Annotated in this window: 105 protein-coding genes, 7 tRNA genes, 1 other RNA gene and 1 pseudogene (2 of these 114 running past the window's edge); 43 read left to right on the top strand and 71 right to left on the bottom strand. The window is 57.9% G+C overall.

Annotation, left to right across the window (positions count from 1 at the left end):
* The 8 genes from ACMXX3_RS01845 to ACMXX3_RS01810 form a co-directional block, all read left to right on the top strand.
* Window positions 1–1,525, top strand: partial view of a hypothetical protein gene (locus ACMXX3_RS01845; RefSeq protein WP_421083100.1) — the 3' end only. 1,724 nt of this gene lie to the left of the window's left edge; only the last 1,525 of its 3,249 coding nucleotides appear in the window; its start codon lies beyond the left edge, outside the window; its stop codon occupies window positions 1,523–1,525.
* A gap of 3 nt (window positions 1,526–1,528) precedes the next feature.
* Window positions 1,529–2,086, top strand: coding sequence for a hypothetical protein (locus ACMXX3_RS01840; protein ID WP_421083099.1), 558 nt, complete (start codon window positions 1,529–1,531; stop codon window positions 2,084–2,086).
* Between the two features lie 4 nt (window positions 2,087–2,090).
* Window positions 2,091–2,870 carry a hypothetical protein gene (locus ACMXX3_RS01835; protein WP_421083098.1) on the top strand — a complete coding sequence of 260 codons (780 nt, stop codon included), beginning with the start codon at window positions 2,091–2,093 and terminating at the stop codon, window positions 2,868–2,870.
* On the top strand, window positions 2,863–5,079 hold the full coding sequence (locus tag ACMXX3_RS01830; protein WP_421083097.1) for a hypothetical protein: 2,217 nt from the start codon (window positions 2,863–2,865) through the stop codon (window positions 5,077–5,079). Before ACMXX3_RS01835 ends, ACMXX3_RS01830 begins: the two co-directional genes overlap by 8 nt.
* 3 nt (window positions 5,080–5,082) lie before the next feature.
* Window positions 5,083–6,810 carry a polysaccharide deacetylase family protein gene (locus ACMXX3_RS01825; protein ID WP_421083096.1) on the top strand — a complete coding sequence of 576 codons (1,728 nt, stop codon included), beginning with the start codon at window positions 5,083–5,085 and terminating at the stop codon, window positions 6,808–6,810.
* Window positions 6,811–6,813: 3 nt separating this feature from the next.
* Window positions 6,814–7,176 (top strand): hypothetical protein, encoded by a 363-nt coding sequence (locus ACMXX3_RS01820; RefSeq protein WP_421083095.1) that lies wholly within the window; start codon window positions 6,814–6,816, stop codon window positions 7,174–7,176.
* 86 nt (window positions 7,177–7,262) lie between these two features.
* Window positions 7,263–8,165, top strand: coding sequence for an N-acetylmuramoyl-L-alanine amidase (locus ACMXX3_RS01815; RefSeq protein ID WP_421083094.1), 903 nt, complete (start codon window positions 7,263–7,265; stop codon window positions 8,163–8,165).
* 14 nt (window positions 8,166–8,179) lie between these two features.
* Window positions 8,180–8,629, top strand: a complete 450-nt coding sequence (locus tag ACMXX3_RS01810) for a hypothetical protein (RefSeq protein WP_421083093.1) — start codon at window positions 8,180–8,182, stop codon at window positions 8,627–8,629.
* A gap of 223 nt (window positions 8,630–8,852) precedes the next feature.
* Here ACMXX3_RS01810 and nrdF read toward each other — a convergent pair whose 3' ends face one another.
* The 17 genes from nrdF to ACMXX3_RS01725 all read right to left on the bottom strand — a co-directional run bounded on the left by nrdF (window position 8,853) and on the right by ACMXX3_RS01725 (window position 24,100).
* Window positions 8,853–9,827 carry a class 1b ribonucleoside-diphosphate reductase subunit beta gene (gene nrdF, locus ACMXX3_RS01805; protein WP_237189610.1) on the bottom strand — a complete coding sequence of 325 codons (975 nt, stop codon included), beginning with the start codon at window positions 9,825–9,827 and terminating at the stop codon, window positions 8,853–8,855.
* A 109-nt stretch (window positions 9,828–9,936) separates the two neighbouring features.
* The gene (locus tag ACMXX3_RS01800; protein ID WP_421083092.1) at window positions 9,937–10,311 is read right to left on the bottom strand and encodes a MarR family winged helix-turn-helix transcriptional regulator; all 375 of its coding nucleotides are present in this window, start codon (window positions 10,309–10,311) and stop codon (window positions 9,937–9,939) included.
* A 272-nt stretch (window positions 10,312–10,583) separates the two neighbouring features.
* The gene (gene nrdE, locus ACMXX3_RS01795; RefSeq protein ID WP_421083091.1) at window positions 10,584–12,764 is read right to left on the bottom strand and encodes a class 1b ribonucleoside-diphosphate reductase subunit alpha; all 2,181 of its coding nucleotides are present in this window, start codon (window positions 12,762–12,764) and stop codon (window positions 10,584–10,586) included.
* A complete protein-coding gene (gene nrdI / locus ACMXX3_RS01790; RefSeq protein ID WP_421083090.1) occupies window positions 12,728–13,177 on the bottom strand; it encodes a class Ib ribonucleoside-diphosphate reductase assembly flavoprotein NrdI in 450 nt (149 codons plus the stop codon). The genes nrdE and nrdI overlap by 37 nt, the downstream gene beginning before the upstream one ends.
* Window positions 13,178–13,273: 96 nt before the next feature.
* On the bottom strand, window positions 13,274–13,507 hold the full coding sequence (nrdH, locus tag ACMXX3_RS01785; protein WP_421083089.1) for a glutaredoxin-like protein NrdH: 234 nt from the start codon (window positions 13,505–13,507) through the stop codon (window positions 13,274–13,276).
* A gap of 565 nt (window positions 13,508–14,072) precedes the next feature.
* Window positions 14,073–15,158: an App1 family protein gene (locus ACMXX3_RS01780; RefSeq protein WP_421083088.1), complete on the bottom strand. Its 1,086-nt coding sequence runs from the start codon at window positions 15,156–15,158 to the stop codon at window positions 14,073–14,075.
* Between the two features lie 142 nt (window positions 15,159–15,300).
* On the bottom strand, window positions 15,301–15,741 hold the full coding sequence (locus ACMXX3_RS01775; protein ID WP_421083087.1) for a hypothetical protein: 441 nt from the start codon (window positions 15,739–15,741) through the stop codon (window positions 15,301–15,303).
* Window positions 15,742–15,815: 74 nt separating this feature from the next.
* Complete coding sequence (locus ACMXX3_RS01770) at window positions 15,816–16,817, bottom strand: winged helix DNA-binding domain-containing protein (protein WP_421083086.1); 1,002 nt, start codon at window positions 16,815–16,817, stop codon at window positions 15,816–15,818.
* A gap of 24 nt (window positions 16,818–16,841) precedes the next feature.
* Entirely contained in the window at window positions 16,842–17,063 is a 222-nt protein-coding gene (locus ACMXX3_RS01765) for a ferredoxin (protein WP_421083085.1), read from the bottom strand.
* A gap of 22 nt (window positions 17,064–17,085) precedes the next feature.
* Window positions 17,086–18,342, bottom strand: coding sequence for an NADH-ubiquinone oxidoreductase-F iron-sulfur binding region domain-containing protein (locus ACMXX3_RS01760; protein WP_421083084.1), 1,257 nt, complete (start codon window positions 18,340–18,342; stop codon window positions 17,086–17,088).
* An 8-nt stretch (window positions 18,343–18,350) separates the two neighbouring features.
* Window positions 18,351–18,920 (bottom strand): ferric reductase-like transmembrane domain-containing protein, encoded by a 570-nt coding sequence (locus tag ACMXX3_RS01755; protein WP_421083083.1) that lies wholly within the window; start codon window positions 18,918–18,920, stop codon window positions 18,351–18,353.
* Window positions 18,917–19,831: an FAD:protein FMN transferase gene (locus tag ACMXX3_RS01750; protein ID WP_421083082.1), complete on the bottom strand. Its 915-nt coding sequence runs from the start codon at window positions 19,829–19,831 to the stop codon at window positions 18,917–18,919. Before ACMXX3_RS01750 ends, ACMXX3_RS01755 begins: the two co-directional genes overlap by 4 nt.
* 2 nt (window positions 19,832–19,833) lie before the next feature.
* Window positions 19,834–20,142 (bottom strand): hypothetical protein, encoded by a 309-nt coding sequence (locus ACMXX3_RS01745; protein ID WP_421083081.1) that lies wholly within the window; start codon window positions 20,140–20,142, stop codon window positions 19,834–19,836.
* 144 nt (window positions 20,143–20,286) lie between these two features.
* On the bottom strand, window positions 20,287–21,696 hold the full coding sequence (locus ACMXX3_RS01740; RefSeq protein WP_421083080.1) for a glycoside hydrolase family 1 protein: 1,410 nt from the start codon (window positions 21,694–21,696) through the stop codon (window positions 20,287–20,289).
* Between the two features lie 39 nt (window positions 21,697–21,735).
* Window positions 21,736–22,191 carry a 23S rRNA (pseudouridine(1915)-N(3))-methyltransferase RlmH gene (locus tag ACMXX3_RS01735; protein WP_421083079.1) on the bottom strand — a complete coding sequence of 152 codons (456 nt, stop codon included), beginning with the start codon at window positions 22,189–22,191 and terminating at the stop codon, window positions 21,736–21,738.
* Window positions 22,192–22,210: 19 nt separating this feature from the next.
* Complete coding sequence (locus tag ACMXX3_RS01730; RefSeq protein ID WP_421083078.1) at window positions 22,211–23,389, bottom strand: class I SAM-dependent methyltransferase; 1,179 nt, start codon at window positions 23,387–23,389, stop codon at window positions 22,211–22,213.
* A gap of 33 nt (window positions 23,390–23,422) precedes the next feature.
* On the bottom strand, window positions 23,423–24,100 hold the full coding sequence (locus tag ACMXX3_RS01725; protein WP_421083077.1) for a DUF1801 domain-containing protein: 678 nt from the start codon (window positions 24,098–24,100) through the stop codon (window positions 23,423–23,425).
* Window positions 24,101–24,220: 120 nt separating this feature from the next.
* On the opposite strand from ACMXX3_RS01725, the gene ACMXX3_RS01720 reads away from it, so the two are divergent.
* Window positions 24,221–25,585, top strand: coding sequence for an amidase family protein (locus tag ACMXX3_RS01720; RefSeq protein WP_421083076.1), 1,365 nt, complete (start codon window positions 24,221–24,223; stop codon window positions 25,583–25,585).
* 70 nt (window positions 25,586–25,655) lie between these two features.
* Here the strand turns inward: ACMXX3_RS01720 and ACMXX3_RS01715 are convergent, their stop codons facing one another.
* A complete protein-coding gene (locus ACMXX3_RS01715; RefSeq protein WP_421083075.1) occupies window positions 25,656–26,651 on the bottom strand; it encodes an acyl-CoA thioesterase in 996 nt (331 codons plus the stop codon).
* Window positions 26,652–26,841: 190 nt separating this feature from the next.
* On the opposite strand from ACMXX3_RS01715, the gene ACMXX3_RS01710 reads away from it, so the two are divergent.
* The 4 genes from ACMXX3_RS01710 (at window position 26,842) to ACMXX3_RS01695 (ending at window position 30,830) form a co-directional block, all read left to right on the top strand.
* Window positions 26,842–28,278 carry a hypothetical protein gene (locus ACMXX3_RS01710; RefSeq protein WP_421083074.1) on the top strand — a complete coding sequence of 479 codons (1,437 nt, stop codon included), beginning with the start codon at window positions 26,842–26,844 and terminating at the stop codon, window positions 28,276–28,278.
* Entirely contained in the window at window positions 28,278–28,799 is a 522-nt protein-coding gene (locus ACMXX3_RS01705) for an NUDIX hydrolase (protein WP_421083073.1), read from the top strand. The genes ACMXX3_RS01710 and ACMXX3_RS01705 overlap by 1 nt, the downstream gene beginning before the upstream one ends.
* A gap of 110 nt (window positions 28,800–28,909) precedes the next feature.
* The gene (locus tag ACMXX3_RS01700; RefSeq protein ID WP_421083072.1) at window positions 28,910–29,647 is read left to right on the top strand and encodes a hypothetical protein; all 738 of its coding nucleotides are present in this window, start codon (window positions 28,910–28,912) and stop codon (window positions 29,645–29,647) included.
* Window positions 29,648–29,741: 94 nt separating this feature from the next.
* Complete coding sequence (locus ACMXX3_RS01695; protein ID WP_421083071.1) at window positions 29,742–30,830, top strand: NAD(P)-binding domain-containing protein; 1,089 nt, start codon at window positions 29,742–29,744, stop codon at window positions 30,828–30,830.
* Here the strand turns inward: ACMXX3_RS01695 and ACMXX3_RS01690 are convergent.
* Window positions 30,827–32,077, bottom strand: a complete 1,251-nt coding sequence (locus ACMXX3_RS01690) for an MFS transporter (protein ID WP_421083070.1) — start codon at window positions 32,075–32,077, stop codon at window positions 30,827–30,829. The two genes, ACMXX3_RS01695 and ACMXX3_RS01690, sit on opposite strands and share 4 nt — an antisense overlap.
* A gap of 42 nt (window positions 32,078–32,119) precedes the next feature.
* Between ACMXX3_RS01690 and ACMXX3_RS01685 the strand changes: the two genes are divergently transcribed.
* The 4 genes and pseudogenes from ACMXX3_RS01685 to ACMXX3_RS01670 all read left to right on the top strand — a co-directional run.
* Window positions 32,120–32,872 carry a hypothetical protein gene (locus tag ACMXX3_RS01685; RefSeq protein WP_421083069.1) on the top strand — a complete coding sequence of 251 codons (753 nt, stop codon included), beginning with the start codon at window positions 32,120–32,122 and terminating at the stop codon, window positions 32,870–32,872.
* Window positions 32,873–32,977: 105 nt separating this feature from the next.
* Window positions 32,978–33,670 (top strand): LysE family transporter, encoded by a 693-nt coding sequence (locus tag ACMXX3_RS01680; protein ID WP_421083068.1) that lies wholly within the window; start codon window positions 32,978–32,980, stop codon window positions 33,668–33,670.
* A 58-nt stretch (window positions 33,671–33,728) separates the two neighbouring features.
* Window positions 33,729–33,998, top strand: a complete 270-nt coding sequence (locus ACMXX3_RS01675; protein WP_237186177.1) for a type II toxin-antitoxin system RelB/DinJ family antitoxin — start codon at window positions 33,729–33,731, stop codon at window positions 33,996–33,998.
* A 43-nt stretch (window positions 33,999–34,041) separates the two neighbouring features.
* Window positions 34,042–34,152 (top strand): annotated as a pseudogene (locus ACMXX3_RS01670) (type II toxin-antitoxin system YafQ family toxin); the annotation flags it as partial.
* A gap of 77 nt (window positions 34,153–34,229) precedes the next feature.
* On the opposite strand, the gene ACMXX3_RS01665 reads toward ACMXX3_RS01670, so the two are convergent.
* Window positions 34,230–34,880, bottom strand: coding sequence for a dienelactone hydrolase family protein (locus ACMXX3_RS01665; protein WP_421083067.1), 651 nt, complete (start codon window positions 34,878–34,880; stop codon window positions 34,230–34,232).
* A 120-nt stretch (window positions 34,881–35,000) separates the two neighbouring features.
* Between ACMXX3_RS01665 and ACMXX3_RS01660 the strand changes: the two genes are divergently transcribed.
* On the top strand, window positions 35,001–35,555 hold the full coding sequence (locus ACMXX3_RS01660; protein ID WP_421083066.1) for an NADPH-dependent FMN reductase: 555 nt from the start codon (window positions 35,001–35,003) through the stop codon (window positions 35,553–35,555).
* A gap of 14 nt (window positions 35,556–35,569) precedes the next feature.
* Here ACMXX3_RS01660 and ACMXX3_RS01655 read toward each other — a convergent pair whose 3' ends face one another.
* Window positions 35,570–35,914 (bottom strand): DUF2200 domain-containing protein, encoded by a 345-nt coding sequence (locus ACMXX3_RS01655; RefSeq protein WP_421083065.1) that lies wholly within the window; start codon window positions 35,912–35,914, stop codon window positions 35,570–35,572.
* Window positions 35,915–36,038: 124 nt separating this feature from the next.
* Here ACMXX3_RS01655 and ACMXX3_RS01650 point away from each other — a divergent pair, with 124 nt between their 5' ends.
* The 5 genes from ACMXX3_RS01650 to ACMXX3_RS01630 all read left to right on the top strand — a co-directional run bounded on the left by ACMXX3_RS01650 (window position 36,039) and on the right by ACMXX3_RS01630 (window position 39,515).
* Window positions 36,039–36,755: a hypothetical protein gene (locus ACMXX3_RS01650; RefSeq protein WP_421083064.1), complete on the top strand. Its 717-nt coding sequence runs from the start codon at window positions 36,039–36,041 to the stop codon at window positions 36,753–36,755.
* A 1-nt stretch (window position 36,756) separates the two neighbouring features.
* The gene (locus ACMXX3_RS01645) at window positions 36,757–36,975 is read left to right on the top strand and encodes a helix-turn-helix domain-containing protein (protein ID WP_421083063.1); all 219 of its coding nucleotides are present in this window, start codon (window positions 36,757–36,759) and stop codon (window positions 36,973–36,975) included.
* Window positions 36,976–37,227: 252 nt separating this feature from the next.
* Window positions 37,228–37,698, top strand: coding sequence for a DUF3817 domain-containing protein (locus ACMXX3_RS01640; protein WP_421083062.1), 471 nt, complete (start codon window positions 37,228–37,230; stop codon window positions 37,696–37,698).
* A gap of 225 nt (window positions 37,699–37,923) precedes the next feature.
* Complete coding sequence (locus ACMXX3_RS01635) at window positions 37,924–38,718, top strand: tRNA threonylcarbamoyladenosine dehydratase (protein WP_421083061.1); 795 nt, start codon at window positions 37,924–37,926, stop codon at window positions 38,716–38,718.
* A gap of 8 nt (window positions 38,719–38,726) precedes the next feature.
* Window positions 38,727–39,515 (top strand): TatD family hydrolase, encoded by a 789-nt coding sequence (locus tag ACMXX3_RS01630; protein ID WP_421083060.1) that lies wholly within the window; start codon window positions 38,727–38,729, stop codon window positions 39,513–39,515.
* Between the two features lie 228 nt (window positions 39,516–39,743).
* Here ACMXX3_RS01630 and ACMXX3_RS01625 read toward each other — a convergent pair whose 3' ends face one another.
* The 14 genes from ACMXX3_RS01625 to ACMXX3_RS01560 all read right to left on the bottom strand — a co-directional run bounded on the left by ACMXX3_RS01625 (window position 39,744) and on the right by ACMXX3_RS01560 (window position 55,989).
* Window positions 39,744–43,118, bottom strand: a complete 3,375-nt coding sequence (locus ACMXX3_RS01625) for a tetratricopeptide repeat protein (RefSeq protein WP_421083059.1) — start codon at window positions 43,116–43,118, stop codon at window positions 39,744–39,746.
* A gap of 231 nt (window positions 43,119–43,349) precedes the next feature.
* Window positions 43,350–43,583: a hypothetical protein gene (locus ACMXX3_RS01620; protein ID WP_421083058.1), complete on the bottom strand. Its 234-nt coding sequence runs from the start codon at window positions 43,581–43,583 to the stop codon at window positions 43,350–43,352.
* Between the two features lie 477 nt (window positions 43,584–44,060).
* Window positions 44,061–44,136 (bottom strand) — tRNA-Ala (locus ACMXX3_RS01615).
* 1 nt (window position 44,137) lies between these two features.
* Window positions 44,138–44,210 (bottom strand) — tRNA-Ala (locus ACMXX3_RS01610).
* Window positions 44,211–44,511: 301 nt separating this feature from the next.
* Window positions 44,512–44,964 carry a ribosome silencing factor gene (gene rsfS / locus ACMXX3_RS01605; RefSeq protein ID WP_237199378.1) on the bottom strand — a complete coding sequence of 151 codons (453 nt, stop codon included), beginning with the start codon at window positions 44,962–44,964 and terminating at the stop codon, window positions 44,512–44,514.
* Between the two features lie 59 nt (window positions 44,965–45,023).
* A complete protein-coding gene (locus tag ACMXX3_RS01600; RefSeq protein WP_421083057.1) occupies window positions 45,024–46,151 on the bottom strand; it encodes a hypothetical protein in 1,128 nt (375 codons plus the stop codon).
* Between the two features lie 90 nt (window positions 46,152–46,241).
* A complete protein-coding gene (gene nadD, locus ACMXX3_RS01595) occupies window positions 46,242–46,928 on the bottom strand; it encodes a nicotinate-nucleotide adenylyltransferase (protein ID WP_421083139.1) in 687 nt (228 codons plus the stop codon).
* A gap of 98 nt (window positions 46,929–47,026) precedes the next feature.
* Window positions 47,027–47,278 (bottom strand): hypothetical protein, encoded by a 252-nt coding sequence (locus tag ACMXX3_RS01590; protein ID WP_421083056.1) that lies wholly within the window; start codon window positions 47,276–47,278, stop codon window positions 47,027–47,029.
* A 141-nt stretch (window positions 47,279–47,419) separates the two neighbouring features.
* Window positions 47,420–48,691 carry a glutamate-5-semialdehyde dehydrogenase gene (locus ACMXX3_RS01585; RefSeq protein WP_421083055.1) on the bottom strand — a complete coding sequence of 424 codons (1,272 nt, stop codon included), beginning with the start codon at window positions 48,689–48,691 and terminating at the stop codon, window positions 47,420–47,422.
* A gap of 93 nt (window positions 48,692–48,784) precedes the next feature.
* Entirely contained in the window at window positions 48,785–49,888 is a 1,104-nt protein-coding gene (gene proB, locus ACMXX3_RS01580) for a glutamate 5-kinase (protein WP_421083138.1), read from the bottom strand.
* Window positions 49,889–50,067: 179 nt separating this feature from the next.
* On the bottom strand, window positions 50,068–51,672 hold the full coding sequence (obgE, locus tag ACMXX3_RS01575) for a GTPase ObgE (RefSeq protein ID WP_421083054.1): 1,605 nt from the start codon (window positions 51,670–51,672) through the stop codon (window positions 50,068–50,070).
* A 211-nt stretch (window positions 51,673–51,883) separates the two neighbouring features.
* Window positions 51,884–52,141, bottom strand: coding sequence for a 50S ribosomal protein L27 (gene rpmA, locus ACMXX3_RS01570; RefSeq protein WP_135013898.1), 258 nt, complete (start codon window positions 52,139–52,141; stop codon window positions 51,884–51,886).
* A 53-nt stretch (window positions 52,142–52,194) separates the two neighbouring features.
* Window positions 52,195–52,506, bottom strand: a complete 312-nt coding sequence (gene rplU / locus ACMXX3_RS01565) for a 50S ribosomal protein L21 (RefSeq protein WP_135013897.1) — start codon at window positions 52,504–52,506, stop codon at window positions 52,195–52,197.
* Between the two features lie 360 nt (window positions 52,507–52,866).
* Entirely contained in the window at window positions 52,867–55,989 is a 3,123-nt protein-coding gene (locus ACMXX3_RS01560) for an Rne/Rng family ribonuclease (RefSeq protein ID WP_421083053.1), read from the bottom strand.
* A gap of 566 nt (window positions 55,990–56,555) precedes the next feature.
* On the opposite strand from ACMXX3_RS01560, the gene ACMXX3_RS01555 reads away from it, so the two are divergent.
* Window positions 56,556–57,182, top strand: coding sequence for a vitamin K epoxide reductase family protein (locus ACMXX3_RS01555; protein ID WP_421083052.1), 627 nt, complete (start codon window positions 56,556–56,558; stop codon window positions 57,180–57,182).
* Window positions 57,183–57,257: 75 nt separating this feature from the next.
* Here the strand turns inward: ACMXX3_RS01555 and ndk are convergent, their stop codons facing one another.
* The 5 genes from ndk to ACMXX3_RS01530 all read right to left on the bottom strand — a co-directional run bounded on the left by ndk (window position 57,258) and on the right by ACMXX3_RS01530 (window position 64,774).
* On the bottom strand, window positions 57,258–57,680 hold the full coding sequence (ndk, locus tag ACMXX3_RS01550) for a nucleoside-diphosphate kinase (protein WP_421083051.1): 423 nt from the start codon (window positions 57,678–57,680) through the stop codon (window positions 57,258–57,260).
* 144 nt (window positions 57,681–57,824) lie between these two features.
* Window positions 57,825–58,262, bottom strand: a complete 438-nt coding sequence (locus tag ACMXX3_RS01545) for a DUF4233 domain-containing protein (protein ID WP_237220855.1) — start codon at window positions 58,260–58,262, stop codon at window positions 57,825–57,827.
* Between the two features lie 10 nt (window positions 58,263–58,272).
* On the bottom strand, window positions 58,273–59,697 hold the full coding sequence (locus ACMXX3_RS01540) for a bifunctional folylpolyglutamate synthase/dihydrofolate synthase (protein ID WP_421083050.1): 1,425 nt from the start codon (window positions 59,695–59,697) through the stop codon (window positions 58,273–58,275).
* On the bottom strand, window positions 59,698–63,000 hold the full coding sequence (ileS, locus tag ACMXX3_RS01535) for an isoleucine--tRNA ligase (protein WP_421083049.1): 3,303 nt from the start codon (window positions 62,998–63,000) through the stop codon (window positions 59,698–59,700).
* A gap of 874 nt (window positions 63,001–63,874) precedes the next feature.
* Window positions 63,875–64,774, bottom strand: coding sequence for a hypothetical protein (locus ACMXX3_RS01530; protein WP_421083048.1), 900 nt, complete (start codon window positions 64,772–64,774; stop codon window positions 63,875–63,877).
* Between the two features lie 260 nt (window positions 64,775–65,034).
* On the opposite strand from ACMXX3_RS01530, the gene ACMXX3_RS01525 reads away from it, so the two are divergent.
* On the top strand, window positions 65,035–65,247 hold the full coding sequence (locus ACMXX3_RS01525; RefSeq protein WP_421083047.1) for a tautomerase family protein: 213 nt from the start codon (window positions 65,035–65,037) through the stop codon (window positions 65,245–65,247).
* Between the two features lie 119 nt (window positions 65,248–65,366).
* On the top strand, window positions 65,367–66,272 hold the full coding sequence (locus ACMXX3_RS01520; protein ID WP_421083046.1) for a restriction endonuclease: 906 nt from the start codon (window positions 65,367–65,369) through the stop codon (window positions 66,270–66,272).
* A gap of 95 nt (window positions 66,273–66,367) precedes the next feature.
* Here ACMXX3_RS01520 and ACMXX3_RS01515 read toward each other — a convergent pair whose 3' ends face one another.
* Window positions 66,368–67,807, bottom strand: coding sequence for an APC family permease (locus ACMXX3_RS01515; protein ID WP_421083045.1), 1,440 nt, complete (start codon window positions 67,805–67,807; stop codon window positions 66,368–66,370).
* A gap of 269 nt (window positions 67,808–68,076) precedes the next feature.
* Between ACMXX3_RS01515 and pdxY the strand changes: the two genes are divergently transcribed.
* Window positions 68,077–68,931 carry a pyridoxal kinase PdxY gene (gene pdxY / locus ACMXX3_RS01510; protein WP_421083137.1) on the top strand — a complete coding sequence of 285 codons (855 nt, stop codon included), beginning with the start codon at window positions 68,077–68,079 and terminating at the stop codon, window positions 68,929–68,931.
* On the opposite strand, the gene ACMXX3_RS01505 is transcribed toward pdxY, so the two are convergent.
* The 4 genes from ACMXX3_RS01505 to ACMXX3_RS01490 form a co-directional block, all read right to left on the bottom strand.
* A complete protein-coding gene (locus tag ACMXX3_RS01505) occupies window positions 68,921–69,328 on the bottom strand; it encodes a hypothetical protein (protein ID WP_421083044.1) in 408 nt (135 codons plus the stop codon). The genes pdxY and ACMXX3_RS01505 overlap by 11 nt on opposite strands.
* A gap of 55 nt (window positions 69,329–69,383) precedes the next feature.
* Window positions 69,384–70,046, bottom strand: coding sequence for an NADPH-dependent F420 reductase (locus ACMXX3_RS01500; protein WP_421083043.1), 663 nt, complete (start codon window positions 70,044–70,046; stop codon window positions 69,384–69,386).
* A gap of 158 nt (window positions 70,047–70,204) precedes the next feature.
* On the bottom strand, window positions 70,205–71,020 hold the full coding sequence (locus ACMXX3_RS01495) for a hypothetical protein (protein WP_421083042.1): 816 nt from the start codon (window positions 71,018–71,020) through the stop codon (window positions 70,205–70,207).
* Window positions 71,021–71,133: 113 nt separating this feature from the next.
* Window positions 71,134–71,940 carry an SDR family oxidoreductase gene (locus ACMXX3_RS01490; protein ID WP_421083041.1) on the bottom strand — a complete coding sequence of 269 codons (807 nt, stop codon included), beginning with the start codon at window positions 71,938–71,940 and terminating at the stop codon, window positions 71,134–71,136.
* Between the two features lie 123 nt (window positions 71,941–72,063).
* On the opposite strand from ACMXX3_RS01490, the gene valS reads away from it, so the two are divergent.
* Together valS and ACMXX3_RS01480 are read left to right on the top strand one after the other, a co-directional pair.
* Window positions 72,064–74,703, top strand: coding sequence for a valine--tRNA ligase (valS, locus tag ACMXX3_RS01485; RefSeq protein ID WP_421083040.1), 2,640 nt, complete (start codon window positions 72,064–72,066; stop codon window positions 74,701–74,703).
* Between the two features lie 148 nt (window positions 74,704–74,851).
* On the top strand, window positions 74,852–75,418 hold the full coding sequence (locus ACMXX3_RS01480) for a hypothetical protein (protein ID WP_421083039.1): 567 nt from the start codon (window positions 74,852–74,854) through the stop codon (window positions 75,416–75,418).
* 72 nt (window positions 75,419–75,490) lie between these two features.
* Here ACMXX3_RS01480 and ACMXX3_RS01475 read toward each other — a convergent pair whose 3' ends face one another.
* The 10 genes from ACMXX3_RS01475 to ACMXX3_RS01430 all read right to left on the bottom strand — a co-directional run bounded on the left by ACMXX3_RS01475 (window position 75,491) and on the right by ACMXX3_RS01430 (window position 85,020).
* A complete protein-coding gene (locus ACMXX3_RS01475) occupies window positions 75,491–76,120 on the bottom strand; it encodes a DsbA family protein (protein WP_421083038.1) in 630 nt (209 codons plus the stop codon).
* A gap of 66 nt (window positions 76,121–76,186) precedes the next feature.
* A complete protein-coding gene (gene clpX / locus ACMXX3_RS01470) occupies window positions 76,187–77,470 on the bottom strand; it encodes an ATP-dependent Clp protease ATP-binding subunit ClpX (RefSeq protein ID WP_421083037.1) in 1,284 nt (427 codons plus the stop codon).
* Between the two features lie 169 nt (window positions 77,471–77,639).
* Window positions 77,640–78,317, bottom strand: a complete 678-nt coding sequence (locus ACMXX3_RS01465; RefSeq protein WP_421083036.1) for an ATP-dependent Clp protease proteolytic subunit — start codon at window positions 78,315–78,317, stop codon at window positions 77,640–77,642.
* 30 nt (window positions 78,318–78,347) lie between these two features.
* Window positions 78,348–78,968 carry an ATP-dependent Clp protease proteolytic subunit gene (locus tag ACMXX3_RS01460; RefSeq protein ID WP_421083035.1) on the bottom strand — a complete coding sequence of 207 codons (621 nt, stop codon included), beginning with the start codon at window positions 78,966–78,968 and terminating at the stop codon, window positions 78,348–78,350.
* Window positions 78,969–79,220: 252 nt separating this feature from the next.
* Window positions 79,221–79,976, bottom strand: a complete 756-nt coding sequence (locus tag ACMXX3_RS01455) for an ABC transporter ATP-binding protein (RefSeq protein ID WP_421083034.1) — start codon at window positions 79,974–79,976, stop codon at window positions 79,221–79,223.
* Window positions 79,973–81,052 (bottom strand): iron chelate uptake ABC transporter family permease subunit, encoded by a 1,080-nt coding sequence (locus ACMXX3_RS01450; protein WP_421083033.1) that lies wholly within the window; start codon window positions 81,050–81,052, stop codon window positions 79,973–79,975. Before ACMXX3_RS01450 ends, ACMXX3_RS01455 begins: the two co-directional genes overlap by 4 nt.
* A complete protein-coding gene (locus ACMXX3_RS01445) occupies window positions 81,045–82,091 on the bottom strand; it encodes an ABC transporter permease (RefSeq protein ID WP_421083032.1) in 1,047 nt (348 codons plus the stop codon). Before ACMXX3_RS01445 ends, ACMXX3_RS01450 begins: the two co-directional genes overlap by 8 nt.
* Before the next feature lie 69 nt (window positions 82,092–82,160).
* The gene (locus ACMXX3_RS01440; protein ID WP_421083031.1) at window positions 82,161–83,195 is read right to left on the bottom strand and encodes a siderophore ABC transporter substrate-binding protein; all 1,035 of its coding nucleotides are present in this window, start codon (window positions 83,193–83,195) and stop codon (window positions 82,161–82,163) included.
* Window positions 83,196–83,534: 339 nt separating this feature from the next.
* Window positions 83,535–84,833, bottom strand: coding sequence for a trigger factor (tig, locus tag ACMXX3_RS01435; RefSeq protein WP_421083030.1), 1,299 nt, complete (start codon window positions 84,831–84,833; stop codon window positions 83,535–83,537).
* 112 nt (window positions 84,834–84,945) lie between these two features.
* Window positions 84,946–85,020 (bottom strand) — tRNA-Pro (locus tag ACMXX3_RS01430).
* A gap of 158 nt (window positions 85,021–85,178) precedes the next feature.
* Between ACMXX3_RS01430 and ACMXX3_RS01425 the strand changes: the two genes are divergently transcribed.
* Window positions 85,179–85,249: transfer RNA gene (locus tag ACMXX3_RS01425), tRNA-Gly, on the top strand.
* A gap of 6 nt (window positions 85,250–85,255) precedes the next feature.
* Window positions 85,256–85,329 (top strand) — tRNA-Gly (locus ACMXX3_RS01420).
* A gap of 133 nt (window positions 85,330–85,462) precedes the next feature.
* Here the strand turns inward: ACMXX3_RS01420 and ACMXX3_RS01415 are convergent.
* The 5 genes from ACMXX3_RS01415 to ACMXX3_RS01395 are packed head-to-tail and all read right to left on the bottom strand — an operon-like array spanning window position 85,463 to window position 91,654.
* Window positions 85,463–86,704 (bottom strand): alkylhydroperoxidase domain protein, encoded by a 1,242-nt coding sequence (locus tag ACMXX3_RS01415; RefSeq protein WP_421083029.1) that lies wholly within the window; start codon window positions 86,702–86,704, stop codon window positions 85,463–85,465.
* A gap of 25 nt (window positions 86,705–86,729) precedes the next feature.
* A complete protein-coding gene (locus ACMXX3_RS01410) occupies window positions 86,730–88,310 on the bottom strand; it encodes a dipeptide ABC transporter ATP-binding protein (protein ID WP_421083028.1) in 1,581 nt (526 codons plus the stop codon).
* On the bottom strand, window positions 88,307–89,110 hold the full coding sequence (locus ACMXX3_RS01405; protein ID WP_421083027.1) for an ABC transporter permease: 804 nt from the start codon (window positions 89,108–89,110) through the stop codon (window positions 88,307–88,309). The genes ACMXX3_RS01410 and ACMXX3_RS01405 overlap by 4 nt, the downstream gene beginning before the upstream one ends.
* A 3-nt stretch (window positions 89,111–89,113) precedes the next feature.
* A complete protein-coding gene (locus ACMXX3_RS01400; RefSeq protein ID WP_421083026.1) occupies window positions 89,114–90,049 on the bottom strand; it encodes an ABC transporter permease in 936 nt (311 codons plus the stop codon).
* Between the two features lie 9 nt (window positions 90,050–90,058).
* Window positions 90,059–91,654, bottom strand: coding sequence for a TIGR04028 family ABC transporter substrate-binding protein (locus tag ACMXX3_RS01395; protein WP_421083025.1), 1,596 nt, complete (start codon window positions 91,652–91,654; stop codon window positions 90,059–90,061).
* 180 nt (window positions 91,655–91,834) lie between these two features.
* Here ACMXX3_RS01395 and ACMXX3_RS01390 point away from each other — a divergent pair, with 180 nt between their 5' ends.
* Window positions 91,835–93,610, top strand: a complete 1,776-nt coding sequence (locus ACMXX3_RS01390; protein WP_421083024.1) for an FAD/NAD(P)-binding protein — start codon at window positions 91,835–91,837, stop codon at window positions 93,608–93,610.
* Here ACMXX3_RS01390 and ACMXX3_RS01385 read toward each other — a convergent pair.
* Complete coding sequence (locus ACMXX3_RS01385) at window positions 93,607–94,359, bottom strand: HAD family hydrolase (protein ID WP_421083023.1); 753 nt, start codon at window positions 94,357–94,359, stop codon at window positions 93,607–93,609. The two genes, ACMXX3_RS01390 and ACMXX3_RS01385, sit on opposite strands and share 4 nt — an antisense overlap.
* Window positions 94,360–94,585: 226 nt before the next feature.
* Between ACMXX3_RS01385 and ACMXX3_RS01380 the strand changes: the two genes are divergently transcribed.
* On the top strand, window positions 94,586–95,281 hold the full coding sequence (locus ACMXX3_RS01380; RefSeq protein ID WP_421083022.1) for a hypothetical protein: 696 nt from the start codon (window positions 94,586–94,588) through the stop codon (window positions 95,279–95,281).
* Window positions 95,282–95,346: 65 nt separating this feature from the next.
* Here ACMXX3_RS01380 and ACMXX3_RS01375 read toward each other — a convergent pair whose 3' ends face one another.
* Together ACMXX3_RS01375 and ACMXX3_RS01370 are read right to left on the bottom strand one after the other, a co-directional pair.
* Entirely contained in the window at window positions 95,347–96,225 is an 879-nt protein-coding gene (locus tag ACMXX3_RS01375) for an Fpg/Nei family DNA glycosylase (RefSeq protein ID WP_421083021.1), read from the bottom strand.
* Entirely contained in the window at window positions 96,225–96,722 is a 498-nt protein-coding gene (locus ACMXX3_RS01370; protein WP_421083020.1) for a ribose-5-phosphate isomerase, read from the bottom strand. The genes ACMXX3_RS01375 and ACMXX3_RS01370 overlap by 1 nt, the downstream gene beginning before the upstream one ends.
* A gap of 202 nt (window positions 96,723–96,924) precedes the next feature.
* Between ACMXX3_RS01370 and pepN the strand changes: the two genes are divergently transcribed.
* Window positions 96,925–99,462, top strand: coding sequence for an aminopeptidase N (gene pepN, locus ACMXX3_RS01365; protein ID WP_421083019.1), 2,538 nt, complete (start codon window positions 96,925–96,927; stop codon window positions 99,460–99,462).
* Between the two features lie 48 nt (window positions 99,463–99,510).
* Window positions 99,511–99,972: a globin gene (locus ACMXX3_RS01360; RefSeq protein WP_421083018.1), complete on the top strand. Its 462-nt coding sequence runs from the start codon at window positions 99,511–99,513 to the stop codon at window positions 99,970–99,972.
* Window positions 99,973–100,051: 79 nt separating this feature from the next.
* Here ACMXX3_RS01360 and ACMXX3_RS01355 read toward each other — a convergent pair whose 3' ends face one another.
* A complete protein-coding gene (locus ACMXX3_RS01355) occupies window positions 100,052–100,741 on the bottom strand; it encodes a hypothetical protein (RefSeq protein ID WP_421083017.1) in 690 nt (229 codons plus the stop codon).
* Window positions 100,742–100,816: 75 nt separating this feature from the next.
* On the opposite strand from ACMXX3_RS01355, the gene ACMXX3_RS01350 reads away from it, so the two are divergent.
* The gene (locus tag ACMXX3_RS01350; RefSeq protein ID WP_421083016.1) at window positions 100,817–101,713 is read left to right on the top strand and encodes an acyl-CoA thioesterase; all 897 of its coding nucleotides are present in this window, start codon (window positions 100,817–100,819) and stop codon (window positions 101,711–101,713) included.
* A gap of 293 nt (window positions 101,714–102,006) precedes the next feature.
* Here the strand turns inward: ACMXX3_RS01350 and ettA are convergent, their stop codons facing one another.
* Both ettA and ACMXX3_RS01340 read right to left on the bottom strand, forming a co-directional pair.
* Entirely contained in the window at window positions 102,007–103,686 is a 1,680-nt protein-coding gene (gene ettA, locus ACMXX3_RS01345) for an energy-dependent translational throttle protein EttA (protein ID WP_421083015.1), read from the bottom strand.
* 139 nt (window positions 103,687–103,825) lie between these two features.
* Window positions 103,826–104,389: a single-stranded DNA-binding protein gene (locus tag ACMXX3_RS01340; RefSeq protein ID WP_421083014.1), complete on the bottom strand. Its 564-nt coding sequence runs from the start codon at window positions 104,387–104,389 to the stop codon at window positions 103,826–103,828.
* A 330-nt stretch (window positions 104,390–104,719) separates the two neighbouring features.
* On the opposite strand from ACMXX3_RS01340, the gene ACMXX3_RS01335 reads away from it, so the two are divergent.
* Complete coding sequence (locus ACMXX3_RS01335; protein WP_421083013.1) at window positions 104,720–105,262, top strand: DNA-3-methyladenine glycosylase I; 543 nt, start codon at window positions 104,720–104,722, stop codon at window positions 105,260–105,262.
* Here ACMXX3_RS01335 and ACMXX3_RS01330 read toward each other — a convergent pair.
* Complete coding sequence (locus ACMXX3_RS01330; RefSeq protein WP_421083012.1) at window positions 105,259–106,191, bottom strand: hypothetical protein; 933 nt, start codon at window positions 106,189–106,191, stop codon at window positions 105,259–105,261. The two genes, ACMXX3_RS01335 and ACMXX3_RS01330, sit on opposite strands and share 4 nt — an antisense overlap.
* Window positions 106,192–106,708: 517 nt before the next feature.
* Between ACMXX3_RS01330 and ACMXX3_RS01325 the strand changes: the two genes are divergently transcribed.
* On the top strand, window positions 106,709–107,110 hold the full coding sequence (locus ACMXX3_RS01325; protein WP_421083011.1) for a type II toxin-antitoxin system death-on-curing family toxin: 402 nt from the start codon (window positions 106,709–106,711) through the stop codon (window positions 107,108–107,110).
* Between the two features lie 286 nt (window positions 107,111–107,396).
* Here the strand turns inward: ACMXX3_RS01325 and ACMXX3_RS01320 are convergent.
* Both ACMXX3_RS01320 and mptB read right to left on the bottom strand, forming a co-directional pair.
* Window positions 107,397–107,469, bottom strand: a tRNA-Arg gene (locus ACMXX3_RS01320).
* Between the two features lie 77 nt (window positions 107,470–107,546).
* Window positions 107,547–109,121, bottom strand: a complete 1,575-nt coding sequence (mptB, locus tag ACMXX3_RS01315; RefSeq protein ID WP_421083010.1) for a polyprenol phosphomannose-dependent alpha 1,6 mannosyltransferase MptB — start codon at window positions 109,119–109,121, stop codon at window positions 107,547–107,549.
* 133 nt (window positions 109,122–109,254) lie between these two features.
* Here mptB and orn point away from each other — a divergent pair, with 133 nt between their 5' ends.
* The 3 genes from orn to def all read left to right on the top strand — a co-directional run bounded on the left by orn (window position 109,255) and on the right by def (window position 110,827).
* On the top strand, window positions 109,255–109,881 hold the full coding sequence (orn, locus tag ACMXX3_RS01310; RefSeq protein ID WP_421083009.1) for an oligoribonuclease: 627 nt from the start codon (window positions 109,255–109,257) through the stop codon (window positions 109,879–109,881).
* A gap of 215 nt (window positions 109,882–110,096) precedes the next feature.
* Window positions 110,097–110,169: transfer RNA gene (locus ACMXX3_RS01305), tRNA-His, on the top strand.
* Window positions 110,170–110,254: 85 nt separating this feature from the next.
* Complete coding sequence (gene def, locus ACMXX3_RS01300; protein WP_421083008.1) at window positions 110,255–110,827, top strand: peptide deformylase; 573 nt, start codon at window positions 110,255–110,257, stop codon at window positions 110,825–110,827.
* Window positions 110,828–111,121: 294 nt separating this feature from the next.
* Here the strand turns inward: def and rnpB are convergent.
* An RNA gene (rnpB, locus tag ACMXX3_RS01295) (RNase P RNA component class A) lies at window positions 111,122–111,478 on the bottom strand.
* 32 nt (window positions 111,479–111,510) lie between these two features.
* Between rnpB and ACMXX3_RS01290 the strand changes: the two genes are divergently transcribed.
* Window positions 111,511–112,287, top strand: coding sequence for a YaaA family protein (locus ACMXX3_RS01290; RefSeq protein ID WP_421083007.1), 777 nt, complete (start codon window positions 111,511–111,513; stop codon window positions 112,285–112,287).
* Here the strand turns inward: ACMXX3_RS01290 and ACMXX3_RS01285 are convergent.
* On the bottom strand, window positions 112,284–113,189 hold the full coding sequence (locus ACMXX3_RS01285) for a Nif3-like dinuclear metal center hexameric protein (RefSeq protein WP_421083006.1): 906 nt from the start codon (window positions 113,187–113,189) through the stop codon (window positions 112,284–112,286). The genes ACMXX3_RS01290 and ACMXX3_RS01285 overlap by 4 nt on opposite strands.
* Before the next feature lie 71 nt (window positions 113,190–113,260).
* Here ACMXX3_RS01285 and msrA point away from each other — a divergent pair, with 71 nt between their 5' ends.
* Window positions 113,261–113,311, top strand: partial view of a peptide-methionine (S)-S-oxide reductase MsrA gene (gene msrA / locus ACMXX3_RS01280; RefSeq protein ID WP_421083005.1) — the 5' portion only. 474 nt of this gene lie beyond the right edge of the window; 51 of the gene's 525 nt are visible here — the first part of the coding sequence; its start codon is at window positions 113,261–113,263; its stop codon lies off the right edge, out of view.

The following is a 113,311-nucleotide window of genomic DNA, read 5'->3' as shown; positions in this document are numbered from 1 at the left end:
TATCGGAAGCCTCGTGGGAGCACTCCTGCCAGTCGTGGGATTTTTCACCCAGCTATCAGCAGTGCTAGCCCCGCTGGGAATCTCTCTCACCTCCCTGCTAGCCCCCATCCTCGCGGCCGTAGCCGGCTTCTTGGCCCTTGCCGGAATCCTCATCTACGCCCTGACCACCAGCCAGCAATTTCGCGACGCCATCGCCTCACTCTTTGAAGCCTTCATCGGCTTCATCGAGCCCATCATCTCTGCAGTCTTACCCGTGCTACAGCAAATCGGGCAAGCCTTCATGGACCTAGTGACCACCGTCGTCAACGCCCTGGTACCTGTCATGGCAACCGTCGTAGAGGTAGCAGCCGCAATCCTTGCAGCACTGACCCCGCTCATGGAATGGCTGATGAGCACCCTCGCCCCGGTTTTCACCTTCCTAGGCGACACCATCTCAAACGCCTTCGCTTACATCGGCGAAGTCATCTCAGCCGCCGCAACCTTCATCCAAGGAATCCTCCAGGTCTTCCTGGCTGTACTCCAAGGTGACTGGTCAGGAGCCTGGGAGGCCGTGAAATCGACCCTCTCCGCTGCCTGGGATCTGATAAAAACCACCATCGGCGGAGCCTTGGACTTCATCGGAAGCACCATCAGCGGAGCCCTTAGCTCTATCGCCTCGGTCTTCACCTCCGTCTGGGAGGGAATCAAATCCATGGTCTCCACGGCCATGAGTCTCATCGGCACCGCTATCTCAAACGGTCTGGCGCTCGCCCAAAACATCGTCAACTCAGTTCTGTCTGCTATCGGTAGCTTCTTCTCGACCACCTGGGAAAACATCAAGGCCTGGGTCTCTGGTGCAATCTCAAACATCGTATCCAGTGTCTCCAGCGGCCTTGAATCCGTGAAGAGCTTCATCAGCAACGCCATGAGCAACGCCGTGAGCCTCATGCAATCTGCCTGGGAATCCATGAAAAATGCGGTATCAACCGGCGTCTCCGCTGTGATCTCGTTTGTCCGAGATCTCCCCAGCCGAATCATGAGCGTCTTCTCTAATTTCGGCTCGCTTTTGGTGAACTCAGGCCGCTCCCTCATGGACGGCCTGACCAAAGGCATCCGCGAAGGCATCGGCCGAGCCGTAGAAGCAGCCAAGGGCGCCGTCCAAAAGATTCGTGACTTCTTCCCCTTCTCACCTGCTAAGAAGGGCCCCTTCTCCGGTCGAGGGTATGTCACCTACTCAGGCCAGGCGATCGTCAAGGATTTCTCCGCGTCGATTGCCGCTGGACGTGAGCAAATGGCCCGTGCTGCTGACACCGCTCTCGGAGGAATGGATTTCAATATCAATCCTCCCGCGATGCAATCACTCACGACACCTGAGCCAACCGCCACCGCCTCTGAACCCGCCCCCACAGAAAACGCCTTCCCCTACGACCTGCTCGTCCAGGCCGTGGGCCAGGCATTCGCCCAGGCCAAGATCATCACCAATATCAACGGCCGCGAATTCTATGGGGCAGTACAGGACGCCAACCGCCAATTCGGAAGGAGCTAGCCCATGTGGGACAGCTTTGAGCTACCAGACCGCGGATTCATCTTCATCTCAGAGGACGAAACCGCACCACCTCTTCCCCCAGCTAGCTTCAACCTCGAAGACCCAGCCACTACTTCCAGTGGCTGGGTCTGGCTAGGCTCAACCTCAGCCCAGCAGCGCTTCACCATCGAAACCCTAGAAAACCCCGAACCCGACCTTTTCGAAGGTGAAAGTAAAACGCTTTGTCACAAGCCTGTTTTCCTCAAAACTACTTTCACAGGATTGTGGGGTTCAGCCCAGACCGTCAAGAGCGTCCTGCAAGCCAACCGCGATGAAAGTCTGGGAGCTTGGGCGCTGCCTGAGACAGTGGCCCCGGCAGTGAGATCGGTAATGGTGGTGATGGTGGACGAAGATGGTGGCGTCTTCGGTTGGTATTTCAATCGGCTGAAGATGGTTGCTGATGTGGCTTCTGAAGCTAGCGGGGATTACTTTCTGGGCTTTTCGGTTGCTGGGTATCCACTGAAGCCAAAGGCCTCTGGGCCTGCCCGCGTACTCAAATTCGATAAGGCCGCGAAGGAATAAGAGGATGTTTTTCGTATCTCAGGGGCAGGTCATCGAGGTGGCTTGCCCCGCGTCGCATAGCTGGGATAAGACCAGCAACCTTTCAACTTCTACTAGCGCCGCTGGGTACACCCGGGCGTCCTACTTCGGTGGCCCTCGGGTGCTACGCACTATGAAGCTGAGCGTGGGGGTTATGACGCCGGAGGAGCAGGCAAAGATTGACGCGCTGACCCACCTTGGTTTTGGGTCTCAGCTTGGCTTCATTCCGTGTGGGGCTGAGCGGTCTAATCTTATGCCCCCGGGCGCTTCCTTGTTGGCGACGGTGGCCGGGGTTGTGCCCCGTGCCACTACGGTCGCTAGTGATGGGACTGTGTATCCGGGTGGGGTGAATACTCCCACCACCGCTCTGGTGGCGTCAGCTGTGCCTTTCGCTTACCCCGGGCAGGTCGTCTCCCTCTCCATCGTAGGCCGGGCAGGAGCCGCCATGAGTATTCAGTGGCTCGACGCGACCGGGGCTTCCCTTGGCTTCGTGGGTGCGGTGGCTGATTCTGCCGGGTACACCCGGGTACGCCGGGGCACCACCGCCCCCGCTACTGCCGTAGCTTTCAATGTCCATGTGAAGGGGGATTTGGCGGCCCCCGCCCTGACCCTAGGCTCTACCCTGTACCCCTGGCAGGTTGGCCAGGTCGCCAAATCAGTCGTAATCGAATCAGCCGGGGTCGAGGTCATCGCCGCCTGGGACACCTCCCGCGCCCCGCTCCAAACCCACACCTACACAATCAAGGAGGTCGGCGACTATGTCTGACGTGGTCTATCCCTGGGCTGAGGTCTTCATCAACGGCGTGAGCGTCGGAATCCACGACGTCGAGGTGACCTCAGCTATCAGCGGGGATCTGCCGGGCCGTCTTGATTTTGGCTCAGGTATCACCCAGCGAACCGGCGTTATCCGCTGGGATAAGGTCGTGGGCAAGGGCGGGCTCCTACTCTCGCCCTATTTTCCGCTTGCCGATAGTGGATTCAAGATACCGGCTCCTGGCGACCGAATCGCTATCAACATGGGGGTGAGCGACGCCCAGGACGGCTTTGATACCAAGGCCGGGGCCGTCACCGTCTTCACGGGCAAGGTCGATTCCACCGAAGTCAGCCACGGCGGATACCCGGTGACCCGAATTGTCGATGATATTGACCAGCTGAACCGGGTGGTGAGACTCCCGCCGTACAAGCACCACATGCCCCCAGCACCTAATACCCAAGAGGGCTGGTATATGCACAATCACTTGACGCCTGACTCGGTGCTGGGGTTCCTAGCTGCAAGGTGCGGGTATCATGTCACTCCGCCACCCTCCGGCACGGTGTATCTATCTGCCCCTTTGCAGGGAACCACTCTCGAAGCAGGCGAAGGTACCGGGCGCATGATCCGCTCACAGCTTTCTGAGGAGGACACCGTCAGCCTGCCTGTATTTACTCGGACGGAGCGGGGGCTGGCGCTGGCTAAGGGGCTAGTTTCCTATGACCCAGGCTTCACCACACCTCCACAGCGCCTGGTCTTTTCCCTCTTGGTGGGCGCTAACCATGCTGGCCGGGCCGTCATCCGCGCCCGGCTCAAGGGCTTTGACACGCAGCTACACGTCATTATCGAATCTGACCGGGGCGTATCCGTGCAGGTAGGCGAGAGTGCTGCCGGTGCCATTGCCCCCGGCCCTGACGAGTATGTGAGCGTGGCCTTTCTGCCTAATGGTCAGACCGAGATTGCTACCGCTTCGACTAAGGTGACCTACCAGCTTCCTTCATGGGAAAACGGGGTCGTGGAAAACCTGACCGTGACGGCCTACGGCGATTGCGCCGTAGCTGGGATCAATGTCTCTGGGTACACCGCTGATAGCGTCGGCCACCCCGCGCTAGCCTTCAAGCAAACAGCCTTTATTGATTGCGGCTACCCCTACCCTCTGCATCTTTCCCGCTCTATCCGCGATGAAAAAGCAATCGACGTCATCGAGGAAATTTGTCAGGCTACCTGCTGCTACTGCTACCTAGACGGCGCGGGCTTCTTGCGAATCAAATACTCACGCTCAGCCTATCAAGCGCCTATCCAAGGTACTTTGACGGCGGCGCGGGATATCACAACCTATCAGGTGAAAGATGATTCCTTGCTTGCAGCTCACCAAGCGGTCATCAAGTACAAGACCCCGGCAGGCCAGTACACCTCTAAGGCTGGCGGCTCTTACGTGACCCTGTGGGAGGCCCCGAATACCCAGCTGAATGCGGGGGAATCGATGGTGCATGTCATTGGCCCCCAGGCTGGCAAGGAAGAATGGTTTGAGGTCGATGAGACCGTGGTCTACCCGCCGAATTTCCTTGATGATTTCAACCGGAAAACCGGGTCATTTCACGGTTTTTGCGTCACTTCGGGCACCCCTGGGACCTCCACCGAACGGTGGGGCGGAGGGCGCTCTACCTTCCGCCGTATCACCCCCTGGGTCTGGGAGCTGACCACCACCCCCACTTATGCGGCAAATTCTAGGGTGCCTGAAGTAGAGGGTATTCACCCCTCTATGTGGGGAACCGGCCTGCCTATCATCAGGGGCGGGGCCAAGGTTGAGATTGTAGATACGGAGCCTGTTACCGCTGGTGGTGGCCCGGATACCGCAGCTGATTTGATTCATGAGGCAGGCACCTGGGTGACCGACACCCGCGCTGCCGATATCGCTCAGCATGTGATGAATTATGCGAAAGACCCCCTGCCGGTTCTCACCGGTGTGGAGGTCTTTTTCAATCCCGCCATTGAGGTGGGCCAGCGGTGGGATCTGGATTTACTGGCCACGGCAGGGGTCAAGCTCCAAGTTTTTGTTCTGGAGGTCAAGCGGCACCCTGCTAGCGATACTGCTTCTATCTCCTGCCGAGTGCTGTTGAATCTGACCGGTCGCACCTGGGGCACGATTGCCGCTGAGCACGACACTTGGGAAGAGGTCAAGGCCGTCTATCCCACCTTTAATGCTTTGAAAGAAGGAGCCTAAAACATGCCAAAAAATTCGCCAGTCTATGGGCTGCCTATACCAGTGCTTGCTGACGGTAGGCCTGATGCCGAGGAAGCTTTCACCAAGTACACGACTCGGCTCGAAGCGGTGCTGACGGGAATTGCTGAGGCTGATATGAATAAGCTCAGCGTCCCGCTTGCTGATTCTGCGCCGGTGGATACGCTGGCCCCCGGCTTCTACCAGGTGCCAAACACGATCGTGGCCGGGGCCTTGGGCTTACCTGACCGGTACCCGGGTATTTTGGCTTCCTACGCCATGAACACTGGGGCGGGCACCCAGAGCTTTTTCAGCCTGCGCGGTGGGTCTTGGACCCGCCAGAAGGTTGGTGGCACCTGGAAGCCCTGGGTGAAAGACGGTCAGCCTACTACTGAGGCTCTGACTAGCACCAGCAACCTGGATGCTCTTGCCACGGGCTTTTTCTCGGCTAGTAATCGCATTGTGGCGAACGATGTGAAAGCCCCGGATAATTACCCGGGTATCGTCGTCAGCTACTCTATGGACGCCGGGGCGGGCGTCCAGCAGTTTTTCAGCCTGCGCGGGGGTGTATGGGCCCGCACCCAGCTGGGAGGCAAATGGGGCCTATGGGAGAAGGCCGGTGGCGCGTCTACTGGTGGCACTGGCCAGGTAGCCCAGCGCCTACATCTTCAGCAGCGGCTCCTTGCCCGAAAAGGCGGGGTCATCGGCACCAATAACCTGGGGGCCGTGGCCCTCAGATTTGACGACGCGCCTACGGAATTTCGCACCCGCGTACTTCCACTACTGGAAGAGCTGGGCTTGCCTTTCTCCCGGGTGACCACCTCCAAGAGTATTGGGGATACGGTCATTGACCCGGCGGAATTTACGGCTATGCAAGATTACTGTCTGCGTGCTGGGGGTGAGGTCTGGAATCATGGTGCGGATCACTTGGACGCGTCCGGGGCTGAGGGTATCAAGGCGAATCTGATTGGGTCGCTAGCTGACCTCCGCACAGCTATGCCCCGTATCCCGATTGATTGCTTCTCGCCTCCGGGAGGTTCTTCCATCGCGTATGAGGGCCACATGCCCAGCAATACTCCTGAAAATTGGGATACCTACGCCGGTGAGCTACTGACCGCCCATCATGCCATTGTCACAGGCTATTATGGCGATTCACTCTACCGCCCCCTTGATGGAGTGCTACGCGACGGGCAGAGAGCTTTCTCATGTGACGGGCAGACATATTCCCAGGTCAAGACCATCGTGGATAACTGCAAGGGCTGGAAAATGGGCGCGGTGCTCATGTGGCACGGAAATAACGCCGGGGCCGGGGGTAGCTGGGCGACCTGGGAGGACTTTGAGGCTACCCTGCGCTATATCGCCTCCGAGCGTGACGCCGGGCGGATCCTGGTGCTGACCGTGACCGGCCTAGCGGCGGCTAACCGTACCTCCACCTACCGCGATAACTTGATAACCATCAGCCCGAACGCTTCAAGTGAATTTTTGCAGTATGTGAATTCACCGGGCACCCGGCAGGGAATCGCAGGCTCAACCCGGGAGCTGACCGCAACCGTCACCGGCACCCCTGGGGCGCAGGTTATTACCCGAATTGGGGCAGCCGTCAAGACCCACACTATACCCTCGTCTGGGTCGATGGTGGTCAGGCACCTAGCCACCATCCCACTAGACCAAACGGCAAACTTCGCCATCAGGGTTGAATCGCCATGCACCGGCGTGAAGTGTCTGGCGGTGTGATCCATGAATCTTGCACCTGAAGCCTGGACTCTTCTAGGCATTGTGATAACTGCAATCGGTGGCCTTATCGGTGTGGTCATGACTGCCTGGACCCAGCGAGGCCAAACCCGCCTGGCCGAGGTCAAAGAGCTACGCTCTGAAGTCAGACAGCTGAGAGAGGATCTGGGTAAGGCACATAAGGAAATGATAGAGGCTAGGACTGAAGCATATTCGATCCGTGATGCAGCCAGGCTTCATCTTTCGATGAGTGCCGCCTACATCTACCAGTTGCAGGCCCATATTAATACGGAGCAGCCGCCACCGGCCCCAGAGCCGCCTGCTGAGCTGACTCACTTGCTGTCTGATTCGTCGAAGCCACCTCAGTAGGTGGCTTTTTCTTTACCCCAAAGACCCCGCGCCCCTGGCCATACACGACTGAGGGGCGCACCCCATTCCAAGAGAAAGGAGGCACTTTGTCCACTACCTTCAAGCCAGATAGCTCGCTGGTCACTTCGACCGCGCTATCACCGAACCGCACCGTGACTAATGGCCGGTACGCCCGCCTCATCTGTCTTCATACAATGGAGACCACCGAGCATGCCACCGTGGCCGAGGCTATCGGCGCAGGCTGGTTCCTCAACCCGACAGCGATGGCCTCGGCCCACTACAACGTCGACAACGACAGCATCGTGCAGGGCGTGCCCGAAAAGGACATGGCCTGGACAGCGCCAGGCACCAACGAGGACGGCATTCAGATTGAGCAGGCCGGGCGAGCAGCGCAGACTACCGCCGAATGGAATGACGCTTACAGCTCCGCCTTGCTGGAGAACTCTGCCCGTTTGGTCGCTGATATCTGCCGTCGCAATAATATCCCGCCGGTGAAGATCAGTGACGCGCAGCTTGCAGCAGGGGCCAAGGGCATTATCGACCACGCCCAGGCCTCCCGCGTCTACCGCATGAGCGACCACTGGGACGTCGGCACCGGCTTCCCCTGGGACGCATTCATGGCGAAAGTTCGGCACTACTACAGTGGGGGCGCACCCAGCGCACCCGCTACTACTTCTACCCCTTCTACAGATTGGTTTGAAATGGCCACCAAGGCAGACCTCGAAAACGCAATTTTCCACAGCCCCCGCTCCGAATGGGGAGGGCGAACCCTCACCCAGATGCTGCAGGACAACAACAGGGACACCTACAGCACGCTGCGCATGACCCGGCACCTCTTCAACCTCTACCGCCTGGGCATTCCCGGCGTCATCAGCGATGGCACTTTCGGGCATAAGATCCGCCAGATTTTCGGATACGACGAAGCTACTCGCGCCCCGGCCCGAGTGAAAGAGTTTGAGACCGATAAGCGCGGACTCTTCCGCTGGTAAGAAAGGAACCAACCATGAACGTGCTTGACAACTCCACTCGCCGCCGCTCCATTGGCTCCACTACCGCTTTCGCCACCGGCGGCACCACCGCCGGGTACGCCCTAGCAGTCCTGGCCTACGAGCTTTTCAACCTGCCTCTGTCAACCGAGGGTGTCCTTGCCTTGGCACTGGTGCTCTCCCTGGTTGGCGCTGTGGTAGGTGGCTGGGCTGCTCCGAGTAAGAAGGCTGAGACTGAGGCTTATCTTGGGTCGGTGCTGGCTATGGCCCGGCAGGGCGACCACGGGCGGCTAGGCACCACCCATCCCGCCCAGCCTACAGCCGTTGAGCAGGTAGAACCTGCAACAGCAACCGAACAGGAACAGCCGGTTAAAGAGCCTGAGCTGGCCGAGATCCCTGACGGGTATGAACTGGTCGACACCGCGGGAACTGAATACAGTAACCCGGCCTATGCCCTAGGTAGGTAGGCATAAAAATAGCCCCTCACCACTCCCCTAGTTTGGGGTGTGGTGAGGGGCCGTTTTTATGTTTCTTGGGGTGTTTACTTAATGGCGGTCAGCTGACTTTTTTGACCGCCTTTTTGACCGCCATTAAGAACAAACCAGGATAAACCCCAGCACCGAAACCGAGTCAAAAACCCCGGAATCACGGGCTAGAATCAACCAGGAAAACCCAGGCTGACTAGGGCTTTTAGAAGTCCCAATCCTCGTCTTCCGTGTTCACGGCCTTGCCGATCACATAGGAGGAGCCGGAGCCGGAGAAGAAGTCGTGGTTCTCGTCGGCGTTAGGTGAGAGGGCCGAAAGAATCGCGGGTGACACATTGGTGACGGTCGCCGGGAACATAGCCTCGTAACCCAGGTTATTCAGGGCCTTGTTGGCGTTGTAGTGCAGGAACTTCTTGACGTCCTCACTCAAGCCCACACCGTCGTACAGGGAGTGGGTGTAGGCAACCTCGTTCTCGTACAGTTCGTAGAGCAGGTTGAAGGTGTATTCCTTGAGCTCTTCCTGACGCTCAGGAGTTTCCTTCTCCAGGGCCCGCTGGAACTTGTAGCCGATGTAGTAGCCGTGTACAGCCTCATCGCGGATAATCAGACGGATCAGGTCGGCAGTGTTGGTAAGCTTGGCGCGGGAAGACCAGTACATGGGCAGGTAGAAGCCTGAGTAGAAGAGGAAGGATTCCAGCAGGGTGGAGGCGACCTTCTTCTTCAGGGGGTCATCGCCCTTGTAGTAATCCATGACGATCCGGGCCTTCTTCTGCAGGTGCTCATTCTCGGTGGACCAGCGGAAGACCTCGTCGATTTCCTTGGTGGAGCAGAGGGTAGAGAAGATGGATGAGTAAGACTTGGCGTGGACCGATTCCATGAAGGCAATGTTGGTGTACACAGCCTCTTCGTGGGCGGTCACAGCGTCAGGCAGCAGGGAGACAGCGCCGACGGTACCCTGGATGGTATCCAGCAGGGTCAGGCCGGTGAAGACGCGCATGGTCAGCTGCTTTTCTTCCTCGGTCAGGGTGTTCCAGGACTGAATATCGTTGGACAGAGGCACCTTTTCAGGTAGCCAGAAGTTTGCGGTCAGTCGATCCCAGACCTCAAGGTCCTTTTCGTCTTCAATGCGGTTCCAGTTGATTGCTTCAACGTGGTTGACCAGCTTGACCTTCTCACTCATGGTGATGGGCTCTCCTCACATTGGGGTGTTTTAGTGCCTGAACAAGGCTTGGTTCTATTCTTTCACCGTTGGGCGGTTTTCGCACCACCGGCTTGGTTTGCTTAATATCTCAGGGGCGGACGTCGGGGGCAGCTTCTTCTTGTTCTGCTGCATTCCGTTCGGCTTTGGTTTCCCTGTCAACCAGACGGCGCAGGAGGGGCAGGGCCTCAGCCAGCTGGGCTGCTTCGTCCTGGGTCAAAATTTCATCGGCTCGTTCAATAATCCAGCGGTCGCGGCGGCTTGCGATAGTTTCGATGGTTGCCCTCCCCTGCTCTGTCAGATAGAGCTCCTTGCGGCGCTTATCGTGCAGGTTCTTACCGGAGGCGATATACCCCCTAGTCAGAAGGGAGGCAACGATCTTGTTCATGGACTGCGGGGTCATCCGCTGAAAGCGAGCAAGTTCAGCGCCAGTCTGCCGTGGCCCAGCCTGAAGCTGGGCAAGCACGGTTTCCTCTGCAAAAGACAGGGGTGAGTGTGAGTCAGTCTCGTTCCTCAGTCGTCGGTGCAACCTAAACACCGAATAACGTAAGGTTCTCGCCTGCTCATATAAAAAATTTACCAAGGGCGCCAGCCTAAAATAATCAGTTTAACTTATCAGTTATATAGATTATACAGTTTGAAAAAGAAAGCCCGCCACCCAACACAAGATGACGGGCCCGCCCAGACGGGGCGGGCGTCCGCGCCTTATCAGCGCAATGCCCTACCCCGCCTCAGACTTTAGAGCATACAGCTCACGCAGCCCTCGACCTCGGTACCCTCAAGAGCCATCTGACGAATACGTGAATAGTAGATGGTCTTGATACCCTTACGCCAAGCGTAAATCTGGGCCTTGTTGACGTCACGGGTGGTGGCGGTGTCCTTGAAGAAGAGGGTCAGCGACAGGCCCTGATCGACGTGCTGGGTTGCAACAGCATAGGTGTCGATAATCTTCTCGTACCCAATCTCATAAGAATCCTGGTAGTAATCCAGATTCTCGTTATCCATGAAGGGAGCCGGGTAGTAGACTCGACCCAGCTTGCCTTCCTTACGGATCTCAATCTTGGACGCAATGGGGTGGATCGAAGAAGTTGAACCGTTGATGTAGGAGATTGAGCCAGTCGGCGGAACAGCCTGCAGGTTCTGGTTATACATACCGTGCTCGGCAACCTCAGCCGCCAGCTGCTTCCAGTCTTCCGCTGAGGGCACAAAGTGGCCGGCAAAGAGCTCACGGGCCCGCTCAGTCTCAAAGTCCCAAGTGCCTTCGATGTACTTCTCGAAGTACTCCCCCGAGGCGTACTTGGACTTCTCAAAGCCTACGAAGGTCTCCTTGCGTTCGCGGGCAATCTCCATGGAGGCGCGAATCGCGTGGTAGGTGACGGTATAGAAGTACATGTTAGTGAAGTCCAGGGCAACATCAGAACCGTAGTAGACGTGCTCACGGGCTAGGTAACCGTGCAGGTTCATCTGACCCAGACCCACAGCGTGGCTCATGGAGTTACCGCGCTCAATCGAGGGAACAGAGGTGATATCTGACTGGTCAGAGACAGCGGTCAGGGCACGGATAGCCGCCCCAACCGTAGCACCCAGGTCGCCGCCGTCCATAGCCAGAGCAATGTTCATAGAGCCCAGGTTGCAGGAGATATCCTTGCCGATGGTCTCGTAGCCCAGGTCAGCGTTGTAGACGGAAGGCTCAGACACCTGAAGAATCTCAGAGCAGAGGTTAGACATGATGATCTTGCCGTCAATGGGGTTTGCCTTATTGACGGTGTCTTCAAACATGACGTAGGGGTAGCCGGACTCGAACTGGATTTCAGCCAGGGTCTGGAAGAACTCGCGGGCATTAATCTTGGTCTTCTTAATGCGGGCGTCATCGACCATCTCGTAGTACTTCTCTGAAACGTTGATGTCAGAGAAGGGAACCCCGTAGATTCGCTCTACGTCGTAGGGTGAGAAGAGGTACATGTCCTCGTTCTTCTTGGCCAGCTCGAAGGTGATATCGGGAATCACAACGCCAAGTGAGAGGGTCTTGATACGGATCTTCTCGTCGGCATTCTCACGCTTGGTGTCGAGGAAGGAGTAGATGTCGGGGTGGTGGGCATGCAGGTAGACTGCACCCGCGCCCTGGCGGGCACCGAGCTGGTTAGCGTAGGAGAAGGAGTCTTCCAGCAGCTTCATGACGGGAATGACGCCTGAGGACTGATTCTCGATCTTCTTGATGGGGGCACCGGCTTCGCGCAGGTTAGTCAGGGCGAAAGCAACGCCGCCGCCACGCTTGGACAGCTGCAGGGCTGAGTTGATAGAGCGGCCGATGGACTCCATGTTGTCTTCGATACGCAGCAGGAAGCAGGAGACAAGCTCGCCGCGCTGCTTTTTACCAGCATTGAGGAAGGTGGGGGTAGCAGGCTGGAAACGGCCGGAGATCACTTCTTCAACGATCTTCACTGCCAGATCCTCGTTACCCTCAGCCAGCAGCAGGGCAACCATAACAACGCGGTCCTCGAAACGCTCCAGGTATCGCTGGCCGTCAAAGGTTTTGAGCGCGTATGAGGTGTAGAACTTAAAGGCACCCAGGAAGGTGGGGAAACGGAACTTCTTGGAGTAGGCCAGCTTAGAGAGGGACTTGACGAAGTCAAAGGAGTACTTCTCAAAAACCTCAGGCTCGTAGTACTGGTGCTTAATCAGGTAGTCAATCTTCTCTTCCAGGTCGTGGAAGAAGACGGTGTTGTTATTGACGTGCTGCAGGAAGTACTGGCGGGCTGCCTGGCGGTCAGCTTCGAACTGAATCTTGCCGTTTTCGTCGTAGAGGTTCAGCAGGGCGTTGAGCTCGTGGTAGCTCAGGCCGCGGTATTTCTCAGGGGTGCTGGGGTCCTCGTGGCCGGGCTCTACGCTGGCACCGGGTACAGGGAGTTTTGAATCCAAAATTCTTTGATTCCTTCTTGAACGGTTTCTACATCTTCTTCTGTGCCCATGAGCTCAAATTTATAGAGGACGGGCACATGGCATTTTGCGGCGATTTTATCGGCTGCTACGCAGAACAGTTCGCCGAAGTTTGTGTTTCCAGCCCCGATGACACCCTTGAGCAGGGCCCGGTTGGCTGGGTTATTGAGGAACTTGATGGCCTGAGGAGGTACTGACCCTGCTCCCCCCGGTCGCCCATAGCTGGGTACACAGAGCACATAGGGCTGACTGACCTGAGGTGGCTCCTCGCTGGTTCGCAGCGGAAGGCGGAGGTTTTTGATGCCTGTCTTCTGGACGAACCTGTGGGTATTTTCTGAGACGGATGAGAAGTAGACGATGGTGGGTTCACCGGTGATTTCTGGTGGGTTTTCCATGAGTTGTACCTCAGTACTCAGGGTTGGTGCTAGGGCACCTGGTTCAGGGGTCCTGGTTGGTGTGCTGGCTGTGTGTCTGGCTCGGTGGCCAGGCGCTTAGGCAGCCTGGGTGGCCAGGGAGTTGATGCGGTCGGGCTGGAAGCCGGACCAGTGCTCTTCACCGGCAATCACGACGGGGGCCTGCAGGTAGCCGAGGTCCTTGATCATGGCCAGGGCTGCGGCGTCCTCGGTGATGTCAACGGTGTTGTATTCGACGCCGGCCTTATCGAGGGCCTTGTAGGTCATGTTGCACTGGACGCAGGCGGGCTTGGTGTACACCGTTACGGTCATGGTGGGGTCTTCTCCTTGGTGAGCTTGAGCGGTAGTGCGCTGAAGCTAAATAGGGCTCGTTGCGGGGTTCAGCAGCTGGTCCTGGAGGTTTTTCCTCGAGGGCGCTGAACCGAGATTTAATACTACATCTAGTGTCTTGCACTCGTTTACAACCCAAGATGCTGTGTTTTATTTCCAGAAGGTTCTTAAAATTTTTTCTATCCACAGCCCTTCCCGCGAGTTTGCTGGGCTTTCGGCTTGTTCTGCACATTTATCCACAGGAGGGGGTCGGAGAAGCTAGTCATGTGTGAGATTAAGAGCAGGTCTGAGACCTGCCAAACAGTGCCGAAGCTGGCTCCCGCAAGATACCGGGCTTTAAGGATTTCAACCTCAAGATTTGCTTGAGTCTTTAAGGTGTTGCCGGGGATTTTTGATGACTTTTTGGTCAGGGCGTGTCGTTCCCCGAGCGGCGCCGGAGGGCTTGACAACCCTCAAGGTTTAAGGGCATACGAAAGGACGCCCCACCCCCGGCCCCTGCCTGAAGGCAGGTCAAGCCGGGTGGGGGCGTCCTCTGGGCTTGTGGGCCTTAGAGCAGGCCTCTTTCCTTGAGCTGCTTGGTGAGGGCGGTTCCGTCGTTGCCCTCTAACCAGAGGTCGCCCTTGACGATGTCACGGGCCCGGTGGTCGCCCCAGACCCGGCCGGAGGACAGCACAGATTCCCCAAAGGTGAGGTTGCGAATCAGAATCGCCTCAACATTGTGGGGGTAGCGCACAGCAAAACCGTTGTAGATCTCAGGGTCGCGTTGGCCGTCGTCGCCAATCAATATCCAACGCATGTGGGGGAACTCAGCAGCCAGCCTTTTGAGGGCGTTGACCTTGTGCTGGGAGCCCGACCGGAACCAGCGATCGGGGGTGGGCCCCCAGTCGGTCAGCAGGAAGGTGCCCTTGGGGTATCCGTTGCGGTGCAGGAAACGGCGTAGGGTAGGGGTGACGTTCCAGGCCCCGGTGGACAAATACATGAAGGGGGCCTGGGGGTGGGCCCGGTGTAGGCGGTCCATCATGACGGCCATACCGGGAGTTGCGCTGCGGGCGTGCTCGTTGAGGACGAAGCTGTTCCAGGCTGCCACGAAGGGGCGGGGCAGGGCCGTGTTCATGACGGTATCGTCCACATCGCAAATAATACCCAGGGTTTGATTTTCAGGGACGATATAAACCGAGGTTTCAGCAACCTGGCTCCCCGGAGTTTGCATAGTCACCCGGTGCAGGCCGGGCTCTAAAGCAACCTCCAGTTTGACATCGACCACTCCCCCGCGATCGGCGTAGACGGTGAACTGCTGGCCATCGATGTAGATCTCAACCTGGGCATGGGATATGGCTACAGAGGTAAAAGAGCGCCAACCTCGGACAGGTTCGACAGTCGGATCGCCCTTTTCAACGGAATTGAAAAATTCTTCAAACAGGTCGGTCTTGTACAGGGCCCGGCCGAGCACGCGCACCCAGCCGCGCGACCCGTACCCGACACTGGGCACGATAACAGGCTCTAGGCCCGTTTTTTGAGCCCGGCGTTCCCGGTAGGAGTGGATATTATCGCCGATACGGTAGCCAAGATTCACTGCCTCATCGGCAGCCTCAGCAACGATGGTTCTGAATTCGTGTGCCCCAGGTGTGGTCATACTTCTAAGTGTTTCATATTTCAGGCTGACTCTGCATAAAGCTGCCAACTACTGGATTGCTTGATACAGCAAAAGGTGAGCGCCTTCGTCGGCGCCCACCTTCTGTGTGTGATGTGGTAAATGATTGAGCCGGTGGCTGGACTTAGTCGATATTCAGCACGCAGGTTGCGCTACCGGTGCCGCTTGCTTCGTTGGCGTGGTTGACGTGGTCGCCTGCCTCCAGAGCGTAACCGGTACCCTTGATGGCGCACTCAACGTCTGCGTTGGGGTCTTCAGCCGAAACTGCAACGCGAATCTTAGAACCGGCTAGGTCTGAGAGCTGGTCGTACTGCAGCTGGTAGAAAGCCTCACCTTCGAATTCAGCCTTATTGCCGTCAAAGGACATCTGGTCCTGGTAGACGGTAACGGTTGCGGGTACTTCCTGGCCGTCAAGGTGGGCAGTTACCTCGAAGGTGATGTCGTCACGGCCACCCCAGCCGTCGATTTCAGTGAAGCCCAGGCCGGGAACGATGGTCTGAGCGCAGCCTGCGAGCAGGACACTCGCTGCGAGCGCTGATACTACGGTAACTTTTTTCTTTGCCATACATAAAAATATATCGTCTTCACAGGCAGTTAGGGTAATGCTACGCGCGGGTGTCTGGCGGGGGTTGGTTGTTTTTATGGGGTGTAGCGGTTGGTGATGAGTCCGCCTTCGACGGTGAAGGGCCAGCCGATTCCGTTTTTGGTCATGACGGAGTGGGGGTCTACACCCGGTGCGAAGAGGTGGGTGCGGTTTTTGTAGGCGATGAAGTATTCGTCGAAGGCTGGGAGGTGGTGGGTGAGGGTGAGGGCGTGGTCGAGTTCTTGGGTGGTGACGTCCTGCTGCCAGCTGCCCATGTAGTAGGTGGTGCCGTCGAGGTTGAACCGTATCAGCTCGCCGGAGGCAACCAGGCTTTCTGCGGTACGGGTGATGGTGGTTTTGGGGAGGGTTGACCACCAGTTGAAGTCGTCGATGGTGGCTGGGCCCCGGGTGGAGAAGTAGCGGGCGGTCAGTTCCCGGGTTTTCTGGGCTGGAGTGCGGGCGTCTGCGTCCGCAACCTGCTGGGGTATGGCAAAGGTGGCTGAGGTGAAAGTGTCGTGTTGGCCGGTTCGGCGGGTTTGGATGATTGAACCGACTGAGCCTAGTCTCCGCAGGTGGTGCCCAAGCAATTCCCGGGGGTAGCCTGACTCAGCGAAGAGACTGCGGAGACGATCACGGCTGACAGGTTCAACGATTGTACTCTCTGTGAGGGACCGGGCTGCCTCATAGTCAGCTACGTCCAGGTTGAACTGGGCGGCTAGTCGTTCTGGCTTACCGGTGACTGAGCGGGGCCCGAGGAGGGTGGTGACCCAGTGGTCGGTGCGGTGGAGGTAGTGCAGGGTGCCGCGTTGGGACCAGGTACGCACCAGCTCATAGTCTGCGAGCGCGTCGTCTAGGTGACTGGTGTTGGTGGTGAGGGGTTTTTCGGGTTGCCCTGCGCGGATGGCGAGGGCGGTGAGACCGCCTGCGTAGTTTTGGCCTTGGGTGGCGATCATGTAGTGGGCAGCGTCGGTGACGGTGGTCGGTGTGGTGGGGCGGGCGAACGCCGGTGCGAGGGCTTGGGCGATGAGTCGGCGGGCGACGAGGGGGTTGGGGTGCATGGGTTTAGTGTAGCTGGTGGTGGTTTATGTGGTGGCTTTGGTGTGGAGGGTGAGGGCTCGGAGGGGGCAGGTTTTGGCGGCTTCTTGGGCGGCTCGGTGGAGGGTTGGTGGGATGGTGATGGTGCTGCCTTCGGGTGAGTAGGGGTAGCCCCAGGGGTCGGCGGTGAGTTTTTCTTCGAGGAGTTCGATGCAGAGTCCTCTGGCGGCGCAGGTGCCCCAGTTGATGGTGAGGTGGTGGGTGGTCATGGTGGCCTTTCGGGTGCTGGGGTTAGGGTTTGGCGGTGCAGGTGCCGTGGGTGTGGGCGGTGATTTCGTGGTGGAAGGTGGTGAGGGTTTCGGTGATGAAGCGGACGGTGGCGTCGGGGTGTTTGCAGATTCCTCGGCCGGGTAGGAGGTGGGTGAGTTGGTTGATGGTGGCCTGGATTGTTTTTGTTGGGGTGTTGTGGGCGGTGGCGGAGGTGAGGTGGGTGAGGGCGTTTGCGAGGGCGGGTAGTCCGTTGGTGCAGGGGCCGCATTGGCGGGCGGATTGGTCTGCCAGGTAGCTGGCGATGGCTGCTGTGGTGTCGATGGGGCATTCTGCGGGGGTAAGGGGGTAGATGATGCCAGCGGCTGCGGGGGCGTCCGCACTGCCGATGGGGGTGGTGAGCTGGTCGGCGGGTATCCAGCGTCCTTGGAAGCCGCCTAGCAGGACGGCTGGTGTGGGCTGGTCTAAACCGGCGAGCGCAAGGGCTTGGGTAAGCGGGGTATGGTCAGGAACCTCGATGACGGTGGCTGTGCCGGCGCCCCGGTGGTGGAGGGTGAGGAGGCGGGTGCCGACTGCCCCGGTTGAGGTGAAGTAGCTGGCTCCGTAGCGGGCGATGAGGGCTAGGTGGGCGAGGGTTTCGACGTTGTGGACGAGGGTGGCGTGGCGGGTTTTGCCGAAGAGGCCGGGGCTTTTTTCGGGGTGGGAGAGGCGGCGGGTGTGGTGGGTGGGGATGGGGGTGCCGGTGGTGATGGCGTTGGCGGCGGCTGAGGCTTCGCCGGAGATGAAGGTTCCGGGGGCTGGGTAGCAGGTGATGCCGCGGGCTGCTGCGAGGGGGGCGATGGTGGTGAGGGATTCTTCTCGGGCGTAGAGGGCTAGGTTGCGGGTGCCGATGAGTTCTCCGGCGATGAGGAGGCCGTCAAGGACGAGGTGGGGGGCGTGGTGGAGGAGCATTCGGTCTTTGTGTGAGAGGTATTCGCCTTCTGCTCCGTTGGCAATGATGGTGGTTTTGGTGCTTCGGTGGGTGGTGGTGAGTTTGCGGTAGGTGGAGAAACTGGCTCCGCCGCGTCCGTCCAGGTTTGATTCGAAGATATGTTCGAGTAATTGGTGGGGGTGGAAGGTTGGCACTTTGCCGAAGGTGGCCAGGTGGGCGGCGGCGTCGGCCTGGTGGCCTGCGGCGAAGAGGCGGGGGGTGCCGACAGTGAGGTCAAGGTGGGCGGTGGCAGCTGGGGTAAGTGGGGCAGCTGAGTCGGTGGTCGCCGGGGCGGGGAGCATAGTGGTCATGGTGGTTCCTAGTGGTTGGTGTAGGGGGCGGGGGCGGGGGCGCTGCTGGTGCGGGTGAAGGCTGGCAGGAGGCGGTAGACGGCAGTAGCGGCTACGAGGGTGATAGAGGCGAGGGTAAGGAGCAGGAACCAGGTTTGGCCGGTGTCGCTGCCGGAGCTGAGCCCGTGGGCGAGGGCAGCTGGCCAGCAGGCGTAAGCGCCCCAGTGGATGAGGTGGAAGAGCTTTTCGGGCAGGCGGTGGCGCAACAGGCCGGTGACGGCGATCGCCAGCATGAGATCGAAGGCCAAGGTTCCTAGTCCGTAGGCCAGGGCTTTATCAGGTGTGGTGAAAGGAATGATGTAGTGGGTGAGGGTGAGGCCGGTGTAGGTGTCGAGGTAGAGGGCGACGATGTGGATGAGGGTGAAGATGAGGGCTAGGAGGGAGGAGGTTCGATGGAGGGAGGTGGTGGTGATTCGGGGTATGCCGATGTAGGTTTTTCCGGATCGTGTGAGGATACCCAGGGCCAGGGAGAGGGAGAGGAGGATGAGGGCGGTGGCTCCGGTGGAGCGGGCTATGGCCCAGTAGATTTCGTTGGTCATGGGTTTCTGGTCTTTCTGGGTGTGAAGTTGGTGGGCCAGTGGTGGGTGAGTTCTTGGCCTTCTGCGGTGATGAGGCGGCTGGGGTGTCCGGTGGGGGCTAGGTGGTGGTGGGCTTCTCTTCCCCAGACGATGGCTGCGGTGGAGTAGGTGTTGGCTTCTGCGGCGCTTGAGGCGATGATGCTTGCGGTTTTGAGTTCTGGGGTGGTGGAGAGGCCGGTGGCTGGGTTGATGATGTGGTGCCAGGTGTGTCCGTCAGTGGCCCAGCGTCGTTTTTGGGTGGAGGAGGTTGCGATTGCTCCGCCGTTGATGAGTTCTATGGTGCTGGCTGGGTCTGTTTCTAGGTCTTGGACGGTCACTGCCCAGGGGCGGGTGGGGCCAGCTGTGGCTATGTCTCCGCCGATGTTGAGGAGGGTGGGTGCTCCGCTGGTGTGGGCGGCGGCGGCCGCGCCGTGGTCTACGGCCCAGGCCTTTCCCAGGCCGATGAGGTTGAGCTGGACTCCGGGTGCTAGGGTGAGTCGATTGCCTGAGAGTTGGACGTGTTCGTGCAGGCTGGCTGGTGGGTTCTGGATGGCTTGTAGGTGGCCGTTGGTTCCGGGGGTGAGGGTCAGGCTGTGTCCCTGGGGTCCGCCGAGGGGTGGGACGCGGGGGTCGTAGGCTCCTGCGGTGGTGTCGTAGGCGGTGAGGGCGAGGGTGAGTACCTGGGTGAGGGTGGGGCTGAGGTTGTAGGTTCCGGCCCCGCTGGCGTTGATGCGGGCTAGTTCGCTGGTGGGGTCGAAGGTGTTGACGGCTTGTTCAAGGGTGTCTAGGACGCGGTGGACGGCTAGCGTGGCAGCGTGGAGGCTGGCTTGGGAGGGGGTGTCGAGGATGAGGTGGGCTGGTGAGGTCCAGACTGTCCAGCGGGTGGTGAGCATGGTTAGGATCCGCTGCTGGTGGTTGTTCCGTTGGTGCCAGCCGGGGCTTCTTGGACGTAGGTGTAGGTCTGGCTGGTGACTGTATCTGGGGCGCTGCTGGTGGGTTCTGCTGGGGTGGCGGGGCTGGTTTGCTCTGTGGTTGGGGTGGTGGGTTGCTCACTTGGCTGGGTGGGGGTGGCTGTGGGGGCCTCGGTTTCTTGGATGTGGCTGTAGGTTTCAAGGGCAACAGCGGTTGCCCCCAGGGTTGAGACAGCTACGAGGCCTGCTCCGGTGATGTGGGCGATGAGTTTTCCGCGGGTTCGGGTCTGCATGGGGCTCTCCTTAAGGTTGTGTTCTCTATAGAGTGAGTCTAGGGAGCCGATATGTGCAGGGGTTTTACCCAACCTTTGTGGAGCCTGTGAGGGGTGGGGAAGAAAGCTTTGCCCCACCTGGCTATCAGGTGGGGCAGAGCAGAATTAAGGTGTGGGGGTGTGGAGGGAGGTGCCGTTGGTGGCTATGACCTGGCGGTACCAGTGGAAAGATTTCTTGCGGTACCGCTTGAGGGTTCCGGTGCCGTCGTCGTTCCGGTCGACGTAGATCACCCCGTAGCGTTTGGACATTTGAGCGGTGGACATGGAGACCAGGTCGATGCAGCCCCACATGGTGTAGCCGAGCAGGTCAACCCCGTCGGCTAGGGCTTCTTCAACCTGTAGGAGGTGCTCGCGCATGTAGTCGATGCGGTAGTCGTCCTCAACAGTGAACCCGTCTGACCCGCCTTCCACCAGCTGGTCCTTGGCGCCCAGGCCATTTTCAACGATGAAGAGGGGCTTGCCCCAGCGGTCCCAGAAGTCATTGAGCACAAGGCGCAGGCCGACCGGGTCAATCTGCCAGCCCCATTCGGAGGCCTTGAGGGTGGGGTTGGGCACTCCCCCGATGATATTGCCTTCCCCGGTTTCTGCTGTACCAGCGGTTTCGCAGACGGACATGTAGTAGGAGAAGGATACAAAATCGACGGTGTTGAGAAGATCTTGCTGGTCTTGCTCGGTGATTTCTAGTTCGACGCCGAGCTCCTTGAGTTTGCGTTTGAAGTAGCCGGGGTAGGTGCCTCGACAGTGGACGTCGCCAAAGACGTAGTCGTCGCGGGAGGCTACCTGGGCTGCTAGCACGTCGGACGGGTCCGGGGTGAGCGGGTAGCGGGGGACGGCCAGAATCATGCAGCCTACCCGGTTCTGTACATCAATTTCATGGGCCAGGCGGGTCACCCGGGCTGAGGCTACCAGTTCGTGGTGCACCGCCTGGTAGAGACGCTGCGCCCCGATCTCTTCAGGGGTTCCTTCAAGGCCCGAGAAAAAGGGGAAGTGCAGGACCGAATTGATTTCGTTGAAGGTGATCCAGTAGCGAACCCTTCCAGCAAAATGGGTCATGACCGTGCGGGCGTAGCGCTCGAAGAAGTCAATGACCTGCCGGTTAGCCCAGCCCCCGTATTGACGGGCCAGGTGCAGGGGTGTCTCGTAGTGGCTCAGCGTCACCAGGGGTTCAATACCGTGTTTCAGCAGTTCGTCAATCACCCGGTCGTAGAAGGCCAGCCCCTCGGGGTTGGGTTCAGCCTCATCGCCGCGCGGAAAAATCCGCGACCAGGCAAAGGAGAGGCGGAAGACCTTAAAACCAAGTTCAGCAAAGAGAGCAATATCGTCAAGATAGCGGTGGTAGAAGTCGATGGCCTCAAGTTTGAGGTTATCGGCGGTGGGGGCGGCGGTGGGGGCAGTCCTCAGCCCCTGGGGCAGAACGTCCTGGATGCTCAGCCCTTTCCCGCCCTCGGCGTAGGCACCTTCAATCTGGTTGGCAGCCGTAGCCCCACCCCACAAAAATCCTTCAGGAAAACTCATCGCGAAACGTCCTTTCTCAATCTCGATATAACTTGGAGCCTACACGTGGTGGTAGGGGCGGCCAGCGGCAATTTCACCGGCCCGGTAAATCTGCTCGGTGATGATCAAGCGTACTAATTGGTGGGGAAAAACCAGGTCTGACAGGCTCCAGACGGTGTTGGCCCGGGCTCGCACGGTTTCGTCCACACCGTAGGCCCCGCCGATCACCAGCACCACCTTCTTAAAACCTAGCTGGCCCTCCAGCAGGCGGGATAGGGCCGGGGAAGACAGCATTTTGCCCCGCTCATCCAGCAGCACCAGGTAGTCATCGCGCTCAACTTTTTCAAGAATCCGGCGGGATTCCTCAGCCCGGGCTGCCTCTTCAGCCAGGGACGAGTGGGGTAAGTACTGCCAACTGATATCCCAGGGCTTACGGAGGCGGGTTTCATACCGGTCAATACCGTCCTTGACCCATTTTTCGTGTTTCTTACCGATAGCAATAATTTTGATGGTCATCGTCTCAAGTCCTTGGGGGTTACTGGTCGGTGTGACGGGGCAGAGCCGGGGCTACAGCTTTTATCACGGTAAAGGTGGGGGTACGGTTCATCTGCTGCACCGACTCGAACCGCTCTTCAATCTGGGGCCGGTAGCGGGCATGGGAATTATGGACCAGATAAAGCAGTCCCCCCGGGGCAAGGAGGCGTAAGCTGGCATCGAGCAAGGGCCCCACCAGGCTCAAATCCACCGCCGTACCACTGTGAAAGGGAGGATTCAAAAGGACGATATCGGCCCGATGATCCTCCAGGCGGGAAGCGGCATCGTCCCACGTCACCTGCACCCGCGCGTCCTGACCCAAATTCAGAGAAGCTGAGCGAACAGCATCCACATCAAGATCAGTGGCCCGTACCCGGTCAATAGCTATTCCCGCCGGCAGGTGCTCAAGTACCTGGTGGGTCACCGAGCCATTTCCGCACCCCAGATCAACAAGCGTCAGAGGACGCGCGGGGGCCGTATTTTCCAGGTCGGTCAGGACGCTCGCGGCCAGCAGTTGCCCACCCCGGTCAGGCTTGCCCCCGGAGAACACCCCACCCAGGGCCTGCAAGGGCCCGGACGGCCGGGGCTGAACCTGGGCTGGGGTGGGGACGGTAGCCAGCAGGCAGCGGTGCTTACCCTTGCCCAGCAGGCCCCGCACCTGGCCAAAGCTCCTACCCAGGGTCTCGTTAAAAGTGGGGGTCATGTGCTTGGTGTTACCACCCAGAATCAGGGTAACCTCGCTCCCCCGCTCAGCCTGATAGCGAGCCAGGTCGTGGGCAAGGTCGGCGAGCGCGGCGTGGCTTTTGGGCAGGTGCCCCAGGGCTAGGGTGCCGTCGAAATTGTGACTGGTGAGTGTTGTGTAGAGGCTGAAGGTTGAGGGATCTACTTCGCCATTTTCGTGGAGTCCTGCCAGGGTGAGGGGGCTCTTTGTTGCGGCGTTTTGGGTGGAGTGGGTTTGGTACAGGGTGAGGGCGTCTGCATAGGATCGTTGGCGGCTGATCACCCGGCCACCCGGGCCTACCTGGGCCAGGGCCCAGCCGGTCAAGGCCCCCGTGGGGTCATCAAGAACAAGAATATCCCGGCCAGGGCCTACACCGAGCTGGTCAAAAGCGTCGGAAATAATGAGCCGGTCAAGGGCAGAAAGAGCCGCAGAGGCTGGAGGGGAAAATGGTTGGGTCACTCCCCTATTGTCTCACGGACCTGCCGGTGGCACTTATCCGTCTAAGGGAGCGGCCCAGGCTTCCTCAATCAGCTGGACCAAAACCTTGCGGTCAACCTGCTTGAGGGAGGTGATGTAAAGGCAGCCAGCGCCCAGCCGGTGCTTACCCAAGTGGGCAACTAGCTCCTCGAACCGGCCAGCCCCTTGCATACCGTACAGGGTCAAGGAGGCCTTACGGGGGCTGAACCCAATCTTGAACCAGTCCCCGTGTCGTCCTGAGGAGCTTTCGTAATGTACCTGACCGAAACCGACCATAGTGGGGCCCCACATGACCGGTTCTTGCCCGGTGATGTGGGAAAAGATCTGGAGGAGCTCAAGGCCGTCAGCCCGGCGAACCGGCCACTCCACAGACTCACAGAAGGCGCGGGGGTCCAGGTCGGTCGGCTTGGTCTTAATATCTGAGGCGACCTTTCCGGTATGACCGGCCGTAATGGTAACGGAAGGAGCCAGGGCCTGGATCTCTTCCGGGGTGGGGGCCTCAAGCATGTCCCCGCCGGTTTCTCGTAAAGCCGACAGGAGGCGTCCTAAACCTTTGACCCCTACCCCGTGTAGGGATAGGAGGTGCCGGTAGTTGGCGCCGTCAAGTTGGGCCAGCTCGGTGTATCCGGCTTCTGCCAGGGCCCGACGCAAGGGGGCACCTACCCCGGGTAGATGCAGGCTAGTGCTTGTCATGACGGCCTTTCTGAGGTTGTCGGTCCCAGTCGGTGTGGATCGCTGGTTTCGTCCCCTCCGTATCTTCCCTGTGAACCTAGAATAGTTCAGAAGTATAACTGACTTCCCGGGAGGTAAAAGATGATTAACTGGGCTTGTTTGGACGCCCACGACTGGCGGAAAGCCGTAGAATCCACATCAGCGGTCACAGGGCTAGAAGCTGCCCTGGGTCGGATCCGGCGCCTGAACCCCGAACTCAATGCTTTCACCCTCCTGCTTGAGGATGAAGCCCGGGCAAGAGCCCAGGCCCTCGACGCCCTTGAACCCGGTGAGCGCGGCCCCCTGCACGGGGTGCCTGTGGTGATCAAGGATGAAAACGATGTGGCAGGTACTGTCACCAGCTTCGGCACCGCCGCCAACACGAGCCCCAAGTCAGAGGATTCTTTGACGGTTCAGCGGCTAAAGCAGGCCGGGGCCATTATCCTGGGCAAAACCACCATGCCCGCCTTTGGGGCCTTTCCGGTCACGGAATCGGAAGCTTTTGGGGTTACGCGCAATCCGGTCGATACCCGGTTCACCCCGGGTGGGTCCTCGGGTGGGTCGGCTGCTGCGGTTGCGTCGGGCATGGTTCCCCTTGCCCTGGGTGGGGACGGCGGCGGCTCAATTCGGATTCCTGCTGACCGGTGCGGGCTGGTGGGGTTCAAACCTGCCCGCGGTATCGTCCCCACAGCCCCCTACGACCACCTTTGGCATAATTTGGGCACGGCCGGGCCGATTACCCGGTCTGTGCGAGATGCTGAACTCATGTACCGGGTGCTGGCAGATTTACCCCAAGAGGCCCCCTGGGCTAAGCCCCGGCCCGTCCAGAACCTGAAGATAGCGGTATCGGCGCGCCCCTCAAGTCCCCTGGCGAAACTGCACCCTGAGCACCGGGTGGCCCTGTGGCGCACAGTCCAAGCTCTCAGGGCCGCCGGGCATACCGTGACCTGGGTAGATGAGCGGGTTCCCGACCCCACCGTCCCCTTTACCGTGCAGTTCTTTGCCGGGCTGATCGATGAAATCTCTTCCCTCGACCACCCAGCAATGATTGAGCAGCTACACCGTCACACCGCCCAGCTGGGCTTCTGGGCAAGAGGCCAGTTACTCGCTAGGGCAAAAGCGACTGGCGCCGCCCTGGGCGACCGTCTGGAAACCACTTATTTCTCCGACTACGACCTGCTGCTCACCCCCACCACGGCAAGCCGCCCCGCCCCCGTCGGGACCCTGGGTCGGGGATTTGTCGGAAGCCACGGGGCTTTCCTGAAGGCCATGGTGGAGGCGGTGCCGTCGGTGGCCTACACTCTCATCTGGAATGTTTCTGGCCACCCTGCCCTTAGCATTCCGGCAGGACGGGCCAAGGACGGGCTACCGACCTCCGTTCAGCTGGTGACCTCCCGCCAGCAGGGCGCAGAGAACCTGCTCTTTGCAGTGGCCCAGCAGCTCGAACACCAAGAGATCCGCCGGTAGGTCCCCTGGGTCTTAAAGCTAGAGCCCCGCACCTGGTAGAGGTGCGGGGCTCTTCATTCAGATAGGTGAATCAGTCCACGAGTCTCTGGGTTTCAACCAGCGGGGCAACTAGGGGCATCGGCTCATATTCAGCGCGTAGTTCCCGCAGACGGCTGACATGGGCGTGAAGGGCACGGTCCTCGTCCGTCACCGGGGTGAAGGGGCGGGCAGGAAGGGCCTGGCCGTCCAGGTCAGTTCCCACATAGGTCATGGTCGCGTGGATCGCCAGGGGCAACTGCTCGTACTGCTCTCTGGGGTTACCGGCCCGCAGGTGGATAATGACGCCCATAGACCTGGCCCCTGTATGCACCAGTCGGGCGTTGACCTCCACCAAATCCCCGATATGCACCGGCTTATAGAAGCGGATTCCTCCAGCGTAAACGGCAACGGTGCGCTCGCCTGTCCAGCCCATGGTCACGCTGGTGGCAGCCTCATCGATCCATTCCATAGCTGTGCCGCCGTGGACGTTTCCGCCCCAGTTCACGTCAGTCGGTTTGGCAAGGAAGCGATGGGTGATTTCTGGGGCCGTGGAGTCATCGGTATACACCTGGGCTTCCATCTCCTGCTCAATGGCCTTGCGCAAATCGATGCGGGAAAGCGCTGCCTGCTGCACCCGCTTCTCTTCGTCAGTGACAGGCACATAGGGGGTGACGGGGCTGGGCTTTTTGTCTTCTCCAATGGACACGAAAATGACGAGGCAGTCACAGGCCCGGGTGAAGATACCGTCTCGTGGGTCGGCGGAGAGCACTTCATTGACGATGTGCATGGTGGAGCGGCCCGTGTAGACAATGCGCGAGCGCACTTCAACCAGGTGGCCGGAGGGGATGGGGCGGGTGAAGTGGATGTGGCCGACGTAGGCGGTGACGCAGTAGGTGCCTGCCCAGCCAACGGCGCAGGCGTAGGCGGCTTTGTCGATCCATTCGAGGACGCGGCCCCCATGGACGCCTGAGGCCCCGGCGATGAGGACGTCGGTGGGGGCGGCGAGGAAGCGGAGGGTGATGGATGGTTGCGGGGTTGGTTGGGTCATGGTGGTGTTCTTGGGCTCGGGTGGTGGTGTCTGGTTGTCCCCAGGTGGCTTTGCAGCTTGGGAGCTTCTTTGCTCTGTGGGCTGGGCCTGGTTGGGGATTGATTTATTGTAGCGGGGCAGGTGGCTGGCGGGGCAAGCAGGTTGCAGAGTGTGAGACAGGGGCTGGGGTTGTCTCAGTAGACTAGTTTGTATGGTTACTGTTTCTGCTGGTATTCAGGTGTTTGATTTCGATTCTGTTCACCAGGCCAATATGTGGCGCACTTTGGGGGCTGATGAGACTGTGAAACGGCTGGATGCGGTGCTTCGGATGGCTCTTTTGATGGGGTCTGAACTTGTAGTGGATCGGAATCAGGTCTTGGATGGGATTTATTTTCTGTCGCGTGGGCCTGCTGGTGTGGCTTCTGTCCTGGGTTTGGGGCCTGGGGATCCTTTGCCGATTCGGGTTAAGTGTGCCCCGGGGTCTGTTTCTGGGCATTTTGCTGATCAGGAGCGTCTGGTGCCTCTGAAGCGGGGTTGGGGTGCTGGTGGCCATGTTTCTTTGGATCTGCAGTTGGATCAGGTGCGAAGTGAGCAGTTTGTGGCGATGTCTTCGGTGAAAATGGCTGTGTTGGGTGATTCTTCTGGCCGGGACTGGTTGTGGGCTCCTGTTGATTCTCGGGTGTGGAAGAGGGGTTCTGGTTTCCGGTTTTTTGCCGGGCCGGTGGCAGATGATGCTGTTCTTCTGGCTGTGGAGCAAGCCCAGGATGAGTGGGTTGATGCTATGGCTTGTGGTCGGGTTGCTGTGGATGATTGGTCTTTGACTCGCACGGGTGCGCTTGAAATGGGTCGGCATTTGGCAACGTTGAGGTCTGAGATTTTAGGACGCGGGGTTCAGCTGACGGGGTTGGGTGAGTTTGTCACGAGTTTGGAGGTGGACCGCCGGATTGAGGTTGCTGATGAAGTGTACCGTTGGGCCGTGGCCCATTATTCGCTCGAGGAACAGCCATTGTCTCATGCCAGGTGTGCTTTGGAATTATGGTCTCGGGGTTTTTATCGGGCCCTTTCTGCTGCCGAGGGTATGGGGCATTTGTCTTTCTACGAGTCGGATATGAATGAGGAGTTTGCTGCCCAGTATGGCTTGAGTTTGCCGATAAGGGGCAGGAGGCAGCGGGTGAAGGATAGGCTTTCTCGCGGGTCGGTCCGCCGCAAGGAGGGGCAAACTGTGCGGGTTGATGGCACCCTGATTGACGACATGATGGATATTTCTGGGTCTGATTTTGCCCGTTTGCGGGCGGTGTGCGCCCCTGCGACGGGCAGGTTGGCCGGTTCGAACCCTGATGAGGCGCTTCAGGATATTGCCTTTTATGCGATGGAGGCTACCGGTGCGCCTGTGTCTCGGCGGGATAGTCGGAGGCAGGCTTGGTGGCGGATTGTGAGCGGTATGTTGCTGGCTGTTGTGGTGACCGGTATTTCCTTGTTCGCTGATTTGGCTGAGTTGAGCAGGAGTCAGTCGGTTGTGGTTGTGGTTCTCGCTGCCGTGTTAGGTGCCGTGGTGGGTTTGCCCTGGCAGGATATGAAGGAAGTGGTGAGGCTGAGAAAGCATAAAATGACGGCGACGATGACTCTGATAGATAGTGAGGTGGCGTAATGGGGCTGATTCCTGAGTGGATTCCTGTCTTCCAGGCTCCTGGGACTGATGTGGTGGTTCAGCAGTGGCTTCGGCCTGATGGGCAGGTCTGGTGGCGGGTGTGTCCTTCAGCCCAGCAGCTTGCTGGGGCTGTTGCCGTCCTGGTGTCTGCCGAGGGTAAGGTGTTGCTCGTCCGCCAGAACCGGCCTGCTGTGGGGCAGGTGTTGTGGGAGCTCCCCCGGGGCGGTGCCTTAGCTGAGGACGGCGACGCGGTGGCTACGGCTACCCGGGAACTTTATGAGGAAACAGGTTTTGAGGCTAGTGACCCTGTGTCCTACGGGGTGACGTACCCAGATTCGGGCCTTTTAGGTTCTGAGGTGGGGGTGGTTCGCCTCAGCCTAGGTCCAGCAACCGGCACCCCTGATGGGGAAACTGAGGGTTGGGCCTGGTTTAGCCCCCACCAGCTGCGGGACCTGGTGGTTGAAGGCAGCCTGCGGGATTCAATGTCTCTTGCTGCTTTAGTGATTGCTGGGATTTTCTAGTTCTTCAGGGGTACTTTTCAGCTGCTGGTAACCACAGGTCATATTACTTGATTCTGAAAATAATTTGGTTTTAGACTGGGCTCACGCAACACCCCTTCAAAGGAGAAGTCATGAAGCCCATCAAACCCGCCCTAGCAGCCCTCACCCTCCTGGCCCTAGCTGCCTGCAGCTCACCCCAGGCAGCTCCAGACAGCACCAGCTCACCAGTGCCCAGCAAGTCCACAGCAACCGAAGCAACAGGAACTTCCAGCACTCCTAACTCAACTTCTGGCACCCAACTAGTTACCGCAACAAGCGATGATTTAGGGGACACCGCCCCCGAAACACCCGATGATCTCGCCCAGCAGCTAGCTGAGGGTGGGCTGGTTATAGTTCACCGCTACACCGGGGCAAGCTACCTCAGCCAACCCAACCCAGCACCAGCAGGCTTCATCGATGACGGCCAGCGCATCTCAGAAACCAGTATCGAGCGGATGAACCAGCTGGGCGCCAAGTACCGCGAACTTGGCATTCCGGTATCGTCCGCGCTCTCCAGCGAATACTACTTCGTCTACCAGCATGCCGACCAGGCCATGGACGTTCCTGTGGAGGTCAACCGCGACCTCACCGGGTCCCTCAATTTCAGTGACCCGAACGAACTGGAAGAATCCCTGCAGGGTCTACGCAACCGCACCGTCACTCCCCCACCAGCAGGTTCCAACACGGTACTTTTTACCCACCAGGGTAAGTTTGACAAAGCCTACGGCTTTTATCCGGACGCCGGGTGGACGCTCATCTTTGCCCCCGACGGTAGTGGCACACCACGGCTGATAGCTAGCTTGTCGCTCGATGAATTCTTAGAACTCTAGTTTCTCGGGCACCCCAGGCTAGCCCGCTACCTACGGGCGAACCAGACTAAGCTGGATACCAAAACCGCGTTGGGATTGAAAGGTAAGAGCGCCTATGCACCAGATGGTCCGTTACGCCACCGTCATCGTTATCGGCGGCGGGCAGGCTGGTCTCTCCGCCGGCCACCATCTAGCCCAGCGCGGTTACGCCAACGCTTTCACCCACCCCACAGCCCCACTGACCTATATCGTTTTCGATGCTGCCGAAGGTCCCGGCGGTGCCTGGCGCCACCGCTGGGACTCGCTCACCATGGCCACCGTCAACAACATCTTCGACTTACCCGATTTCCCCCGCCCGCAGGTAGGGCTCACCCAACCCAGCAAGCAGGCAATCCCCGCCTATTTTGCAGACTTCGAGGCAACCCAACAGCTAGCTATCGCCCGGCCGGTCGCGGTCCTTTCTGCCACCAGAGTCGATGACCCGGCTACCCCCTTTGAGCTGACCACCACCAACGGCACCTGGCGGGCGTCCGCGCTCATCAACGCAACCGGAACCTGGAATAACCCCGTTTTGCCCGCCTACCCGGGGCAGGCGTCCTTTCGGGGACGGCATCTGCACACCCGCGACTACGTGAAACTTGAGGACTTCACCGGCCAGAGGGTAGGTATCGTGGGCGGCGGTATCTCTGCTGTGCAGCAGCTGGAGGAAATCTCTCGGGTCGCAACCACTTTTTGGTACACCCGCCGCGAGCCCGTCTTCCGTAACACCGAGTTCAACACCGAATACGGGCGCGATGTGGTCGCCCGCGTTACTGCCGATGCCGAGGCAGGCCGCCCCACCGGGTCAGTGGTAAGCTACACCGGCCTGGGGTGGACGCCCTACGCCCGAGCCGCCAAAGCCCGCGGAGCCCTGAATCGCCGCCCCATGTTCAGCAGAATCGACACCACCGGTGTCATTGAGGCAGACGGCAGCCACACCGACCTTGATACCATCCTGTGGGCCACCGGCTTCAAGCCTGCGCTCGCCCACCTTGACCCGCTGAATCTTCGCAATGAGCTAGGAGCCATCCAGATGGACGGCACCCAGGTTGCCTCAGAGCCCCGCCTACACCTCATCGGATACGGGCCCAGCCAGTCCACGGTGGGAGCTAACCGGGCAGGCAGGATTGCGGTGCGCAAGCTACACAGGCTGCTGACCCGCTAACGACTCCCGCTACCGATTTCGCGCAACGGCCGGGTCAGAACCAGGGAGGGCACAAGAGCTAGAGCTGCAATACAGGCCAGGGTCGAAAAAGAGGTTGCAGCCATAATAAACCCCGAGGCCAGGGCCGCGGTAGCTGCACCCAGGTTGGTCAGGGAGTCCAGGCCACCGGCTGCCCGGGTACGGCTTTCAGCCGGCAGGGAGGCTGCAAAGAGGGCCGAGGCCGCCACAAAAGTTGCTGACCAGCCCACCCCCAGCAGAATCAGGCTTGCCACCATGGCAGGCGTATTGTGAGGAGCAAGGGCACCTAGGGCTATAGCGAGAACCAGCAGGGCAGTACCGATCAGAATGATGGTACGCTCCCCCAGCCTGTCGGCGCCCAGACCCATTAGGGGTGAGAGCCCGTACATGCCAAGGACATGCAGACTGATGGTCAGACCGATGATCTCAATACCAGAGCCCTGATGATTCATATGGACCGGGGTCATGGTCATCACCGACACCATGACCATGTGGGCCCCCAGCAGGCTGATAGCCGCGTATCTTGCCTGCCGGTTGCCTGTAATTTCTCGGGTAAAAGCACCGACTTTGGCAGCTAGGCTGGGTTTTTTCTGACCGGACGCACCTGCCCCCTGCCCTGCCCCAGCTAGGCCGGGGGCGACGTCCTTGGTGCCGGGCAGAAGGGCGAAAACCAGCAGGGTTGCAGCCCCCAGAGCCAGGGCGGCCAGGGCAAAGGCTGCGCTGTAGAGGGTGGTGCCCAAAGAGGAGGCGAGCGCAGCGGCCGGGGTGCCGATGTTAGGGCCGAGGACGGAACCGATAGTGCCTACCCAGACGATGAAGCTGAGGGCTGAGCCGCGCTTGGCGTCAGAGGCGTGGTCGGTGGCGGCGAAGCGGGCTTGGAGGGCGGCGGCGGAACCCGCCCCCATAAGAAGCAGGCCGAGGGCGACGAGAATCATGCTGGTGCCAGAAGCCGCCCAGGCCAAGACAATAGCCCCTAGGGTGGCGGTGGCCCAGCCGGTGGTCAGGGCGGTGCGGCGGCTGGTGCGGGCAGCAAGTTGGGCAAGCGGTACGCCAAAGAGGGCCGCCCCGAAGGTGGAGGCGGTGCGGGCGATACCTGCAAGCGCCTCGTTCTGGGTGACCTCGCTGGCTAGGAGCACCCCGATGGAGGGGGCAGCCCCTACCCCGATGGTTCCAAAGACCTGGGTGAGGGCCAGGGCCCAGAGAATGCGGCGCTGCTGGTGGGTGTTCATGGCTACCCATTATAGGGGTACCCTCCCGGGTAGACTGGGCTTATGTCTGAGCTCCTAGATTTTCTCGCCTGGGGTCAAGCCGAAAACCTGGTGTATCATCTTCAGCGTGTAGAACTTGAAGAACGCATGCAGGTGTTGGCCCCGCTCAAGCCATTGGCTCAAGCCGTGTTGAAGGGTGCACCGGAAGAAGTCTCCCAGCAATGGTACGGCCCGCTCACTGAGGAGCACCGTCACGCAGCTGATGTTGTTGCGTTCCCTGATGTGAATTCTTTGCTGCGTAAGGTGCCTCTATCTCATCGGTTCATTAGGGAGTCGATACCTGAGCTTTTTCCGGACTCCCTGACACAGGTTTTTGAAGCCTGGAGCAGGCTCTACATCAAGGCTCCTAAAAACCATGACAGGACGGCTGCTATTCTCCGAGCCGTCGAGTGGTTTGATGGGCGTTATGACGTATCTCTGCCAACGTCACGCGAAGCTGGCTTCGTTTTCTTAACCGGTCGTTTCCACTTGGGGTGGGTATATGACGTGCTAGTACAGAACCCGATGGAGTGCCGCCGCATGATTAGGGCGGTTTTCCTGGGGCCAAGTGTCAAGGGGCTTTCCTTGCGGCAGACCGATGAGAGCCGCCTGCCGGTTCAAACCGTTCGGGGATTCCTGCTACCAGCACTGTGTCAGGCAGAAATTCTCGACCGTTCCGAGGTCAGGAACTGGTGTGAGGTTGCCTTAGAAAGCAAGGAGCATAGCGCTTTTGAAAAGGTATGGTTCCGGCAGGTTTTAGACGCACAAACTGAATAAACTGTCTGCGCAGGAAACACAGGTTTTTCTTCTTGTAGTCTCCGACGACAACAACTAAAAAACACCGTCTCTCAGCAACTCTGTTTTTCGCTACTATGAGGAGCTATGACCCTTACCCTTTGGCTTTCCCTTGTCGCTGCTTGCCTGGTGATTTCTTTGACTCCCGGTGCCGGGGCCGTCAATACTATGACGACTTCCCTGCTGCACGGCTGGAAGAAGGCCTTCTTCACGGTCATGGGTCAGCAGCTGGCCCTGGTAGTGCAGATCGCTATTGTGGCCGCTGGGCTGGGGGTGGTGGTTGCTAATTCGCCGGTGCTTTTCGATGTGATTCGCTACGGCGGGGCGGCCTACCTGGTTTACCTGGGTCTGCGCATGATCCTTGCCCGCCCCCAAACCCCAGAGCAGGCCCGCAACGAGGCAGAAAGTGGTGCGGGTACGTCCGCCCCGGCGGGGAAAGGACGCCGCACCCGCGTGAGCGGGCGCCTGGCCCCGGGTGCTCCCCTGGCTCTTTTTAATCGGGGCTTCTGGGTGAATATGTCCAACCCCAAGGCCATTGTTTTTATTCTGGCTTTTATGCCCCAGTTCGTGCGGCCCGATGCCCCGCAGCTGCCCCAGTACCTGGTGCTCGCGGGCACTATGGTTGCCATAGATATTGTGGTCATGTGGGGCGGTTTCGCTGTGGTTGCCAAATCCCTGACCAAGCTGTCTCACTCAGAGCGAGGGCAGAGAATCCTCAACCGGGTCTTTGGATCCCTCTTCATTCTGGTGGCTGCCCTCATGGTTTTCTCAGGGCACTAGGGTTCCCGACTGGACATGGAGGGCATAGACTGGTTGTACGACAAAGGAGTGTATTTGTATGACAACATCGACTGTAACTGTGCGAGTTGACGAAGCAACCAAGCGCGAAGCAGCCCGTATTGCCGAAGACTTTGGGTTAGACCTATCGTCCATCACCCGCGCCTTCTACCGCCAGGTAGTACGCGAGCAGCGCATACCGCTTACCCTGGAATACCCCCAGCCAAACGCAGAAACCCAAGAAGCCATCTCTGATTCACTGACGATGGAAAAGGAGGGCACCAGCAGATTTAAGAATGCCCAGGACATGTTTAATGACCTAGGAATCTAATCGTGCTTCTACCCGAATACACACCAGCTAAGGCAACTGGGCAGGCGCAAAGGAATGCCACGTGGCAAATGCCGGTGACTGGCTATTAATCTGGAGAACAACCGAAACTCACGCATATTTCCTGCGAACAGGAACACATGACGACCTCTTTTGAAGCATCATGCCCTTTATGGGGCTACGAGTTTGAGTCGCTGGCAGACCACCAGGTCTTTGGGAGTTACGGGCATGCCCTCATCTCCCTCTGACCAGAAACTCCGGTGGGCCCTCCACCACATCACCATCGGGCAGACTAAAGCCTTCCCGGCTATGCTCCGGCAGGTCTGCTAACCAGGCCAGGGCACGTTCCACCACCAGGCTAGTCAGCTCCAGTGAATACGTTGGCCAGGTCGAATCGGTGAAGAGGTGCTCAGCTCCCTCATAGAAATCGCAGCTGGCTGTAGCTGACGAAGCAGTGTAGGCGAGGGCTGCCGGAGCGTCCTCAGCAAACCAGGTATCAGCGCCACCGCCATGAATCGCCACCGGGAAGGAAACCGGCAGGGCACCGGGCAGGTAGGTAGGGTCAACGAAGCCCTCCAGGGCGAGCAGGCCCTGGGCGCGGGCGTCCGTCTGGGCCAGGGTTTGGGCGACCATCGCTCCCAGAGACACTCCTGCTACCACAAAGGGGCCGGTGAGTGGTGCTACGGCAGCCTGCGCCCGGGCCAGGAGCTTCTCATGAGTAAGCTGCTGGTAATGGGTCATGCCTTCTTCGATGGTTGTGAAGCGGTGCCCGTCGTACAGGTCAGGGGCAAAAACCAGGTGCCCGGCAGCTTCCAGGCGGTGAGCGAGCGCGCGGACGCCGTCCGTCAGCCCCGCTGCGTGATGGAAAAGGACGATGGTGGTCATGGCCTTCTTTCTTCCCTGATCTGTGTACCTGGGTCAGCTCGTTAGGTTATACGTTACTGTAGAGGGCTCTCTCCCCTTTAGACTGGGATAAACCGCCCTAATCAAGCTAGAGGAGTTATCGTGGCGCGTATCGGTCTTATTCTTGGTTCTACCCGTCCTACCCGCATTAGCCCGGTGGTGGGTGCCTGGGCGCAGGAGCGGCTGGCTGCCCTGGGCAACCACACATACGAAATCATTGACCTAGCGGAGCAGAACCTACCTCACTTCGATGAGCCAGCCTCCCCGAAGTCGGGGACTCCTTACCAGCACCAGCACACCCGCGATTGGTCTGAGCTAGTTTCTGGTTTTGACGGTTTTGTGGTGGCCTTGCCCGAGTACAACGGGGGTGTACCTGCCGTACTCAAGAACGCTATGGACTATCTCTTTGCCGAGTGGGAGGGCAAGCCGGTTGCGGTGGTGTCCTACGGTTTTGGGGCCGGGTTGAAGTCAGCGGCCCAGTTTGAGTCAGCCTGCCCCAACTACGGCCTGGTGCTGGTGCCCGCTGCCGTCAATATCAAGCTGAGCCGGGCCATGTATGACGCCGAGGGCAAGATAGCGGATGCCGCTACCGCCTTTGCCGACTACGAGCCGGGCCTGCCTGCCCTGGATGCGGCTTTGAGTGAGGCTCTACAGTAAACCCAGGTGAAAGGTTAGGACCGCAAGATTTTTTCGAGCGGACGGCCCTTGGCTACCTCGTCAACGAGTTTGTCGAGGTAGCGAATCTGCTGCATGAGGGGGTCTTCAATCTCCTGCACCTTATAGCCGCAGATGGAGCCGGTGATCAGGTGCGCGGCGGGGTTAAGTTGGGCTGAGGCAAAAAAGTCGCGGAAGGACGTCCGCGCCTCAAGGTGACGGGCCAGGTCAGCCGGGCTGTAACCCGTCAGCCAGCAGGTCACTGTCTCAACCAGAGCGGTGTCCTGGCCCTTGCGCTCTACCTTGGCCAGGTAGTGGGGCCATACTTCAGCTAGGGGCATGTCAAAGATTTTGTGGGTCATGCGGCTAGTCTAGCGGTATTACCTGAACAATTTTTCTCGTCAATAGCTTGCACTGTTACCCCCTTCCTGATAATTTAACGATTATCGATAATATCGTTTTTCGATAAACTATTAGGAGGTTGCCATGTCTATCTTCCCCGCGATCCTGTTTATTGGTCTAGTTCTCGCAGGTTTAATCGCCTTCTTGTTTCTCATCTATCTACAGACTCAACGCGACTTACAAGCTATCCTCAAAACCACCCAATGGTTGGCTGCCATCTACGCTACGGTAGCAGGTGCCCTCATCATCGTGGACGTAGCTCGCCTTATCTTCACCCGCGAGGCACCGGACAGCACACTCCCCATTAGCCCCTGGCTACCTGACGGGCTAAAAATTCTGCCAAACAACAACGGTACCGGACTTGAAAATCTTCACTTCGATACCATCACAGCAAATGCAACAGGAATACCACTCAACGCAGCACTACTACTCGCAGGTTCTCTTATTCTCAGCGGAATCATACAGGTAAGCATTGCACTTGCTTTCCGGGCCCTAGCCCAGGGGCAACTAAAGGGGCTCCCCTTCCGCCCCCAATTCACCCGCGTTACCCAGACCCTAGCCTGGCTTGTTCTAATCTGTGGGCTCATGGCCCCAATTCTCGAGGGGTTTGGAACTGCAATCCTCGCCTCCGAATCACTCGTAGCCTGGGAAGTAACCGACGAGATTACTAGCGCACCTACAGCAAGCCTTAATGTTTTCATCAGTTTCTGGCCAATTGGGGTATTTCTCATGCTCTACACCCTGTCGGCTATCCTGGAATCCGGCGATCAATTGCAGAAAAGCACAGAAGGGTTAGTCTAAGGTGCCAACTGATGTATCTGATGTCATCTGCCATCTTGATGAACTCCTAGACAGTAGGGGGATGACCCTGAGCCATCTTTCTGAGCTGGTGGATATCAGTCTGCCCAACCTCTCTATTCTCAAGAACAACAAGGCAAAAGCAATCCGATTCACCACGCTCACTGCTATTTGCAAGGCTCTGGACTGCGAGATTGGTGAGCTTCTAACCCTTAAACAATAAAATTCAATATGGTGCAGGGTGAGCCCGGGCGTCGCTCATAAGCTGCCCCGCAGCTCACCCATTTTTCGGTCTTTGAAGAAGGCAGGTAGCCTTGGCGCTCGTGGATGATACCTACACCGCGGACGACTCCGGGCAACTTGAACTGCACTAGGGCTTGGGCGGTGATTGGGTTCCGTCCCGCTGGGGCTGACCCTGTAAAGTAGGGTGCTGAATAATTAGTCACTCTCCCCTATTTTTTGCGCTGAGGAACCCATGCGACCAGATTCTAAGCCCACCCCTCGGGCGCTCTTCCGTACCTTTGCTACCGCTGAGATGATCACCTGGGCCCTGCTGATCACGGCCCTGATTCTGCGGGCTACCGGTCTGACCAACCTTGTGCCCATTGCCGGTGGTATTCACGGGTTTGTTTTTCTAAGCTACTGCGTAGTGACGGTCTTTACCTGGGTCAACCAGCAGTGGAAGGCCCCCGTGGGTGTGGCCGGCCTGCTCCTATCGGTAATTCCCTTTGCGACTGTTCCTTTTGAGATGTTCCTGGAGAAGCGGGGCCTACTGCGCGGGGGCTGGCGTCTGGCACCTGGCGGGGCGGCGCCGTCCGGTCCGTTCGAGAAAGCCCAGGCCTGGGTCCTGGCCAAGCCCGCGCTCGCGAGCGTCCTCCTACTAGCCTTCGTGGTTCTGCTCTTTGTGGTGCTCCTGCTGGCAGGCCCGCCCGTCCCCAAGAACTAAGACCACTCGCTTCTCCCACCAAAAGTGCGTCATATCGCCCACCGTGCACATTGCAGCTGCACGCTCAGCGATATGACGCACTTTCACCTATCACGCTCTTTCGTACGTCCTGCACCGAAGCAGGATGACATCTTGGCTACCACCGCCCAGCAAGGACGTACGGCCCAGAGCCGCCCGTGTGGCATAATGACCAGGTTAGACACACGAACTTTCCAAGGAGACCCTGTGGGTGTTGAGAGCGAACGTTTTGCCCGGTTACGGCTACTTTTTAAGGACGAGGGCCTGCAGAAACTTCAGGACGCCACCGTCATGGTTCTGGGCCTGGGCGGTGTAGGGTCGGCCTGCGCTGAGGCCCTGGCCCGCGGTGGCGTAGGCAACCTGATTGTGCTGGACCGCGACGTCGTGGAAGAAAGCAACATCAACCGCCAGGCCCTGGCCTTTACCTCCACCCTGGGCAAAGTCAAGGCTGAGGTCATGGAAGCGATGATCAAGGAGATTCAGCCCGACTGCACCGTAACCGCCGAGCGGGTCTTCCTCACCCCAGATAACCTGGCAGAAACTCTCGATAAGTTCCCGAAGCCTGACTACGTCATTGACTGTATCGATACCATCACCCAGAAGCTGGCCGTCTACCAGTGGGCCGCTGAGCGGGGCCTGAACCTGGTGGCCTCCATGGGCGCTGCCAACCGGCTTGACCCAACCATGCTGCAGTTCGCCAATATCCGCCGCACCTACAACTGCTCGATGTCTAAGGTGATTCGCTCCGAGTGCCGCAAGCGCCACATTTACGGGCTTGAGGTGCTCTTCTCTACCGAGCTGCCTTTCAAGGTGGAGAAGGCTCCGGGTGCTAAGGCCAAGGGTGAGACGCTGGGTTCTATGAGCTATATGCCCCCGATCATGGGTCAGATGTTGGCGGGTAAGGTCATCCGCCAGCTGGCCGGAATGGAAGAAATTCCGGCACCTCCCTCCCTGGGTGGGCAGGAGGGCCAGCAGGACGCTCCTGGTCGGCACACCGCCTAACCCTGCCTATGTTGCTTGATACCCATTTTCACTACGACTTTCTGGCCCCGCAGCTTCGGCCCGCCTTTGATGAGGCCCTGCGGGCCCAGGACGTCCAGGTGGTTGCCCAGACTCTCTTGCCTTCAGCCTACCGGGAGCTGAGACAGGTAACTGACCCGGCTGAGCCCCTACTCTCTCTTGGTTTTCACCCCTGGTGGATGACTTCCCCCGCCCAGGTTGAGGCTGAGCTGGAGATTTTTGAGACTGAGGTGACGAGTACCCGGTTGATTGGTGAGATTGGGCTAGATTTTTTGCCCCGCCGTCTGGAGACTTCCCCTGCCGATCTGCAGTTAGAGAGCCTGCACCGCATTTTGAGCGCGGTGCTCCAGACTGCTGCAGGTCAACCTGCTGAGAAGCCCTATCTGCTGTCCCTGCACGCCGTCCACGCAACAACAGCCATGCTTGATCTTTTTGAGGATCTTGACCTGCCCGGCTCCCCTGTCGTACCGGCGATTCACCGCTTTGGGGGCACCAGTGACGAGCTCACCCGGCTTATGAAGTTGGGCGGCTGCATTTCGGTTCACCCGCAGATGCTTGAGTCTAAGCGCGGACGGGCCTACGTCCGCCAGGTGCCCGCAGACCGCCTGCTTCTGGAAACGGACCTACCCAAGCAGCCCACCGACTCGCTTGACGTCCAGTTCTTTGCGCAAGAGGTGGGCGGACGCCTGCACCAACTTGTCGAGGGTATTTCATCTGAGCGCGGCGTAGACTTTCTACCGATTCTGCTAGAGAACCAGAGGTGGCTCTATTCTCTTTAGTTCCCCCTGCTCTGGCTCATGGCCCGGGTTTCCTCGGGGTATAAAAAGTCTCGGCAATTTTTTATTGCCGAGACTTTAGTGGTTACTTGGACACTCATTTCCGTTCTAGGCTCTAAGTAGGCAAAACCGCGAACAGATGGACGCAGAAACCGCGTTGATAAGTGCACCATCGACTTTCCCAAGCACACGGGTTTTCCGGATCTTGACGGCGTCGACCAGTGACTGCTGTCAGCTCAAGATGAGTCCCGACAAAGTTTGTTCGAGGAACCGTAGGTCGATATTCCCTAGGTTCTCGGGAGTTTCATTACTGAGTTGCTCCAAGAGGCCAGCTGCCCGCTCTTTATTTTTTTCAAAGACATCACGCATATCGGAGGTGAGGTTGAGGGAAATGAGCATGCCAATCAAGTTGATGGAGACCGCCAGCCCTCTCGAAGCCATCGCTGCCATTTCTGAATCAGGTGGGATGCTGCCGGTATGATTTGCTTTAGAAAAGAACAGCTTCACGCATTTATCCGCAGTCCCAAACGCCTTGTCTGCTTCATCAATATTACCAAGCCTCCAGTGACATGACCCCAAGTTCATGTAGGCACGGCTAAGGACACCTAGATAGAAGGCCCAATCTTCCGGTGTACAGTCAAACTTTATTTCGGCATGGCGAATCGCATCAGTCTGTTTGACGATTTCGGGGAACGCTTTCTCGCCTTCGATAAACCAAAATGGGTCACTGCCTACTCCGGTTCCGCTAAGTCGACCGAAACGACCGTTCTCCATTTGCACCAAAGGGTAGAACTCAACATATTTCATTCCCCCGTTCAGTTCACGCAAACGTGCGTCAACCAGATCAGCAAGATTGGACCCTGAACTTAAATCACTAGCAAGTTCTGCACGGACTCTCTTAAGCCTCATGAAAGCATTAGCACCACGCCCTTGAATTTGGTAGATCAAGGAGAGGAGAATTTCCGCTTGCACTGTGCTGTTTCCTGTAGCACCGACCGCGATGCACGCATTTTCTATCAACGTTTCAATAACGGATTGCGCCTCATCGTATTGCTTGAGTTGAAATAGCACTATTCCAAGCTGATGTGCGGCGCGCAGACTCAGTGGATCATAGACTCCGTGGTGCCGATTGACGATGGAAAGGCAGGCAGATAGCCAATGATGAGCATCGGTGAACCTCCCCTCGTTGAGCGCAATGTCTCCGGCCCAGGTATACATATCTGCCCGGAGAGTTGCATAAACTTCCGATTCTGAGACTCTCGCATCCAAGTCACGGAAAGTTTGCTCGATATCCTTAATCCGATTGGCCTGATATCCAAAGAAGATCACATTCGACTCTACCTCGAGTGCAGCAGGTGAATCCTCACCGAAGGCTTCTCGAATTCTTGTTAGAAGTGTTTTCCCTTGGTCAAAGGCTTCATCGCTAGAGGGGTTCCGTGCATTGATAGCGCGAAGTCTCTTCATCTGAATCATGAGAGTCCTGGGAGAATCTTCCCCAAAAATCTGTGTCGCCACACCTATACCTTGCTCGTAGAGCTCAATGGCATCGCCATATGCCCAGCTCTCGAAGGCTACATCTCCCTTTAGCGTTACCAGGGGGATGTATACTGCTTCCATAACATCCGTTGGAACTGCTTCAGCTGAGTAACTCGCCTGGAACATCAAGGTGATGTCATCTAGGACTGGCATGGCTTCTAGCGGGTCTCCGCTCCTCAGCAGGAGTCTCGCGTGGAGGAGCTTGACTGCCAATGTGTCAGGATGGCTTTGTCCATACAATTTAATCTGTAGCGGTAGGAGCTGCGAAAGGATTGCTTCGGCGTCAGTGAACTCAGACATTGCGTAATAGCAATCTGCAATTTGCCTGAGTATGAGAATCTTATCGCATTCTTCTGCATCCTCGCCAAGAGCATCAAGAGCGGAGTTGGAGTGCTCAATCGCCTTTGAAAATTCGTAAGCCACAATATTGCGTTTCGCGGCATGGATGTGAGCTGCTGCTGTTGTGAGAGATAGTTCTTCCCCGCAGAAGTTGAGATACCAGTCCACCACTGCGTCTACTTGGGAGCTGCTGGGGAGCTTGAGGTGCTCACGCTGATTATCAAGCCAATGTGTGCAGGCTTGTTGTGCGAATCTTTGTGCGTGCATCTTCAAGACGGACAGGTCTCGAACGGTTTTCCGAACGTGTCGGGTTAACAAGGGGTCAGCAAAATAGGCTACCCCTGTTGCCCCCTTACACCATCCAATGGGGTTTCGAGCTTTATTGATTGCGTCATGAACGTTTTCATGCGGCTCTTGGTAAATCTCGTTGACAACCTCGGCGATGATTGTCGGTACGAATCGATTCAGAATGTCCAGATCTGGATCTAAGGGGTTTCCTGCAACGGCTGCTGTCAAGGCATTTCTCACTCCTTCAGGTATGGCCTTCCAGCGGTTCTCGACTACTTGTTCGATACTATCTGGCAGCTTGAATTCTTCGGAAAGTAGAATCTTGTGTCCTGATAGTCGAATCTCGGTTGCGACGTTGGGATCGGTAATCCAAAGAAGGAGGAACAACGGCGTATTAAGTTTCTCTACCACCTGTTTCGCAACATCAGTAGATGTTTTTGGGGCGTAGCGCAACAGGAGTTCAACGAGTGAGTCCTCTTGAAGAGAAGGGACATGCACATCAAGAAGTTGCGCTTGACTGTCCGAGTTATCTTGCAGGTCTGAATGCCATTGCGTGAAATCATCCTCGGCCATTCCCTCAGGCCAGACAGTGCCAATCACCATTACGGGCCGCTTCAGGTCAGGCTCGCTGAGCGCTGTCAGAAGCGAACGAAGTTCCGGACCCATTAAGTGCATATCCTCGATCACGATAACTCCAGGGAGGCCTTTGGCAGTCAATGATCGTATGGCTTCAGCTAGTTCCGCACCAGCGCTCTTTTTTGATTTGAGGTGCTGTTCCCCCAGGTCTACGTCTCGGTGAAGATTCTTAGAGTCCTTGAGCCTCTTACCAAACCACCGAAATACGTCGATGAGCCACGACGTGAGAGTAGCCGGAAGCGGAATGCCAATACTCAACGCATCGAGAGAATTCTCGATTAAAGAATCAGCTGCATTAGATTGCAGATCCTTACGAACCTGAGGAACAACTTCGGAGAGCACCTTCCCAGTACGAGCGAGAGCACCAGAGGCATTCCACCACGCCAACGACAAGGGGACCAAGTGGGTCTCCATCTGCTTCTTAGCCGTTGCCACTACATCAAGTTTTTGATTGTTTCGCAGCTCTTCACAGTTGAACGACCACCAGCCAAACGTCGGGAGCGCACCTTCCTTCCAAATAAATGAATCCAAATCGGGTGAAAGAATCGCACGCCCTCGTAATGGGTCGGATTCACTATCAGCAGTAGTCAGCTCGGGCCAGTATTGGGCGTATCCGTCCTTGAATTTTTCCACATTGTCAAAGCGAAGCAACTCGTAAAGGCGCTGAATTATAGCTGTCTTCCCAACACCGGAAGCCCCTCGAAGCATCACGACATTGGGACCGTCGTAGCTACCGTCAGATAGAGCCTTCACCCGGTTATGAAGATCTCGCGCAATATTTTCGTGTTCTCCAAGAAGCTCAGGCATCTTAGTTCCTCCAAATGAACGCATGGCTCAAAACCAGAGTTACGTAACGTCACTGTCAAAACAAGATCAAGAGAATCGGACTATTTGCCATGCTAACTACCAAGTTGCTTTCCATTATCACCGAACATCGAGTGCCTCTCAACTGCATTACTGAAATCGGCATTCTTGAATCCGTATACTGATAGTGCCATCCGTGTCAACCTCGGCGTGCTCGACGAGGGGGTCCCAGGCTTAGTCGCGGAAGGCGAGGGGTTGTCGAGTTGCCAGGTAGCCGCTAATTTCTAAAGTTTTTATTCGGCGGTGACTCAGCACGTCAATCTGCTCGATGATGCGTTGGTATCTTGTCTCAAGCTCGTTATGTCGCGCTTCAAGTTCGCGGTATAGCCGGTCATGTCCATCAGGATTATAGACTTTTACCGCTACAGACGTGAGCAGTAGGTTCACCTGCTTGATGGTTTTCTTCAATTCGCACCCCTAGCGTGACATACTAAGGTTCGGGCTCGCCGGTGCAGTAGATGATTTAGTTGAGCTGGCACATAGAGTTAGCGAGCAGGTCGTTGCCTGCGACTCGCTTGGTTAGAGCTGCGACGAAGGCGTCTTTGATTTGGTCGGCGGCGGCGTGGTGGGTGCGACCGAAACCCAGTACATATCACAGCGCTCGATGAATCGGAAAGGTTGCAGTCCTGATAATGCGTACTACAAGGGCCTCGTTGGCACTATGGAAACTGAGATATTTTATGGACGTCAATAGCAATCAGTATCCCGAATCGAACATACTATCTAGTATCGACTGAAAAACAACATCCGGATTAAAACGAACCCAGCGGACTGACATTCACAGCCCACCGTGAGAAAATGAGGAAACACAAAACCATCTAATATAACACCCACCCCCAGATAAAACAATAGGACGTTCGCTTTGCATTAAAGCGAACGTCCTGATGGTGGAGGTAAGGGGATTCGAACCCCTGACCTTCTGCATGCCATGCAGACGCGCTACCAACTGCGCCATACCCCCGTGGAGCTAAGGGGATTCGAACCCCTGACCTTCTGCATGCCATGCAGACGCGCTACCAACTGCGCCATAGCCCCTTATTTATTTATTCCCCGCTCTCGCGGCGACTGTTCTATCTTATGGCACCCACAAGGGCTCATGCAAATCGAGAACCCACCAGCACCTATGAACTGCATCACACAATATTCATGGGCTGTTCAACCTCTGTCCACAAAAGGACGCCCCACCCTACTCCCCTAACGCAGGGAAGTTGGGTGGAGCAGGCTCGTAGCGAAGCTGCTGGCTCGGCGGCTGGCGTGAATCGCTTGTGAGCGAAGCGAACCAGCGAGAGGGTCGGCAGCAAGCGCGAGCCTGCGCAACCCCTCTTAGACTGAGTTTCTAGTCTTCGCGCTGGTTCATCAAATCCGCTTCGGGAGTGATGATCTCGAAGTCAGCTTCGGCGCCTTCAGTATCGACGGCACCGGCTTCGCTTTCCAGGCCCAGGTCGATGCGGGGGGCATCGCCCCAGAGGCGGTCGAGGGCGTAGAAGGCGCGGTCTTCTTCGTGCTGTACGTGGACCACGATGTCGCCGAAGTCCAGGAGCACCCAGCGGCCCTCAGCCCGTCCTTCACGGCGCAGGGGCTTGAGGCCCAGTTCTTCACGGAGCTTATCTTCCACCTCGTCAACAATCGCATTGACCAGGCGTTCGTTGTGGGCTGAGACGACCAGGAAGCCGTCGATCAAACCCATAATGTCAGAAGCGTCAACGGCCAGCAGGTTGGTACCCTGCATGTCGTCTGCCGCGCGTGCGGCTACCTTCAACGCTTCAATAGACTCTGCAGCTGCAGTCATTTCGCCCTTTCCGAGCAAATCGTTCCCTCCAACCTTTGGAGGGCCTCATTCATCATGTTCTAGCTGAAGAAGGAGAACCAGACGATACCCAGCACTACAAGCAGGAGCAGGAGGGCTAGCACAAGGAGCATGGCCTTACTGCGGGTCTTCTCAGCCTCAGCGGCCTCTTTGCGGGCGTCTGCACGGGTGAGAGGGGTATGGGGGTTCTCCGACTCGCCCTGGTGTTGGGGAGCCTGGCCACCGGCAGGTGCAGCCTGGGGGGCTGCTGCGGTGTTTTCCTCAGAACTATCAGAGTCTACCGCACCGGTAGCGGTCTGAGCTAGGGTCTGGTGAGCTTCATCAGTCACATTGGCCCGGTCTAGGTCTTCCAGGTTGAGGCCCTGGGCGTCCTTGGCCTGGACGGGTTCAGGAAGCGGCAGGGCCGGTGCCGTTGGGCCTGCTGCAAATAGTTCGGTGACGGCAACTGGTTCGGGTTCTTCCAGAACCGGCTTCTTCTCCGTCAGTTCGGGGTGGGCCGCCTTGTAGGCTGCGTCCTTCTCCTGGGCCCGGGCGATGATCGCCGCGACAACTTCGGGGTTCTTGGCTTCTTCCTCAGCGCTGAGGGCAGCTGCCACGGTTCCGGGTTCAGGCGCAGGTGCTGCCTTCTTACTGCCAGCCTGGGCTTCTGCCGGCTCCTCCTGCCCTGATGACTGGGCAGGGAGCAGGACGAAGTCGTCCTCGGGGGCGGCTTCAGCCAGGGTGATTGTTAGATCACCCTCGGGAGATGCCGGGGCAGGGTTGGTAGCTTCTTCGCCCTGGATCTGGGCGTCGATGTCAGCCAGGCTGTCGTGAACGACGGTGTGGGTTGTTTGATCCACCTCAGTTGCAATGTCCTGGGGGTTGTCCGAGCTGATTGTCCCCATCTGGGAAAGGGCAGCCAGGCCCTCTTCGGTTTCTTCAGCTGCGGGTACAGGCAGGCCCTCAACATGGCCCATGTAGAGGGGGACCTCTGGTAGCTCCGCGTCCCCCCGCTGCACGGCCCGGATGTATTCGGCCGCTTCATGGTAGTAGCGGGTCAGGCGACGCGGGCCCATGGGACGGGTCGGCGGGGGTACCTCAATTCCGTCCTCAGTCAGGTGGGGTTCGGTGAGGTAGGTCAGATCATTCTCGGCCGGGGTGCCGGGTGCGGATTCGGGGGTGCTGGTCACAGGTTATCCTAGGGGGAAAATCTTGGTTTATGCACAATGCTATCAAGGGAAACTGGGCCTCGTTGGCGAGTTTGACCCCAGAAATTGTCCCTATTTAAGTACCGGCAGGCCTGAGCTGTAGCTGCCGTCGTAGCCATCATGGTCACGGTAGAGATTGTATTTTTTGATGTACTGGACGACGCCGTCGGGCACCAGGTACCAGACGGGTAGCTCCTGCCGGGCCCGGTCGCGCACAGCTGTGGAGGAGATAGCCATGGCAGGTATTTCAAGGACGTGAACTCGACCGGCTGCTTCTTCCGGAACTTTCAGTTCGTGGCCGGGCCGGGTCACTGCGACAAAGGTTGCTAGATCCCACATCTGGTCTGCATCCTTCCAGGTGGTAATTTGGCTCATCGCATCTGCACCGGTGATGAAGAAGAGTTCGGCATTCGGACGCTGGGCCCTGAGATCCCGCAGGGTGTCGATCGTGTAGGTAGGGCCGTCGCGATCAATGTCTACCCGACTGACGGTGAAGGAGGGGTTGGGGGCTGTGGCAATGACGGTCATGAGCAGGCGGTGTTCGGGATCGGTCACCTTCTGCTTGGCTTTTTGCCAGGGGTTTCCGGTGGGCACGAAAACCACTTCGTCCAGGCCCATAATAGCGGCCGCTTCACTTGCTGCAACCAGGTGCCCGTGGTGGATCGGGTCGAAGGTGCCACCCATGACCCCCAGCCGGAAGGTGGCTGAATCGGGTTCGGGTATGCCGAGTTCTCGGCGGATTTCTTGGGCGGGGCGAATCACGGGTCTCCTGGGCAGTAAGGACGGCTGGGGTACAGATTCGGCGCGGGCCACCTCCCAGAGGGGGTGGAGCCGCGCCGTAAAATCTAGCGAATACTTTAGTGCTTGTGCTTGCTCTGGTAGTCGCGCAGGGCATCTGCCTCTTCTGCTGAGAGGTGATCACCTGCATGGTCGGGGCGGACGATGCCACGACCGGAGAAGGAGATAGTGATGAAGAAGAGAGCACCGAAGAAGATGAAGCCAAAGATAGCAAACCACCAAGTGGGGATGCCGAAGAGTTCGAGCTTGTGGCCTTCTTCAGATGCGACCAGAGCTGCTGCGTTTGCTGCTGCAACAACAGAGGAAATCATGTGTGTACCTTTCGATTCCTGGGCGTGTGTGACTTCCCAAGAGGGTCTACAGTATGGGTTTACTTACCATGCTACCGGGTTGGGGCTCTTCTTGTTTATCATTACCCGCTAGCTGGCAGGGGTGTTTTCAGAAGATTTGTTTTATGAGCGGGTGTGCCAGTCGCCTCGGACGATCCACTTGGTAGTGGTGAGCTGTTCCAGGCCCATGGGGCCGCGAGCGTGAAGCTTCTGGGTGGAAATGCCAACTTCAGCCCCAAGGCCAAACTGGCCGCCGTCCGTAAAGCGGGTGGAGGCATTGACATAGACCGCTGCCGAATCAATATCCCGGATGAATTTTTCAGCGTTGGCTAGGTCATTGGTCAAAATCGCTTCTGAGTGGCCGGTCGAGTAGTTGCGAATATGGGCGATAGCTTCGCGCACATCAGCTACGGTTTTCACGGCAAGATCGAGGGACCCGTATTCAGTGGCCCAGTCCTCATCGGTAGCGTCCACAGCCTGGACCCCCTCCGGCAACTGGGCCCGGGTCGCTGCATCGACGTGGAGGGTAACCCCGGCTTTAGCCAGGGCTGCCAGGACGGGGCCAGTTGCCTGGGAGCCTTCAGCGACCAGGAGGGTTTCAACAGTATTGCAGGTGCCGGGGCGCTGGGTTTTAGCGTTGACCAAAATTTCTGCTGATTTAGCGGCGTCGGCCGAGACATCAAGGAAAATATGGCAGTTGCCTTCACCGGTTTCAATGACCGGAACCTTGGCATTGTTCACCACAGACTGAATCAGATTGTGGCCCCCGCGGGGAATCAAAACGTCAATATGCCCCCGGGCCTGCATCAGTGCGTTAGCCCCATCGCGCCCAAACTCATCGACTGACTGCACAGAATCAATGGGCAGACCCGTAGCGTGGAGTGCATCTCGGATAATCCGTACAATCACCTGATTAGACTTAGCTGCTGCAGATCCGCCCCGGAGCATAACGGCATTGCCAGCCTTAATGGCCAGGCCAGCGATATCAACTGTCACATTGGGGCGGGCTTCATAAATAGCGCCAATGACGCCCAGGGGCACCCGAACCTGCTGCATCCGCAGGCCGTTCGGCAGGGTAGAGCCCCGGACCAAGCCGCCGACCGGGTCGGGCAAGCCCACCAGCTCCCGCAGGGCTGAGGCCAACTCCCCTACCCGCTGCTGGTTAAGAGCCAGCCGGTCAAGCATGGCCTCGCTCATGCCGTTCTCGCGTTCCCGGGCAAGATCCAAGGCATTCTGCTCGACAATGACAGCAGCATGGTTCTCTAGGGAATCAGCAACAGCCAGCAGGGCTCGATTCTTCCACTGGGTATCAGCCTTAGCCAGGCGTCGGGAGGCGATACGGGCGTCAACGGCCATATCGATTACCTGCCCCATTACGTCCTCGGGAACAGTCATGAAATCACCCACAGGGATTCTCACTTTCGTCAGTTGGGTCCTACCCCCATGTTACCGGCTGTCTGGGCCGCTGTCTGCTGGGGGCTGGTGGTTTTAGAGGGTTACCAGGGCAATGTTGTCTGCGTGGGCCACCGTACCGTCGTAGGTATCCCCCATCTGGTCCTGGATCTGGGCGGTATGCAAGCCAATCATCTGGGCTGTTTCCCCAGCAGAATAAGAACTGAGGGCATGGGCCAGCACGGTGCCCGTTTCATCAGCGATCGCAACGGGGCTACCGCCCTCAAAGCTCCCCTGCACCGCCAGGACGCCTGCCGCCAGCAGGGAACGGCGGCGGCGCAGGGCAGCTGCCGCTCCAGCGTCCACAACAATCGTGCCCTCAATATCAGCCAGGTGCTCAAGCCACAGGGTTTGGACCGGGCGGCGCTCGCCGGTGGCATAGAACCAGGTGCCGACGTCCTCACCGGCAAAGGCAGCGCGGGCATTGGCGGCGCTGGTCACCAGGGCCGGGATACCAGAGGCGGCGGCCACCTGGGCTGCCTTGACCTTGGTGACCATGCCGCCAGAGCCGACCCCTGCTGAACCAATAGAGCCAATACTGAGACCTGCCAAGTCTGCCTCCCCCTTCACGACGCTCACCCGCTCACCGCCGTCCTCGGGGTGGCGGGTGTAGAGGGCATCAACGTCAGACAGGAGCACGAGGGCATCAGCCTTGACGGTATGGGCAACCAGGGCTGCGATACGGTCATTGTCACCGAAGCGGATTTCCCGGGTAGCTACCGCATCATTTTCGTTGATGATAGGCATAACCCCCAGATCCAGCAGGCGCTCTAGCTGGCGGTGGGCATTCTGGTAGCGGTCCCGGGCCATGAGGTCCTCAGCCGTCAGCAGCACCTGGGAGACGGTGACCCCGTAGCGGGTAAAAATATCGGTATAGCGGCTCATGAGCAGGGACTGGCCGACGGACGCAGCCGCCTGCTGGGTCGCCAAATCCTTAGGACGGCGCGACAAGCCCAGGGGGGCCAGGCCAGCAGCGATGGCTCCGGAAGAGACAAAGACAAGCTCAACATCCGGGTGCTGCCTCTTCTTCTTGGCCAAAACATCTGAAATGGTGGCTATGGCAAGTTCATCCAGGGAGTTCTCGATAGAGGTCAGGGAGGATGAGCCAACCTTGACGACGATACGCTTGGCCCGGGGCATGTCAGACCGCTCAATGATCGGACTGCGGCGGTGCTTACCGCGGGATTCGGCGCTGGCTTGGAAGGCGTCCTTCAGGTCCACTCTTTAGCTCCCTTAACTGGTGATGTTTAGTATCTTTGAATATACAGCAGAGCCGCCCCCAGGTTTATTCCGGAGGGCGGCTATTGCATTATATGAAATTAGTTCTCGTCTGCCTGCTTAGCAGCCTTTTTCGCTGCCTTGGCAGCCCGGGCCTTTTCAGCCTTGGCCTGGTCAACAGATTCGGTCCAGACACCAGCGATACGCTCAGCTTCAAGCTCAGCACGGGCCTCGGCCTTGGCGTCCATACGCTCGTGGAACTCGGCCTTACGCTGGGCACGGGTGGGGCGAATAATCTCTTCCAGGCGGGCGTCGGTTCCGCGCGGGGACGACAGCAGTTCGGCACCGCCGACCATAGTGGGCTCCCAGTCAAAGACAACGGCATCCACTTCTTCACCGATGACCACGGCATCGCCTGCAACAGCGCCAGCCTTGAAGAGCTCATCTTCAACGCCCAGACGGTTGAGGCGGTCAGCCAGGTAGCCGACAGCTTCATCGTTATTGAAATCGGTCTGCTTAATCCAGCGTTCAGGCTTCTCGCCAATGACCCGGAAGAGGGGTTCCAGGTTGCGTTCTTCCTTGCGGATAACGAACTCCTGGCGCTTCTTGGAGCGGAAGCCCTTGGGCTTGACCACCACGGTATCCTCAACGGGGGCGTCCTTGGCTTTCTTCCTGGCCTTACGGTCAGCTTCTACCAGCTCAGCCATAGCAAAAATCAGCTGCTTGAGGCCCTCGTGGGAGGCGGTTGAGATTTCAAAGACCCGGTAGCCGCGCTCTTCAAACATAGGACGGACGAAATCGGCTAGTTCGCGGGCTTCGGGCACGTCAATCTTGTTGAGCACGACCATTTGGGGGCGTTCGTGCAAGGGAATGGTGACGCCTGCGGTGGGGTCAACCTCGTAGGTCTTCAGCTCCCCGAGAATGACCTCGAAATCCGAGATGGGGTCGCGGTTGGGCTCGAGGGTGGCGCAGTCAATGACGTGAACCAGGGCGCTTGAGCGCTCGACGTGGCGCAAGAAGCGGTGGCCCAGGCCCTTACCGTCTGAGGCACCTTCAATGAGGCCGGGAACATCTGCTACGGTGTAGCGGGTGTCGCCTGCCTGGACCACGCCAAGGTTAGGAATCAGGGTGGTGAAGGGGTAGTCAGCGATCTTGGGTCGGGCCGCAGAAATAGCTGCAATCAAGGAAGACTTGCCGGCTGAGGGGTAGCCGACCAGGGCGACGTCCGCAATGGACTTGAGCTCCAGGACGATATCGCGCTGGGTGCCGGGAATTCCGAGCAGGGCAAAGCCGGGGGCCTTACGTTTGGTGGAGGCCAAAGCGGCATTGCCCTTACCGCCCATACCGCCTTCGGCAGCGAGAAATTCGTCGCCGATTCGGACAAGGTCAGCCAGGACGTTGCCGTCCTTATCCTTGACAACCGTGCCCTGGGGAACGGGCAGAATGAGGTCCTGGCCGTTGAAACCGTGGGACATATCTCCTCGGCCAATATCCCCGTTGGGGGCATGCTGGTGGGGGCTGTGATGGTATTCCAGCAAGGTGGTGGTCTGGGCGTCGACGCGCAGAATGACGTTGCCGCCATTACCTCCGTTACCGCCATTGGGGCCACCGAGGGGCTTAAACTTTTCACGGCGAACCGAGACACAGCCGTGCCCACCGTGCCCACCAGTCACGTGAAGCACCACGCGATCTACAAATTCTGCCACAGCAAAAGCTCCTTAAGCTTGTTTAAATATCAGGTTCTAGTCTATCGGGGCTTGTCCCCAGATTCTGCTAGACCGGCCAGCAGGGTCGCTGGTAGGTTCAGCACAGTCTGCCCCTCCGCTCCCCCGATAGGGGGTAGGACGGCGGTGGATACGGCAGAGGGCGATCTCGGGTTTCCCCGGGATCGCCCTCTTCACTGAAAGAGTCTAACCCTTACTCAGCAGCTGCAAGGATGTTAACAACCTTGCGGCCCTTGCGGGTACCGAATTCGACCTTGCCTGCTGCCAGAGCGAACAGGGTGTCGTCGCCACCGCGGCCTACGTTGTTGCCGGGGTGGAAGTGGGTGCCACGCTGACGAACGAGGATTTCACCTGCGTTAACAGTCTCGCCGCCGTAGCGCTTAACACCGAGGTACTGGGGGTTTGAGTCACGGCCGTTGCGGGTGGAGCTTGCGCCCTTCTTATGTGCCATTGATGCCTACCTTAGGTAAAAGAATGTTTTATGGTAACCAGTCGACGCTTGTCTTAAGCGTTGATCGCGGTGATCTTGACGGTGGTCAGTTCGGCGCGGAAGCCCTGACGCTTCTTGTAGCCGGTCTTGTTCTTGTACTTCTGAATAACGATCTTGGGACCGCGGAGGTCTTCGATCTTTTCTGCGGTGACCTTGGCTGAAGCCAGGGACTTTGCATCAACGGTGACCTTGTCGCCGTCAACCAGCATCAGCACGGGCAGCTCGATGGTGCTGCCGGGCTCGCCAGCGACGCGGTCAAGGGTAACCAGGTCTCCAACAGAGACCTTTTCCTGGCGGCCGCCAGCGCGAACAATTGCGTATGCCACTTGGGAACTCAATTCTATCTTGACGTCATTTTTAAGGGTTCACAGGGTGTTTGACTGAAAGGGAGCCGGGTTCACCGCAAGGTGGTGGCCCGGTACTGCTCGGTCTGTAAACCGGGCGGTTTCAGGTTTTCGCTCTGTGAAGTGGTGTGGCCTCATCACCGGTGGTGGTGTGCCCAGTTGAGTCCACGCTAACGCTTGCTTGTGGAAACAACACCGGCTCACAAGTTTACGCCCTCTGGGGCAGGTGGGCAAGCAGGTGGTGCCGATGTGCTTAAAGGCTCACTGATTCCCAGGCTTTAAAAGAGAACGGGTGGGGGAAGCATGATTCTGCTTCCCCCACCCGGTGGGCTGGGGCCTTGCTTAGGCTGTCTGGCCCTCGCGCTTGATGTCGGCAGCTGCGACTCCGACCCCGAGCATGACGGGGGCGTCATCGCTGGAGGCAGCGGGCTTGGCTGCCTGGTCAATGCTGGCGACTACGGAACTACCGCTTGCAGCCTTGACCTCTTCGGTGCGGACCTCGGTAGACCCTGCTCCTGAGCTAACAGCCCGGCGGGAGCGGCGCTTCTTGCGGGGGGCCTCAGTCGCGGCGATTTCCACGGGGGCTGCCACCTCGGCCGAGGGCTGGGCTTCGGGGGCCTTCTTACCGGGTGTTGCCACACCGGTGACAGCGGGGTCAGCCTCAACCGAGATGGGAGCTACGTACTTGACGTCTGTGCTGGAAGCCCGACGGGACTTACGTTCCCGACGCTTGGGGGCATCTGCCTGATCGCGGTCTGCCCGGCGGTGCGGACGCTCCGAGCGGTAGGTGCGCTCATTTCCTGCAGCTTCCTCTCCGTCACGGTCATACTCCCGGCCTGCCTTCTGGGAGGCCCGGGCCCGGGCTTCCCCAGCGCGGATAGCATCCAGGCGGGATGAGTTCTGGGTGAAACGGGAGTCCACTTCAGGGTCGACGTCCAGGGAGGCGTCGGAGTTGACGGTCAGGTCTTCTACCGAGTAATCCTCACGACGCTTACCGGCCCGGCCCCGGCCCTTAGAGCGGGTTCGCTGGGTAGGCTGGCCTTCCTTATCGTCGGTTGCAAGGGGAGCTTCAGCGTCAAAGACAGCGGCCAGGGATTCGAGGGTGAAGGAGCCCTGCTCCCCCATGGAGTCTTCGTCGGTTTCCGACTCAACTACCGGAGGAAGTTCAATGACTTCATCACCAATGGTGAGCACCTGGTCAGGCTTGACGGTATCCAGAGGCTGACCGGTTTCGAGGTCAAGACCTGCTTCAGCTCGGCGGTTGCGCTTGCGGCGCTTGCGCTTGCGGGCAGACTTGGACTCGCCTTCAGGGGCTTTCTCATCCTGCTGGCTGCTGGCTGCTACCAGGTTGGCCAGGGCGGCCCGGCGAGATTCGGTCTTCTGCTCATTGTCTTCATCAGTTTCGAAGGGGACCTCGGAGCGGTGGGCGTTCTTCTGGTTTCGGTAGCGCTTGCGGTCATCGCGCTCGATGCGGTGGATGAAGTCGCTGGCACCACCAGAACGGCCCTTGAGGGGCTGGTCGTGGACGAGTAGGCCCCGGCCGGCGCACTCTTCACAGGGCTCTGAGAAGACTTCGAGCAGGCCAGTGCCCATCCGCTTGCGGGTCATCTGAACCAGGCCAAGGGAGGTTACTTCAGCAACCTGGTGCTTGGTGCGGTCCCGGCCCAGGCACTCAACGAGTCGGCGCAAAACCAGTTCGCGGTTAGATTCAAGCACCATGTCGATGAAGTCAATGACCACGATGCCGCCGATGTCGCGCAGGCGCAGCTGGCGGACGATTTCTTCGGCCGCTTCCAGGTTATTCTTGGTGACGGTTTCTTCCAGGTTGCCGCCGGAGCCGGTGAACTTGCCGGTGTTAACGTCCACCACGGTCATAGCCTCGGTGCGGTCAATCACCAAAGAGCCACCGGAGGGCAGGTAGACCTTGCGGTCCAGGGCCTTAGCCAGCTGCTCTTCGATCCGGTAGTGGTCAAAGAGGTCGTCGTCCTCTTCCCACTTCTTCAGGCGGTCCAGCAGGTCGGGGGCAACGTAGGTGACGTAGGCTTCGATGGAATCCCAGGCGTCTGAACCCTGCACCATCATGGAGGTAAAGTCTTCGTTGAAGACATCGCGCACGGTCTTAATGGTCAGGTCCGGCTCCTGGTAGAGCAGTTCGGGGGCCAGAACCTTGCGGGATTCGCTCTTGGCCTTGATTTCTTCCCACTGCACGCGCAGGCGGTTGATGTCGTTGCTCAGCTCTTCCTCGCTAGCGCCTTCTGCGGCGGTGCGGACGATGACGCCTGCGTCCTCGGGGAGCTTGTCCTTGAGGATTTTCTTCAGGCGCATGCGCTCAACGTCGGGAAGTTTACGGGAGATACCGGTCATGGAGCCACCGGGTACGTAGACCAGGTAGCGGCCGGGCAGAGAGACCTGGCTCGTCAGACGGGCGCCCTTGTGGCCAACGGGATCCTTGGTGACCTGAACCAGCACCGAATCGCCTGCCTTGAGGGCGTTTTCAATCTTGCGGGGGGCCCCGTCCAGGCCGGTGACGTCCCAGTTGACTTCACCAGCGTAGAGAACAGCGTTGCGGCCACGGCCGATGTCCACGAAGGCAGCTTCCATGGAGGGCAGAACATTCTGCACCTTACCCAGGTAGACGTTGCCGATCAGGGAATCCTGCTGGGTCTTAGACACAAAGTGCTCAGCCAGCACGCCGTCTTCAAGCACACCAATCTGAATGCGGTCGTCCTTCTGGCGGACCAGCATCTGGCGGTCAACCGACTCGCGCCGGGCCAGGAACTCCGCTTCGGTGATGATCTGGCGGCGGCGGCCGGTGGCGCGGGTTTCCCGGCGGCGAATCCGCTTTGCCTCTAGGCGGGTGGAGCCGCGGACGCCGGTTACCCGGTTAGTGCCGTGGGAATCGGACAGGCGGGGGGCGCGGACCTTAACAATGGTGTCCTCGGGATCACCTTCGGCTCCACCCTCAAACTCTAGGTCGGCATCGCCCCGGCGACGGCGGCGACGGCGGTGGGAGGTGATTTCAGGGTCCAGGTCAGCTAGACGGCGCTCGCGGCGCTCAGCCTCCTCAGCCTCCCGGCGGGCCTGGATCTCAGCCTTACGCTGGGCAGTAATAGCTTCTAGGTCAGGTGAGTAAAAGAGTAGGCTATTGGCACTGGCTGCAGCGGCAATCTTGGCTAGTTCTTCTTCCTGCAGTTCACGCAGGGTCTTCTGGTGCTCGGTTTCTTGGTCTTCAAGCTGTGAGGCTTCATCCCCGGACACTGAGGAATCTTCACCGTCTGAATTTTCACCCTCAAGCGCAGGTTCTGCGCCGGAAGTCTCCGCATCAGCGTCGGTCGCTTGAATCTTGTCGCCGGTCTCCTGGGTGGTTTCGGTTGCCTCTGCGGGAGTCTCTTCGGCTGCAGTTTCAACTACCGCTTCGGTCTGCTCGGTCTGGCCTACTGGCTCTTCGTTCTTTTCGCTGCTCATCGGCTAGCTTCTCCTTGATGTCAGCCGCCGCCGCACCGGTGGACTTTGCCTTCGTCGATGGTCCCCTTCCCTCCCTTTCGGGTTGGGGAAGAATCCACCGAAATCCTGAACTACCCGATCAATCTCAAGCCGGTCAAGGCGAGGTCTTGGCTGGTCAAGGCTTCTGTGCTCCAAAGCCAAAACAACCGGGCCAGGGGCAACAACCCGAGGTAGCTGCTTACGCGCCACACTTCACTCACTTGCGCCAGTTCAACCAGGTCTTATCGGTTCTCTGACGGTTCGGGGTGCCTCCTGGGCAGCTTCACCGTGTGCGGACGGCACACTGCCAGTTCCCATTCTCTCACACCTTCCGTCTCTTTCCCCTCCCCCACGCCCAGAGCCAGCCGCCATGACCCAAAGCACTACACCGTAACCGTCCTTTCCCCCCGTTAAAAAGCTGGTGAAACAACACGGTGAACCTGGGAATTCGTCAAGAAACCCAGTGCCCCTGGTCAGGGAAGACCCGGCAGGTAGTTAAAACCCGTAGGATGGGTTTTTAGAGAAACCCCGTCGACAAAGGATGTACTGTGTCTTCGACAGTAAGCACACCCCATCAGGACTCCCCGCTTCAAGCCCAGGCAGACCGGAGGCTTGGTTGGTTTACCCTAGTGCCCGGCCTACTTGCCTTCCTGTCAGCTGCCATGCTGGTCTACGAGCGGATGCAGATTTACATGGACGCTGGCCACAAATCCATCTGTGACCTTAACGCCCTGCTCAACTGTGGTACCGTCATGCGCACCTGGCAGGCCGAAGTTTTCGGCTTCCCTAACCCCTTCATCGGCATTGCCGGGTATGCGATCGTCCTGACCATTGCCACAGCCCTCATCGCAGGGGCCCGCTTTTCCACCTGGTACTGGGTGGCCATGCAAATTGGTCATACCCTGGCCATGAGCTTCGTGCTCTGGCTGTGGTACAACACCACCTTTGAAATCAACGCCCTCTGCCTCTTCTGCATGATTGTGTGGATAATGCAAACCGCGATTTTCGTCAAGGTCACCACCCGCAATATCCACGCCGGTGTCATCCCTGCCCCAGCCTCCTTCAGGGAGGCCGCCCCCAACTGGACCTGGTTCAGCATCGTCCTCATCTACATCCTGATGTTCGGTATTATTTTCATCCGCTTCTTTGATGTCATTATGGGAATGATGTCCTAACCCGTTTCACGGCAGAATAAAGGCCCTACCGGCAGCTACCCGGTAGGGCCTTTGCAGTTTAATCTGGTGTGGTGTTTAGGCTCCGAACCAGAGGGCGATCTCCCGTTCAGCTGATTCAGCCGAATCTGACCCGTGGACTAGATTCTTTTGGACCGATTCACCCCAGTCCCGGCCAAAGTCGCCCCGGATGGTGCCGGGGGCTGCGGTGGTGGGGTTGGAGCTTCCCATAAGGGTGCGGGCTCCCTCGATCACTCCATTGCCTTCCAGCACCAGGGCCACGACAGGGCCAGAACCCATGTAGCTGACCAGGGGCTCATAGAAAGGCTTCCCTTCGTGTTCAGCGTAGTGGTTTGCCAGGAGCTCGGCGCTAGGTACCAGCATTTTGAGTTCGGCGATTCGATACCCCTTCCGTTCAAAGCGGGCCAGGATTTCGCCGGTAAGGTTGCGGGCAACGCCGTCGGGCTTTACCAGAATCAGGGAACGTTCTATCACTGTCATCTCCTAGAGAATTTGAGGTAGGTCACTGCTAATCCTACCCGAGGACCCGGTAGTAGGGAGTAAGGGCCGGGCAAGAAACAGCGCGTCCCTCCCCCACTCTGAGGGTCAGGACGCGCTAGTTCAGTTCTATGAGTCAGGGTGGGTTTAAGCTGGGTTAGCTTTTTCCCATTCTTCCTGTGCCCGGGCTCGTTCAGCGTTTTCTGCATCGAGGCGGGCTCCGCGGGTTACCGCGAACCAGTAGGCAATGGCAAAGGCACCGCCCACAAAGAACATGGAGGGCAGTTCGAAACCAACGGCAATCAAAGCCAGTTGGAGGATGTAGCCCAGACCATAACCCCAGGGCTTCTTGAGGAAGGCCGGGGTGACCAGTAGGGCAGCTGCCAGAGCCAGACCCAGCGCCCAAATAAGTACCTTGACCCAGGTGGGGTCGTTGAAGTGGTGGCCGAAGATAGCCAGGGTGGCAAAGAAGGCAACCAGGGCTTCAAGCGAGAGCACCATAGAGGTAAACATAACCTTGATGGAGCGGGGCTTCTTGGGCTGGCCCGGCCGCCATTCGCGCTGGGCGCGGGTCATTTTCGCCATCGTCTCTCCTTTACAATCCAAGCAGGGTGCTGGCTTCGCCCACCACAGTGATAGAGCCGGTCACCAGAACCGCCGAGTTGAGGTTGGGCACGTCTGCTGCCGCTGTAACCGCTGCTGAGAGAGCATCGGGGATGTTCTCATAGGTTTCGATGGCATCTTCATCGAACCCTGCCTCAAGAGCCAGCTCGGCCAGTTCTTCAGGCGCGATGGCTCGTGGTGAGTCTGACTTGGTCAGGTGCAGCACCGTGCGCCAGGCAGCCCGGTCAGCGTACTCGTCGAAGAGCAGGTTCAGCATGGTGGCGGCGTCCTTTTCACCCAGGATACCCACCACCAGGTGGAGTTCTTCGAAGCTGAAGGACTCCTTGAAGGCAGCTGCCGACGCAGCGACCCCGTGGGGGTTGTGGGCGGCATCGAGCACCACGGGCGGCTCTGTGCGGGCCACCTCAAGACGGCCCGGCGAGCGCACATCCCCAAAGGCCTGTTTGACCAGGTCAAGGTTGAGTTCCTTCTGGCCTCCGCCGAGGAAGGCTTCAACTGCCGCCAGGGCGACCGAGGCGTTTTGGGCCTGGTGGGCGCCGAAGAGGGGCAGGGCTAGATCCTCGTAGTGGCCAGCAAGGCCCTGTACGGTTATCAGCTGACCACCCACTCCGGCGGTGCGCTCGAGGACCTTGAACTCCAGTCCCTCAAAACGGTAATCGGCGTTTCTGGCGCGGGCAGCTTCCAGGAGTACCTGGGCGGCAGAGGGGTCTTGGGCGGCAGATACTAGGAAGCCGCCGTCCTTAATAATCCCTGCCTTCTCACCGGCAATATCGGCCAGGGTGTCCCCCAGCATGTCGGTGTGGTCAAGCCCAATAGGAGTCACCACAGATACGGTAGCGTCAGCCACGTTGGTGGCGTCCCAAGAACCTCCGATGCCAACTTCCAGAACCATGACGTCCACCGGCTCGTCCGCAAAAATAGCGAAGGCCAGGATCGTCAGGGCTTCAAAGTAGGTAATGCGGGGGGCACCGACTGCCTCTAGTTCAGCGTCCACGATCTGCAGGTAGGGCTGAATCTCGCCCCAGATCCTCACAAAGGTGGAATCCGCAACGGGAGCCCCGTCGATTGAGATTCGCTCGGTGACCTTGGAGATATGGGGGCTGGTATAGCGGCCAACTCGAATATCGTGGGCCATGAGCAGGCGCTCAATCATGCGGGCGGTTGAGGTTTTACCGTTAGTGCCGGTGATGTGGATGACCGGGGCAGCCTTGTGGGGCTCGCCCAGGATCTCCACGGCGCGGGCCATGGCGTCCAGGCGGGGAGCCATCTTATGTTCGGGGGCCCGGGCCAGCAGGTCTGCGTAGACCGAGGCTACGCCGAGGGCGTCATCAGCAAGGACGCCCTCGGCAGCGATCTCGGCAAACACGGGGTCAAGCTCCATGTTGTCCTGGCTCATTTAGGCCTTCTTTACGGCAGCTGAGAACTCAGCGCCCTCACGGTAGGTGACGGAGACAGCCAGGGTCTCACCGGCCACCAGCTCTTCGTGCTTCTTGATAGCTTCAAGGTCAGCAGCGGGGGCGGTGATGGTCAGCTCGATGCGGTCAGAGACGTTCAGGCCGGCCTCCTTGCGCTCAGACTGGATGGCGCGGACGGCGTCGCGGGCGGTGCCCTCGGCCAGCAGCTCCTCGGTTAGGGTGGTGTCGAGTACCAGGAAGCCACCGCCGGGCAGGACGGAAACGGCATGTTCGGCGCTGCCCTCGGTTTCAGCAACCACTGTCTCCAGCTCGTACTCGCCCGGCTCCAGAGCCATCTTGTCGGCACCAACAACCACGGTGCCGTCCTCAGTCACAGCCCAGTCCCCGCTCTTGGAGGCCTTGATAGCAACCTGAACCTGCTTGCCCAGGCGGGGGCCAGCGGCACGGGCGTTGACCTTGAGCTGCTGGGAGATGCCGAAGTCAGCCGGAGCCACCTCGGCGGCGTCCAGAAGCTCAACAGCCTTGATGTTAAGCTCATCGGCAATGATGGACTCGAAAGTACCAGCCAGGTCCTTACCACCGGCCACTGCAACGGTCAGGGCAGCCAAGGGCTGACGTACACGCAGCTTGTGGGCCTTACGCAGGGCTGAACCGGCAGAGGCCACGGCGCGGGTGGTCTCCATGAGAGCCAGCAACTCTGCCTCGTCCTTGAAGTCCGCAGGTGAGGGCAGGTCGGTCAGATGGACCGAACGCTCCCCGGTCAGACCGCGATAGATTTCCTCGGTGGTCAGCGGCAGCAGGGGCGCAGCCATCTTCACGAAGGTCACCAAGGCGGTGTAGAGCACATCAAAAGCCTCGGTGTCTTCGTTGAAGAAGCGCTCGCGGGAGCGGCGCACATACCAGTTGGTTAGGGCATCGGTGTAGGTGCGCAGGGCCTCGCAGGCGGCTGAGACGTCGTAGGCGTCCATAGCATCGGTGACCTCGGCGACCAGCTGGCGGGTCTTGCCCAGGATGAAGCGGTCCATGACGTGCTGCCCCTCGGTGACCAGCTGAGCCTCGTAGCCTGCCCCACCGTTTGCGGCGTTGGTGTAGAGGGCAAAGAAGTGGTAGACGTTCCACAGGGGCAGCATGACCTGGCGGACGCCCTCGCGGATGCCCTGCTCGGTCACGATCAGGTTGCCGCCGCGCAGGATCGGGGAGGACATGAGGAACCAGCGCATGGCGTCCGAACCGTCGCGGTCCAAAACCTCGGACACGTCGGGGTAGTTGCGCAGGGACTTAGACATCTTCTGGCCGTCGGAACCCAGAACGATACCGTGGGCGATGACATTCTCGAAGGCGGTGCGGTCGAAGAGGGCGGTGGCCAAAATGTGCATGGTGTAGAACCAGCCGCGGGTCTGGCCGATGTACTCAACGATGAAGTCTGCCGGGTAGTGGGCCTCGAACCATTCCTTGTTTTCAAAGGGGTAGTGGAACTGGGCAAAAGGCATAGAACCGGAGTCGAACCAGACGTCCAGCACATCTTCCACACGGCGCATGGTGGACTTACCGGTGGGGTCATCCGGGTTAGGGCGGGTCAGCTCGTCGATGTAGGGGCGGTGCAGGTCTACCTGACCGTCCTTGTTCAGGGGCAGACGACCGAAGTCGGCTTCCAGCTCAGCGAGGGAGCCGTAGACGTCGGTGCGGGGGTAGTTGGGGTCGTCCGATACCCAGACGGGGATGGGTGAGCCCCAGAAGCGGTTACGAGAGATGGACCAGTCGCGGGCGTTCTCAACCCACTTGCCGAACTGGCCGTGCTTGACGTTTTCGGGGATCCAGTTGATGTCCTCGTTCAACTCGCTCATGCGGTTCTTGAAGTCGGTCACCCGCACATACCAGGAGGTGATAGCGCGGTAGACCAGGGGGGTGCGGCAGCGCCAGCAGTGGGGGTAGGAGTGAACGTAGGACTTCTCGCGGATCAGCGCCCCGTCAGCCTTGAGGGTGTTGATAATGGTGCGGTTAGCATCGAAGATCTGGACGCCGGCAATCTCAGCCAGGGGGGCGCCCTCAGCTAGGGTGGAGTCGGCGAAGAGGTCCAGGAACTTGGCACCCTCGTCGATGGAAAGGATCACGGGAATACCGTAGCCCTCACAGACCTTCTGGTCGTCCTCACCGTAGGCGGGTGCCTGGTGGACCAGGCCGGTACCGTCGGTGGTGGTCACATAGTCAGCGACCAGAATCTGCCAGGCCTTCTCGGTGCCGAACTTTTCGGTGTCGGTGAAGTAGTCCCACAGGGGTGCATAACGCACACCCTCCAGCTGGGCACCGGTGTAGGTAGCTAGGACGGCCTCGCGAGCAGCCTCTGCCGGGTTCTCGGCCTCCGCATAGCCCAGGTCCTTGGCGTATTCGCCCAGCAGGTCGGCTGCCAGCAGGAAGCGGCGTCCTTCCAACTCACCGGCACCGGGGACCACAACGTAGCTGATCTCGGGGCCAGCAGCCAGGGCCTGGTTGGTGGGCAGGGTCCAGGGGGTGGTGGTCCAGGCAAGAGCCTCAACACCGATCAGAGCTTCAGCTACAGCCTTATCGGTTGCCAGGGTGGTGTCGTCGGTGATGCGGAAAGCCACGGTGACGGAAGGGTCCTGACGCTCCTTGTAGACGTCATCGTCCATGCGCAGCTCGTGGTTGGACAGCGGGGTTTCGTCCTTCCAGCAGTAGGGCAGCACGCGGAAGCCCTCATAGGTTAGGCCCTTATCATGAAGCTGCTTGAAAGCCCAGATCACGGACTCCATGTACTCCACGTTCAGGGTCTTGTAGTCGTTCTCAAAATCCACCCAGCGGGCCTGGCGGGTGACGTACTCTTCCCATTCCTTGGTGTACTTGAGCACCGAAGCGCGGGCAGCGTCGTTGAAGTTATCGATGCCCATCTCGATGATCTGCTGCTTATCGGTCATGCCCAGCTGCTTCATCGCTTCCAGCTCAGCAGGCAGGCCGTGGGTGTCCCAGCCGAAGCGACGCTCTACCTTGTGGCCGCGCTGGGTCTGGTAGCGGGCGACCAGGTCCTTGACGTAGCCGGTCAGCAGGTGGCCGTAGTGGGGCAGGCCGTTGGCGAAGGGAGGCCCATCGTTGAAAACGAACTCGTTAGCGCCGTTCTCACCGGCGTCACGGTTGTCAATGGAGGCCTGGAAGGTGTCGTCCTTTTTCCAGTAATCGAGCACTGCTTCTTCGAGTGCGGGGAAAGAGGGGGAAGCGGCCACAAAGCTGGCTCCGCTTGCACTTGCCTTGGGGTAAACAGGCTTCTTGGTCATGGTTGCGCCCTTGAGGTTACTTATTGCCAATAACGTGGGGTGCAAGGACGCCTGCCCTCCCCCGTCCTTTCGACGGGCAAGCACCTGCGCGGTACCACCTTGCTTACCAGCTCTCACCGGTCGCTTCATGACAGCTATGTCGGGCATACCCGCCCGGTTCTACTTGGACTACTGTCTGTTCTTCCGGGGCGCTCACCGGTGATTGCCGGGTCAATGCGCTAGTTCTGTTCTATTCTAGGTGGATTTCAGAATACTGTCTAACCTACCAATCCAGCCGGGTAGGTGTTTGCCATAAAAACAACTACGCTAGCAATTTATCTCCGCGTGAGTGGAGCTAAATCGCTAGCGTAGTGTGTCAAAACGGGGATTAACCGCTTCTAAAGCTGTTACGGGCTAGCCCGTCCTGTTAGTAGCCACATCTATTCCGCGCCCTCCCCTCGTCGCAACGAATTACGGGGGTGTGCAGGTATAACTACCAGCAGGATTGCTCACCGGCAATCAACCGGGTCTGTGCAACTGTTACCTATTTTAGGGCCCGTCCTAGGCAGCTGTCTAACGGGTTTTTCTGGGTATGAGCGCTCTTTTGCCAGGGTGGCCGGTGAATTACAGGGGTGTGAGTACAAGATATGGTGCAGGTGGGGACGCCCCACCCCAAGATAGGGGGTTATTGCGCTTTTCTGAGGTGAGCAGAAGAACCTAAATTACAATTCTTGCTCCTGCCAACGGGTGGCCCCGCTCCGCACTCTCTGAAGTGTTTGGACCAGGCCGGGGCCAGCCGTCTGTTCCCCTGACAGCCCGTTCCCTCCCCTGAATGCCCACCAAACTCTCTCGGTGCTTATAGAACTCATGGCCATTCCGAGAGTCTGGTAGACAATTAGCGGCGACGGGCCCGGCTGAAGTCCCTCTCTAATTTTGTTTTGAGGTCGTGCGGACGCCGGGTCAGCTCCTCCCAGGTCACTCGAACCACATCCCACCCCTGACCGCGAAGCAGTGCTTCCCGTTCATTCTGGCGACCAAAAACGTCCTCTCGATCCCCGAAATTGGTGTATTTCACCTGCCCATCAAACTCCACAATCAAACCCAGCTCAGGCCAGGCAAAATCAGCCCTAAACTGGTTTCCATACACCCCAATCTCGTACTGTTCAATTGGCGCTGGCAGGCCGCAACGTAGCAGAAAAAGGCGAAGCAAACTCTCTCCCGGCGACTCACTCAATGGGCTAATCATCTCAGCAAGACGACGCCCCTGAACCGAACCCGAGCCAGACATCTCGCGTAAAGCCTTCGTCAACTTTTGATGTTCGACCTTCTTCAAAGAACTATCGGCAAGCACCAGCGCCTCTTCAAAGCCCATCACTCGCATGCAATGCACCACCGTATCGAGCGGGGCTGTCACAGCTACACCTAAAGAGGTCTCAGTCTCATACCGGGAAAGCCTGTGGCGCACTACCCGAGTTGAGGCGATTCCATGTGCCTTACCCACCGTGTGAATAGCAGTTGGGCTATGTAACAACCACATACCGTGCACCGCAGCTGCGGAGTGGTGGGACAGCACCGACGTTTTAAGCCGCCCCCGGCCAAACCCTATGACCTGAGCAAGATACCGCTGGCTTGGATAAAGCTGGGAGTAAAAGCTGGTAGCCATGTAACTGCCGTAGCCAAGCCGCTGGAGTTCACCCCGGGCAACTGCCCGAGCCACAGCGTCCTTATTGATGCCTCGGGCAGATAAATCTGCAGTTGTCAGCACCGCCAATGCAATTTCTTCTGAAGATTTCATGGTCACAGTGTGCGCTCATAGGGGCAAAACCCACTCATTTCGAACTCCCTGTGGAAAGTGCTTTCCGCATGAAAACGCGGGATCACAGGAAAATTGGTGAAACTGCGATGCATTATGACGAAAGATTCAGAGGACCGTCCACAAGACTCTCGCACTGCTTATCAATAAAATAAGCAGTGCAAGAGTCTAGTGGGCAGATACAGGGAGCAGCCCGTATTTGACCATTAACGGAAGAAGCAAAACCAACTGAGGAGAACCCCATGCCCCTGATCAATGTTTCGTACGCATCCGTCCAGTCTGATGAAAAGAAGTCGGAGCTCATCGCTGAGCTAACCAAGACCTACGCCCGGGTGATGGGGACGGCCGAGCGTTCAGTGTGGGTTTTGCTGAACGAAGTACCCCGCACCGACTGGGGCGTTGGAGGACAGACCCTGGCAGATATTGATCAAACAAGTAAGCCGGTCAAAGAATGAGCACACAGAATCCTGACTGGGTAGGGGCCCTAAAAGTTCTGGCCACTTGCCTCCATTCAAGCCAGAAATCTTACACCCGAGAAGAACTCATAAATTTAGGCCGGTCAAAACAAAACAAGGTGGGCAAAACTACTACCCAAACCCCTGAACAATTCGCCAATGGTTTCAACACTGCCCTCAATAAATTGCAGGCTTTGGACTGGGTCGAAGAAACAGGGGACAACCGGTTCCGACCTACACCCAGGCTCACCACATGGGTGCAGAATAATTCCCTGAAATCCCTCAACCAGTCAGCCATTGACAGGTTAGTTACAGCCCACAAGCTTGACCAAGCCAAACACAAAACTCAGACAGGAAAAGGCACACCTGCCCATAAGCCTGTACCCGTCAATATCCCCTGGGCCAAGGAGCCCCAGCAGTCTAGCAAGAGCTCCCCCAACCCATCACACCAGCCAGATAAGGCTAGTGAGCAAACAATTATCTCCCAGCCACTAGAGGCGACCGAAGCTCAACCTTCTACCGCACAAGGTATTCAGCAGACCCTATTAGACCGGCTGCACGAGGCGACTATCACCCAACTCGAAACCTTCCTCGATGAAATCACTCCCGAGAAATTCGAGATTCTTTGTGGCCACCTCCTCGAAAAACTCGGCTATGGCTCAGCCGTAGTCACAGGCGGTGCCAACGACGGCGGAATTGACGGCGTTGTCTCCTCCGACCCATTTAACATCAATGCCGTGGCCTACCAGGCTAAGCACTTTCGGACTGACCGGCTGATTACCCAGGTCCAAATACAGCAATTTATCGGTGCCGTTGAGACCTACCCACAGCAGAGATTTGATGCGGCTTTCTTCATCACCACCAGTAGTTTCCACCAAGGGGCTATTGAAACAGCTCAGCGAGCACCTTTCCCGGTCAGGCTCATTGACCGGCACATGCTGATTAAACTCATGTTCACCCACAAGCTAGCCCTCACACCCCATACCCTCACTGTCTTGGCCCTGGACGAGAACTACTTGAAGTAGCCTCCAGCCAATACCTAAACCCAAGGACGCCTGCCCCAACACGCTTGTGTCGGGGCAGGCGTCCTTGTGGTAAACCTGAGGCAACAAAACTCGGCTTAGAGCATGCCAGCCTTTCTCATGTATTCGGTGACCTGTTCTTCAGCATCAGGCCCAGGCTCAATACCTGTGGGAATGCGGAACATAAAGATCAGGCCAACGATCCACCAGAGCCCAAAGATAGCCCAGGACTGCCACACGATATTGCTACCTGCAGGCATACCCGGGATGTACAGGGATACGAGGAAGACAGCTACCAGAATCGCCAGGTAGCCAATCACAACGCCACCGTTACCTGAGCCGCCAACCCGCAGGGGCCGGGGCATAGCAGGGTCCTTCTTGCGCAGAACAACGAAGGAGACCATGACCAGCAGGTAGGCAATAACGATCATGGGCGAACCAGCGTCAACAACCCAGCCCAGGGCTGCCCGGCCAAAGAAGGGGGCCAGGGTTGCAAAGAAACCAAGCACCAGCAGGGCATTGATGGGGGTGCCGTACTTGGGGTGGACAACGCCCAGCCACTTGGGCAACATACCGCAGCGGGCCAGGGAGAAGAGCAGGCGGGAGGCGCCCATCTGCAGGGAGTTCCAGGAGGTGATAATGCCTGCGATACCTGCTGCAATCATCAGTTTGGCCATGAAGTCGTTGCCGAAGAGGACGCCGATAGCGTCAGCTGCGGGAAGTTCTGCAGCTTTCAGGGCTGAATCGTCCAGGGCGACTGAGACGGTCAGAACGATGAGGATGTACCAGAGGGCAGCAATCAGAACAGAGATGACAGAAATTTTGCCGATTGAGCGAGGGGCCATCTTGGCCTCTTCAGCAGTTTGAGGGATGACATCGAACCCAACGAACATGAAGGGCACGATAATCAATACCGCGAAGAAACCAGCTGTGCCGCCGGTAAAGAGCGGGTCCATTTTGGCAATTTCACCGCCGGTAAAGGATCCGAAGAGCTGTAGGGCGCCGATGGCAAAGAGGAAGGCCACCACAAAAATCTGGACGCTACCTGCGATTTTTGCGCCCAGGATGTTGATGATGGTGATGATGATGGCTGAAACAGAGCCGACCAGGGCCCAGATGAGGTAGACGTCTGACTCTGCAACCGTGTAGAGCTTGATGTGGTTGAGGTCAATGACGTATCCGAGGGCTCGGGGCAGGGCTACTGCCTCGAAGGCTACGACGGTGGCGTAGCCACCTGCGATTGCCCAAGAGCCGATCAGTGACCAGCGTGGGCCGAGGGCGCGGATGATGTAGTTGTGCTCGCCGCCGGCCTGGGGCATTGCAGCTACTAGCTCTGAGTAGATTAATGCCATCAGGGCCATCATTGCGCCACCGACGGCAAAAGCAAGCATGGCGCCTACAGACCCTGCGCTGAGGATCCAGTCACCGGCTAGGATGACCCAGCCAAAGCCGACCATTGCGCCGACGCCGAGGGCCAGCACCGCTGCTGGGCCCATCGACTTCTTGAGTTCACTTTGAGTTTCATGCTGTGTAGACATGATTCCCCCTAGGTTCAAAACACGTGTGAGGTGTAACACCAATAGAATGTGAAAACTTTACAAAAAATTTTGGGTGCTCCTGCGGAAATTATCTAAGGACGCGCCAATCTTGGTTTGATTGCACAAGGCAGGTTCCCTGACAAGCACAGATAGCGTGTAACAAAACCGCACTTTTCACGCACGAGCAAGATGACGGGGCCGTTTTGGGATTCGAGATTCTGTCGATCCAATAGTTCTCCCCACCTGATAGCCGTGCCACAATGGTCACTATGCGTATTCTTTCTATCCAGTCTGCTGTGGCCTATGGTCACGTCGGCAATTCAGCGGCCGTTTTTCCCTTGCAGCGTATGGGCCACGAGGTCATGCCCGTCAATACTGTGCTGTTTTCCAACCACACCGGGTATGGTGCCTGGCGGGGCCCTTTGGTGTCCGGTGATGACGTTCGTGAGATTGTCACCGGCATTGAAGAGAGGGGCGGTCTGGCCGACACTGGCCTTGTGATTTCTGGCTACCAGGGTGGGTCCTCCATCGGCGATGCCATCCTCGACGCCGTCGCTAAGGCCCGCGCAGCTAACCCGAACGTCCTTTATTCCTGTGATCCGGTTCTGGGTAATGCCACCAGTGGCTGCTTCGTCTCCCCCGAGGTGCAGGAGCTGATTCGTGACCGCGTGATTCAGCACGCTGACATCATCACCCCCAACCAGTTTGAGCTGGGCTTTGTGACCGGCACCGACCCCCAGACCCTCGACGAGGTGCTTGCTTCTGTGGCCGCAGCCCAGAAGATTGGCCCCCAGACTGTGCTGGTCACCAGCGTCAACACTCCCGAAACCCCCGAGGATTCAATCCAGATGCTGGCAGTTTCGGGCGATGAAGCCTGGCTGATTACCACTCCGCGCCTACCCATGAAGGCTAACGGCTCGGGCGACGTTACCCAGGCCCTCTTTGCCGCCCACTTCGCCTCGGGCAAGAGCCTGAAGGAGGCCCTGGAGCTGACGACGGCCAGCGTCTATGAGTTGCTGAAGAACACTCTGGCATCAGGCCAGCGTGAACTGCAACTTATTGAGTCCCAGCAGGCCTATGTTGAACCTGCTGAGACTTTTGAGGCGGTAGCGATCAAGCGCTAAGAGCGGTGAGGACTTCGGTAGCTCTTTCAAAAGCATCCGAAGCAACTATCGCGGCAGAGGCGGCGTCTCCGGGCAGCACCAGCGGCTCGGAGACGACCGCCTTTTCTGTGCCCTGGTAAGCCTTGATGAGTTCGCTGTAGAAGTAACCGCGGGCCAGCAGATAGGTTGAGATGTAATCGGCCTGGTTATTCCATGCCTGTCCGATGGTGGGTCCATTATCAGTCACAAAGCCGTAGGGCATCTGCCGGTTGAGCAGGGTGCTGAAATCTTCTGCCTGATAGAGCACGACTTCGCGGCCCTGGGGATTATCGGTTCCGTGGGAGGTGGCGACCAGCTGAATCACGGGGCTCCAGTCTGTTGCCTGCACAGCACAGCGGGTGAGGCTGGCCCCACCCACTGAACAGCACAATCATTCGACTGGGAGATATGCTCCTCCTCGCAAGTTTTCTTGATTATTTCTCCGATACAGGCTCGCTGACCAGTTTCTCCGCTTCCTCCTTGCTGAGAATCCGTCCGCTAAGTCCACCGCGGTCGTGCCAGGTACCGCCGACCTCGATTCTGGAGGCAATGTCCAAGCCGCCAGCCTTGATGGGCTCCCAGCTCCCCAGACGCAATAGGTGGGTAATGCGCTCTTGCGCTACTGGGTCGTCCGTTGCAAAAAGTTGAGCCACCTTTTCACCGCTACCGGTAGTTTCTTTGCCCAGATTAGCCGCGCTCATGGTTCCCAGCGCTTTGACAAAATTAACCCCCTGAGGAAGCAGGGCAGCGTTTTGCTGGCCAGCTGAGGACCCTTCTGGGTTGGCGGAAACCGCCCGGCCGTCGTCGGTAACCCGGAAGTTGTTGGATGGGTCAACAACGACCTTGTCCACCAACTGTGAAGAATGTTCCTTCAGGAGCTGCTGGGTAACGGGGAACATCGTAGCGAAGACAACTGTGTCTGCTTCTTCGATGACCTGCTCGACGGTACCAGCCCGAATACCTAGCCCCAGTTCTTGGGCTGATTTCTGAGCCGATTCGAGATTTGACGCCGCAACCAGTATCTCTTCTCCCCCGCGAGCCAGGCGAAGGGCGACCTGTGAACCGATACGGCCTGTTCCTATGATTGCTGTGGTCATCTCAAACCCCTTATTTAGTTCATGTATTGACTATTCGCACCCTACTCTCACGCTCTTGATTTTCAACAAAAGGGGCTGGGGCGCGTCTTAATTAGACACAATACGAGCCCCAGCCCTCACGAGAGGAAGAATTTAGCCAACAGCCTCACAACCACAACCTAGTGGTCAAAAATGAAACCACAGTGGGGCTCAGTGCTGGCGCAACTGGTGTAAACGGTCGAGCCCTCTTCCCCTAGCGGCCCCGTAATGCTGACCTGCCGCACTTCTCCGCTGTCGTCCTTCCCCAGAACAAGGTAGGCCCGTCCGTCCGCATCGAGGTGCAGGCCGGCAGCGGGCTCACCGGCATCATCGAAGAAGGGGGAAATCTCGAACCGCGGTTTCTCTACCGGCGCGGAGGGTAGGGTACCCTCCTGGCTATACCCGGTATCGGTGGGTGCTAGCACCACCACGGACCTATCCGTTGCCAGATAGATGTTGCCGTAGCGGTCGACGTTGGAGTCCCGCGCAAGATTCCAGGTCATATTGCCCATGACGGTGTGCGCAGAGATGAAGGCGTAGGTATTGCCCAGCCCCTCGTAGAAGCCGATGGGTTCGCCGTCCCGATAAACGGCGTAGGCCAGTTGCATCTGGGAAGGGGCTGACCCCGGCTTCATATCCCAACCATAGGTGCGAATCTCTACCGGCCCGAGGGTGGGGTGGGTGACAGCAATGGTTTCGTAGGTGGTGCAGCGGTCTAAGCAGGCGTCCTCAACAACCTGATATGCAGCTATCGCTGAAGAGCTTGAGGGTGCAGGGGCGCTTGCTGGTGCAGTCGCAGAGGCAGAAACGGAGGAAGAGGTCTGAGCCGGTGCCTGCGATGGGGTTTCACCGCCACCGGCACAGGCTACAAGAAGGGGCAGGGTGGCCAGGATGAGCAGGGGCACTGACCAGCTGGTGGTGGGGTGCGGGGTCTTGGTGGGGTGGTTGCGCTTCACGGTCTTCATCTCCTTCGATGATTGGTATGCCGTTGTGGGCTTCCTCCCGAATATTATAAGCCTACTTTCATTATGGGGGCAAGACCCCGCCCCGTCAGCCCCTCCCTTCCGACCTAGCCGTTCGGGAGTCGACGAATCACCTTGTACTGGGCTGCCTGAGCCACCGGCCGCATGGTGATGTGGTCCAAGTTGATGTGGTGGGGGACGTTCACGGCAAAGGTGACGGTCTGGGCAACGTCCGTTGCCAGCAGGGGCTTTTCAACCCCAGCGTAGACCTTGGCAGCTGCTTCTGCCGAGCCAAGACGGTTGAGGGCAAATTCGTCGGTCTTGACCATGCCGGGGCGCACTTCGATCACCCGGATGTTGTTTTCTGCCTCTTCTAAACGTAGGGTTTCGGTCAGGGCCCGTTGGCCGAACTTGGCAGCGTTGTAGCCTGCCCCTCCTTCGTAGCCTGCTTCTGCCGCGGTAGAGGTGAGGTTGAGGACGGTACCCTCGCCGTTGGCCCGCAGGGCAGGCAGGAAGGCCTGGGTCATATTCAGGGTTCCCAACACGTTGACCCGGTACATTCCCTCCCAGTCACTGGCCTTGCCTTCTCCCACGGAATCCGCTCCCAGGGCGCCACCTGAGATATTGACCAGGGCGTCTAGCCGACCGCCGGTTTCGTCCAGAATCTCTTGGGCCCGGGCGGTTACCGCGTCGGCGTCTGTAATATCGAGGACGACCGGGCGCACCCCGGTTGCCTGGGCCAGGCTTTCGAGGCGGTCAGCCCGGCGGGCTACAGCGTAGACCGTCCAGCCGGTGGCTGCCATGAGTTCAGCGGTGGCCCGGCCGATACCTGAGGAGGCCCCCGTTACCACGGCAATCTTGCCGCTCTGGGCGTCAGCGGAAAAGGGGTTAGCGGGAAGTGATGAAGTAGTCATACCACTAGACTACGGCCCCTGAGCGCGTAGCTACAGCCCCAGTTTCCTGTATGACATATTATTTTCTCTTCTGACCAGCATCGGGTACTGCACAAGAAAAGTATCCGTGAGAGAATGGTCAGCATGGCTGAAATCAATCAGGGCACAGACACGCCCGCAGAAAACACCGTAGAAATTACCGTCCCCGCGAAGCCCGGCCTTGAAGGCCTCGAAAAGAAGTTCACCGAGAACTGGGCCGCCAACAAGACCTACGCCTTCGACCCGAATACCACCCGCGAGCAGGTCTACTCCATCGACACCCCGCCGCCCACCGCGTCCGGCTCCCTGCACGTTGGTCACATGTTCTCCTACACCCAGACCGACGTCATCGCCCGCTACCAGCGCATGAAGGGCAAGAACGTCTTCTACCCCCTGGGCTGGGACGACAACGGCCTGCCCACCGAGCGTCGCGTGCAGAACTACTATGGCGTACTCTGTGACCCCGCGATCCCCTACGACCCCGATTTCAAGGCTCCTGAAAAGCCCGCCAAGAACCAGCGCGACTGGCCCCGTATCTCCCGCCAGAACTTCATTGAACTCTGCGAGATTCTGGCGGTAGAGGACGAAAAGGTTTTCGAAGAACTCTTCACCACCCTGGGCCTTTCCGTTGACTGGTCCCACACTTACCGCACCATCGACGCCCACTCCCGCAAGGTCTCCCAGCTGGCCTTCCTCAACGACCTGGCCAGCGGCGATGCCTACATGGCAGAAGCCCCCACCATGTGGGACGTCACCTTCCGCACCGCGGTTGCCCAGGCAGAACTGGAAGACAAGGAACGCCCCGGCGCCTACCACCGTATCTCCTTCCACCGCGAGAACGGCGAGAAGGTCTGGATTGAGACCACCCGCCCCGAGCTGCTGCCCTCCTGTGTTGCCCTGGTCGCCCACCCCGACGACGAGCGCTACAAGCCCCTCTTCGGAACCAAGGTCACCTCTCCCCTCTTTGGTGTCGAGGTCGAGATCAAAGCCCACCCCCTGGCCCAGCCCGACAAGGGTGCCGGTATCGCCATGATTTGTACCTTCGGCGACACCACCGACGTCACCTGGTGGCGCGAGCTCCAGCTGCCTACCCGTGCCCTGATTGGTCGTGACGGCCGCTTCGCCACTGACACCCCCGAGTGGATTACCTCCGCCGAGGGCCGTGCGCGCTACGAGCGCATGGCAGGTGCCACCGTGTTCACCGCCCAGAAGACCGTCGTTGAGATGCTGGTTGAAGCCGGTGAAATGGATGGCGACCCCAAGCCCATCACCCACCCGGTCAAGTTCTACGAAAAGGGCGATAAGCCCCTTGAAATCGTGGCCTCCCGCCAGTGGTACATCCGCAACGGTGGCCGCGACGCCGAGCGCCGTGAGGCCCTGGTTGAGCGCGGACGTGAAATCACCTGGCACCCTGCCTTCATGCGCTCCCGCTACGAGAACTGGGTCGAGGGCCTCAACGGCGACTGGCTTATTTCCCGCCAGCGCTTCTTCGGCGTGCCCTTCCCCGTCTGGTACAAGCTGGACGCTGACGGTGAACCCAACTACGAGCAGCCTATCCTCCCCACTGAGGACATGCTCCCCGTTGACCCTGCCTCAGAGCCTGCCCCCGGCTACACCGAAGACCAGCGCGGCGTGCCCGGCGGCTTCATCGCCGACCCCGACGTCCTGGACACCTGGGCCACCTCATCGCTGACCCCCCAGATTGCCACCGGCTGGGCCGTGGACGAGAACCTGCACAAGGTCACCTTCCCCATGGACCTACGCCCCCAGGGCCACGACATCATCCGCACCTGGCTCTTCTCCACCGTGGTTCGCTCCAACTCCCTGGAGAACTCCGTCCCCTGGACCGACACCGCCCTTTCCGGCTGGATCCTGGACCCGGACCGCAAGAAGATGTCCAAGTCTAAGGGCAATGTCGTAGTTCCCAACGAGGTTCTGGAAAAGTACGGTTCGGACGCCGTTCGCTACTGGGCTGCCAGCGCCAAGCTGGGTGCTGATACCGCCTACGACGAGGCCCAGATGAAGATTGGTCGCCGCCTGGCCATCAAGCTGCTGAACGCCTCCAAGTTCGTGCTCGGCCTGGGCGCCACCGCCAACTCGGTCATCACCGACCAGGCGGCCGCGGGCTTCCTGACCAACGAGCTTGACCGTTCCCTGCTGGCCCGCCTCGCTGCCCTCGTTGACGAAGCCACCGCCGCTTTTGAGAACTACGAGTACGCCCGGGCCCTGCAGATCTCAGAGACCTTCTTCTGGCACTTCACCGACGACTTCGTAGAACTCATCAAGGACCGCGCCTACGGCAACGTCGGGGAAGCAGAACAGGCCTCAGTCCTGGCTGCTCTGGCTACCACCCTCGATGCTATGCTGCGCCTTTTCGCCCCCTTCCTGCCCTTCGTCACCGACGAGATCTGGTCCTGGTGGCGAGCAGGCTCAGTACATCGCGCCCCCTGGCCCACCACCGAGGGCTTCGCAGCCGCCGTAGCGGACGCCGACCCCGCCGTCCTGCCCACCGTCGCAGCTGCCCTGGGCGGTCTGCGTAAGGCCAAGTCAGAGGCTCAGGTCAAGCAGCGTACCGAGGTTGAAACTGCAACCATCACCGGCTCAGCTGCCGACATCGCCCGGATCCGAGGTGGCCTGGGTGATCTCAAGGCAGCTGGCAACGCCCGCGACCTGACCCTCACCGAAGGCGAAGGCGAACTCACTGTTTCGGACGTCGTCCTTCTCACCGAAGAAAGCGCCGAATAGCCTAGAAGCGCCCCGCACCTACTGGGGTGTAGAGCACATAAAAACCGGCCACCGGGTCATGACCCGGTGGCCGCTTCTAGGTAGAATTATCAAAGAATTGTCGCGGCTTCCCGCCCGCTACTACACTCCACCACGATTGAGGTTCCCCATGATTAACCTGAAGGCCAGTCGCTCCCGCTTCGCAGCCCTCGCGCTGGTAGCAGCAGCTACCCTATCAGCCTGCGGCAACAACTCCACAGAAACAACCGCAGAATCCACCCCGGCCCCCACCTGGGCTGGTGCAACCGCCCCCGCAGATGTTCAGCTTGAAGACTTCCGCGACTACGAGAAGGTAGAAGACGTCGAAAAGGCCGTTGCCGATCTGAAAGATCAGGACATCATCACCTACTACAACGTGATGTGTGCTGGCCACGTTTTTCCCACCAAGGAAGAGATTCTCAACTTCACCGTCCGTGCTGACTTCACCACCGATGTCGAAGCAGCCTATAAGTTTGTGAACGACGCCCCGGATATTGTCCGCCAGATTAGCGACCGGAACCTGGAACTTCGTCAGTCTACCGACGCTAACCGTCCTTCAACCACCACTGACTCCCGCTGCCTCGATTCTGCCATCATCAAGAAGGCCAAGGCTGCTCAGGAAAAGCGAAGTGCAGCAAGCACCGAGACCAGCACTGCAACCTCATCTCCTAAGCCCACAGCCTCCAGCAACAAGTAAATTTCGCCTGCAGGTTGAGTAGCAAAAGGGGCCCCGGTTAGTTCCGGGGCCCCTTTTTCGTGGCGGTAAGTTTTAGGCCTGGTCAGTTTTAAAGATCGGGCCGACGGTGCGGGGACGCTTAATTTCGTAGAATCCCGGGTAGGATGCGAGAGCTACTGCCCCGTCGAAGACCTTGGCTGCCTCTTCACCTGTTGGAGCAGGTGACATAACAGGGCCGAAGAAGGTGACACCGTTGATGCTCATGAGGGGAACACCGATGTCATCACCACCGGCAGAGTCAAGCCCTGCCCGGGTTGAGGCCCGCATCTGCTCGTCATACTCTTCGGTAAAGGCGACCTGGGCCAGCTCTGCGGGCAGGCCGGTTGCTTCAAGGGCAGCTTCGATGGCTTTTTCGAAGTAGGTGCCTTCCTTGTTCTTCCGGTGGTGGATCTCTTCACCCAGGGCGGTGTAGAGTTCATCGAGTTTGGCCTGCCCGAATTGTTCTGCCACAGCGGTGGCCACGCGGGCGGGACCCCAAGTATTGTCGATGTGCTTGCGGTAGCCTGGGTCGAGATCCCGGCCCTCATTGAGGACGGCAAGGGAGAAGGGATGCCAGGTTACCTCTACGTCGCGGAGGGTCTCAACCTCCTTGATCCAGCGGGAGGTCATCCAGCACCAGGGGCAGGTGGGGTCAAACCAGAAATCTACTGTATGTTCAGCCATGTGTGTCCTTTCAGGTCAGGGCCTAGTTGCAACCCACCCCCCTATGAGGGAGGAGGGCAATAATCTTTAAGCTGTTTTCTGTTCCTTCTGTTCAAGCACCAGGAGGGGCTCTTTATTCCCGCGTACAACCTCAGCATCAATCACAACAGATACGACATCGCTGCGGCTAGGCACATCAAACATGACAGGCTGCAAGATGGACTCCATGATTGATCTCAGGCCGCGGGCGCCGGTATCCCTCTCAACAGCCTGGCGGGCAATTGCTGCGACGGCCTCGTCCTCAAAGACCAGCTCTACCCCGTCCAGGGCGAACATACGCTTATATTGTTTGACCAGGGCATTCTTGGGTTCAGTGAGGATCCGCTTGAGGTCAGCTTCGGTGAGCTTGCCCAGGGTCGCTAGCACCGGAAGACGGCCGATGAATTCAGGTATCAGGCCGAACTTCAGCAGGTCTTCGGGCATGAGTTTGGTGAGGATTTCCTCGTCCTTAGCTGCCTGGTCGATGGAAGCCCCAAAGCCAATGCCCTTTCGACCAACCCGGCCGCCCACAATCTCTTCGATACCGGCAAATGCGCCAGCCACAATAAAGAGGATGTTTGAGGTATTAATTTTCAGAAATTCCTGTTGGGGGTGCTTACGGCCGCCTTGGGGAGGGACAGAGGCTTCTGTGCCTTCGAGTATTTTGAGCAGGGCCTGCTGGACGCCTTCGCCTGAGACATCGCGGGTAATGGAGGGGTTATCTGCCTTGCGGGAAATTTTATCGATCTCATCGATATAGATAATTCCCCGCTGGGCCTTTTCAATGTCTCCATCAGCTGCTTGAATCAGTTTCAAGAGGATGTTTTCGACGTCCTCACCGACGTACCCGGCTTCAGTCAGGGAGGTGGCATCGGCTACGGCAAAGGGCACGTTGAGTTTCTTGGCCAGGGTTTGAGCTAGGTAGGTCTTACCTGAACCGGTGGGGCCAACGAGGAGAATATTTGATTTTGCAATCTCAACGTCTTCGCCGTCCGTTGCTAGAAGTTCCTTGGCTTCAAGTGCTGGATTCTGCTGGGCCTTGATGCGCTTGTAATGGTTGTAGACGGCCACCGACAGGGCCCGTTTAGCGGCCTCCTGACCGATGACGTATTCCTGGAGATGGTCGAAAATTTCTCGGGGGGTGGGTAGGGCGTCCTCGACGACTAGCTCTTTGACGTCAGCCAGTTCTTCTTCAAGGATTTCGTTGCAGAGCTCGATGCATTCGTCGCAGATGTAAATATTTGGACCGGCGATCAGTTTCCGAACCTGCCGCTGGGTCTTCCCGCAAAATGAGCATTTGGGAAGTGTGGTGCTATCGCCTAGCCGAGCCATAGACCCTACCTTTCCTTTGGTTCCTGTACTAATCTACCGTCTAAGGGCTTGCCTGCCCAAGATATGACGTTTGTGGAGCTATTACCGTTTATGACTAAACTGCCCTGCCGATCAGAGGAAAACCATAGGTTGACTGATTGGCAGGGCAGGTGAGCTTGAAGCCTAAAGGTTAGTCGTGCTTCTCAGCAGTGTTGAAGGCAGGCTTGACGGCCTTGCGGGATTCGAGCACCTGGTCAACAATGCCGTATTCGAGGGCGGCCTTGGCGGTCAAGATGTTGTCACGCTCAATGGACTTATCGACCTCTTCGAAGGACTTACCGGAGTGCAGGGCCAAGGTCTGGGCGGTCCATTCACGCATACGCATGACTTCGTTGGCGTGAATTTCGATGTCCGAAGCCTGACCACCCTGCTGGCCTGAGAGGGCCGGCTGGTGGATGAGCACGCGGGCGTTGGGCAGGGCGAGACGCTTGCCGGGGGTACCGGCTGCCAGCAGGACGGCGGCGGCTGAGGCGGCCTGACCCAGGCAGACGGTCTGAATTTCGGGGCGGATGTACTGCATGGTGTCGTAGATAGCAGTCATCGCGGTGAAGGAGCCACCGGGTGAGTTGATGTAGAGGGTGATATCGCGATCAGGGTCCTGGGATTCGAGCACCAGTAGCTGGGCCATGATGTCGTCGGCTGAGGCGTCATCGACCTGAACCCCAAGGAAGATAATGCGGTCTTCGAAGAGCTTGGCATAAGGGTCTTGGCGCTTGTAGCCGTAGGGGGTGCGTTCTTCAAAGTTAGGGAGCACATAACGGTTGCTGGGCATACCGGCAGGTGCGGTTGATGAAGGAAGGTGAATCATTCGTTTCTCCTGGAAAAGTTCTGTGCCGGTTTACTTGTCGGTGGCGCTGGTGGCCGGGCCGATCTTGTCGAGAATCTTGTCGAAGAAGCCGTAGGCCAGGCCCTCTTCGGCGGTGAACCAGTTGTCGCGGTCGTTATCGCGCAGGATGGTCTCAACGGTCTGGCCGGTGCGCTCAGCGGTGATTTCGCTCAGGCGCTTCTTCATATCGAGAATGAGCTGGGCCTGGGTGCGGATGTCGGAAGCGGTACCGCCGATGCCACCGGAGGGCTGGTGCATGAGGATGCGGGCGTTGGGGGTTGCGTAGCGCTTACCGGGGGCACCTGCGGTCAACAGGAACTGGCCCATTGATGCTGCCATACCGGTTACCACGGTGACAACGTCATTGGGGATCAGCTGCATGGTGTCGTAGATGGCCATGCCTGCGGTGACGGAGCCGCCGGGTGAATTGATGTACAGGTAGATGTCTGCCTCGGGGTCTTCGGCTGAGAGCAGCAGCAGCTGGGAGCAGATGCGGTTGGCGTTGGAGTCACGCACTTCGGAGCCCAGCCAGATGATGCGTTCCTTGAGCAGGCGGTTGTAGACGTAGTCGTCCTGGCTTCCCATGGGGGTTTCCATGGCGGGGGCCTGGTGTGCTTCAGGGGTGAAGGACATGTTTCCGCTCCTTGAGTTCGGGGCGACGCCTGATGGGCGCCAAAGATTTTCTTGTTCTTAGGTTATCGCTTGAAGCTCTCCCCCCTGCCCCAAATTGAGGTGAGTTCGCTGATGGCATGTCAACAGCCCGTCTTGCCTTCCCTGCCTGCCTGCTTGGGCTGGGTCGGTGCAGAAAAGCTGGCAGGTGGCCGTCCTGAGCCTACTGGTCAGGACGTCCACCGCCAGCTTGGTTGCCTTGGGAGCGGGATGTATTTAGTGGTAGCAGGCGATAGGGCCGTTGGGCCCCTGGATGACCTGAACCGGGGTGTTGAAGATTTCGGTGAGCAGGTCGTCTTTCATGATGTCCTGAACGGAACCGAAGCTTGCGAGTTTGCCGTCCTTGATAGCGCAAATGTAGTCGGCGTATCGGGCGGCAAAATTGATGTCGTGGAGAACCACGATGATGGTGCGGCCAAGGGCGCGGGCGGCGTTGTGCAGGTGCTGCATCATCTGGACCGAGTGGGAGATATCGAGGTTGTTGAGGGGCTCATCGAGCAGGACGTAATCGGTTTCCTGGCAGAGCACCATTGCTACATAGGCCCGCTGGCGCTGGCCGCCTGATAGCTCGTCCAGGTAGCGGTTTTCTAGCTCGGTGAGGTTGAGGAAGTCAATGTACCGGCTGATGATTTCTTCGTCTTGGGCGGTGAGCCGTCCCCCGGTGTAGGGGAATCGGCCGAACCCAACTAGCTGGCGGACGGTTAGCTTGGTGACGAAGTGGTTTTCCTGGCGGAGGATTGAGACAACCTTGGCCAAATCTTTTGATTTTGAGGTGGCTACGTTCAGGTTACCGACGGTGATGGTGCCCGTGTCGATGTCTAGGAGGCGGCCAATCATGGTGAGCAGGGTTGATTTTCCTGCCCCGTTGGGGCCCACCAGGGCTGTTATTCCTCCTGCCGGTAGTTCTAGGTCAACAGGGCCGATGTTGGTTTCGCCGGAGTAGCTTTTTGCTACCTGCTGCAGGGTAATCACAGTTTGCCCTTTCGAAGAATCACAATTAGGAAGGTAAGGCCACCGATCAGCTCAATGATGATTCCCACAACCCCCTGGGCTGAGAAGATGTGGTTCATGATGAAGTAGGAAGCAGCCAGGATAGAGAAGCTGAGCACCATAGACATGGGAAAGAGGTAGCGGTGGTCGTAGGTGTCAGCGAACTGGTAGGTCAGGGTCGCCACGAGGAAGCCGAGGAAGGTCAGGGGGCCCACCAGGGCTGTCGATACAGCCATCATGACCGCTACAATCACCAGGACGATAATGGATTCGCTCCGGTGGTTAATGCCCAGGTTGGTAGCTGCTTGGGGGCCGAGGGCTAGGGCGTTGAGGGTGCGGGCCTTGAGGTAGAGCACCAGGACGCCAGCTGCCACCAGGGGTAGGGCTACCGGGTAGTAGTCTGGGTCGGCGTTATTGACGGAGGCAAAGAGGCGGGCGGTGAGGATGTCGAATTCGCTGGGGGTCAGCATCCGCTGCATGAAGGTTGAAACTGACCCCAGTCCCCCACCGAGGACGACACCGACCAGGAGCATGACGTGCATGTTTGCCCGGCGGCCGGTCAGTAACCAGGTGTAGAGCAGGAGGGACAGGGCCACCATCATGACCAGCTGGAAAATAAAGGTGTCGAGGGTTCGGGCGGCGATGAGGCCTGCAACCCCCGAAAAGTAAACCGTGGAGGTGTGGATTGCTGCGTAGAGGGCCTGGAAGCCAAGGATACCGGGAGTGATGATTCGGTTGTTGGTGACGGTTTGGAAAGCCACAGTTGCAATGGACTGGCAAATGGCTGCAACGGCCATGGCAATGACAGCATTGGATCGGCGTTCTGCAATCAGCCACCATTTTTCTGTCCCTGTTTCAAAGGGGTTCCCGTAGGCGAGCAAACCGAAGGCGGCAAGGGTTGCGGTGAGGGAAAGACCTGCAAGAACCAGCCAGTAGGTACGGGCTGCCCGGTGGGTGCTAAAGGAGCCTGAGCCCCGCTTGGGGGCTGGCCGACGTCCTCCCTGAGATGTGGACGGGGCAGCGGAAGGCTGGGAAGAGGCGGTAGCTAGTTTAGGCACGGGCCCGTCCTCTCAGAATCAAACCGATAAAGACGATAGCCCCCACGATACCCAGGATGACTGAGACAGGAATTTCAAAGGGGGCAATGATGAGACGGCCAATGAGATCACAGATAGTCACAACAGCAATCCCAGTTAGGGCAACCCAAGGTAGGTTGCTCCGTAAATCGTCGCCCCGGAACATACTGACCATGTTCGGGACGATGAGCCCGATGAAGGGCAGGGCACCGACCACTACCGTCACAACACCGGTTGCAATGGCGATGAGGGCTGTGCCAATAAAAACTATCTGAGCGTAGTTGAGGCCGACGTTGGTGGCGAAGTCTTGCCCCAGGCCGGCGACGGTGAGGCGGTCGGCGTACCAAAAAACTGCTGCAACGACTGCTAGGACGATCCAGAGGACCTCGTACTGGCCTTTGATGACAGAGGTGAAGCTACCTGCAAACCAGACACCCAGGTTTTGAAGCAGGTTAGTTTGGAGGGCAAAAAAGGTGGTAAAGGCTGACACGACAGCACCTAACATCATGCCAACTATCGGCACGATGAGGCTGGAGCGCAAAGATACCTTTCTCAGGAAGAGGAAGAAGACCATGCTTCCGATAAAGGCAAACAGTATTGCTGCCACCATTTGCTGGAGTAAGGTTGCTGCCGGGAAGAAGTACAGCATAAAAAGAAGGCCTAGACTGGCCCATTCCGTGGTACCTGTTGTGGTAGGCTCAACAAATTTATTTTGGGTCAGCATTTGCATGACGAGCCCGCACATGGCCATGGCGGCACCTGCTAGGACGAGGGCAACGGTTCGTGGCACTCGGGTAATGGCGAACATATCCGCACCGTCTGCTTGCCCGAAAATATCGTAGGCTCCTGTCAGGAGTGATGCGCCCAGCAAGAGGGCCACGAGGAGGAAACTGACAATGAACTTTCCCGTCAGGAGGGGGGTACGGGTTCGAGCAGGCTGGGAGGACGCAAACCGCTGTTGGGTAGAGCAGTGAGAATCCTCAAGTGGAACTGGGCTGGGGGTCTGTGGTGATCTGGTCATAAAGGCCTCAAGGAGCCACCCTGCGCATAGGTGCAGGGTGGCTCCTTAACTTAGAGGGGGAGGTTCAAATTACTTGGCTGCTTCGAACTTGTCAGCCAGGTCGTTCAGAATCTCGGTGTAGGTAATGATGGATTCGTTGGTGTAGGTGTCAGCAGGTGCATAGGCAATCTGGTTCTTGGAGATAGCCGTGACGTTGGCCAGGGCAGCGCTACCAGAAATGACGTCAGCTGCAGCGGGTGAACCTTCATCGGTAGTGGTGCCTGCGTCACGATCCAGTACGAGCAGCCAGTCGGGGTTGGATTCGGCAATGGCTTCTACGGAAATGTCATCACCCTGGTGGTTGTTGGAGGAACCATCAATTTCGAGGGCAGGCTTCAGACCCACCATGTCGAAGATAGGGCCGTAGGTACGGCCAATGCTGGGGGCGATGTACCCAATTTCTCCGCCTGAGACGTTGACAGCCATTACCGTTGAAGTGCCATCGTAGGCTGCCTTGGCGCGGGCAACTGCAGCATCAAAATCAGCGATCAGCTGCTTGGCTTCCTCCTGCTTGCCAAAGATTTCGCCCAGAGTTGTTACCTGACGCTTGAGTTCAGCGTCAAAGGGCTCACCGTCGCGGGGTTCCAGCTCAATGATTGCAGTTTCAGGGTTCAGCTGCTTGATGGCGTCATAGTGCTGGGTGAAGCGCTGGCCGTTGATGATGAGGTCAGGCTCAGCAGCAGTGAGTAGCTCAAGATTAGGCTCACGGTGGGTTCCAATATCAACGATAGACTCGTCGTTCTTGTACCCCTCAACAGTGACAGGAATCAGGGTCATGGGAGCAGCAGAGAGCTTAATACCCCAGGACTCAAGGATCTCGAAGGACCGGTTATCAGTGGCCACGATAGACTCACGAGTCTCAGGCAGGGTTACCTCGCCGTGGTTATCGGTAATAGTCACAGCCGCTGCAGAAGCTGAACCGGTTGCTGAGGAGCTGGTAGCAGCTGATGAACTTGCAGTTGAGCTTGATTCCTGGGAGGCGTTCTGGGAGCCAGAACCACAGGCGGTCAGGGCCAGGGCCAGTACCGAAGTAGCTGCCAGCAGGGAGATACGGTGAGCCTTCATTGGTGTCCTATATCTATCAGTGAAAAGTTTTGTGTGATGTGCCTGGTGGTCTTTATTCAGGCTTGACTCCACCAACTATAGTTAGCCTCACCTAACTTTGCAAATATTAGGATAGAAATCCGTACCTTAATTCATTTTTGGGAACAACTATTCACCAGAACTCATACCTTTTCGCTCTGCCTTCTTATTTCGCCCTACCTCCTACTCCCCTGGCTCCCGCACCTCAATAGCCTCAAGGACTTTTCTAGAGCAAGCAAAACCCCCGGCAGCACCTGGGCACTACCGGGGGTTTTCAAAAAACTATGCTCGACAGTTCACAAACTATCTCAAGAGCAATCCTTATTCGGCGTCAGCTGACTCACCGAGGAAGGAGGACAGGTCAACAGAGTTGCCGTCAGCGTCCTTAACCTCTGCCTGGGACAGAACTGCAGCCAGAGCCTTTGAACGGCGGACCTCACCGACGATCATGCCGGACTGGCCGGAACCATCCAGCATCTGGGCAAACTGGTTGGGGTCCATACCGTACTGCTGGCTCATGGTGATGATGTAATCAATCAGCTCAGCCTGCTCAACAGAAACTTCTTCCTTTTCAGCAATTGCGTCAAGGATCATTTCGTTCTTGAATGCACGCTCGGTGTTTTCGCGTACCTCTGCACGGTGCTCTTCGGTGTCGTGGTCAGCTTCCTGGCCAGGAGCGTTGAAGTGCTGGTTCAGCTGGTCTTCGATAACCTTTTCGGGGACGGGAACCTCGACCAGCTCAACGAGAGCGTCGAGAACCTTGTCACGAGCTTCAGCGCCCTGTTCGGCAACCTTTGCCTCGGCAGCCTGCTTCTTGAGGTCTTCCTTGAGTTCTGCAATAGTGTCGAACTCGGAAGCCAGCTGGGCGAAATCGTCATCTGCTTCAGGCAGTTCACGTTCCTTAACAGCGGTAACTTCAACCTTGACAGTTGCCTCTTCACCAGCGTGCTCGCCACCGGCCAGCTTGGTCACGAAAGTGGCGTCCTCGCCAGCTGACAGGCCAAGAACAGCCTCATCCAGACCGTCCAGCATGGTGCCGGAGCCAACCTGGTAAGACAGGTCATTAGCTGCATCAATCTGCTCGCCGTCAATTTCAGCGGCAATGTTGATGGTCAGGAAGTCAGCATCGCCTGCAGGGCGATCTACAGCCTTGAGGGTGCCGAAGCGACCACGGAGGTTATCAAGAGCCTTCTGCTCGTCTTCTTCGGTCACTTCAACGTTTGCAACTTCAACCTTGATGCCAGAGTAGTCGGGCAGCTCGATTTCAGGGCGAACAGTAACTTCAATTTCAAGCTTAACGTCAGCTTCGCGGTTGCCTTCTTCAGGCTTAGCGATGATCTTCAGTTCAGGCTGAGCCAGGGGGGTCAGCTCGTTTTCAGCCAGTGCCTGACCGTAGTACTCGTTAAGCGCGTCGTTGAGGGCGTTTTCGACGATGAAGTCGAAGCCTGCACGCTGCTCAATCAGAGCCTTAGGGGTCTTGCCCTTGCGGAAACCAGGAACTGAAATCTGGTTTGCCAGTGACTTGTAGGTTCGGTCAAGGTAGGTCTTGAATTCAGCGAAAGGAACCTCAACCTCGAGCTTTGCGAGGGTGGGGTTGAGCTTCTCGACGGCAGTCTTCACGTCCGTTGATCTCCTGATTACTTGAAGGGACCGCACACCAAAAGTAAGAATGCGGCAAACATATCGTTCTATAGAAAAACCCGCCGATTCCGGCGGGTCGCTCTATTTCACGTCGGGGTGACAGGATTCGAACCTGCGATCTCCTGCTCCCAAAGCAGGCGCGTTAGCCAAGCTACGCCACACCCCGTTTGCACGGAAGGCAACAACCAGTTTAGCCGCAACTTCCCGTATTACCTAACTCTACCACTTTCAACACCCAAAGAATCACCACAAATTCTGTTGCAATTTGACACTCTTTCCAGAATCAGGTTTACTAGAACAGTCCTCACAAGGACGCCCCCATTCGGGGATGTAGCTTAATGGTAAAGCCTCAGTCTTCCAAACTGATTACGCGGGTTCGATTCCCGTCATCCCCTCTTCATGCGGCTGTAGCTCAATGGTAGAGCGCACGCTTCCCAAGCCTGATACGCGGGTTCGATTCCCGTCAGCCGCTCCAAGAAAAGGCCCCGTTGATTGTTCAACGAGGTCTTTCTTTATTGATAAATTCGCCCTAAGCTTCCTTTCCCCCACCCGCAGTAATCCTGGGGACCACACAGTGAGTGGCCCCCCAAGATCACTCGAGGAATTAATTAACGGTACCGCCGGGGAAGAACAGCTGTGCCAAGTGGGAGCATCAGTCGATTTGCCCAATTGAAGAAGGCTGCGGCCTGAATGACATCGATGATATCCGCTGTTGCCAAACCTAAATCCCGTAGATCCTGCAGGTGCTCCTCAGAGAACTCGACGGGCGTCCGGGTCAGGGCCACGGTAGCTCGCGCAATAGTGTTCCACAGATCAGAGCCGAGATCGGCTTCCACCCCTTCATCCAAGAGGGCCTCAACATCTTTCAGCCGTCCTTCAGATTCTTCTAAGGTGCGGCCAGCATGAACAGAAGCACAAAAAATGCACCCGTTCAGACGCGAAGCAACGGTGGCTGCAAGTTCCCGCTCAGCTCGACCAAGCCCGCCTTCAACATTATAAAAAATGTCCAAATCAGTTAGGGTACGGGCCCTGAGCGCCGCCGGATTTCGGGCCAGCAGACGGAAGTAGGCAGAGTTGACGCGCTCTGGTCGAATCATCGCGTCGATCTGGTCATTGGTGAGACTCTCCCGGCTAACATCTGGCACCCACGGTAGCCAGCCCAGCGAGTGATGGACATACCTAGTGGGTTCAACGACATCAGGGTAGGATAAAATCTCAACCTGTCCCCTCTCCCAAGTTTGCTCAGGGCTTACCGAGGCTACTGACTGGGGCTGCCCAAGGTGCTGCCCCTTGAGCAAAACAGTACCCTTACCGTCCCCCGTCCGGTAGGTACCACCTAGAACACTAAGCCCTTGAACCACCCTCAGCTGGAAGGCTAAGAAACCTACAAGCTGGGCTAAGGTCACGATTTCATCTGCATCAAAGACACGGGCAAGGGGCTGTACGTACTCCGGGCTAGCATCAGCTGGGCGGAAAACAGCGAAGTGGGCGTAATCCAGGGCGGCAGCAAGACGGTCCGGCACTGAAGCGTCAATACTCTGCCGGGAAGAAAACGCCGCTCCTTCCCCCTTCGCGGCTGGTCCAGAAGGGGCCGTTTCGAGAGCAGTGGCCAGAAGCTGGTGGAGAAGGCCAACAAGTTCTGGGGTTTCGTCCTCTAAGAGATCAAGGTAAAAATTCACTGCGGGTGAACGGTGAAGGCCCGCAACAAACGCAGCTACCGCATAGCGCTCAGGTAGTTCACCTTCAAGGAGAGCCTCAAATGAAAACTGGGCATTCTCTACCGCCTGTTGCCGCAAGGACCGTTCAGGAAGCTGAGTTCCTGACAAGAGATTAATAATGTCTACAGTCACAATTATTATCCTTCCTCCTTCAAGCCTAGAGCCCGGTATTGAGCAGGCCATGCCGGTAGCTCTCACCCGGGATAGCTTCAATGAGAGTTCGGGTAAAGGGGTGCTGGGGTGAACTAAATACCTGACCGGTAGGCCCGTATTCAACCTGACGCCCCCGGCTCATCACAGATACCGTATCCGAAATCTGCCGGACCACTGCAAGGTCGTGGGAAATGAAAATATAGGTCAGTCCTAGTTCCTCCTGCAGCTTTGAGAGGAGCTTGAGGATTTGAGCCTGGACGGTTACGTCAAGAGCTGAAACGGCCTCATCGAGCACTACGAGTTCAGGCTCAAGGATTAAAGCTCGGGCAATAGCAACTCTTTGTCGCTGCCCGCCAGAAAGCTCTCTGGGGCGACGGCTGGCCAAGGCAGGGTCTAAGGCTACCAGTTCAAGGTAAGCGTTTACCTTGTCCCGGATCTGGCTTGGCGTGAGCTGGGTAAAGTTTCTGAGGCCCTCTCCGATGGCTGCCCCAATTGTCTGACGTGGGTCGAGGGAGGAGTAGGGGTTTTGATAAACCAACTGTACTTTGCGGTGGTGGGCCCGGCCGCGCACAAAGGGTTGACCGTCCAGGTGGAGGGTGCCTTCGCTGGGGGTAGCAAAGCCGGCGATGGCCCTACCAAGGGTGGTTTTCCCTGAACCCGACTCCCCTACAATCGCATGGGTAGATCCCTGGGGAACGTCAAAACTGACGTCCTTTACGGCGGTAAAGTCGCCAAAGTTCTGGCCGAAATCCCGTACCGAAAGCAGACTGGGTTTCTCTTCTTCCCAGGGAATGACCTGCCGGCCGGTTTGGCCTACAGAAACATATGTGACTAGAGACGGGGCGTCGTCCAGCAACCTGCGGGTGTAGGGCTGGGCTGGGTTGGTAAGCACGGTTGCAGCTAGCCCCTCTTCCACCACCTGCCCGTTTTGCATCACGACGATTCGGTGGGCCCGATCACCTGCAACGGCTAGGTCATGGGTGATGAAGAGAACGCCAATTCCGCGTTGAACCCGCATGGTGTCGATCAGATCCAGAATCACTTTTTGAACCGTGACATCGAGTGCGCTTGTTGGTTCATCGGCAATCAGCAAATCCGGTTCCAAGGCGAGGGCAGCGGCGATGAGCACCCGCTGGTTCATGCCACCGGATAGTTCGTGTGGATACTGGTGGTAACGACGCTCAGGGTCGTCGATTCCAACCTGAGCCAGCAGTTCTAGCACCCGCTCCTTGCTTGCCGGTAGTCGATGGATTCGTAAACCTTCGCTGATAGAAGCCCCGATGGTTTGGGTGGGGTTGAGCGAATTTGCAGGATCCTGGGGTATGAGCCCGATCCGGGTTCCCCTCATGCTTGCTGTGACGGTTTCACCGCGCAGGCTAATTTCGCCGGCAGAAACGGTGGCATTTCGTGAGAGTAGTCCTATGATTGCCATTGCCGTTGTTGATTTTCCGGAGCCTGATTCACCTACGATAGCGGTGGTTTGACCGGGTTCGACGGTGAGGCTGATTCCGTGAACGGCTTGAACGGTGCCTTTTTTAGTGGAGTAGGAGACGTTGAGGTCTTTGACTGTGAGCAGGGTGGTCATCGGTTGGCCTCTTGGGTGATGGTGTGGCTGATGTGGTTGGCTGCAAGCACTACTGCAACAATGACTGAACCGGGCAAGATGGTGAGCCACCAGCTCGTTGCCAGGAAGGCGCGGGAGTCAGCGATGAGTAGGCCCCATTCTGGGGTCGGTGGCGGGGTGCCATAGCCGAGAAATCCCAGGGTGGCTAGCTGAAGAAGGGCTGAGCCAAATTGGAGGGCAATGAGGGCAAGGACGGGTGTGAGAGAGTTGGGCAGGATATGGCGGGTAAGTACGGACAGGGTGTTTGATCCGGCGCCGTAGGCAGCCTCAACATAGTCACTCTGGGCTACTGCTAGGACCTGGGACCGCACCAGCCGGGCGAACATTGCTATGGAGGTGATACCAACTGCAATGGCGGCGTTGGCTGTTCCGAAGCCAAGAATGATAAGCACTGAGAGGCTAAGGAGCAGGGAAGGAATGGAGAGTAGGACATCAACCAGACGCATAATGATGGTTTCGGTGAGTCCCCGGAGGGTACCGGCGAGCAGGCCTAACACGGTGCCGCAAACGAGCCCCACCCCTACAGCAATGAGTGCACCCAGTAGGGAGTGACGGGCCCCATAAATCACGCGGGTGTAAAGATCGCGGCCCACAGGATCCGTGCCAAACCAATGTTCCGGGCTGGGGGCTAGCAAGGCTGAGTCTGTGCCTACGGTGGGGTTACCGGTGGTGAATAAGGAGGGAGCCAAGGCCCACAGGACCGCGATGGCTACAACCAAGTAGGCCAGAAGGGCGGATGGTTTTGTGTAGTTGCTTTTCATGTTTTAGGCCTTCTGACGCAGTCGGGGGTCAAGGAGGGGGTAGAGCAGGTCGATGATGAGGTTGATGAGGACGTAGGCCGTAGCTGCTATGACGACGATTGCTAGGAGAACAGGGGTGTCTCGGTTGGCTACAGCCTGGACCGTCATGTTTCCTAGACCGGCTCGGCCGAATACTGCTTCGGTGACCACAGCGCCGCTGATCAGTTCGCCACAGATGATGCCGGCAACCGTAATGGCTGGCAGGAGGGCGTTCCGCAGGACGCTTCGCCAAAACACCCAGTGTTCGCTTGCCCCCCGAGACTTCACAACGGTCACAAACGGTTGGTTGTAGACCTCATCAATAGAGCGAATCAAAACTTGGGCTAGTGGGGCTGAAAGCGGCACAGCTAGGGTTGCGACCGGGAGGATCAGCTCTTGGGCTGGAGTTGCACCGTACACCGGGACCCAACCCAGTTGAAAGGAGACCAACTGGATGAGAAGGATACCCACTAAGAAACTTGGGACTGAGCTCATGGCCGGAGGTAGGTTCCGGACGAGGCGGGTAAGGGGTTCAAAACGGGGTTTGGTTGCTAGATAGGCCAGGAAGAAGGCGAGGAGGACCGATGCGATGAAGGCTAGCGTCGCCAAGGTCAAGGTGCCGGGTAAGGCTGATTTCATCAGCTCAGATATGGCAGTTCCTGAATTGACGGAGTAACCGAAGTTTCCGGTGAGGAACTGGCCCAGGGTGATGAAATATTGAACGATCAGGGGTTTGTCAGCCCCGTAGCTGGCTCTGATTTCTTCAATTTGAGCTTCTGAAAGGCCTAATTCTGGGTTTGCGTAGCGGGTGGTCACAGCGTCACCGGGTAGGGCGGTGAGCAGGGTAAAAGCAAGGGTGAAGGCTGCAAGCAGTACGATGAGGGCTTGCAGGATTCGAGTGGATAGGGTACGTGCAGTCATGGTTAGGCCTTATGCGTTGAAGGTAACAGCGTAGAAGCTGGGGCGTCCTATGGGGTCGGTGGTGAAACCTGAAATATTCGGTTGCAGCCCAAAGACCTGGGGCTCTTCAAAGATTGGGATGGTGTAGGCCTTGTCAATGAGCAGCTGCTGTATTTTGGCGGACGCTTCTGCCCGTTCGGCTTCAGTCGCGGCCTGGGCGACCTGGTAGGTGAGATCCTCAAGTTCCTGGTCACCGATTTCTTCTGTTTGGGGGTTGAGGTTCAGCAGGGAGTCGCGGTTTTCGCTGCAGTACTGACTCTTGATGACGTCGTAATCAGCTCGTCCAACCATGGATGAGTTGATTTGAATAATGGTATGGTCCAGGGTTGCTGCGCTTTGGGCAGAGCGGTCACCGGGAAATATGTTGATTTCAATGCCGATTCGTCGAAGTTGTTCCTGGATAACTGTTGATTGTTCCCGGTTGCGCGGCTGAACTGCTCCCCAGTTGACGGTGAGTGAGAGCCGTTGGCCGTCTTTGGTGCGGATGCCATCCTCCCCCATCACCCAACCTGCTTCTTCGAGCAGGGCTACAGCCTGATCGGGATCATAGGTGAAAGCGCCCTCGTGGTTGACGTATCCCAGGGCCCCGGAGGCAAGTGGCCCGGTTGCCAGCTTGTACCGTGGAGAAAATAGGGTCTTGACGATATGCTCGCGGTCGATTCCTGAGCGGATTGCCTGCCGGACTCGGATATCTGACAGGATGGGGTGCTGGAAGCGCAGGTCCCAGGTGTTGTTAACGCCATTGGTGGCAGCAGCAACTACCTGCAGGCCTCGGTCAATGATGTGGTCTTCAACAGGTGCTTCGATTTGGCGAGCGATTTGTGCTTGGTTTGCGATGAGGGCTCCGACTCGGACGCTATCTTCACTGGCCAGGGCTATGGTGATCTGATCGAGGAGGGCTCGTCCTTGGTGCTTGAGGACGGGAGGTGCCCAGTTGTAGTCTTCACGGGCGGTAAGAACCAGCTCAGTTCCCAGATTTTCCTGGCTGATCACAAAGGGGCCAGACCCTACAACTTTGGTGGCGCTACCCGGCCCGAATCCGGTGGTATCAAGGGCCAGGGAAGCATCCGAGAGGATTCCAGCGTTCATTGAGCTGGTTGCCTGGGGGAAGCCTAAGGCTGGTTTTTCAAAGGTAAACCGAACGGTGTAGTCGTCCAGGACTTCGCTGGACGCATATCCCGTGATTTGTTCTGAGACCGTGAGTTTACGGTCCTTATCTCCCTTACCGTACAGGTCAAAGTTGTTCGCAACGTTCTGGGCGTTGAGTGGGGTACCGTCTGAGTGGGTGACGCCTTGCCGCAGTTTGAAGGTGAATTGGGTTCCATCTGCACTGACTTCGGGCAGGGAGGTGGCCAGCCAGGGATGGAGTTCCCTGGTGACAGGGTCCTGGTAGAGCAGGCGGTCAGCGATATTGTTCATGATTCCACCGTTGGGATAGAAGCCTACTGACGGTGGATACAGGGTGGTCCAGGTTGCTGAGTCAAGATAGGTCAGGGTTCGCGGGGATTCAGGTTCTTCTGGCTGAGCGCTGCAGGCGGCAAGGGCTCCAAGGCTGCCGGCTGTCATGATGCTGAAGTATTGCCGCCTGGTGAGGGACACGGTTGGCCATCCTTGCTGGTTTCTTGGGGATAGGTTGAGAAGTGTTACGGTCCTGCGCTGGGCTGGGACTACCGGTGATAGGTTGGAGAGCGAGCGCCGGGCAACCGGTTGGAATAACGTTAGCCAGTATGTTCGTGGAGTTTCAAAGTGCGCGTAGTAAACGTAACAATTGTCGGGGTGGGGCCTCGGGGTATATCTGTTCTTGAAAGAATTGGAGCCGCTGCTCCTAGTCAGCAGGTACATCTTCATTTAGTGGATGTTTCTGAGGTGGGGGCTGGTGCTGTGTGGTTGACCGATCAGACCCGTGCCCTGTGCATGAATACGCTTGCTGGTGCCGTAACCCTGTTTACTGAGCCCGGATCAACCCTTGGGATTCCGGTTCAGCAGGGGCCAACCATGTTTGAGTGGATCCAGCGGATCCGGGGGGATCTGGATGCCCCCCTTTACTCCCTGTATGAGACTTACCCTGCCGATGCGTCCGCCCCGGTATTTAGTGAAGATTTGCGTCATCTCATTGCGTCTTTTGAAGATGAAATTTCTGTGACGCGAACGGAGTCGAATCCTTCCCGAGCCCTCTACGGGGCATATTTGAAGTGGTGTTTTGAGATTGCGCTGGATAGGTTACCCGATACGGTTCAGGTTTATTCGCATCGAGATCAGGCGGTGTCGCTGACGGAGGTTACTGAGGCTGGCCGGACTTTTGACCGTATTCAGCTGGCCGGTGGCGGGTCTATTGACTCTGATGTTACTGTTCTGGCTTTGGGCTGGATTACTCCTGCAGAGTCCAGCCATGAAGAAGAGTTGGCCCTTTCTGGTCTTCCCTGGGTGAAGCCTGCCAACCCCCTGCTTCAGGCCGGTATCCGCCAGCTACCAGCTGCGTCCTCGGGCCAGAAGGTGCTTGTTCGGGGACTTGGCATGGGCTTTTTCGATCTGATGGCTTTGGTGACCTTAGACCGGGGTGGACGCTTTCTTCCTGATGAGCAGGCACCTGGGGGCCTTCGCTACGAGGCAAGCGGGGCTGAGCCTCACCTAGTGGTGGCTTCCGGGCGCGGTTACCCCTTCTTGCCTAAGAGTGAGTATGGAGATCTTCCGCCTGTGGCTCCTACACCTGCCTTTGATGAGGTTTACCAGCGTTTAGTAGCCAGGGATGATTCCATCAGCTTTAGGGACCAGGTCTACCCTGCCATTCTCTCGGACGTCCTGGCCCAAGATCCGTCCTTCCAGATTGAGGAATGGGTCAACCCTCTCGGTGATTTTGTAGGAAGCCTTGATCAGCTCACCTCCCATGTAGCAACCCGGTTGGAGCAGGATATCCACCACGCTGAGCTGGCTGCTTCAAGTCCCCTGAAAAATGCTCTCTGGGTTATTTCCTCGGTCCGAAAACGTATCATGATCTTAGGTTCTGGTGGACGTTATGAGGATCAGGCTGAGGTGTCCCGTTTTATGAAAATGGGGCAGATGGTGGGCTCAGGCCCGCCGGCCTTCCGATCCAGGCAACTTTTAGCGCTGATACATGCCGGCCTCATTTCCTTTGCAGGTGCCCGCCCCTCTATCACAGCAGAGAAGGGCGAATGGGTTATGCGGACGGCCACATCCCAGGAAGCGGTCACCGGGGCTGTACTTGTTGATGCTTGGATGCACAAGCCCGACGCCTTCCACACTAGTGATTCTCTGTTACTGAGTTTGAAGGAAAGAATGCGTCCCTTCCGGGGAAGCGGGTCACCAGAGACGGACCCCGCAACTCGTTTACTTGTTCACGAAGACGGTGGTTTAGACCCCCGTGTTTTGCTCATTGGGATTCCAACTGGCACCCAGCACCCTGACACCACGATTTCACCGATGCCGGGCACAGACCCCCTTTTCCTGCAAGAAACTGATAAGGCAGCTAGGACTGTCCTTGAGAGAATCCGGCAGATGAATTAGAAGAAGCGTCGTTGAGCCGGTACCGTCACGTCCAGCAGGCCTGTGAGATCTGAAACGCGGACGGTACCGCGCGGCAGCAGCCTTTGGCCCCGACGGTGGCGGTTCACCCAGGCAGCCTGCAGGCCCGCCCGGGCCGGGGCGGCAACGTCCGCGATGTAGTTATCTCCCACATGCACCGCATAGGCCGGATCTACCTCTAATTGGGCGCATACAAAACGAAAAACATAGGGGTCAGGCTTGCTCATGCCCACCCGTTCTGAGGAGAACAGCGGCATATCGTGCAGGCCGATTGCATCGAGTTTCTTCTGCTCGGTAAATTGCGAACCGTTGGAAATGACTGCCACCTGGAGGTGGCTATAGCGCTGGCCCAGCTGTTCAAAGAACCTATCTACTTCAGCAAAAGATGACCAGGCCTTTCGCGTCTCTTCCTGTAAGGTCATCAGGAACTTCTGGGCCCGATCTGCGCTCTGCTGTTCGCCGGTCATCAGGTGGAGCAGGCTGGAGGTGCGAAAGAGCCGGTTTTCATCAAAGGCTTGCTCACCTGCCAAGTAGCGCTGAAAATCTTCCCGCTGGATATCTGCCCAGGCCTGTAGATAGCCCTGGGTGTCGTCCAGTTCTCCTTCAAAACCGAATTCCCGTACCGCCCGGTTAAAACCCACTGCCGTTGCGGTATCGCTATCGAGCAAGGTGCCATCGAGGTCGAAGAGCACAAGGTTTGCCTGGTCGAGAAAGTATCCGGTATCACGCATAGGAGCCCTTCGATGTCATTTTGGCGTGTAACTCTTCACCAGCATATCGGGTACTGCCGGATATCGAGGGGAGAAACCACCCTCTACCGGAAAGAGTCTGTCCCGGCCCCGTGACGTTGTCTTTGGGCACTGAAACAGAAGGGTTCTGTAGATAGGCCAGCAGGTTCCTATCCCCTAGGATGGAGATACGGCACCCACTTTACTCAAACTATATGATTGATTACCTATGGCTTTCTCAACTCCCCTCGCACCTTTGGCCCCTACCTGCGCCCTGCTTGCAACCTGCGTCCTGCTTCTGACAGGGTGCGGTAACACTCAAACCCCAGTAGTGACAAGCCCGTCAAGCGAAACCACTGCTGCAAGTCCCACTGCCAGCCCAAGCCCCACAGTCAGCAGCAGCCCCACCCCTGATGCCCCGGTGGAAACGAGCCCGGAGCCCGAGCCCACCCCCCTTGAATCCGTCGTTGAAGCAGCACCGAGTGCCACGGCACTCACTCCCCCGGTCAATGACGGTTTTACCATTGATCCGGCGACCCTGCTGACCACTGACATCGTGCAGGGAACCCCGGTTGATCCAGCAGCCTATTCCTTTGCCATGGCAGATCAGCCCTCAGTTGTATTCCAAACCCCAGACCCCCAGGTGGCCTGCCTCATGCAACCCTACGGAGTCTTTTGCATGACAGATGATTCCAAGAACTGGGTTCTCCAGTCTGTTTCATTAGGCCCTACGGCAACTACTCCCCGGACTGTTCAGGCCCAGGGCCGGGCCGCTACCCATGACTGGTTCAAGACCAATACCCCCCTCCAAGAGGGCCAGTCCCTGAGTTGGATGGGACTTACCTGCACGGTAACGGGCCCGGTCACCGTCCAATGCACCAACGGCACTACCACCTTTAACCTGTCAGATATCCCCGATCGCTAGGGGTAAACCAAAGAGCGGCCCCCGGTTCATCACCGGGGACCGCTTCTGTTTTTGTGGTCGGACGCTTACCGCTGGCAGCCGGGGCACCAGTAGAGTTTGCGCCCTGCCACTTCCTCCATTGCTATGCTGGCACCACATCGGGGGCAGGGCTGGCCCTGGCGGTGGTAAACATAGTTGGCGTGGTCAGGCCAGGCCTCATCTTCTGGAATGCCGCGCCGGTCAGCCGGGTCGGTGGTGATAATGCGTCCTACCCTCACCCCAATCTCAAGCAGGTGCTTATTATCGGCCCAGAGGGCTTCAAGTTCTTCACGGCTGCAGTCCTTGCCGGGCCGGAAGGGGTCGATTCCGCAACGGTAGAGGGACTCAGCCCTAAAGATATTGCCCACACCTGAAATGCAGGCCTGGTCCATGAGAACAACCCCGATCGGCCGGGAAGTCTTTGCTGCCGCTGTATAGAAAGCTGCGGGGTTGGCGTCCTGATTTAGGGGGTCAGGGCCCAGCTTCTTTCGGACGTCCTTCACCTCTTCTTGTGTGAGGGTCCGGCAGATGGTGGGGCCAACCAGATCAGCCCAGCCGTGGGCAGAGACCAGGCGGACGCGGGTGGTCGGCCGGGGTGCAGGAGGCTCAGCTGACAGTTCGCTCCGGTGATCCTCTTGCTCCCCGATTTTTCGGGGAGCCCCAATGGAGGATGCTCCCGTAAAATGCTCATCGCCTCCAAAGGTAAATGCCCCATAAATCCCCAAGTGGACGTTGAGGTAAAGGTCGTTGGAGAAGCGGGCAAAGAGGTGCTTGCCGTGGGCGTAGGCAGAGTCGAAAACGTGGCCGTCCAGCAGGGTTGCGCCGTCCGCAAATCGCCCCTGGGGGCTGGTGACCGCCAGCTTTTCACCGGCAAAAACGTCGGTGAGCTGGCGGGCCAGGCGGTGAATTGAGTGCCCTTCTGGCATTAGTCCTCGAAGCTGTCGATCTGCTTGCCGGCGATTGCGCCGGTCTGCTCGTATTCGGCCATCTGGCCAATGCGGCGGGCGTGGCGTTCTTCGTTGGTCCACTCGGTGGTGAGAAAGACCTTGATAATCTCCAGGGCTTCTTCCTTAGTGTGCTGGCGGCCGCCCACCGCTACAACCTGGGCATTGTTGTGTTCGCGGGCCAGAGCGGCTGTGTCGTGGTTCCAGGCCAGCGCCGCACGAATACCTTCAACCTTGTTTGCGGCCATCTGTTCCCCGTTGCCTGACCCTCCCAGCACAATTCCGAGGGAATCCAGGCCCGCTTCCCGGTCAGCCCGGACGGCCAGGGCGGCGTTGATGCAGAAGCTGGGGTAATCGTCCAGGGCGTCGTATTCGGCAGGGCCATGGTCTACCATGTCGTAGCCAGCCTCGGTGAGCTGCTCGATGAGGTAGTGGCTGAGTTCAAGGCCTGCGTGGTCGGTTGCGATATGGACGCGCACGGGAGCTCCTTAGCGGTATGAGGGCAGGTCAGCGGACCAGTCCTTTAATGTTAGTTAGGTAAATCACGCCACGGGGCATAGAATGGGGTTCGTATGTCGTGTGTGATTTCTTTCGATTGTAGTCACACCGAGAGGCCGAGACGTAGTTCATTACCCCGCCTCTGGCCTGTTTGAAAACTATATTTTGAGTGTAAGGACTTCCATGCCCGGAATGAATTTGACCCGCGCTGAGGCTGAGGCCCGTGCCGCTGTTATTCAGCGCGTTGAATCCTACAAGGTTGAGTTGGACCTGACCCGCGGCGAGCGCGTCTTCGGTTCCAAGACTGTGATTCGTTTTGATGCTGTTGCTGGGGCGGAAACCTTTATTGATGCGATTACCGATTCCGTCCGGTCGATTGAGCTCAATGGTGAGCCGGTTCCTGTTGAGAACGCCGATGGTGTGCGCATTGCTTTGCCCGCCTTGGCTGAGCGTAATGAACTGGTGATTGATGCAGATATGCTCTACACCAACACCGGTGAGGGCCTGCACCGCTTTGTGGACCCTGTGGACGGTGAGGTCTACCTCTACTCCCAGTTTGAGGTGCCGGATTCCCGCCGGGTCTACCCGGTCTTTGAGCAGCCTGATTTGAAGGCTGAATTTGAGTTTATTGTGACGGCCCCTGCCCACTGGGTAGTGGTGTCGAACCAGCCTGAAACGTCGGTTGAGGACGTTGAGGGCGGCAAGGTCTGGCATTTCAAGCCGACTCCGCGTATCTCGTCCTATATCACTGCGATTATTGCTGGCCCCTACGATTCCGTTCATTCATCGTTGACCAACAGTGAGGGCCGTGAGGTTAAGCTGGGCTGCTATGCCCGTAAATCGCTGATGGAGTACTTGGACGCTGACGAGATTTTCCACATTACCCGCCAGGGTTTCGAGTTCTTTGAAGACCAGTTCTCAACCCCCTACCCCTTTGAGAAGTACGACCAGCTCTTTGTACCCGAGTTCAATGCCGGTGCTATGGAGAACGCCGGTGCTGTGACCTTCCTGGAAAACTACATTTTCCGTTCTAAGGTCACTGAGGCCATTATTGAGCGCCGGGCGATTACCGTCCTGCACGAATTGGCTCACATGTGGTTTGGTGACCTGGTGACCATGAAGTGGTGGAATGATCTCTGGCTTAACGAGTCTTTTGCCGAGTTCATGTCGACCCTGGCCGCTGCCGAGAACACCCGGTTTGCCCCCGAGGCCTGGGCTACCTTCTCAGCCTCCGAAAAGACCTGGGCCTACAACCAGGACCAGCTCTCGTCCACCCACCCCATTGTGGCCCCGATTCGCGACCTTCAGGACGTTCAGGTCAACTTTGACGGCATTACCTACGCCAAGGGCGCTTCCGTACTGCGCCAGCTGGTGGCCTGGGTCGGCCAGGAGAACTTCATGGCAGCACTCAAGGTCTACTTCGACAAGCACGCCTACGGCAATACAGTGCTTGATGACCTGCTCGATGAGCTTGAGGCAACCAGCGGACGCGACGTGCGCGCCTGGTCTAAGCTCTGGCTGGAAACTGCCGGGGTCAATACCCTCACCACCGAGGTGGATGAGGCTGAGGACGGCACCATCACCCGCCTGGCCCTGCGTCAGTCATTCGCTGAGGGCTACGAAACCCTGCGCCCCCACCGCCTGGTTATTGGCTTCTACAACCTGGACGGTGAGGTGCTAACCCGCACTGAACGTCTTGAAATTGATGTGGACGGCGAGGTAACTGAGGTTCCCATGGCCGTTGGAGCCAAGCGTCCTGATTTGATTCTGGTCAATGATGAAGATCTGGCCTATGCCAAGATTCGTTTGGACGAGCGCTCCCGGGCCACAGCGGTTTCCCACCTGGGCGCCATTGACTCCTCCGTTGCCCGCGGGGTCGTCTGGGGTTCCCTCTGGGATACGGTTCGTGATGCGGAAATGCCTGCCCGCCAGTTCGTTGAACTGGTTCTCAACAATATCGGCGCGGAAACCAATTCCACTGCCGTCCGAACCCAGTTGCTGAACTTTGAAACCGTCCTGCGGGCATATCTGAACCCTGCCCATGCTAAAACCGTGCGGGCTGAAGCAGCTGACCGTATCTGGGCCCTGGCCCAGGCTGCCGAAGCTGGCTCCGATAACCAGTTCCAGCTGGTAGGTACCTTTGCCCGCCTGGCCCACACCGATAGCCAGCTCGATGCCATTGAAGCCCTGGTCGCCGGTGAAATTACCCTTGACGGTCTGACGGTTGATACCGATTTGCGCTGGAACCTGCTGGGGTCCCTGGCTGCCGGCGGCCGTCGTTCTACGTCCGATATCGACGCTGCCCTGGCTGAGGACAACACCTCCAACGGCCAGCAGGCAGCAGCCACTGCCAAGGCTGCTATCCCCACCGCTGAGGCTAAGGCAGAGACCTGGCGGGCAGTGGTGGAGACCGGTGAACTCTCCAACATTGTTCAACGCTCAGCCATTCTTGGTTTCTATCGCGGTGGCCCGGAGTTCTCAGAACCCTACATTGACCGCTATTTTGAAGCTATTGAGGGTGTTTGGCGCGAGCGCTCCCACGAGATCTCAAGCCAGATTATTAGCGGGCTCTTCCCCCGCTTCTACACTCAAGAGGTCCTGGATAAGGCCGAGACCTACCTAGCCTCCCTGCCTGAGGACGCTGCTGCCCTGCAGCGGCAGGTGGCCGAAGGACGCGACGCCCTAGCCCGGGCACTCAAGGTTCAGGCAGCTGACCTATAAAGGTTCCTGACCACCGATAACCTTGGGGGCGGGAGTAGACTGGAGGGTATGAATTTACCCAATCCAGCCTTCCGCCCCCTTTCTGCGCCCGGTGGGGCAAGCGTCCAGAATTCTACCGGCGATGACGTAATCGATGAGCGTAGTTTCTACTACCAGGTAGGTGGCAGGCCGGTTTTTGAGCAGTTATGCCGGGAGTTTTACACCCGGGTAGCCAAGGATCCGGAGTTCAGAGCCATGTACCCTGAAGAAGATTTAGGCCCTGCTGAACGCCGCCTCTTCATGTTCTTGGAACAATACTGGGGCGGGCCTAAAACCTACCAGGCTGAACGCGGCCACCCACGCCTGAGAATGCGGCACAACCCCTTCTATATTGGCCCCCGGGAAAGGGATACCTGGCTTAAATACATGCGGGAAGCCATGGACACCCTAGACCTTTCGCCCCTCCATGATGCAGAAATGTGGGCCTACTTTGACCGCGCCGCCCACGCCATGCAAAACCGAGCCCAGTAACTCCTTTATGTTCAGCAAGACCCCGCCCACTTTTCGATGGGCGGGGCCGCAGTGTGTTTGTCTGATTTTTCTTGCGGACTTACAGGGCGCTAGTACGGACGAGCACATGCCCGGCCCGGGCTGAAATACGGGCCCACGAGCCTGAAGAAAAGACCTGCATAGGTTCTGTAGCCCGCGGAGGTAAAAAGCCCAAGACTTCAAGGGCAAAGGCAACACCTGTGGGCAACTGAATGTGGGCGTCCGGGGTAGCAAGCGGAGAAGACCAGATTCGAGAGCGCACGGTGCTCACAACTGCGTGGCCGGGATTCACAGGCAGGGCACTATCGACCGCCGCAATCCCAGCAGCTGCGGCAGCCCGGGCGTCGTCCGAAAGGTAAAAACCCTGCTTCACCCAACCCGACCGGGGTGGGGCAACCCCAGCCCACGGGGTTGTAACAGTCACCGGGGGAAGGGCCAGTTTGAGCCCAGCGTCTTCGATCCGGGCCAGACGGTCCAGCAGGGCAGCTGCCTCAACAACGGTATCGACCTCAGCCGGGGCAGCGAGGTTCAGGGCCCTCAGACCCAAAATAGTAGGGGTAGAGTCCAGCAAATCGTCAGGGACCAGCACAGGAACATAAACCCCCAATACCGACCCTGTAGCCTGCAGGCGCACGGCGGCCTGAGGATCAATCTGTTTAGCTCGAGTCAGGAAGGTTGCCAGATCACGGGCACTTGCAGCATCAGGAAGGTGCAGGAAGGGTACGGGCAGAGCCGAATCAGGCGAACTCATGTGAGGTTACTCTTTTCATTTCATTTATGACTTCTCTACCACCTAACCATAGCCCAGATATGAGAAAGTGGAACCATGAGTCAGACTACAGATGAGAACCTCTCCCCCACCCAAAAACTGCTTGCCATGTTAGATATTCAAGGTGGGGGTGCGTCCGCCCACGAGCAAGTCTTCAATGCAGTGACCCTCACCCGGGAATCCCCCCGTATCTTTGGTGGGCAGGTGCTCGCCCAAGCCCTCATGGCAGCAGCAAGGACGGTCGAGGGTAAGGTTCTGCACTCAGTCCACGGCTATTTTCTTCGGCCAGGCGACGTTGATACTGACCTCTCCTACGGGGCCGAAACCCTCAACGAAGCCAGGTCCTTTGCAACCCGCAGGGTCCAGGCATATCAGGGTGGCTTACCTATATTCTCCTGTATTGCCTCCTTCCAGTCACCGGCAAGGGGACTCGACCACGGTTCACCGATGCCAGAAAATCTAACCCCACCAGAGGAACTGCCCACAGCCGCCGAACTCCTGGGCCACCTGCCTTACCCTATCGCCCAAAAAGTAGCCTTTACCCGCCCCTTCGACGTCCGTCATGTGAATGCCCCCGTCTACCTAGAACCAGGGCAAGAGAAAGAACCGGTCAACATGGTCTGGTTTAAAACCTTCGAACAATTACCGGATGACCCCGTCATCCATCAAGCCTCCATCGCCTACGCATCTGACTACACCCAGCTAGAGCCGGTACTGCGCAAGCATGGCAGGTCCTGGCTGGAACCGGGAATGAAGGTTGCCTCCCTCGACCACGCCATCTGGTTCCACCGCCCCGCCAGGGCAGATGAATGGCTCTTACTCGTCCAAGAGTCACCCAGCGCCCAAGATTCCCGTGGCCTGTCAGTAGGCAAGATTTATACCCGAGATGGCCTGCACGTGGCCACAGTCACCCAGGAGGCCATGATCCGCCTTCCAGAGTTCCGCGACCAGTAAAAGAGCCGGAAAAGCAAATCCCTCCCGCCGCTACCGGCAGGAGGGATTTTTCATGAGGTCAAGCAAACAGCCAGAGCTAAAACTACAAGCTCACTGCTGCAGCCCTAGGCTCTTGCGTGCTCGCGCGCTCGCACCCGGCTAGCTTATAGAATTCGCTTCCGCTCATCGCATCCGATTCGCTCGCCTCTTAAGTGCTCGCGCGCTCGCACCCGGCTAGCTTATAGAATTCGCTTCCGCTCATCGCATCCGATTCGCTCGCCTCTTAAGTGCTCGCGCGCTCGCACCCGGCTAGCTCATCGCGTTAGCTTGCGGTGAACAACGCGGTGCGGCTTAGCTGCTTCAGGGCCAAGACGCTCAACCTTGTTCTTCTCGTAAGACTCGAAGTTACCCTCGAACCAGTACCAGTTATCAGGCTTCTCATCGGTACCTTCCCAAGCCAAAATATGGGTAGCTACTCGGTCGAGGAACCAACGGTCGTGGGAAACGACAACAGCACATCCGGGGAATTCCAGCAGGGCGTTTTCAAGGGAGGCCAGGGTCTCGACGTCCAAATCGTTAGTCGGTTCGTCAAGCAGGAGCAGGTTGCCACCCTGCTTCAGGGTCAGGGCTAGGTTCAGGCGGTTGCGCTCACCACCTGAAAGCACACCGGCCTTCTTCTGCTGGTCAGGACCCTTAAAGCCGAAAGCAGAAACATAGGCACGAGAAGGCATTTCAACCTGGCCAACCTGGATGTAATCCAAGCCGTCTGAAACTACTTCCCACAGTGACTTTTCAGGGTCGATGTTGGCGCGGTTCTGGTCAACGTAAGAAATCTTGACTGTTTCACCAACCTTAAGGGAGCCACCGTCAAGAGGTTCAAGGCCAACGATGGTCTTGAAAAGGGTTGACTTACCAACGCCGTTGGGGCCGATGACACCCACGATGCCGTTGCGAGGCAGGGAGAAGGAAAGGCCGTTGATCAAGGAACGACCGTCGAAACCCTTCTGCAGGTTCTCAGCCTCAATCACAACATTACCCAGGCGGGGCCCCGGAGGAATCTGGATCTCTTCGAAATCCAACTTACGGGTCTTCTCAGCCTCAGCAGCCATTTCCTCGTAGCGGGCCAAACGGGCCTTTGACTTAGCCTGGCGACCCTTAGCGTTAGAACGAACCCAATCGAGCTCTTCTTCCAGGCGCTTAGCGAGCTTAGCGTCCTTCTTACCCTGAACTTCGAGGCGGGCCCGCTTCTTGTCAAGGTAGGTGGAGTAGTTGCCCTCGTAGGGGTAGAGGTTGCCACGGTCTACTTCTGCAATCCATTCTGCAACGTGATCAAGGAAGTAGCGGTCGTGGGTAATAGCAATAACTGCACCCTCATAGGACTGCAGGTGCTGTTCCAGCCAGAGGACGGATTCAGCGTCCAGGTGGTTGGTGGGCTCATCGAGCAGGAGCAGGTCGGGCTTCTGGAGCAGGAGCTTACAAAGGGCAACACGACGGCGCTCACCACCGGAGAGATGGGTCACGGGTGAGTCACCGGGAGGGCAACGCAGGGCGTCCATAGCCTGTTCGAGCTGGGAATCGATGTCCCAAGCGTTGGCGGCGTCGATAGCTTCCTGGAGCTTGCCCATTTCTTCCATCAGGGCGTCGAAGTCTGCGTCAGGGTTCGCCATTTCTTCAGAAATTTCGTTGTAGCGAACAATCTTTTCGTAGATTTCGCCAACGCCTTCCTGGACGTTGCCCAGGACGGTCTTTTCTTCATTAAGCGGGGGCTCCTGCATGAGGATACCCACAGTGTAGCCATCTGAAAGTCGAGCTTCACCGTTGGAGGGGGTATCCAGGCCCGCCATGATTTTCAGAATGGTTGACTTACCGGCACCGTTAGGGCCAACCATACCGATCTTCGCACCGGGGAAGAACGACATGGACACGTCGTTGAGGATGACCTTATCGCCCACAGTTTTGCGGGCCTTAGTCATAGTGTAAATAAATTCTGCCATGCGGTTAAGCCTACCGGTTTCTCGCACTACTATGGGCCAGGTTGTAGGAGCAGGGCAAAGATTTTGTGTGAGTTTGCCCTGCTCCTCGCGTCATGAGCAGATGCTCGCATGAGGTGTACCGCTCAGCCCATCTCATGCCCTAAGAGGTCATGGCCACCACGGCCTCGTCCTCTTGCTCAATGAGCCCATGACCCGGCTGTTGAGACGACACGATCTCACCGGTTTCGACATTGATAGTCTCCTCGGCAGATCCAGACTCGGAGTTAGCCTGGGTTCCAGGGAAATCACCGTGTACCTGTTCATTGAATTTTCGGTCGGTGTCGTCAACCTCGGGTTTCCGATCTGAGATGCGGGTAAACCCTGCAATCCCATAGTTGAGGTCATGGCCGATAGCTGAGGCATCGATGTCGATGCTCGTTCCCGTAGTGCCGTCCGCCCGATCAAACTGCTTAATTTTAAGACGGCCAGTAACCAGGACGGGCTGCCCTACATGAAGGCTTCGGGCACCGTTATGTGCTAAAGAGCGGAAAGCATTGACGTTATACCAGTTGGTATTGCCTTCCCTCCAGGTGCCGCTCGCTGCATCGAACCACCGTGGAGTTGAAGCTACCCGAAAGTTAGTGACCGGGATATTGCCTCCTGGTAGGTACTTCTGGGTGGGGGCAGTGGCGATGAAGCCTCGGATAGTGACGGTATCGGACATGGGAATCTCCTGTCTCGTGGGGTGAATAAGGTGATTCCATAGTTATCGCAGACAGTCTGCTTGAAAAGTTTTTGGGTGGCTGGGGAAAGAAGTCCACCGCCTTTTACCTAGTCACAAGCACAGGCTTGGCAAAATTGGTGGAGCTGCCCACTTTATGACGCAGTGCCTTCACCCACTTATCAACACCCATGGCCTATCGGTGTGGAGCTCTCTAGACTAAAGCCGTCCCCCAGTCAATGACCCCTGCCAGGAGACCAGTTGCTTCTCAGCGTGCCCTCAGACCACTCAACAAACTGGCAGGTGCAAGGTGAAAACGAAAGGAAGGCTCTGATGCTCACCGAAAACCCCACTCACTATCCCCGGCCCTCGTGGGTCCGCGGACCTGCCTCCCAAGCCTATTGGGAGACAGAATGGCAGATGGTGCCCCGAACAGACCAAGACCTATTTGAGCACCTTTGCTTACTCATTTTTCAGAACGGCCTCCCCTGGGAGGTAGTCCTTAAGAAGCGAGAGGTTCTCAAATCTCAATTTTTCAATTTTGAAATCCCTACAGTCGCAGCCATGACCCCCTTTGACTGTGAACAGGTGATGCAGGCTCAAGGGGGAATCAGAAATTCGTCAAAAATTCGGGCCGTGGTTCATAACGCTCGCATGATGACAGAGAAATCCATATCCCTGTGCAGGGTGCTTGGTGAGGCCATTCCTCACACTATTTTGATTCCACCACATGAGGAGATGCCTGTGCGTACTGCTGCTACGGATTCTGTTTCTCAATCCCTCAAAGCAGCGGGATTAGTGAGAGTAGGTCCGGTGGTGTGTTCAGCTTTGGCTCAGGCTGCAGGGTATATTCGGTGGGAAAATTACGAAAATTAACCCTTGTGATTGAAATAGGCCTGAATAGCTTGTGATGCTACATCAAAACCAGATTGCTGATCTTGGTGGCCTTTTGTGAGAAGGGCGATTGAGTAGGTGACCTGGTCAGTGCGGACGACTCCCACCGAGTTGATGTGCCAAGCCCCAGTTTCATCTTGGATCCAGCCGTTTTTAACGGAGATATCAAAAATCTCTTCCCCTTCAGGTGCAGCGTGGTGCAGGGACCCAATACCCCAGGTTTGGGACCAGTCCAGGGGAATCATCTTTTCAAGCAGGAACTGGGCGTCACTAACGTTAACCCATTCAACGGTGTCGACAATAGAACGCATAATCGCTAATTGGTCTTCAGCCCAGGCCTGGTTGTTACCCCAGGTATCTCCCATCTGGGTGTTGGCCAGCCCAAGAAGTTCATAGGTTTTGTTGATGGAAGCTGAACTTGCAGCAACATCGGTAGCATCGTAACTTCCAATACGGCGGAAGATTTCGCTTGTTGATGGGTTATCTGAGTATGTGATCGACGCTTCGATCAGGTTTTTTTCGTCCTCGGTGAGGGGCCTCTGTTCAAAGGCGGTTTTCCGAAGAAGTGTAAGAGAGATGGGCACTTTGACGATAGAGGCCTCGTAGGTCCATTCGTTGCCCTTATGGAGAAAGAGCTTTTCTGAGGCATGGTCCCAGACCGCAAGACTGATGGTGATACCGTGTTCGACTTCCAGCGCGTCCAAGGCCTCATTGATGTCGTGGTCTGCACTGTCGTTGGTATGTTCTTCACCGGCTGCTGTGAGCTGGGTACCTAGAGTGGTGGAGGGAGAGCAGGCGGCGAGGACGGGCAGGGTCAAGACTCCGAGTCCGGTTGCCTTGAGGGCTGTGCGGCGGGTTGGCTTCCAGCTGAAAGTCTGGGCAAGGGCTCGCTTATTTTCCTGCGTGGTCATGGTCACCATGATAGCCAGAGAGGGTTGATATGTGAAAATGCTGGGAGCTCCCTCCTCACCACCCATATGCCCAAACTAACTGGGCCCGGCCTACCAGAACCAGAAGTTTGCTGAATCTATCAGTGACGCCAAAGCAAGGCCCTGAAAAATGCAAGCTGAATTCAAAGGCCGCGGTCTTCCCCTTACCTTATAAGGGCGCACACAAAGACACCAAAAACAGGTGAAACTAGAAACGTAAGTAACCGGCCTGCCCCGCAACGAGTAGAGCAGCAGACCCCCACCATTTGCGAGCGCTCGCAGACACACCACGAGCACCTAGCCACCGCCCCGCCCTTAACGCTAGGCTTAACCCACACCAGCAGACCAACAGGGAAAGGAGCGCCCCCACCATGACCGCAACCGCTCACGAAACCGAAGCCGCCGCCCAGGACTTCCAGGACGCGCTAGAAACCGTCCTTGACCGTCTAGAGGGTGTAAACGCTATCCTGGCTACCCAGTAGCGCACCGGCCCGCCCCTATGCGGTATGTAGCCCTATCTGAGGCCCTAGCAGTACACGCCCGCCTAGCACCGGGCCAACGCCTCAAACCCGGTGGGGAGCATCTGTTAGAGAGCGCCCTAGCCCGCCCTGCCACCAGCTACGCAGGGCACGAACTTTACCCCGGCATCTTCAACAAAGCCGCAGCCCTCCTAGAGGGGCTGGTACAGAATCACCCTTTTACGGACGGCAACAAGCGCACCGCCTACACCTGCACAGTCCTGTTCATGTATTTGAATGGTTGGGATATTCTCCCCCTAGAGGTGCTTGAAGATAACGAGCAAGCACAGTTTGTTGTTCAGGTAGCAGAGCACTCACTGACCTTTGAGCAGATAGCCCAGCAGCTCGAACAGTGGGCGACACCTCACAGCTCACAGCGCTAGACCAACCGGTGCCCGCCCTCGCCCGTCTGCGCTGACCCTGTCAGTCTGGGGACCATGAGCACCACCAGCCAGCACTGGCCCCGTAGCAGGATAAGACCGAGACCCTACGCGTATCCCCCCGCCCGCACCTCGAAGCCCGGCCCGCAGCAGGGGACACCCGAAGCCCGCCGTGATACTGACTTACTGGGCAAACGAGTATCACAGGAGTATCACGGGGCCGTTTTTGGGCATGAAAAAACCCGCCCTACCCCTGTTTCGACGAGGTAAGACGGGTTTATATTGTGAGCGCCCCAGGAGGGAGTCGAACCCCCGACCAAGAGATTAGAAGGCTCCTGCTCTATCCACTGAGCTACTGAGGCCAGCTGCCTTCCTATCTTATCTACTATCTCGGCACCGGGCAAAAGTTGTAGCCCCGCCCGCCCCCAGCGGACGTCCTTTAGATACTAACCCCGTAGGCTGATGACCGCTGGGCGCGGCGTAGAACTCTACGGGTTGCGGGGTCAAAGCACACGAGCCAGAAAGCATAGGCCAGGCTGAGGACAGCTGCAATGAGGCGACCCATATTCTGGTCAAAATTTTCAAGGTAGGGCGAGACAGCCAGCTGGTCAGACACTGCATACATCACAAAAAACATGGTGGTGAGGAAGTAGAAGTCCAGTTGCCAGTCAGTGCGGATTCCCGCGACTACCAAAAGCGGGATAAACCACAGCAAGTACCAGGACTGCAGCATGGGCGAACAGACTACCACCATGGCAATTGCCAGGCCAGTTCTGCGGATCAGGTCTTCGTCCTTACCCTTGAACATGATGAAAACTGCAAGACCCATGCCCACCAGTTTGCTCAAGCTGAAGAAGGTATCACGCACTCCGTTGGCGAAACCGTTATCGCCAGTTAGGGATACCAATACCTGGTTGAGCTGAATACCAATAAACCCGACGGGGGTGAACCAGATGAACTGGCCGCCGGTGGTAGCGAGGGCCCCGATCCAGCCAAAGCCGAGGCCGGTTATCCAGCCCATCACTGCCAAGATACCCATAGAAATCCCCAGGGTCAGAGCCCAGTACACAAACTTACGGGGCCAGGAGGCGCCGCGTCCTGCCCAGAAAAGACCGATAAAGGGCAGGGCTACCAGGGCAATGGGCTTCACGGCGATTGCTGCTGTCACCAGGCCGATACCGATGAGGCCACCTGCTGTATCGCGGCGGGCAGCTGCATGGTAGACCCCGGCAAGAATGAGACCGGTCATCAGGGCATCGTTATGGGATGAAGTGACGAAGGCTGCGATAAACAGGGGGTTAGCTACGACCAGCCAGTTGGCTCTTGCCCCGTTAATGCCGTGCAGGTCAGCGAGTTTCGGTACATACCAGGCGATGAGGGCAACACCGATGAGGGCAACTACCCTAAAAAGGTAAAGGGCCACGTCAACCGAGTCACCGGCCAGTTGGGCTACCCATTTCTCAATAACGAGGAAGAGGGGTCCGTAGGGCGGAGCTGATTCAGACCACATCTGATCTGCCCCGTATTGGAAGAAATTGTTGACGTATGAGACCCCGTAGTCGTAGGGGTTCAGGCCCGAGGCCATGACGCGCCCCTGGGCAAAGTAGGAGAAGACGTCCCGGCTATAGAGGGGGAAGGCAAAAAGTTGAGGGGTGATCCAGCATATTGCTGCAGCCGTCGCCCATTTCTTGGCTCGGTCATCCCACACTACGAGTTTCTGCACCATGCGCAGCCATTCGCGGCACATCATCATGGCACCAACCACTAAAAGGATGATGCAGGTGATAATCCCCGAGGCTGTGTAGCGTAGGGGAATAATCCATTCAACCCGCCGGAAGGGAGAGGCATCAGCCAGCCAGCCCACGCCGAAAGACGCGAACATGATGAGCAGGGAGCCCACGGTGCCAAAAATCAGGGTGCGTAGGGGGCTTCCCATGACGTAGGAGGCGGTGCGGGGAGTGTAGTGGTGTTGTGCCCGCTTGGCCGGCTCACCACCCTGGGTTCTGGGACTCATATTGCTCCTGGTCGTAACTCTTTAGGTACCTCTGATTCTACCGCCAGCTCAGGTCCCGCCAGCCCTTGTAGGGCTTGCCCTTCTGTTGGGTAGGTGACAGCACAGAGGGCCAATTCCGGGGTAGATTTGTTCTGTGTCTATTTCAAATGAACGTATCGTATGGATTGATTGTGAGATGACGGGCCTGTCTCTTGAGAGGGACGCCCTGATCGAGGTAGCAGCGCTGGTGACGGATGGCGACCTGAATATTTTGGGTGATGGCGTGGACGTCGTTATCAAGCCTGAGCCTGAGGCCTTAGAGCAGATGGATGATTTTGTGCGGAATATGCACACTGTTTCTGGCCTGCTTGATGACCTTGAGGGTGGCACCACCCTGGCCGAGGCCCAGAAGTTAGTGCTCGATTATGTGAAGCAGTGGGTGCCGGAGCCGCGTAAGGCTGTTCTGGGTGGAAACTCGGTGGGCACTGACAAGACTTTTTTGGTGCGGGATATGCCCGAGCTGGTTGACTACTTGCACTACCGGGTCATTGATGTGTCCACCATTAAGGAGCTTTCCCGCCGCTGGTTTGAGAAAGCGACCTATAACGCCCCGGCCAAGACTGGTAACCACCGGGCTTTGGGCGATATTCAGGATTCGATTGATGAGTTGCGCTATTACCGGGGCACGGTCTTTGTTCCCTCCCCCGGCCCTGATAGCTCTGACTGCCAGAAGGTAGCCCAGCAGGTTGCTGAAACCCGCCAGGTGATTAATCCTGCCTAATGCTTGCGGCAGGACGGACGGGCGGCGGCTATCTGCCTGTTTGCCAGTCGGTTTCGATGGTGGTTCTCTGGGCGGAAAACGCAGCTAATCAGCCTTAGTGGGCACCATCACAACCTTTTGGCCTGATTCGATTTGCGAGCTGACAAATGTGCGTGTAAGGTATTACCTGTTGCCAAAACGAACTAACTCATGAGTTGGGATGTTTTGCGAACATGGTGGTCGTAGCTCAGTTGGCAGAGCGCCTGGTTGTGGTCCAGGAGGTCGCGGGTTCAACCCCCGTCGATCACCCCGAGTGAAAGGGTCGCTACGGTTTTTATCGTAGCGGCCCTTTTGTTTTGTCGTGTGATGTTTTCCTGGAGAAAGGGACCTTGGGATGGCTGTCCTTCCGATCGTGATTCACGGTAACCCGGTTTTGCATAAGCCTGCTGCTCCTGTGACGGAGTTTAATGATGAGTTGCGTCAGCTCATTGATGATATGTATGAGACGCAGGAGGTCTCGAACGGTGTGGGCCTGGCTGCACCCCAGGTTGGTGTTGGTCTGCGCCTGTTTACCTATAAGTTTGAGAATGAGGACGGCGTTCCCCCGCTGGGTGTGGTGGTGAACCCTGTTTTGACTTTGGGTAAGATTTCGACGGCTGATCCTGATCCCTATGATGAGGTTGAGGGTTGTCTGTCTTTCCCTGGCTATTCTTTCCCTCTGAAGCGCGCTGATTGGGTCACTGTGAATGGTTTTGATGGTGAGGGTAAGCCGCTGAGGTTTGAGGCAACCGGCTGGTTTGCCCGCGTCATGCAGCACGAAACTGATCATTTGGACGGCAAGCTGTATGTAAATCGTCTGAACGCCAAGTACAGCAAGAAGTACAAGAAGGTTGTGAAGGCTGAGGGGTGGACCGCCGAGGGGAATACCTGGATGCCGGGTGTTGACCCTGACCCCTTCGGGCACTAGGGGCACGAGACGCAGCGAAGCTGAGGCCTGGAAGGACGCGCCGAATGCCGACGTGGATCGGGGCTGGCGGTGAATTGCTGAGCGAGCTCTGCGAGCCAGCAAGAGCGGTTGTCGGCAAGGCGCGTCTAGAAAGCCGAAAGCGCAAACTAGAGCAAAGCCTTGTGAGAGAACCGGACGCCCCTGTAAGCCTGGGATGAAGCGCCTTTTTCCGAGCGCGCGAGGAAAACAAAAAAGGCGCTGAATCGGTGAGCGCCAGCGAACCGCAGAACCCGGCGCAAACCGCTTAAATCTAAAAGAACGGGACGCCCGATAAGCCGGGTTCTGTACCTACCCTCTGGGCAGGTGGCAATCATCCATCTAGACCCGTCGTTGCCGGCGGGTTCGAGCGGCCTACCCGGGCGCTTCACCGCACTAGTTACTAACGCGCCCTGTTTGACCTTGCTCCGGGTGGGGTTTACCGAGCTACCGTAGTCGCCTGCGGTACTGGTGAGCTTTTACCTCACCTTTTCACCCTTACCCCGTGGTGGGGCGGTTTGTTTTCTGTGGCACTGGCCTGCAAGTTACCTTGAGTCGATGTTATCGACCACCCTGTGCTGTGGAGCCCGGACTTTCCTCGAGACTGTGTTGTCGCGCGATTGCCTGGGCGTCCCGTTCTGGGGTTCTACTTTACTACACTGGTGGGTATGTTGATTTTGTTTCCGCCGTCTGAGGGTAAGACTCCTGCCACATCTGGTGCTGGGGTTGAGTTGGGTGAGCTGGTGGCTCCTGAGTTGACGGGGGCTCGTGAGGCTGTGGTGGATGAGCTGGTGCGGGTCAGTGGCTTACCCGATGCTGGGCAGCTTTTGAAGGTGGGCCCGTCGCTGGTGGCTGAGGTTGAGAGGAATACCCGTTTGTGGTCGGAGCCTGTGGCTCCTGCTTCTGAGGTGTATTCAGGTGTCTTGTTTGAGGCTTTTGGCTACGGCTCTTTGAGTGAGGACGCCCGGGCACGGGCTGATAGGGCTGTGGTGGTGATTTCTGCGGCTTGGGGTGCGGTGACTCTGTCGGATAGGATTCCAGCCTACCGCCTGTCAATGGGCACCAAGCTGGGTGAGATCGGTGATTTAGCTAAGTTTTGGAAGGGCGAGCTCAAGCGCCCCTTAGATGAGTTAGCCGGGGATCAGCTGGTGGTGGATGGCCGCTCTGCTGCCTATGCGAAGGCGTGGACGCCCGCCTCGCAGCGCCACCTGCTGGTGCGGGTTGAGAAGGTTGCTGCTGACGGTAGCCGCAAGGTGGTTTCACACATGGCTAAGCATTATCGGGGTCTGTTGGGCCGCTATCTGGTGCAGGAGAATTTGACCGGTATTGAGGACGCCGGTGAGCTGGTTGAGGCTCTTTCCCCCGGCTTTGAAGTGGAGTTGCTCTCCCCCACCGAGAAGAAGCCGGGTACTCTGACTCTTCTGGTGAGGGAGGAGCGTCCCTAGCGGGTGGAGGCTGAGCCTTCTACCTGCCCGGTTGAAACGGTGAAATCCCAGGGGTCGGTGTTGAGGGTCGAGACGTAGGTTTCGACTCCGAAACCCCGTTCTGCGAGCTTTTCGGTAAGTAGCCGGGCTGCTCCGTCCATCCAGAGCCATTCGCTGGCGTAGTGGGAGCAGTCAATCAGAGCCGGGGTACCTCCACTGATGAGCGCCTGTTCCCTAGCTTCTGAGGCGGGGTGGTGGCGCAGATCAGCGGTGATATAAACGTCTGCACCAGATGCCCGAGCTTCCCCGAAGAGGGAGTCCCCTGCCCCGGTGCAGAGGGCAATTTTTTGCACTTGTTGGTCAGCCCGTCCGGCGATGCGTAGCCCGCCGGCTGTAGCGGGCAAAAACTCTGCAATTTTTTCTGCCAGTTCTTTGAGGCTGACGGGGGCAGGCAGCTGGCCAACTCGACCGATGCCGACGCAGACGTCCTTACCTTCAATCTGCGTTGTTTGCGCCCCGGTGAGGATGTCGGTTTCGGTGATTCCGAGTTTTTCCATGAAGATGTGGTTCGTGCCGTGGGGGGCCGAGTCGACGTTGGTGTGGGCCCCCAGTAGGCCGCAGCCGGCTTCTATCAGGGTGTGGACGATTTCGCCCTTGTAGTCGGTATCGGGCAGGAAGGAGGCCCCGCGCAGGAGCAGGGGGTGGTGGGTAATCAGAAGGCCTGCCCCCCGGTCTGCTGCTTCTCGGGCGGTTGCGACAGTTGCGTCCACGGCAAACCCTACGCGGCTAACTCGGGCATTCTGGCGGCCCACGACAAGGCCGACGGAGTCCCAGGACTCGGCAAGGGCAGGCGGGAATAACTCGTGAAAAGCAGTCAGGACGTCCGCGAGGGTTGGGGACTTGGAAGAGGTGGATTCAGTCATGCCCCTATTCTTTCACGAACCTTCTTCGCCTGAGCGGGAATAAAAAGCCCACTGCCTGGCTTGTATCTGACATGCAAAGTTTTGTTGTGGGTGGCGGCTGTTTTTGGTGCATTGACGCCGTA

Source organism: Rothia nasimurium (assembly GCF_049068285.1).
GTDB lineage: Bacteria > Actinomycetota > Actinomycetes > Actinomycetales > Micrococcaceae > Rothia > Rothia nasimurium_I.
Note: the sequence above shows the minus strand (reverse complement) of the source record. Positions and strands in the feature narration are given on the sequence as shown.

Bases quoted from the DNA above. Each gene is read 5' to 3' on its own strand.
- ACMXX3_RS01765 (WP_421083085.1), bottom strand. From the start codon at position 17,063: ATGACCACCCACCACCTCACCATCAACTGGGGCACCTGCGCCGCCAGA.
- ACMXX3_RS01335 (WP_421083013.1), top strand. From the start codon at position 104,720: ATGCTCACCGAAAACCCCACTCACTATCCCCGGCCCTCGTGGGTCCGC.
- ACMXX3_RS01285 (WP_421083006.1), bottom strand. From the start codon at position 113,189: ATGACTGAATCCACCTCTTCCAAGTCCCCAACCCTCGCGGACGTCCTG.
- ACMXX3_RS01810 (WP_421083093.1), top strand. From the start codon at position 8,180: ATGAACGTGCTTGACAACTCCACTCGCCGCCGCTCCATTGGCTCCACT.
- mptB (WP_421083010.1), bottom strand. From the start codon at position 109,121: ATGAGTCCCAGAACCCAGGGTGGTGAGCCGGCCAAGCGGGCACAACAC.
- ACMXX3_RS01705 (WP_421083073.1), top strand. From the start codon at position 28,278: ATGGGGCTGATTCCTGAGTGGATTCCTGTCTTCCAGGCTCCTGGGACT.
- ACMXX3_RS01330 (WP_421083012.1), bottom strand. From the start codon at position 106,191: ATGACCACGCAGGAAAATAAGCGAGCCCTTGCCCAGACTTTCAGCTGG.
- ACMXX3_RS01480 (WP_421083039.1), top strand. From the start codon at position 74,852: ATGATTAACCTGAAGGCCAGTCGCTCCCGCTTCGCAGCCCTCGCGCTG.
- ACMXX3_RS01665 (WP_421083067.1), bottom strand. From the start codon at position 34,880: ATGACCACCATCGTCCTTTTCCATCACGCAGCGGGGCTGACGGACGGC.
- ACMXX3_RS01375 (WP_421083021.1), bottom strand. From the start codon at position 96,225: ATGCCAGAAGGGCACTCAATTCACCGCCTGGCCCGCCAGCTCACCGAC.
- ACMXX3_RS01380 (WP_421083022.1), top strand. From the start codon at position 94,586: ATGGCTTTCTCAACTCCCCTCGCACCTTTGGCCCCTACCTGCGCCCTG.
- ACMXX3_RS01775 (WP_421083087.1), bottom strand. From the start codon at position 15,741: ATGGCAAAGAAAAAAGTTACCGTAGTATCAGCGCTCGCAGCGAGTGTC.
- ACMXX3_RS01490 (WP_421083041.1), bottom strand. From the start codon at position 71,940: ATGACTACTTCATCACTTCCCGCTAACCCCTTTTCCGCTGACGCCCAG.
- rpmA (WP_135013898.1), bottom strand. From the start codon at position 52,141: ATGGCACATAAGAAGGGCGCAAGCTCCACCCGCAACGGCCGTGACTCA.
- ACMXX3_RS01585 (WP_421083055.1), bottom strand. From the start codon at position 48,691: ATGACTGTTCCCGAGGACGTAATGGGGCAGGTAATCGATATGGCCGTT.
- ACMXX3_RS01440 (WP_421083031.1), bottom strand. From the start codon at position 83,195: ATGAAGGCTCACCGTATCTCCCTGCTGGCAGCTACTTCGGTACTGGCC.
- ACMXX3_RS01830 (WP_421083097.1), top strand. From the start codon at position 2,863: ATGTCTGACGTGGTCTATCCCTGGGCTGAGGTCTTCATCAACGGCGTG.
- ileS (WP_421083049.1), bottom strand. From the start codon at position 63,000: ATGACCAAGAAGCCTGTTTACCCCAAGGCAAGTGCAAGCGGAGCCAGC.
- ACMXX3_RS01360 (WP_421083018.1), top strand. From the start codon at position 99,511: ATGAATTTACCCAATCCAGCCTTCCGCCCCCTTTCTGCGCCCGGTGGG.
- ACMXX3_RS01545 (WP_237220855.1), bottom strand. From the start codon at position 58,262: ATGGCGAAAATGACCCGCGCCCAGCGCGAATGGCGGCCGGGCCAGCCC.
- ACMXX3_RS01710 (WP_421083074.1), top strand. From the start codon at position 26,842: ATGGTTACTGTTTCTGCTGGTATTCAGGTGTTTGATTTCGATTCTGTT.
- ACMXX3_RS01385 (WP_421083023.1), bottom strand. From the start codon at position 94,359: ATGCGTGATACCGGATACTTTCTCGACCAGGCAAACCTTGTGCTCTTC.
- ACMXX3_RS01655 (WP_421083065.1), bottom strand. From the start codon at position 35,914: ATGACCCACAAAATCTTTGACATGCCCCTAGCTGAAGTATGGCCCCAC.
- ACMXX3_RS01820 (WP_421083095.1), top strand. From the start codon at position 6,814: ATGAATCTTGCACCTGAAGCCTGGACTCTTCTAGGCATTGTGATAACT.
- nrdF (WP_237189610.1), bottom strand. From the start codon at position 9,827: ATGAGTGAGAAGGTCAAGCTGGTCAACCACGTTGAAGCAATCAACTGG.
- ACMXX3_RS01770 (WP_421083086.1), bottom strand. From the start codon at position 16,817: ATGCACCCCAACCCCCTCGTCGCCCGCCGACTCATCGCCCAAGCCCTC.
- rsfS (WP_237199378.1), bottom strand. From the start codon at position 44,964: ATGACTGCAGCTGCAGAGTCTATTGAAGCGTTGAAGGTAGCCGCACGC.
- ACMXX3_RS01745 (WP_421083081.1), bottom strand. From the start codon at position 20,142: ATGCAGACCCGAACCCGCGGAAAACTCATCGCCCACATCACCGGAGCA.
- ACMXX3_RS01350 (WP_421083016.1), top strand. From the start codon at position 100,817: ATGAGTCAGACTACAGATGAGAACCTCTCCCCCACCCAAAAACTGCTT.
- ACMXX3_RS01540 (WP_421083050.1), bottom strand. From the start codon at position 59,697: ATGAGCCAGGACAACATGGAGCTTGACCCCGTGTTTGCCGAGATCGCT.
- ACMXX3_RS01525 (WP_421083047.1), top strand. From the start codon at position 65,035: ATGCCCCTGATCAATGTTTCGTACGCATCCGTCCAGTCTGATGAAAAG.
- ACMXX3_RS01400 (WP_421083026.1), bottom strand. From the start codon at position 90,049: ATGACTGCACGTACCCTATCCACTCGAATCCTGCAAGCCCTCATCGTA.
- proB (WP_421083138.1), bottom strand. From the start codon at position 49,888: ATGCCCCGGGCCAAGCGTATCGTCGTCAAGGTTGGCTCATCCTCCCTG.
- ACMXX3_RS01340 (WP_421083014.1), bottom strand. From the start codon at position 104,389: ATGTCCGATACCGTCACTATCCGAGGCTTCATCGCCACTGCCCCCACC.
- ACMXX3_RS01530 (WP_421083048.1), bottom strand. From the start codon at position 64,774: ATGAAATCTTCAGAAGAAATTGCATTGGCGGTGCTGACAACTGCAGAT.
- ACMXX3_RS01750 (WP_421083082.1), bottom strand. From the start codon at position 19,831: ATGCTCACCACCCGCTGGACAGTCTGGACCTCACCAGCCCACCTCATC.
- ACMXX3_RS01625 (WP_421083059.1), bottom strand. From the start codon at position 43,118: ATGCCTGAGCTTCTTGGAGAACACGAAAATATTGCGCGAGATCTTCAT.
- ACMXX3_RS01630 (WP_421083060.1), top strand. From the start codon at position 38,727: ATGTTGCTTGATACCCATTTTCACTACGACTTTCTGGCCCCGCAGCTT.
- pdxY (WP_421083137.1), top strand. From the start codon at position 68,077: ATGCGTATTCTTTCTATCCAGTCTGCTGTGGCCTATGGTCACGTCGGC.
- nrdI (WP_421083090.1), bottom strand. From the start codon at position 13,177: ATGGAAAACCCACCAGAAATCACCGGTGAACCCACCATCGTCTACTTC.
- ACMXX3_RS01840 (WP_421083099.1), top strand. From the start codon at position 1,529: ATGTGGGACAGCTTTGAGCTACCAGACCGCGGATTCATCTTCATCTCA.
- ACMXX3_RS01460 (WP_421083035.1), bottom strand. From the start codon at position 78,968: ATGTCCTTCACCCCTGAAGCACACCAGGCCCCCGCCATGGAAACCCCC.
- ACMXX3_RS01290 (WP_421083007.1), top strand. From the start codon at position 111,511: ATGTTGATTTTGTTTCCGCCGTCTGAGGGTAAGACTCCTGCCACATCT.
- ACMXX3_RS01680 (WP_421083068.1), top strand. From the start codon at position 32,978: ATGACCCTTACCCTTTGGCTTTCCCTTGTCGCTGCTTGCCTGGTGATT.
- ACMXX3_RS01675 (WP_237186177.1), top strand. From the start codon at position 33,729: ATGACAACATCGACTGTAACTGTGCGAGTTGACGAAGCAACCAAGCGC.
- pepN (WP_421083019.1), top strand. From the start codon at position 96,925: ATGCCCGGAATGAATTTGACCCGCGCTGAGGCTGAGGCCCGTGCCGCT.
- ACMXX3_RS01465 (WP_421083036.1), bottom strand. From the start codon at position 78,317: ATGATTCACCTTCCTTCATCAACCGCACCTGCCGGTATGCCCAGCAAC.
- ACMXX3_RS01700 (WP_421083072.1), top strand. From the start codon at position 28,910: ATGAAGCCCATCAAACCCGCCCTAGCAGCCCTCACCCTCCTGGCCCTA.
- ACMXX3_RS01445 (WP_421083032.1), bottom strand. From the start codon at position 82,091: ATGACCAGATCACCACAGACCCCCAGCCCAGTTCCACTTGAGGATTCT.
- ACMXX3_RS01500 (WP_421083043.1), bottom strand. From the start codon at position 70,046: ATGACCACAGCAATCATAGGAACAGGCCGTATCGGTTCACAGGTCGCC.
- ACMXX3_RS01760 (WP_421083084.1), bottom strand. From the start codon at position 18,342: ATGACCACTATGCTCCCCGCCCCGGCGACCACCGACTCAGCTGCCCCA.
- ACMXX3_RS01560 (WP_421083053.1), bottom strand. From the start codon at position 55,989: ATGAGCAGCGAAAAGAACGAAGAGCCAGTAGGCCAGACCGAGCAGACC.
- ACMXX3_RS01755 (WP_421083083.1), bottom strand. From the start codon at position 18,920: ATGACCAACGAAATCTACTGGGCCATAGCCCGCTCCACCGGAGCCACC.
- ettA (WP_421083015.1), bottom strand. From the start codon at position 103,686: ATGGCAGAATTTATTTACACTATGACTAAGGCCCGCAAAACTGTGGGC.
- ACMXX3_RS01515 (WP_421083045.1), bottom strand. From the start codon at position 67,807: ATGTCTACACAGCATGAAACTCAAAGTGAACTCAAGAAGTCGATGGGC.
- ACMXX3_RS01740 (WP_421083080.1), bottom strand. From the start codon at position 21,696: ATGAGTTTTCCTGAAGGATTTTTGTGGGGTGGGGCTACGGCTGCCAAC.
- valS (WP_421083040.1), top strand. From the start codon at position 72,064: ATGGCTGAAATCAATCAGGGCACAGACACGCCCGCAGAAAACACCGTA.
- def (WP_421083008.1), top strand. From the start codon at position 110,255: ATGGCTGTCCTTCCGATCGTGATTCACGGTAACCCGGTTTTGCATAAG.
- ACMXX3_RS01825 (WP_421083096.1), top strand. From the start codon at position 5,083: ATGCCAAAAAATTCGCCAGTCTATGGGCTGCCTATACCAGTGCTTGCT.
- ACMXX3_RS01640 (WP_421083062.1), top strand. From the start codon at position 37,228: ATGCGACCAGATTCTAAGCCCACCCCTCGGGCGCTCTTCCGTACCTTT.
- ndk (WP_421083051.1), bottom strand. From the start codon at position 57,680: ATGACAGTGATAGAACGTTCCCTGATTCTGGTAAAGCCCGACGGCGTT.
- nrdH (WP_421083089.1), bottom strand. From the start codon at position 13,507: ATGACCGTAACGGTGTACACCAAGCCCGCCTGCGTCCAGTGCAACATG.
- ACMXX3_RS01410 (WP_421083028.1), bottom strand. From the start codon at position 88,310: ATGACCACCCTGCTCACAGTCAAAGACCTCAACGTCTCCTACTCCACT.
- ACMXX3_RS01475 (WP_421083038.1), bottom strand. From the start codon at position 76,120: ATGGCTGAACATACAGTAGATTTCTGGTTTGACCCCACCTGCCCCTGG.
- ACMXX3_RS01835 (WP_421083098.1), top strand. From the start codon at position 2,091: ATGTTTTTCGTATCTCAGGGGCAGGTCATCGAGGTGGCTTGCCCCGCG.
- ACMXX3_RS01690 (WP_421083070.1), bottom strand. From the start codon at position 32,077: ATGAACACCCACCAGCAGCGCCGCATTCTCTGGGCCCTGGCCCTCACC.
- ACMXX3_RS01590 (WP_421083056.1), bottom strand. From the start codon at position 47,278: ATGATTTCCTCTGTTGTTGCAGCAGCAAACGCAGCAGCTCTGGTCGCA.
- ACMXX3_RS01735 (WP_421083079.1), bottom strand. From the start codon at position 22,191: ATGACCATCAAAATTATTGCTATCGGTAAGAAACACGAAAAATGGGTC.
- ACMXX3_RS01725 (WP_421083077.1), bottom strand. From the start codon at position 24,100: ATGACAAGCACTAGCCTGCATCTACCCGGGGTAGGTGCCCCCTTGCGT.
- ACMXX3_RS01695 (WP_421083071.1), top strand. From the start codon at position 29,742: ATGCACCAGATGGTCCGTTACGCCACCGTCATCGTTATCGGCGGCGGG.
- ACMXX3_RS01715 (WP_421083075.1), bottom strand. From the start codon at position 26,651: ATGACCCAACCAACCCCGCAACCATCCATCACCCTCCGCTTCCTCGCC.
- ACMXX3_RS01395 (WP_421083025.1), bottom strand. From the start codon at position 91,654: ATGACAGCCGGCAGCCTTGGAGCCCTTGCCGCCTGCAGCGCTCAGCCA.
- ACMXX3_RS01355 (WP_421083017.1), bottom strand. From the start codon at position 100,741: ATGAGTTCGCCTGATTCGGCTCTGCCCGTACCCTTCCTGCACCTTCCT.
- clpX (WP_421083037.1), bottom strand. From the start codon at position 77,470: ATGGCTCGGCTAGGCGATAGCACCACACTTCCCAAATGCTCATTTTGC.
- ACMXX3_RS01650 (WP_421083064.1), top strand. From the start codon at position 36,039: ATGTCTATCTTCCCCGCGATCCTGTTTATTGGTCTAGTTCTCGCAGGT.
- ACMXX3_RS01780 (WP_421083088.1), bottom strand. From the start codon at position 15,158: ATGACCACACCTGGGGCACACGAATTCAGAACCATCGTTGCTGAGGCT.
- ACMXX3_RS01405 (WP_421083027.1), bottom strand. From the start codon at position 89,110: ATGAAAAGCAACTACACAAAACCATCCGCCCTTCTGGCCTACTTGGTT.
- ACMXX3_RS01325 (WP_421083011.1), top strand. From the start codon at position 106,709: ATGCGGTATGTAGCCCTATCTGAGGCCCTAGCAGTACACGCCCGCCTA.
- ACMXX3_RS01720 (WP_421083076.1), top strand. From the start codon at position 24,221: ATGATTAACTGGGCTTGTTTGGACGCCCACGACTGGCGGAAAGCCGTA.
- ACMXX3_RS01685 (WP_421083069.1), top strand. From the start codon at position 32,120: ATGTCTGAGCTCCTAGATTTTCTCGCCTGGGGTCAAGCCGAAAACCTG.